This window comes from Methylotetracoccus oryzae, from assembly GCF_006175985.1.
GTDB classification, from domain to species: domain Bacteria; phylum Pseudomonadota; class Gammaproteobacteria; order Methylococcales; family Methylococcaceae; genus Methylotetracoccus; species Methylotetracoccus oryzae.
The window spans coordinates 1-115,343 of the sequence record NZ_SRSH01000014.1 but is presented as its reverse complement, the minus strand read 5'-3'; the positions used below and the strand labels follow the sequence as shown (position 1 = coordinate 115,343).

Sequence of the window (115,343 nt, the reverse complement as noted above, 5' to 3'; positions counted from 1 at the left end):
TTTTCGAGGTAGTAAAGCAGGTGGGCCTTGTCCTGCTTGAGCAAATAGCCGAAGTACACCAGGAACGCTACCGAACCGGCGAACAACAGCACCGGCAGCAACGGCTTGTCTTCGTAACGGCCGTAAATGTTGACTACGAAGTCGCGCAAGAAACGCTCGACGTACAACACGACCTGTACCACGATAAGGACGGGTAGCAGACCCAATACGCCGATCAGAAAATAGTCAAAGCTCCTTTGAAGCGAAAATTTCATTTTTTTGTTCTCTCCGAGCCATAGGTTGCATTCACGGGCCCTGGTCTTGCCGATGCCCTGGATCAGGCGGGCCTCGTAAACGAGCGCCTGACCTGACACTGCGGTTGGCCCGAGTGCCCCACGGGGGGCAGATGGTCAGCGAGTTCCCGCTCCGTTGCCGGCAGTTCCCATCAGGGCGGCGGGTTCCAGGCGCACGATCCGCCCGGCGTCGCCGCCGGCCAACAGGTAGGGCAACCCGTCGGGGCCAATACGCACATCGCGGATTCGCGCGAAGCGTCCATCCAATAACCGCTCTTCATGCACGACGCGTCCGTCGACAATCTCGAGCCGCACCAGTTGATCGAAGGCCAGGGAGCCGATCAGGGCATTCCCCTGCCATCGTGCGAACGGTTCTCCGGCGTAGAACGCGAAGCCGGAAGGCGCGATGGATGGTACCCAATAATGCACGGGCTGCGCCATGCCGGGTTTTTCAGTGCCTTCGCCAATCTGTGTGCCCGTCACATAGTTCCTTCCGTAGGTGATCACCGGCCAGCCGTAATTGCTTCCGGCCTGTAGCAGATTGAGTTCATCACCGCCCTGCGGGCCGTGCTCGTGCGCCCAGACCTTCCCGGTGCCCGGTTGTTGCGCGATGCCCTGCACATTGCGGTGCCCGTATGAGTAGATCTCAGGACGGGCGCCACTGTGGCCAATGAAGGGATTGTCAGCAGGAATGCTGCCGTCATCCTTGAGACGAATGATCTTGCCCAGATGGTTGGCCAGGTTCTGTGCCTGCTCGCGCTCGGTATAGCGTTCGCCGAGAGTGATCAAGAGATTTCCATCGGGGGCAAACAGCAGGCGAGAGCCGAAATGAGCGTTTCCGGGCAACTTGGGCGTGGCGCGAAAAATGACCTGCAAACCGGTGAGCGTGTTGCCGTCGAGACGGCCGCGCGCAACCTCCGTACCGACGCCTTCGGCCGCCCGAGCGACGTAGGACAGGTACACCAGGCGATTGGCGGCAAAATCGGGATGCAGTGCCACGTCGAGCAAGCCGCCCTGGCCGCTGGCGATGATGTCAGGCAGTCCGGCGACGGGTTCCGGCTGCAACGCGCCTCCGACCACGCGGCGTAAACGCCCGGGTCGCTCGGTCACCAAGAGTTCACCATCCGGCAGGAAGGCCAGTGACCACGGCTCAACCAGACCTTGTACGAGCGTGACGGCACGCAGCGCGTAATGCTCGCTGGCAATCAGCGTGCTGGTTGCGGCCGGGGGTGGCGTGCCGCACCCGGTCAGCAGTCTGCAAAGGATCAGCCAGCATAAGGATGACCGGCTTGGGAAACGGCTGAAGCCGTTCGGTGGGTGATACTTTCTCTTGGCAACGATCACGGCTTGAGGGCTTCCGGCAGGAATGATTTTTCCGGGGTCATGCGCGGCCTGTCCGCATGTCCTCTGCTTGTCCCGTCGCGACGAGCGGTTCTTCCGATCGCACTCAGGGCGCTGAGCCGTTGCTGTCGCGACAGTGGGCGCGGACGCGCTGCACCGCGATCAGTGGCAGTATCAGTCCGATGACGGAGACAGTGATGAACAGCGCGCCGAGCTCACTGTAGTCGGCCGGCACCGTCACGGCACCCGAGGCATCCTTGACCTCGCGGTGCACCGTAAAGACCTGGTTCAGATACTTCGTCAGCAACTGCGACAGGGACAGGGCCAGATTTGTAAAAGCGGCCATCACGGCGAAAAACGTCGCCTTCAGTCGCGGTGGGGCGGAGTTTGCGATCCAGGCCAGCATGGGGATCATCGCGATCTGTCCCAAGGGCGACTCCAGCGCGGTATCGATCAATGCGATGAAGCGTTGGTCGACCAGTCCGCCGGTCAGCTTCGCCGTCCATTCGTGCAGCCCATAGAACATCGCCACGTTGGGCAACGACAGCACAGCACCGGCGATGGTCAACATTACGATCACGTCGGTTATGGGGCGTTCGGCCATGTAGCGCCGGAACAGGAACATGCCCAGCAGGGCCAGCGTGCTGGCCAACAGCGACAGGCGGGAGAGGAAACTCTGGTCGAAGCCGAGGACGTCGATCATCCACCAGCTCGATCCGGCGCCTGGCCCGGGCATTGCCCGAAACACGAAGATCACGAGCGCCGTCGCCAGCAGATCGCGGCGCGCGGTCGGGCTCAGTTCACGGGTAAGCCGCAACATCAGAAAGAGCACGATGCCGATCGACCCGGCAAAGACGATTTCTTCGTTGAAGGGAATCGCAGCCAGCCCCATGACTACCGAAAACAGCAGGAAGGCGAGCCCACCGCCCAAAATCCACCAATTGACCGGGGGAGGCTCCTCAGCCCGAACGTCGATGAGTCGAGCGGCCTCGGCAGACGTGTAGCCCTGTGCCAGGAGCTGCTGCATGTGGCGTCGCCGCAAAAAGCCGGCCAGCAAGGATCCCCCGGCCGAAATGGCGGGGATGATCAGAGCGAGCTGATAGATGTCGAGATACACGGCTACTTTGCCGGCGGTATCGAGGGATTCTGCATCGGCGAACATCAGCACGTTCACCGCGGCGACCAGAATCGTTCCACCGATGATGGCGACCCGTCCGAGGGTCTGCATGGTCGTGTGCCCGAGGCGAATCGCCTCATCGGAGAGTGGCAGACCCTGCTCGTCCACCCGCGGTACGGCTTCCACCGTCATCGCGTCGGCGACGGTGTCCTGCAGGACATAGCCGAGTGGGGCGAGTAGCGACGACAGCACGTACCATTTTTCCGCCGTCATGACATCGCCCATCATCCGGGGTTCGGCGAGGAGGCCGACCATGATCAACAAGCTCACGGCAACCAGGGTGGCCCCCAGGTAGATCAAACCTGCCTTGTGCTTCCAGACCAGATCCACGAGATGTCCCATGGGCATCTTCAGTGCCCAGGGCAGCATGGTCCAGAACCCGAGCGCCGCCAGAAATTCCGCCGACAGGCCGAGATATTCCTTGACGAAAAAGGTACCAACGATGGCGGTGAGCCCCGAGATGCCCGCGGCCAGATACACCATCAACGGAGGGAGATAGGACAGGCGCAACTCACGACCGAGTTCGAGGACGTTCCGGTCGAACCAGCGATGTAGCTGCAACAGAATATGAGGCGTGGTGCCGGAGGCGAAAGGGTCTTCGGCGTGTTTCATGGGTGATTCGAATCCGGCAGCTGAGGGTACAGTTTCCGCGCCCACCCCCCAGGCCAGTCCCGGGGCCAGACGCATCCAGACGCGTAGCATACAGCCAAATTCCATCCCGCTGCCCCCGCGGTGTTGCCAGGCGCTGGGCTGCGCGCTGTCTGCGGAGTAAGGAACATTGGCCGGGAAGCCTGCGATCGCGGGCTCAAACGACGTGGCCGCTTGCGGCCGGGATCCGGCCAGCCTTCCCGCTCGGAAGGCGGCCACGAAAACGCATTGCACCGGGAGAGGATCTGCTACAGGCCCGCGTTGTCGCTTTGGCAGACTTTCGGTCTTCTGACCAGGAGCGAGTTCCCGGCGAGGTCGCCGGTGCGGGATGACCGGTCCCGGTCGCATGCCCGAAGCGCGAGGTTCCGAAGCCCCGCGCACTGCGGCGGCGACGCCTGGATCCTGCCGCCCCGGGGACGTTCCCGCAAAGAAACAGTCTGGTCCAGTGCGAGGGCTAGCCGTGCGACTTCATATGTCAGCAACATCCGCACGTTAGAATGTAGCTGGCCCAGCCGAAACTTGTGGCGCTGCGAAAAGCTGCCTTAGTGTCGTAACCTCAGCCTCCAGCCGATAGCAGGACCCACATGAGCGACCTGACCCTTGCCTCGACCAAGCCGCTGACCGCCGATCACCTGCAGCAACTCCATGCCTTTTGGCGCGCCTGCAATTATCTGGCGGTGGGCATGATTTACCTGCGAGACAATCCGCTGCTGAGAGAGCCGCTGCAGGAAGCGCACCTCAAGAGCCGCCTGTTGGGGCACTGGGGTGCCAGTCCCGGCCTGTCCTTCATGTACACGCATACCAACCGGATCATCCTCGAGCATGCGCAGGAGGCGATCTTTTTGGCGGGGCCGGGGCACGGTGCCCCGGGTGTCTTGGCACCGGTGTACCTGGAAGGCACGTACTCGGAGATCTATCCGAACACCAGCGAGGACGCCGAGGGCCTAAAGGCATTTTTCAAGCAATTTTCCTTTCCCGGCGGGATCGGCTCGCACTGCACCCCCGAGACCCCGGGCTCGATCCACGAGGGCGGCGAACTCGGCTACAGCCTGTCGCATGCGTTCGGCGCAGCCTTCGACAATCCCGAGCTGCTGGTCGTGGTGGCGGTGGGCGACGGTGAGTCCGAGACCGGCCCGCTGGCGACCTCGTGGCATTCGAGCAAGTTCCTGAATGCCGCCCGGGATGGCGCGGTGCTGCCGATCCTGCATTTGAACGGCTACAAGATCAACAACCCGACGCTGCTGTCGCGCATTCCGAACGAGGAACTGGCGATGCTGCTGCAGGGCTATGGGTGGACCCCGCATTTTGTCGAAGGGAGCGACCCGCTGGAGATGCACCAGGCGATGGCGGCGACCATGGACGCGTGCTACGCACAGATCCGTGCGTTCCAGAGCGAGGCACGGGCCAAGGGTGCCGCCCATGTGACCCGATATCGCTGGCCGATGATCGTGCTGCGGACGCCGAAGGGCTGGACCGGGCCGAAGGCAGTCGACGGCAAGAAGGTCGAAGGTTTCTGGCGCGCCCATCAGGTGCCGCTGTCCGGGCTGCACAATAACCCGGCGCATCTGCAGCAGCTCGAAGACTGGATGAAGAGCTACCAGCCCGAGGAGTTGTTTGACGAGACGGGCAAATTGAAACCTGAAATCCGGGCCATGGCACCGCAGGGGCGCCTGCGCATGAGTGCCAACCCGCATGCCAACGGCGGTTTGATCCGCCGCGCGCTGCGCCTTCCGGATTTTCGGGAGTATGCCTGCGCGGTCGAAAAGCCCGGCTTGATTCGCGCGATGAACACCAAGCCGCTGGGTGCCTTGTTGCGCGACGTGATGCGCGACAACCTGACCAACTTTCGCGTGTTCGGCCCGGACGAAAACACCTCCAACAAACTCGACGACGTTTACCAGGTCAGCAAGAAGCTCTGGCTGGCGGATTACTTGCCGGAAGACGCCGATGGCGGCGAGCTGAGCCCCGATGGCCGGGTGCTGGAGATGCTCTCCGAGCACACCCTCGAGGGCTGGTATGAAGGTTACGTGCTGACCGGACGGCATGGCTTCTTCGCCACCTACGAAGCCTTTGTGCACGTCATCGACTCGATGTACAACCAGCATGCCAAGTGGCTTTCCATCTGCAACGAGATTCCGTGGCGCGCGCCGATCTCCTCGATCAACCTGCTGATCACCTCGACCGTCTGGCGCCAGGACCATAACGGCTTCACCCATCAGGACCCGGGCTTTCTCGATGTCGTGGTGAACAAGAACCCGGAAGTCGCCCGGATTTACCTGCCGCCGGACGTCAACTGCCTGCTCTCGGTCACCAATCACTGCCTCAGGAGCATCAACTACATCAACGTCATCGTCGCGGACAAGCAAAACCATCTGCAGTACCTCAGCATGGACGAGGCGATCAAACACTGCACCAAGGGCGTCGGCATCTGGGACTGGGCCAGCAATGACGACGGGTGTGAACCGGATGTCGTGATGGTCGGCTGCGGCGACATTCCGACCAAGGAGGCGCTGGCGGCAACGGCGCTGCTGCGGACGGAATTTCCCGACATCAAGATCCGCTTCGTCAATGTCGTCGACCTGATGACCTTGCACCACGAAGGTCCGCACGCCCTCAGCGACCGTGACTTCGACAGCCTTTTCACCACCAACAAGCCGGTGATCTTCAACTTCCACGGCTATCCCTGGCTGATCCACCGGCTGACCTACCGCCACGCCAACCACAGCCAGTTCCACGTCCGTGGCTACAAGGAGAAGGGCAACATCAACACGCCGCTGGAACTGGCGATCCAGAACGAGATCGACCGCTTCAGTCTGGCGATCGATGTGATCGACCGCGTCCCGCGGCTAACGGCGATTGGGGCGCATGCCAAGCAGCGGTTCCGCGACCTGCAAATCGAGGCGCAGAATTACGCCTACGAGCACGGCATCGACATGCCGGAACATGACGACTGGACCTGGCCGCTCTAGGCAATACCGGTTTTTTTTACGTGCTGCATGAGGGGATGATATGAGTCTGAACCTGTATCTGCTGAGACATGGCGAAACCGAAGCCAGCTTCAACGGGGGTTACTGCGGCCGCATGGACCCTGATCTGACGCCGATCGGCCATGAGATGGCCAAGGATTTCGCTCAGGCGTATCGCGATCATCCCTTCGAGGCGATCTATGTGAGTCCGATGCTGCGGACGCGCATGACGGCTCGCCCGCTGTGCGAGCTCGCCGGCGTTGACATGCAATTGCGCGACGGTTTGCGAGAACTGGATTTCGGCGACTGGGAAGGCAAGTCGCCGGATCAGGTCAACCGCGAGCATCCGCTGGATTACGTTCGGTGGCTGGCCGATGCGGGCTGGAATGCGCCAACCGGCGGTGAGCGCGGCATCGACGTCGCGCGGCGTGCACTTGCCGTTCTCGATGAAATCCAGCAAGAGCACACGAGTGGGGATGTTTTGGTGGTGTCCCACAAGGCGACGATCCGCATCCTGACCTGTGCGTTGCTGGGGATCGATATCGGCGGCTATCGGGACCGAATCGGCATTTCCGTCGCCTCGCTGGCGGTCATGGAGTTTCATGACAACGGCCCACGCCTCGCGCGGCTGGGGGACCGCTCGCATCTGCGTGAGGAGCTGCGGCATCGCCCCGGCTCCTGACGTGGCCTCGGTGGTCGAGGGCCGATTGGTTTGACCGGACATGCTGGGCGAGGCGGACGACGTCCTGGTGCAAGGCGCACGGAGTACAGTAATGGCGGATGAATGGGATTCTCCGGGCGTGGAACACATCCGCACCGGACTGAGTGCGGAACGCCTCAGCGCGGCGTTTCAGGACAATCTTCACTACGTTCTGGGGCGTCCGCTGGAACTGTCCTCGGCCGAGCAGCGCTACCAGGCCTTGGCACTATCGGTCCGCGACCGGCTGATGCAACGCTGGGTCAAGCAAGTCGAATTGCAAAACCGTACCGGGATTCGGGACGTCGCCTATCTGTCGGCCGAGTTCCTGGTCGGGCCCCATCTGGGTAACACCCTGCTCAATCTTGGTATCACTGAAGACGCCCGCGCCGCCATGGCGGGTCTCGGCATCGAACTGGATGGGTTGATCGGGTTGGAGGAAGAACCCGGTCTCGGGAATGGTGGCCTGGGCCGACTGGCCGCCTGCTATCTGGATTCGCTCGCGACGCTAGGCTATCCGGCAACGGGTTACGGCATTCGCTATGAATTCGGCATTTTCGATCAGGTCATTCGGGACGGATGGCAATGTGAGACCACCGATAAGTGGCTGCGCCACGGCAATGTCTGGGAGATCGCACGGCCGGAGTTTGCCCAAGTCGTCAAACTCGGCGGGCACACCGAATCCTATACCGGTGACAAGGGTGCGTATCGGGTGCGTTGGGTGCCGGGGCGGGTCGTCGTCGGAATCCCCTACGACACGCCGATACTCGGCTACCGTGTCGGCACCTGCGCCTTGCTACGTCTGTGGAGTGCCGAAGCCGCTCAGTCGTTCGATTTCTCGGACTTCAATCGCGGCGATTATTACGGTGCGGTTGAAGACAAGATCGCGTCGGAGACCATCTCGAAAGTACTTTACCCGAACGATGAGTTGTTCGAGGGCAAGCGGCTGCGACTGGAACAGCAGTATTTCTTCGTCTGCTGCTCCATCAAGGACATGATCCGTCTATGTCAGCGGCGGGGGCTGCCGCTGGAACGCTTCCACGAGATGCACCGGATCCAGTTGAACGACACTCACCCATCCGTCGCCGTCGCCGAGCTGATGCGGCAGTTGGTCGATAAGCACGAGTTCGAATGGGATGACGCCTGGAGCATCACCCGGCAGGCAATCTCTTATACCAATCACACGCTGCTGCCGGAGGCACTCGAAAAATGGCCTTTAGCGTTGTTTTCCTCGGTGCTGCCCCGTCATGCCGAGATCATCCTTGAGGTCAACCGGCGGTTCCTGGACGAGGTCCGGCAGCGCTATCCCGGCGATGAGGGCAAGGTCGCGCGCCTGTCGATCATCGACGAATCCGGCGAGAGATACATCCGCATGGCCAATCTGGCGGTCGTTGGCAGCCACGCCGTAAACGGTGTCGCCGAGTTGCACTCGGCACTGGTCAAGTCACAACTGTTCAGCGATTTCCATCAGATGGACCCCGGCCGGTTCACGAACGTGACGAATGGCGTGACACCGCGGCGCTTCGTCGCGCTCAGCAATCCCGGTCTGGCGCGCCTGATCGATGACACCATCGGCACCGGCTGGCTGACCGACATGAGCCGGCTGCGTGAGCTCGAAGGCCACGCCGGCGACGCGGCATTGCAAGAGGCGTGGCGGAGCGTCAAGCAGGACAACAAGAAGCGCCTGGCCCGGATCATCCAGGCGCGCACCGGCGTGACGGTCGACCCCGCCTCGCTGTTCGACATCCAGGTCAAGCGCCTCCACGAATACAAGCGTCAACACCTGAATGTCCTGAACATCATCACGCTGTATCAGCGGCTCAAGCATGACGGTCAGGTGTCGATGATGCCCCGCACCTTCCTGTTCGGCGGCAAGGCCGCGCCCGGCTATTACATGGCCAAACTGATTATCAAGCTGATCAATTCGGTCGCCGAGGTCGTCAATACCGATCCGGAGGTCCAGGGCCGGATCAAGGTCGTGTTCCTGCCCGATTACAACGTCAAGCACGCCCAGAACATCTACCCGGCGGCCGATCTGTCGGAACAGATTTCCACCGCCGGCAAGGAGGCTTCCGGGACCGGCAACATGAAGTTCTCGATGAACGGTGCGCTGACCATCGGCACGCTGGATGGCGCCAATGTCGAGATCCGGGAGGAAGTCGGTGCCGAAAACTTCTTCCTGTTCGGTCTGACCGCCGAGCAAGTGCAGCAGCTCAAGGCCTCCGGCTACAACCCGATGGACTACTACCACGGTGACCCCGAACTCAAGGGCGTAATCGACCTGATCAACAGCGGCCACTTTTCGCACGGCGACACCCAGTTGTTCCGGCCGCTGACGGACCATCTGCTGCAGCATGACGACTATCTGCTGCTGGCCGACTACCGCGCTTATGTCGACTGCCAGCAGCAGGTCGACCACGCCTTCCGCGACCCGGCCCACTGGACGCGCATGTCGATCCTGAACGTTGCCCGCATGGGCAAGTTCTCCTCGGACCGGGCGATTCGGGAATACGCCGACCGGATCTGGCAGATCCAGCCGCTGGGGCGGCAGATCGGGGTACAATCGTAGCCGTGGTGTGCTTCGACGGTAAGCAGTTTTACCCCGGGCCAGAGCAGATTTTCGGTCCGGTTACGATGGAAGGGGGATGACGGGTGGTGGCCAAGCGGTCAGTCTCGAGCGGGGGTCACTACCGCATTGCCAAGGGGAGTCCGGAGTCTATTGGCACCCTGTGCAAAGAGCAGGGTGTCAATTTCTGTCTGTTCAGTCGCTATGCAAGCGCGGTCGAGCTGCTCTTGTATCGGGCCGCGGGTGATCTGGAGCCGTTTCAGATCGTCCCGTTGAATCCAGGCGAGCACCGGACCTTTTTTTTGTGGCATGTGTTCGTCGAGGCACTGCCAGTTGGTACGTTTTACACGTGGCGTGTGCATGGTCCCAACGACACCGCCGCGACCGGGCGGCGCTTCAACCCCAGAAAGGAACTCCTGAGCCCAGCTGCCGAGGCCGTGACCGATGTGCTCTGGGACCGCCTCCGAGCCCAGGATCCGGAGGACGAGAGCCGCACCTCCATGCGGGCCGTCGTCGCGGACCGCTCGTTCGACTGGCAAGGGGATCAACGTCGCGGTGGTACCCTCGAAGGCGCGGTCATCTACGAAGTCCACGTCGGCGCGCTGACGCGGCACCCGTCTTCGGGAGTGCAACATCCCGGAACCTTTGCCGGACTCATCGAAAAAATTCCCTATCTGCAGGAGCTTGGCATCACCCACGTCGAACTGCTGCCCGTCATGGCGTTCGACGAACAGGATGCGCCGCCGAATGTGCTCGCGCGCGGCCTGCGCAATTTTTGGGGCTACAGTACCCACAGCTTCTATAGCCCGCATCCGCGCTATTGCGTAACCCCGGAACTCGGTACTCACCCGTCCGAGTTCAAGCTCCTCGTCCGCGAGCTGCACAAGGCCGGGATCGGCGTGATCCTTGACGTCGTGTTCAATCACACGGCGGAGGGTGGAGCCGACGGTCCGACCATCAACTTCAAAGGACTGGCCAACGAACTGTTCTATCACCTCGATGCTGAAGACCGGAGCCGTTACCGCGACTACACGGGGTGTGGTAACACGGTCAACTGCAACCACCCGCTGGTCACCTGGTACATCGTCCGCTGCCTGGAGTACTGGGTCGAGGAAATGCACGTCGATGGATTCCGTTTCGACCTTGCCAGCGTGTTCACGCGCGGCGAGGACGGAGTGCCGATGGCGAATCCGCCATTGCCATGGAGCATCGCCTTCTCGCGGCTACTGGCCGATGTGCCGCTGATCGCCGAGGCCTGGGATGCCTCCGGTCTCTATCATGTCGGTTCGTTTCCTGGGATGCGCTGGGCGGAATGGAACGGTCGTTATCGGGACGTGATTCGCCGCTTCGTGCGGGGTGATCCGGGTTTGATCGGCGATGTGGCGAGCTGCGTCAGCGGCAGCAGCGACTTGTATGCCGATGACTTGAGACCGCCGGTCAGCGGTATCAACTTCGTGACCTGCCACGATGGCTTCACCCTGTACGATCTGGTTAGCTACAACGGCAAACACAACCTCGCCAACGGTGAAGACAATCGGGATGGCTGTGAGCATAACCTCAGCTGGAACTGCGGTATTGAGGGCGATACGGAAGATCCGGAAATCGTGTCGCTACGTCACCGGCAAGCGAGGAATTTCATTGGCATCCTGATGCTGAGCCTCGGCGTGCCGATGTTGCTGTCGGGTGATGAGGTGCTGCGCAGCCAGAAAGGCAACAATAACGGCTGGTGTCAGGATAATGAGTTGTCCTGGTTCGACTGGCAGCGCGTCACGAGGGAGCCGGGTATGCTGCGCTTCGTGAAGCAGATCATACGGCTGCGGCGGCGTCATCGCAGTTTGACGCGAAACAGCTTTCTGACCGGTAAGCCGGTGGCCGGTCGTGATGTCCCTGACGTAGCCTGGCACGGCACGCGTCTCCAGGAGCCGGCCTGGGCCGATCCCACGGCCCGGCTGCTGGCCTATACCCTGGCGGGAATTGGGGAGCAGGAAGAAGATCTGCACATCATCTTCAACATGTGTGAGGCTCAGCGCGACGTCGAGTTGCCGGTCATCCTCGGGCGAGTTTGGCATCTTGCCGTCGACACGGCGCGGGATTCTCCGGACGACATCTTGGAACCTTCCGTCCAAAAGCCTTACCGCAGGGCAGTATATCCGGCCGGGCCCCGCAGTGTGGTCGTGCTGGAGGCCCGTTGAACGAGTCCGGAACGATGCGAACCGCGGACGGTGATCATGGCTTGGTGCTTGTCATCAACTGCGGTAGTTCGTCGATCAAGTACCAGTTGCTGCGGATGCCGCAAGGCGAATTTGTTGCCGGGGGAGTGGTCGAGCGGATCGGCGAGACGGCGCCGGTGATCAAACATCGGGACCTCTCTTCGGCCGGCGCTTCCGAAGCGCCGCACATAGCCGAGATCGATGCCGCAGATCATCGTGAGGCGTTCCATCACATTGATATGGCGTTGCGTGCGTCGCCGGGCTTCGAGGGCGTCGAGGGACTCGTCGCCATTGGTCATCGCGTCGTGCATGGCGGTGAGTCGTTCTCCGCGCCGACGCTGATCACGCCGACGGTAATTGGGTCGATCCGCGCTCTCAGTTCGCTCGCGCCGCTCCATAATCCACCGAATCTGGTTGGGATCCGGGTCTGTCGGGAGCGGTTTCCCACGCTTCCCCAGGTGGCCGTCTTCGATACGGCATTTCATCAGACGATGCCCCCGCATGCCTACCGCTACGCCATTCCGGAGGATTGGTACGAACGCGATGGCATCCGGCGGTATGGTTTCCATGGCAGCTCACACCAGTATGTTGCCGAACAGGCGGCCGTTTACCTCGGAAGGCCGATCGAAGATCTGCACCTGATCACGCTACACCTGGGGAACGGTGCCAGTGCAGCGGCCATCGCTGGTGGCCGCTGCATCGATACCTCCATGGGTTTCACGCCGTTGGAAGGGCTGGTCATGGGGACGCGTAGCGGTGATCTGGATCCCGCGATCGCACTCTATATGCAGAAAGTCCGGGAGCTACGGCCGGAGGACATTGATCGCCTGCTGAATCGCGAATCCGGACTCCGCGGCTTATGCGGGTCGAATGACATGCGCGACCTGCTGGCGCGCAGCGAAGCCGGGGATGAAGACGCTCGGCTGGCGATCGACCTGTATTGTTACCGCGTGAAGAAGTATATCGGTGCCTATGCCGCAGCGCTCGGATCGCTCGATGCAGTGGTGTTCACTGGAGGAGTCGGCGAGAACGCGCCGGCAATTCGTCTTCAGATCTGCGAGGGACTGGACATTCTGGGTCTCGGGCTCGACGTGCAACGGAACGATGCCGTGTCTGGCAGCGCCTTCGAAATCGGCCGTAGCGAACTGACGGTTAAGGTCCTGGTCGTCCGGACCAACGAGGAGTTGCAAATCGCGCGGGAAGCGATGCGGGTGGTCGCGCCGAGCGCGTCATGACACGCGGACAAACGAGCGACATCTGACGTCGCTGTTTCCGCCTGCCGCTGAGCGGCGGCTCCCATCCCGGCTACGCCTGGCGCTCGGCGGGTACATCGGTTCTGGCTGCGGCATGCGCTGGTTCGGCGCCGCAGCGAGTGGGCGGTACTGAGCCGGTGGAGCCGGTGCTCCCCCAATTTTGCGTTGACACACGCTACTGATGATCCGTCTTCGCTTGCCTTCCAATGCCGATTGAAACCTCAGTCCCACCTGCAGGTGTCATGAGCGCTCTTTGCGATGCGCCACTCCCGGCCTTTGAGCCATCTTCAGATAAACTGCGCCAGAGGGACGCTCGAATGCCGGCGCCTCTTTTCGAAGTTCCCGGTAGCGTCAGGCGGGCCGAAGGCCGCCTGACGGGTCCTGTGACTCAGCGCTTGGCGCCTCGGGCTCTGGAGCCGAATCTCCTTGGACCTTGCGGGCTGGCGGGCGACAATCTGATCGACGGGCGGCGTACCACCTTCATATCAACGAGCGCAAGCCGCCGAGAGGGGGCTCAAACGATCATTCCACTCGGCTTGTATGGCTTCTGTTAGAATCCTGAAGAAGACGCCGAGCCGGGAGTGCACGCTAAGGGGCGTCTTGTGGGATGGCGGCACCGGCGGTTCAGTGTCGGGTGGCCCAGGTCGCCGACGAACGTGGAGGATTCCTTGGGCACAGATCCGCTTTTCCGGCCGAGAGGACACTACGAGCAGGTACCGACGCGAACGGTACTCATCCTGGAATATGGTAGTAATCCGAGCACGGATTACTACATCAAGCCGCGAGTCGCTTCACTAGATGCGGCGGTAGTCAAGACCGTGGATATGCAGGCCACGCGTCCCGAATCAGTCACGATACCCGATCAGACATTCGTTGTGATTGTGCGCTATTTGACTTCGAGTTGGGGCCGGCATTTGGTGCGAGCAAAACCCAGATTGACCGGTGTAGCCTATTTCTTGGATGACGATCTGGCATCGGTACAGCAGGTTCCGGGCTTACCCCTGAGGTATCGGTACAAGATTCTGCGGTTATTCCAGGCGCAACGCGGCCTGCTTTCATCGCTTTGCAGTCGGATCTGGGTGTCTACGATATACCTTGCCGAGAGGTATGGATTACCTGCATCTGCGGTGCTTGATCCGCGACCTATCGTCAACGAGAGAGAATGTATGAAGCCGATTACCTATTTCTATGCAGGTACGGCTTCGCATTGGAGGGAGTTCGTCTGGCTGAGAGAGCTTGTCAAGTCCTTGCAGGAGAGTTCGGCTGAGTTGACTTTTGTAACTTTTGGTGGTGGGAAGATCCGCAAGCTATTTCAGGAATTCCCAAGAGTTCTTTGCCTCCATCCAGTGCCATGGCGAACGTTTGTTGAGTCGCTTTCGGTAATGCAATTGGATATCGGACTGGCTCCATTAGTCGATGGCAAGTTCAATAGTGGGCGCTCGCACACGAAGTTCTATGACATTACCCGATTGGGTGCGGTTGGCATATACGCCAACACAGATCCCTACGCTAATTTTGTTCGCGAGGGAACGGATGGGGTCCTGGTAGATAACGAGATCGATTCTTGGCGTCTTGCTATCCTCGATTTGGCCTCTTCCGCGGAACGGCGCAGGTTAATGCGACAGAATGCGCGCGCCAGGGTCTCGGCGCTTGCCTCTGATGTTCAGAACCTGCTTATCTGACCTTAGGCAAGCTCTCCTCGCCGAGGATCATTGGTGAAAAACTTGGAGTTGAAGCAGCGCGGCGGCTCGCGGTGCGCTTCGTCGCTTGGGGCTGACAAGCGTCGCCCGGTGGTGATAGATTAGTGCCGCGCTGAAGCTGAAATGGTCGACGCCAATCATTTGTTTTAGGTACGAGGTGCCCGCTTGCAACACAGAACCTCCTGGCAGATTCAGAAGGCCGTGTTGTCCGCGCTGTTGCTCCGCGAGCTAAAGTCCAGGTTTGGCCGCCATCGGGTAGGGGTTTTACGTGTTCTCGTTGAGCCTCTATTGCATTTAACTGGCATAATGCTTATTTTCTGGTTTATTAGGGATCGTGGCCAGATAATCATTGACGTGCCGGTGTTTTTGTTGGTCGGGTTGGTTCCGTTTCTTCTTTTCAAGAATACAGCCCTGCGTACCATGGATGGATTTAGGACTGAGAAGGGGGTTCTGGTCTATCGCCAAGTGAAGCCTCTCGACATTTTTTTGTCTCGTATCATCATCGAATTTACAATTGCAGTATGGTCATACGTGACGATTTTGGTTGTTCTTGGGTGGTGGGGCTACGATATTGTCCCGGCCAACCCGCTGGCCTTAATGGCCCTTTTGGTAGGTGTGATTCCGCTGGGCTTCGGTTTAGGGCTCCTGCTTCATGTGATGTGCCGAATAGCCCCGGAGATGCGGATTTTCGTCCGTCTGGCCTTTATGCCACTTTATTTTCTTTCTGGAATAATACATCCTCTCTACATTGTGCCAAAAACCGTTGCGGACTTTCTTTTATGGAACCCGGTGCTTCGTATAGTAGAGTTGTCGAGGCAGAGTTTCTTTGAAAACTATCCCATGCCGTATACGGTAGGCAGTTTCTACGTGGTGATGGTAACCATTGGAATTTTTTTTGTGGGGCTAAGAGCCTTTCGAGTGCGCACGCAGTCGCTTGAAGCATGATCGAGATCAGAAATGTCACCAAGTCCTATTTGACCAACGCTGGCCGTCATTTCGTTTTCCGCAATCTCAGCTTCACATTTAATGGTGACAAGAATATTGCCCTGCTGGGCGCTAATGGTGCTGGAAAGTCGACGTTAATACGAATGTTGGGTGGGGTCGAGGCCCCGGATACCGGTTCGATCTTTACGGGCGGCAAACGTTTGTCCTGGCCGGTGAATTTTGCCAGCACGGCGCAGGCGACGCTATCGGGGCGAGACACCGTTAAATTCGTCTGTCGTATCCTGGGTGTTGAAGGCGGGCTTAGAGACCAGAAGTTAACCTTCGTCAATGAGTTTGCGGCACTCGGAAAGGCTTTCGACAAAGCGGTGAAGACCTATTCGAGTGGGATGCGGTCTCGCTTGGTATTCGCGATGACCATGGCCTTCGACTTTGATTACTATCTGATAGACGAGGTGACTGCAGTTGGGGATACGGCGTTCAAAGAAAAAAGCCGCGCGATCCTCCGGGAGAAAATGAAGTCCGCGAATATCCTGCTCGTTTCGCACAACATGAAAATGGTGAGGGAGTTTTGCGACGAGGTGGTGCTTCTGCGGGAGGGTGTTCTGGCTGCATATGTGAACCTGGAAGAGGGCATTCGGGCCTATCAAGGGCCGGCCTATCGTGCACCGCAAAATCGCAGTGCATCTGGTGCTCTCCGTGTGCGAAAGGTTCTCGCGGGCGCTTCGATATACCCTGGCGAGGCGGGTTCGGGGAGGGCAGTTCAGCCGAGATGGGAGGTCGCGGTTACCCGGGAGGGTAGTGCTGCCAACGAGCCGGAGCCGGGTGCGAACGACGTTCGGCGGCAAGGGATGGACGGGGAGTCGGCCAGCCGGACGCGCGGGAGGGAGAGGCGCCGTGCGAAGAACTCTGCGCGGTTGGAGTCAGCGTCGATCGGGCGCTCCCAACCGGGCTTGGCGGCAGATCGGGTCGTCAGGCCGGCTTCAGCGGCCCTTGTGGTGTCCCCGGGCCCACCGAATGGGCCGGCCGAACTCGCTGGCGTTGCCAAGGGTGACCTGGCCGGGCGGTCGGCCGTAGCGCGAGGAGGCCTCACCGGCACCATCCCGCGGAAAGGCCGAAAGGACCGTCGGCGTGGGCAAGGTCAAGTCGGTGTCCCCGTCGCCAAGCCGGCGGGCACGATGAGCGCCGGGAACGCTCCCGCCTCTGGGGTGAGGAAAGGTCTAGGTCGTGGCGCTGGCGATGCGCGTGGGACGACGGCCGCGGAGGGGCGCCGCCGGCCGCAGTCGCACGTTGCCATTGACGAACACCGCCGACAAGAAGTTGCGCACGATGCCGGCGTCAGGCGCGGCAGGAAGTTGCCCGCGACTGAGGGGCCAACTCGGGGTGACGCTCGTGGTCAGGGGGCGGACAGGGAGCCGCAGACCGTGGCTACGGCTTCCGCGACAGCAGGCTCGGGGACCGCGCAGGGGAATGGAACCTCCGGGACCGCACAAGAAGCAGTCGCGCGGACTCGGAACGCCCGAGGCCGCCTCGGAGCCTCCGAGTCCAAGGCGAGATCACCCGCCGCGAGTCGGGAGGCTGGTTCTTCGCCGGACGGGACACGCCGAAGCAGGCCCGGGAGAACGCGAGGGACGGGTGCCAACCATGCCGCGAACCTTGCTGCGAGGCAACTAGCTCGAGATGGGGAAGGTCTTGTTCAGGCAGTGGAGGGGCTGGCGGATAAGCCGAGGCGGCGCCGAAATGCGTTCAGTGGAAATGCCCGACGGCCGAGGGAAGCGAACGGGGAAGGCAGTGTTCTCGTAGTCGGCGAACCGGAAGCGAGGCCGGGCGATATTCGGCCTAGCGAGCGCGCGGAAACGCCTGGGCAGCTCTCGAAGAGCGGGAATACCGCCGCGCTGTCACGAGAAGATGCGGGTGCGAGGAAGCGACTGCGGGAGAAGCGGGCAGGGGATGAAGCTGAACGCCGGCGGGTTGCAGTGGTAAGCGAGGCGTTCCGGCTTCCAGAGGGGCGTGATCTGCAGCCGAAATCGGCTACCAATGGCTCGCGGTCCGCGCGCATCCGAAAGAACCCGAAGGTCAAGGGATTGCCAACGGGTGACGGACGGCAACCCTAAAGGCAGACACAGAAGAACCGAGATTCCGATCGCACGTTATGCAACTGAAGTACCCCAGTCGCCTGTCCGTCCTACTTATTTGGCTGCCAATGTCCGCTGCTGCGATCTACTACGCGTTCATTGCCGCAGACCGTTATGTCAGCGAATCCATCATCACGGTGCGCGAAGCCAAGGATAGCGCACCTTTACCTCAGTCATTAGGGGTTTCCCTGGCTGGTGTTTCGGCATCCTCTGCAAACGCCGAGGTTTTGTATCTGACGGAATACATCCTCTCCCTCGATATGTTGAACCATTTGGACGAGAAGCTGGGGTTACGTCATCTGTATGAGCGCGATACATGGGACCTCCCATACAAGCTGTTCCCCGGAACGAGTCAGGAGTGGTTCCTATGGTATTACCGTAACCGGGTGTCGGTGACGCTCGACAGTGTGACGTCGCTGCTCAATATTTCGGTTGAGGGCTTTACTGCACAGGATGCTCAAAGAATAAACCAAGAGCTTCTCGCGGAGAGCGAGCGGTTCGTCAACGAGATTTCACACCAGATGGCGCGTGAGGAAATGGAGTTTACCGAGACCCAGGTGGAGCGCGTGAGGGAGCGTTACTTCGCTGCGAAGCAGAAGCTGATCGAGTTCCAGAACCGCAATCGCCTGTTTGATCCGGTAGCGCAGGCGCAAGCAAAGGCGGGTCTGACGAACGAACTGGAGTCGATGCTGGCGAGGGATGAGGCCGAGTTGAAGAACGAGTTGACCTACCTGAACGACAAGTCGTTTCAGGTCATCGCAAGAAAGAATCGGATCAAGGCCACCTCGGCGCAGTTGGATGAGGAGCGGCGGCGCCTTGCGTCGACTGAAGGCGAACGTTTGGCCGGGCTGGCCGCGGACTTTCAGAATTTGACCCTGGATGCTGGATTCGCCGAGGAGGCTTATCGGGCCAGTCTTCAGACCCTGGAGAAGGTCCGAATGGACACAAGCCAGGAGCTTAAGCATTTGATTGTTATAGCATCACCCACTCTGCCGCAGATAGCACAGTACCCTCGACGGGTGTATGATCTGGCGACTTTATGCGTGGTCTGCTTTGTCGTTTATGGGATTGCACGACTGGTTGTTGCCTCCGTAGAGGACCATCATGATTGAACCGGGTTCGCTGATAATGCCGAAACATTTCCGATGCCCCCGCTTTCCATTCGGCATACCCGGCGCTGTCGGTGAATGGAGTATGGCCGTGCTCGGGCTGACGATGGCGCTTTGGGTTCCTGGCGTTTGGGCACAGGGCTCTCCAGTGCAGGCGTCCCAGGCGATACAGAATCTCAGCTCGCAGGGTGGCGGTTCATCGTCCGGCGGTGGTGCCGGGGCGTTTCTGTCTCCGGAGGTTTCCACCGCTCCGTCGGCGACTCCATCGACATCGACCGCGCCGTCCGCTTTGTTCAGCCGGTTTCTGGGGCCGCTCGCGCCAATCAATTCCCCCGAACCCTCGGGCGGATTGCCGCCAGCGGCGGCCGTCCAGATGACTGCCCCGCTTGCGCGCCCGCAGGTTTTCGGTAGCAATATGTTCAACGGCCGCTTCAAGGCCGAGCAGTTCACCGGTTTCAATCCCGAGTACCAGATGCACGTGGGGGATCAGATCGCGCTCCGCATGTGGGGGGCTTTTACGTTCGAATCAACCGTCACCGTAGATCCCCAGGGAAATATCTTCATCCCGAATGTCGGGCCAGTGCATGTGCTCGGTGTGCGGAACGGGGAGTTGAATCGCCATGTGGAGGCCAATGTACGCCGGGTTTATCGCGCCAATGTGGGCGTCTACGCGTCAACGACCGCCGCGCAGCAGGTGAAGGTGTATGTGACGGGCTTCGTGACTCAACCGGGTTTGTACGCAGGGCTGTCATCCGATTCAGTACTGTATTTTTTGGATGCCGCTGGCGGGATCGATCTCGCACGCGGTAGCTTCCACGACGTGAGGGTACTCCGCGGCGGACGGGTGCGTGCGGCCTTTGATCTCTATGATTTCTTGCTCGATGGCAGGATAGATCCGTTGCAGTTGGTTGACGGCGACACCATCGTCGTTGGACAACGGAAATACAGTATCAGTGTGGCGGGCGAAGTTATGAATCCATTCCAGTTCGAACTGGTCCGTCCCGAGATCAACGCATCCTCCCTATTGACGGTTGCCCGACCAAAACCGAGCGCGACCCATCTGAGTATCGTACGCAAGGAGGGGCCCAAACTGCGCAGTGAATACCACGCGCTCGCAGATCTAGGAAATGTCGTGATACAGGATGGGGATGAGGTCAACTTCACGTCGGATAAATACCCAGGAACTATCCTCGTCAGAATCGAAGGGGCTAACCTCGGCCAACATGCGCTGGTTCTGCCTTATGGCGCTCGTCTGAGAGACGCCTTTGCGAAAACTAAACCCGCCGCTCAGGCGAATGCGGCAGCTGTGCAGTTGTTTCGTCGATCGGTTGCTGTACGACAGAAAGAAATGCTGGACAAGTCACTACAAACGCTTCAGGCGATGGTGCTGACTCCCCGTTCCTCAACGCAGGAAGAGTCCGTCCTGCGCGAGAAGGACGCGCAGTTAGCGCTGCAGTACATCGCGCGGGCGAAAGATATCCAGCCTATCGGCCAGATCGTTCTCGGTCCCAAGCAGGACGTGCCAAACGTTCTCCTTGAGGATGGTGATATCATCCGGATCCCCGAGGCCACGAATCTCGTAATGGTGCATGGCGAGGTCGTTTTCCCCACGGCATTGGTATTTGCCGCGAATACCTCAGTCGATGATTATGTCGAACAGGCAGGGGGGTACACGCAGAATGCCGATAATTCCCGCATTGTCGTCGTGCATCAGGATGGTACATTTTCGGAGGGAGACGGTAGCGATATTCGGGCAGGAGATGAAATCATGGTGCTGCCCAAAGTGGACACGAAGAACTGGGAGTTCGCACGTACCATCGCCCAGATCCTGTTCTATCTAGGCGTTGCAGCGCGTGTGGTGCTCTAGCCTAATGGCGCAGGTCACCGCGCTGGCTGCAATGGCATTTTCGCCATGGCGACTGGCTTTTATAGGCCTGGGGTCCTTGGATTTCGGAGCGTCGATGAACAACTATGCCTCGACAAGTGAGCCTGTAGCGAGGTTTCAGGGCAGTCAATTAGGGCGCAGGTGATGTCGCCATTGCGTCGCAAACTTCACTCGGTAACGGGCCTGCTGGTTTATCTGATCGTCGCCGGCTTGCGACGCCCATTAGGCATGATTGGGCTGCGGCGGATCCACCTTTCCCTTGTCATTTCGGTCCTTAAACGCCACGACCTGTTCGATCGAACGTATTACCTTGAGCAGAACGAGGATGTCGCTGTCGCCGGCGTGCCGCCATTGCGTCACTATGCGCAATATGGCGATTTCGAGGGGCGCTGGCCGATGCCGCTCTTTGATCCAATTTACTACGCGGAACATGCAGGTATCAAACAGTCGAGACGGACAAATCGTCTCCTGCATTACCTTTACGTAGGACGCTATCGTGGGATTTCTCCTAGTCCCTGGTTTGATCTTGGGTACTACTTGTCCAGAAACAAGGACGTCCTGCGAGCAGGGGTTGATCCCCTTGTTCACTTCGTTCGCTGGGGAGGGGGCGAGGGAAGATCTCCGTCCCCGAGGTTCGATGCGGCATTTTATCTCGATAGTAACCCGGAGCTTCGGGAATGGGCTATTAACCCACTGATTCATTACCTTCGTCAGGGACAGTACGAGGGACGTCTTCCATTGCCCATAGTGGGTTCTACGCTCTTTGAATTGGATCAGCCGACACCGACTATGCCGTGGCTGAACGATTGGGATGTACTGCCTAACGCGGTGGATCGTGCCGCTGCTGTCGACGTTGTTGTGCCGGTTTATGCCGGCGCGGCAGTAACGTTGCGGTGCTTGCACAGTGTGCTAAGGGCCCGGCAACAGACAAGGTTTGAATTGACGGTGATCAACGATGCCAGTCCTGACCGGGACTTGGTCGAAACTTTGACTACGCTTGCTAGCCGGGGTCTATTTCGCCTCCTCCATAATGACAAGAACCTTGGTTTCGTGCAGACCGCCAACCGCGGAATGCAGCTCAATAAGGAAAGAGACGTCGTCCTGCTTAATTCGGATACCGAGGTCTACGGTGACTGGCTCGACCGCCTGCGTGCCGCCGCCCGTAGGAATGCCAATGTTGGTACGGTCACGCCACTGTCGAATAACGCGACAATCTGCAGTTATCCGGTCTTCCTGCAGGATAATCCTTATCCGATTGAGATCGAATACGAGGAACTGGATCGTCTCGCGAGTGAGGTCAATCGAGGCCGCGTGGTGGTCGCCCCAACAGGCGTGGGTTTTTGCATGTACGTAGCGCGTGCCTGTCTTGATGACGTGGGTCTATTCGATCCCGAGGCTTTCGGACGGGGCTATGGCGAGGAAAACGATTTCTGTCAGCGCGCCATCCATCATGGCTGGACGAATCTGGTGGCCTGTGACGTGTTCGTCCGCCATTGGGGAAGTGCTTCCTTCCAAGGCGAGCGTGCCAATCGCATCAAGGGAGCGATGGCCACGATGCGAAGGCGGCATCCCAACTATCACTCCGACGTCAAGCGTTTTATCAGTGTCGATCCGTTAGCCGGTGCCCGTTCCCGGCTTGATTTAGCGCGCTTGGGTCGCCTGAGAGCTGCGACCAACGTCCTTTTGGTAAACCACGCCAGAGGTGGAGGCACAGAACGTCATTTACTTGAGGATGCAGCGCGGCTAAAGGCCGAGAAAAAGGGTATTTATCTTCTGCGTCCGTTGCCGGACGGCCAGCATGTCAGTGTAGTGCATCCTGACGTCCCTTCCTTGCCGAATCTGAAGCACCTTGCGTTGCGGGATCGGTCGGGGCTGTCAGAATTATTGACCGCTCTCGGTATAACGGAAATCCACATCCATCATTTGATCGATTTTGATCCCGAGGCAGGCAGAGTGCTCCTGGAGGTGGCCACGGAAATCAACGCTCGCCTGAGAGTTATGGTTCACGACTATACCAGTGTGTGTCCGCGTGTGAATCTCGTGGATGCAACAGGCGTTTATTGTGGTGAGCCAGAGGAAAAGGTTTGTGATCGATGCATTGTGATGAATGGTTCCGACTTTGGCAGAACGAAGATAAGGGAATGGCGGGCACTCTATAGGGAGCTTTATGCGGGTGCGTACTCGGTCGTGGTCCCAGACGAGGACGTGGCTAAACGCCTGACACGGCACTTTCGTGGATTGCGGGTGGATGTGCAACCGCATGAGCCGCGAGAGACCTTTCCAGTCCACGTCACGCAACCGACCTTGGCTGAAGGGGCGTCGTTACGCATTGTCGTGATCGGTGCCATCAGTAAGGTCAAGGGGTATGATGTCCTCTTGGGATGTGCGAGGGACATCAAGAAGAGAGGCTTGCCGCTGGAAATCGTCGTTTATGGCTATACGCTCAACGATCTGGCGCTTCGGCGCGAGGGAGTCACAATCACGGGGCGCTATCTCGATCAGTTTGCTGACATTGGTTTGGCTGAGTTGGCTCCGCACTGCGTCTGGTTGCCCTACGTATGGCCTGAGACGTATAGCTATACCCTTTCTATCGCACTGCGTTATGCGCACCCGGTATTTGCGTTCGACATTGGAGCAATCGCTTCACGAATGCACGCGCTCAAAGTCGATGACTACCTGATGCCACTTGCTCTTGCATGGAATCCGACAGAGATCAATCAGCGGTTTCTGTCCTTTCGGGAGAGTCTTCTGCAGGGTGAGCGGGTTAGACATCTTAGTGAAATGATTGGCAAGGATACGCTTGATGTCCGCGGCGGGAGTCAACTGTCTCACCCGGTTCCTGAAATCGGCGCACCAGCCAGCGGTAATCTAACGTGAAGTTGAGCGCCGCGCGGTCTCTGGTTTCTGGGGACGAAATTGAGAGATGTCTCAGCAAGCGGGGATGAATTTCATCGTCGCTGTCTAGGCCAAACGCCCCGCTTTACAGCTTTACCGACGGGGTGGCTAGGCTTGTTGATCTCCTGCGGCCGGGGGTTCGTATGGTCCTGTCAAGTAATTAGGCAAGATGGCCGATCATAGCGCCACACCGAGTGGCAGCCGAGGCTTATCGCAAGTGGAACAGCGCACGGAGCGGCGCGGTACCGCGTTGCTTCGGGTTGCCGGCAGCGGCTCTCCGCCTGGCTTTCGGAGGCAGTGGGGGCGCAAAAGAGTCGGGGGCGCCGCTCTCTCCTCCTCGCTAAACGCTAGGCGCCAGGTTTGATCCGGTTGTCTCCTAACCCGGCGACTTGCTGATTCCTTCTGTCGTTTGGCAAGCGAACGCAAGGCGGGATTTTGATCGGCTTTGTCCGTCTCACCGAATATTTGGCCGTATAGGACGCGGCAGTGGCAGGGAAACAGCTCTTTTTTCAGACACTCGCGGTATGCATGAAGGGCAGTTGCGATTTTGTTGTCTTCCACGAGAACACTCCGGTTTTGGTACTCCCAGGGGCGGTATATCTTGACGCAATGAGTCGGCGCAATGTTGGCGAGAAGCAGTAATGGGCTGTCCAAAAAAAACTCAACTCGGTCGAGACGCGCAGTTCCGGAGGGCAACCCCGCGCAGGGTTCTTGATAGAGGTTGAGAACAGGCACGATGCCACAGCATCGTGAAGTCCAACGACAGTCTTTGTCGCCCTCTTTTTGACCAGGCTTCGTGCAGACAGCCATGCAACCGGCAACATCGCCTCAACGCGGATCAGCGTTAAGGTAGGGATATTGGTTTCTTTGTAAATTATTGGGTGCACGCTTGCGTGCACTTTTTCAGCCTGTGATTCCAATCAAGTCCGAGAAGATAAACAGTCATGCTAGATCACATCAGGCGTATCACGGAATTAGGGTGGCGGAAGAAGGACACAAGAGACGAAGCCGATCCCATTCCAGATAGCCTCCGAAGGAATGTCCGCGGGACCTTCGTCGGCGCACTCGAGCGTATGACTGGTGACTTAGCTCTGGAAGGTTGGGTTGTTAATCTGAGCGATCCCCCTAGGCCGGTGGATCTATGGGTCGTAATCAATGGCCGCAAGTCGCGGAAGGCGCGTACAGAACTTGCACGTATCGATGTACAAAACGTCATCGACGGCGCCGGGGCATGCGGTTTTCGAGTATCGGTGTCCCACCATTTCGATTTGTCGAAGCCGAATGAGCCAGTTACGCTTGCTGTCTTTTTGGATGAGTCGTTGGAGCTTGAAATGCCGGGCTCCCCTCTCAAGGTCGATCTATCTTCGGCGCAGACACCGGAGGGCTTGCTCGACAAACTCGGCGACCTGGCTCGTGAAGGATTTCATCGCTTCTCACCGAGTAATCCGTTCGTGGGCTTCTTCCTCGCTTGCCTAGGTTCCCCTGATTCCGAGCAGCGTCGGGCGCTACTGAAGGAATGTGCTCTGAGCGGCAACTTGATGGAACTCATGTTGTTACATATCGTACAGCGTGGGTGGTATGACATTGCTCGCCGGATGCTCGAGGATTGTCGTGACCTCGATGGGGTTGAGGATGAAGGTCAACTCAACCTCTTGACGCAGGTGATTGTTTACAAGCAAGCCGTACACGCAGCCGAGCTTGCGCATCTAATCCGGCCAGATCTAAACGAGCTGACACTTCAGATCGGCCTGCTTGTTACAGCGCCTCTTTCAGAGCATACGAAGGATACTCTATGCGCTGACTATCTCCGGCTCGTCGAAGCAGCGCACGGACGAGGTTTTCTTGGTCGCCAACAATGCCAATTCCTTGGTGCGCAGTTGGACAATTTGGCTAGCAAGCACCGGCAGCTTGAGAAGAATGTTCAATATCTTTGTGTGAAGGCGAATCTGGCGCGCGATGCCGGTCAAAACAACCGAGCTTACACGCTGTTTTCAGAGGCTTATAGGATTGATGAAGGGGCGGCATTATGGTTTGGGCCAAAATTTTCCGTCCTACTGAATGAAGTAGGTGAATACGGCTATGCCGCTAGCCTATTCAAGAAGCTCTGGGAGCGTCGCATTGCTTCTCCGGAATTGGTGTCCGAGGCCTTCAGTGGCGCAGTGACACTAGAGGATTACGAGGCCGTCCTGGGTGTAATCAGGAGATACTCGCGCCTCTTATTTAGTAGCCGCTCTGCGGAAAATATCCTGATGGCGATCGAGGCCTTGTGTCGCAATGCGAGATTCCGTGGAGCATTCTTTTCAGTCTACGGGGAAAGGGTCTTCGCGCTACTTGATCGTCAGAGATTGCTCGAAGAACTTGAGGTCTGCTTCGAGCGATCGGGAACTGTGTTCGGCAAGGGTGGAGCGATTTGGCCGGGGTTTGATAGGGAAAAAAATAAGCGTCGCTTCACTGGCGCTCCAATTCCTTCAGAGTTAATTAGTAGCCTTTTGTTGCTGGATGATCTCGACCTCCACCGACTGATTGGGGCTGTCGACGATGCGGACTGTGTACCCGGCCAGTTTCCACGGTTTGGTGCCACGTCGTGTCGTGAGATGAGTTGGCAAAGCGAAGCTGCCATCGCGACTATTTACTGGCCCGGAGCAGAAAAAAACGAGTTTTCACGAGCGCAAGTGCGGGGAGGTCAGGTCACCGAATCGTACAGCATGGTTTTGATTGATCCGTGTGGGATTGAACGGGAGCCAGAGCTCAGGCGGTTTAGGTCTGGGGAAATGGGGCAGATGCCTCCTGCGCGCTGTGTCCTCGTTTCCGACTACGGTGTAATCGAAGCGACGGATGGGCGTGAGCTTTTTCGATGGCCCGAACGCATCGACGGGGATGCGTTAGTTCGGATTATGGAGGTCATAGAGGATCTTGGAACGAAAAGGTTTCTATTCGTCGATAAAGACCGCTACATCCTGAATCACGATGCCATAACCGGGCTGATAGCCCAATTGGAAGAATTCCCCATCGAGTTGGAAGGAAGTACCACAGATGGTCCGACCCCCGATAGTTCCTTGTTGTTGCCCGTTGAGACGCTGCGAGAGATTCGTGCCCACTTCGCTTCACGAATGTTTCGCGATGAGCGCGAGGGGTCGATGCAACATCAGTGGCACGGCAACGCAGAGGAGTTCCTATCGTCGCTAGTCTGCTTTGCGAGGCGGTTAGGTTCAAGGCGTATATCGCGAAACGTCACTACCACCTATATACGAGACTGCGACGCACCAGCTGAGATGACACGTGAGATGGACAAGCTGCGCTGCGACATGACGTTGCACAATGTCCAACTCGCTTTTGCTGACATTCCGAGAAACGCGGAACATTCCTTGGTTTCATTCAGTCAGGGCAGATTCTCGAGGGCGGAGGTACTTAATGTGCGCGGGGTAGGCCTGCTTCGACTAAAGGGCGCGAAGATCGAGATCGCGCGGGGCGAGCCTGTATGCTTTATTGTGGAGAGAAATGAGTTATTACGCCTTCCATATCTTTTGACCTTTTACCGGGGCTGTGGGATTCGGCGATTCGTCGTGATCGACAACTATTCCGCACCCGAAACTTTAGACTTCCTAGCTTCGCATGACGATGTTGAATTGTGGGTGACTCAGCATCCGTATGGACTAAGCCGATGGGGCGTTGACTGGGTTGAGGCGGTGATCGAGACCTTTTACTCCGGGCATTGGTGTTTGGTCATTGACGCCGACGAACTGCTCTACACAGCAGGCGATAGTGACTCGATCCCGGCGCTTTGTGATGCCTTGGAACGTGAGGGTGCGTCCGGTTTATACTGCTTGTTCCTTGACACATACTCGGATCGTTCTATCGCAGACACAGTATATCAGTCGGGTACCAGTTTTCTGGATTGTTGTAATTATATCGATCGAAAATTCTACACTTACTATGAGCCCAATGGGGGGCCGGAAAAGAATTCTCCCACCTATTCTGGCGGAGTGAGGGAGCGTGTCTTCGGGATCTCTACAGTCATCCTGAACAAGGTCCCACTCTTCAAGTACAGTCGCCACCTAAGGCTTTACGAGGGCCTGCATTGGATCGGGGGGGTAAAACTCAGTAGCCAGCGGGGTGCTCTTCTGCATTTCAAGTATTTTAGTACCTTTCATGAATATGTAGCGCAAGAGTCGCTGCGCGGGGAACATTGGAACGAGGGGTCCGAGTATAAGATTTATCAGCAGGTGATCGCGCGCAACCGGGGCCTCACCCTACATGATCCCCGAATCTCGGCCAAGGTGACCGGCGTTTCGGATTTGCGGGCGCTTCATCTGATAAAATGACGGCTCATCGCGTGACGTGCGAGGCGACTTATACATTGAGCGCGAACATGCAGTGGGGCGGCCTGGCCTCCGGATTCGAGTGCATGTTCAAACGTTGCCGTGCGGAAGCGGGGTGCTCGGTGAATGGATTTAGCGCGGAATTTGCGAGAGCGTCCATTCTCCACGACCTGCGTGGGTTGTGATGCGATTGGGCTCTCACCGCGCCACTTGTCGCAACAGAGTGTCGCCTCTGAAGGCCTTTAGTGGTTCGCACGCAAGGCAGGTGTCGAATCAATATTGGTTACACGATGTCTTTTTGGGTGAAGTTGCGTCGGGGCTGCCGCCTTGGGTCATCGGAAATTCCCGCCGAAAAGGTGCTTGGGTGCTTTGAAGCGGAAGCTCTTAGGTTTTTGCTATGGGTGAGTATGAGTCGAATCTCCAGTCGGCTGTCGAATGCGCGAACGTCGGCGACCATGAAAGCGCGATAACTTATTATCTCAAAGCCATTGAGAGACGGTGGTGGTGTCACCATGCTTTAATGGGCTTGGCCGGTTCATACACTTGGCTTGGGCGATTTCGTGAGGCCATCCAGGTTTTTATTCGTTCAGCCGCCTGCTTTCCTCAGGAGTTGCCTGACTACTTCGTTCTAAAGAATCGTGTTCGGACGCATATTCTTGGCAGCAAGGATATGGCTCTGCTCAACTATATGATTCATGCACTATGGGTGATTAATCGTACCTTGAAGTACAATTTCTACGCCAGTGACTTTCTCTCCGATATGTTGATGCTCAAGGGGGATGTCGGGAATGCCCTGGAAAAGAAATATTACGCCTCCATTTGTCATGCCGCCTTTACAAAAGCTGAGGATCTATCGCGCTTCCACAGGTCGACTGGCAAGCTCCCGGATTTTTTCGTAATTGGACCCCAGAAAACCGCGACGACCGCGCTATACGCGTTTCTTACGCGAAGTCCTAGCATCTATCCCGCGATCAATAAGGAGCTATTCTTTTTCAATGGTCCGATGTTCAAGTACGGTGAGGAGTGGTATCGCTGCAATTTCCCCGCGCCAGTCGATGGATCTTCCTTTTTGACAGGGGAGGCTACTGCTACCTATTTTCACTCGCCGGTTGCGCCGGCGCGCATACGCGCGATGGTCCCGGATGCAAAGCTCATCGTAACCCTGCGCGACCCTGCAGAAAGGGCAATTTCCAGCTTTTATATGGAAAAGCGGCAGGGACGCGAGCCAAGAGGGCTGTTTGAGGCGATGAGCGCGGAGATTGAATTTATTGAGTCTAATGAACTTCCCCCAGGCGGGCATCCGAAAGGGATGTTCGCTCGCGATAGAGTGGGGCAGGGTGGATACGTACTTTTCAGCTTTTACGAACATTTTCTTCGCTCCTACCGTAAGATGTTCCCCGAAGACCGCCTCTTGGTGGTCAACGCGGAGGAACTGCGGGATTCTGCCGCCTGCGGGGATCGGATACTTCGCTTTCTGGGCGCCGAGCCGCCCGAAGGCGGAGATAGGGATGCCGTCAGCACTCGTAATGTCGGCGAGTACGAACGCGGCGATGAGTACATGAAGACCCTTGCGCTGCTTCGGGAGTACTTCGAGGCGAAGCGGGCCTATGTCTCCGGTTGAGGTGCTGAGTCGGTGAACGGCTGTCGCTGCAGCTCTCTCGCCATGGTGTCTCTCAGCGTTTCGCAAGATGGTGGTACGTATTGGTCGCACGCTGCTCGTAGCTGGGCCCTATCGCTTTCGTTGAGCCGATCAGACGAGACGGTCTCCCGAGTTGATCCGTTGAGTGTACGTGTTTTTTTGAAAAACAGGCGATGTGATACGCTGTTAGCCGTAGGGCAGAGTGCCGGCTAACTGGTGGGTGCCCAGGCGAGGCGAACGGTTGGGCGAAGGTTCGTCGAGGAATTCTCCGCCCAAAGGCGTTCTTATACATAGGGAATTAGGATTTTCACTCAGCGCTAGGTGGCGGGTTTCGTATCGGATAAGTGCGCTGCGTGCTAGCTCTTTAGCTTTGGCAAGAGCTTTCCGTCGAGGGTGAGCTGCGCTCGGAGAATCCGGGAGAAACACTTGCTGCGCAATGCAGATATTCAGTTCTAGTTCACGGTTAGCGAATTCCTCGCAATGGAACGAATCAGATTTTCCGAATTTTTGGATGCCCACCCTGGCGAGCCGGCGGGGGGGCTGTTACAGGCCTTTCTCGACTCCATCGCGTCTTGTCCGCGTTCCCGTACACGGCTCAGTGCCGGGGCAAAGTTCTATACGCAGGCATTTGCGACGGTCGATTTAGGTGGTTACGTTTTCGTGATCGATATGCCTATCCGACTGCATGGGCTGCACGGCATGGTGCTGACCAGCGGCCTGATAGAGCCCTCTCCACGCTTCCCGGAGGGAGAATACCTACTCGATGTTAGGGACGTAAATACACTCAAAATAGAAAATATTGGGCTGGAATGCCGAAAGCGTGCGAGCGGGATTTTCGCACATCGCTTTTTAAGGCTTAGGATTGAGGACTGCACGATCGTTCACCAGCGCGACTTTGGGATCTACGCCAATGAAAAGGGGTATAACCATGAATTGGAGGTTGTAAAGTGCAATATCGTGGAATACCTTTGGGGCGACGGAACCGGCGCAGATCATCCAGGCGAGATCCCTAACTTTCGGAAGGCCGCGAACCGGACGTCGACTGGTATCTTCCTGGGTCAGGCCGACAACGTCGTCTCTGACTGCAACATAAACCTGTGTCGCGTTGGGATCGAGGTCGGAATGCGGGCGAATCGAATCCAGGGAAACCACATTACAGCGGGCGGTACCGTCGAGAACGCGCTGTTTGATGGCATCTTGCTGAACGCCCATATTAAGTCCTCATGTCTAATCGTTAACAACTATATAGACAATTGTCGCTTAGTCATTCGTGTGGATGACAAGGCGGTCAACCGACGGAATTATGTAACAATCACGGATAATTTATTTTACCGAGGATTTAATCACCCTAAAGAGGGGCCTGCGTTCAGTCACATTCAGATTCAAGCGCTAAAACCCAAATCGATTTTGCAGAACATCATTATTTCGGATAATCAGTTTTACACCCAGGACGAGAACTTGGGGGATGCAGTCGAGAGGGTTATCCGGCCTGTGGCTATTGAGGCATGTTGGGAATCCGCGAGCGAGTCCGCGATTCCCTTGGATCCTGTGAAGATCCGGGGGGCGATCATGAAGAACAATTCGTTCACCAATGCCCCGCCCTATTTCGAAGTACCTATGGGGACTAATGCGACGATGACCTTGTTGCCTTCGGGAATGGCCGCCGACCGTTATGAGGCTGATTTCTCAGGTCATCTAGCGTGGGGAGATATCCAAACGGTATCAGTTACAATGATATCGAGTGATCCGGAATTTGTCGGCGTGCCGTTTGTGGCCACATTCAGCGGAAAGACGGTAATGATTCGGACGGCGACACCTGTTATTGCGGGCTTTCACGTTACTGTCGATGTCAATAATAGTTACGCGGCGAGATGGCGTGGTATTAAGGTTAACTGATTGTGGGAACAGTCTCCCGCCCGAATTCAGGAAAGGGGGAGTGACCTAGTAGGGCCTGAGAGGCTTGTGTGCCGCTGGGTGTCGCTGGGTATCGCTGGGTCGATGTTTGTGCGGTTTACCTGGCTACGATACTTGGAGTTGCAATGTTAATTAGTACCCAATATAAGTTTGCTTTTTTGTGCATGCCAAAGGCAGCATCTACATCAGTCGACAGCGCGCTTCGGCCGTATTCCGAAATTATTACGCGCGGACGTTATAAGCATATGAACTACAGGCAATTCGAACGATTTTTCTTGCCTCTTCTGCGTGCCAGGGGGAAGGCGAGGGCGATCGAGACCCTGTGCATCGTCAGAGAGCCGATTGGCCGCTTGGAGAGCTGGTACCGATACCGTTCACGACTCGACCCGAATGGCTCCGGTCCCTTGGTCAAACACAGCACCCGAGATATCACGTTTGACCAATTCGTCGAGGCTTATCTCTCGTCTGCCCCTCCTGAATTCGCGCGGATCGGCAGGCAGTGCGACTTTGTCTTTAATAAGAGAGGGAAGGTGGGGGTGAAACGCCTCTTCGCCTTGGAGCAAATGGAAAAGCTCGCCGCCTTTTTGGAAACACTGCTGGGTCAGTCGGTCAACATTCCGGTACTGAACAAGAGTCCGGCCCTGCCGATCAGCCTGTCGCCTGACCTCACTCAGCGCCTTAGGAAGGCACTCGCGGAAGATTACGCGCTTTACTCTCGCGCGCTGGAGGCGTAGTCGGCTTGGGTGTCAGGTAAACCTGTTGAGCGTGGTTCGGGTGGCCGTTCCTTCGGAGCGACCGGAGCCACTTGATCGACGAGAGTGGAGGGTGTGTGGCGGCTCCGCGGGCCGGGGAACGAAACAAGGGCGACGTCTGTTATGGGAAGGTCGCCTGTCGGTCGCTTGGACGCCGCGTGGCGCGGCAGGCATGGTCGACACCGCGTCACCTTTCATCGCGGTTTTGGAATTCCTCGGAGAGCGGGTCCACGGGGTCTGCTGATTCATCCCAAGGCATGAGTGACGCGGCGCCGAGTGCGTGTAGGGTAAGGTGGGGAGATGGCAGGCCTATCGCCGGCAACCGTTAGCGGAAAGGCCTGGGAAACAGAAGTAAAGTGGAGCTTCACAGGATGAGAATTCGGTTCGGAAAAAATGAAGTGCCGGTCGAGGTCTTCAAACAGTTTGTGGTCGACGAGCTCAACGTTCGTCTTCCGGGTCTGGACAGGACTGTGCGCCTCAGGATGCATGAAACGGACCCGGAGGTCTTTAACCAGATCTGGATCCGGGAGGAATATGACAAGGATCTGCCGAGTGAGTGCAAGGTAATAATTGATGCCGGTGCGAATGTTGGATATTCCGTATTATGGTTTAAAGCCCGCTATCCGGATGCCCGTGTCATCGCAATAGAGCCTGACCCAACAAACTTTTCCTGTTTGTTGGAAAATACTTCTGGCTTGTCAGACGTCACTTGCCTCCATGGAGCGATCTGGTCGCATGAAACTGAGTTGAACCTAACGTATCGGGGCGCCACCGGCCACGCCTTGAAGTCCTGGGGCGTCAGAACGCTGGCAGGCGAAGGGCCAGGTTCCACGAGAGCGTTCTCGATAAGTAGTCTTTTCACGCGCTACGGACTTGGACAGGTTGATATTCTGAAGATGGATATCGAAGGTGCGGAGAAAGAAGCCTTTCAAGACTCCGACATGTCGTGGGTCCCTCGGGTTAGGTGCTTCGCCGTTGAAACGCACGAGCGCATCAAGCCTGGTTCCAGGGCGGCCGTGTTCGATGTCTTGACGGAGGAACAGTTTAGCCGCGGACGGAAGGGAGAGAACTTCTTCTTTTACGCGAAGCATTCGGCTGTATAGCGCGTATGAGTGCGCAACCGGTGAATACTGGGCTCCCGCATTTTCTCTGTATTGGCGCACAAAAGGCGGGAACTTCCTGGCTGTGGTCGATGCTGCGACAGAATCCGGCGATTTGGATGCCGCCAATCAAGGAGCTTCATTTTTTCGATCATGTATTCCTTCCTGAGAACAGGGGATGGATCGAAAAGGGTTTGGCCCAACAAGTGAAAAAACTTCTGGCGGCTGAGTGTAGGGAGGCAGAAGGCATCGATCTGGAATGTGTGCGGTATCTCGTGACTGTCGGCACTGAGGCGCCTTTCACAGAGCATTGGTACCGTGGTGTCTTTTCCCATCCAGACGCGAATGAGAAAATCCTGGGTGAGGTAACTCCAGCCTATTGTGCGATAGGAGCGGCAGGTGTCGCGTATCTAAAACAACTTTTGGGGAGGGTGAAGGCAATTTATCTCATTCGAGATCCGGTGGATCGTGCGCTTTCTCAAATTCGAATGACTATTCAGAGGTCCAAGACGTTTGATGCTGCTGAACCGAAGGCGTGGGAGAGAGTTGCAAATTCTACTGCGGTTCATAATAGGGGGAATTATGCCGAGTATATACCGCTATGGGTAGATGGGCTGGGTAAGGAAAATGTGTTATTTCTTCCGTTTGGCGATATCGTCAGGCGTCCGCTTGCATTGCTCCGAGATGTCGAGAAATTCCTCGGATGTGAGGAGATGCGGCATTATTCCGGTGTGAATAGCAAGGTTCATAAAACCGGAAATATTGAGATTCCATCGTCGGTGGTCGAACGGATTGAGGACACAATGAAAGTGCAGCGTCAGTTCCTCGAGTCATATTTTGGCCGGGATTTTGTCGCCTCGACGAAATGATGAGCGACCAGACGACAGCGGGATGGGGTGCCGAATGAAGACAGGGGTTAGACGTTTTTCGTCCCGATCTCTCGCTGCTAAATCAGGAGTGTATCGAGGAGTCGTCGCTCCGTCGGATACGGAGCTTACGTCAACCAACGTGTGGGCATACGGTTGAAGAGGCATAAATGTGTTTTGTGAATTCAAAATAAGGTACATCGATGAGACGAGAAGCTAACAGGTTCCGGGTATTGTGGGTCGTGTTGGCGGCCTTGTTTTTCTCTTTACAGGCCATGTCCGTCTTTGCCACAAACGGAGATGTCTCGATAGCCGGACGGAATATTCTCCGCGACGGCAAACCCTGGGTTCCGAAGGGATTCGTCCTGGTGGCTTTTGTGGCCTCGAAAGAACACGCAAAGGACTCATTCGCTAAGGCTCGGGCGCGCTATGGCACTCAACTGCTCGATAAGGTGAAGGGATTTGGCGCAGATGTCGTCCGCATTCATGCCAGCCAGGCTGCACTGGACCCCAAGTCACCGATCTATTCGCCAGGCTATCTGGAGGAGTACAAGAAGGGGGTTGCCTTGGCACGGGCGAAGGGATTGACGGTGATCGTGTCTATGCAGTGGGAGGAGACCACTGGGCTGAAAGGGCAATCCAATATGCCATCGGACATGACGCGGCGTGCCTGGGAGCGGCTGGCACCGGTGTTCGCCAATGACCTTGGAGTCATGTACGAGTTGTTCAATGAGCCTGGCCTAAAGGAACAAACGGCTCGGAATTGGCAGATCTGGAAGGATGGGCATCAGTCGCTCATCGATCTGGTTCGTCGGGTTGGCGCGAAGAATGTTCTTATTGTCGAGGGTTTACGGATTGGACATTATCTGAGCAACGCGCCGAGCCTTAAGGATCCGATGAATAAACTGGTCTACGGGGTGCATCCCTTCATCAACAAGGAGACCCGTACTCGTGCTGACTGGGATAGGGATTGGGGGCGGTTCGCGGATAGCCACCCGGTGATTGTGACGGCCTTCAACGCGCATTCGAGCCGCGGAAACTGCAAACCGGACACACCTAAAATCGTTTCGAACCTGCTCGACTACCTCAGCGAGAAGAGGATTGGGGTGATTTTCTGGGCGTTTGATCTTCCGGGCCCGATTTTTGAGGACGGCGGGTTGGATCGCTTGACGAATTTTGAGAACTTCAGCTGCGCAGCGCCAAACAAGGGGGTCGGAGCGGCCGCACAGCGCCACTTCCGCGGAGCGCATTGAACTCTTTGAGTGCGATGTCCGCCACAGACCGTATCGGGACCGAACCGTGTCGGGCGAGACCCGTCACAGGCACTGCTTTTCCAAGGGCTTGTGAGTGCGCAATCGGTACAGCGAGGATGATTGTGCATCTTACGCGGCGTGAGCTGCCACGAGCGTTATGCTTGGCGTTTCGGTGACTTGCCGGCCGCCCGGCTTGTTGCCACGGGCCAATGGGGTGGATACCGGGAGTGGCCGGGCCGCCATTGACGCGAGAAGATCGGGCGTCGCAAATTCCGTTTATGGGAGTAAATAGTTGCAAATTCAATTGGGAGGCGCTGGTGGAATTCACTTTGCGGGGAAATAGGGTTGAAGTTCTTCGTTCGGTAACGGATGCGGAAACGGGTGAGGCAAAACTTGAGCGCGCTGGCGTGTTAAGGGCCGATACGCTGCGCTTGAACGAGGCGCTGCGGGCCAAGTGTACGGCGGACGAACTCGCAGAAATTCAAGGCTGGATCAAACGGAATAAAGCCAAGGCAGCGCTCAGAGGAGAGTACGCCGCTGTGACGCTGGCGGAGCAGATGGCTCTGGCGGGTCGTTGGCTGGCAGAGGCCGAACCTGCAGCCGTTTCGCTGTTGAGGGAGGAAGTCAAGGCCGCTTGGCGAGTTTTGAGAAAATCCCTGGATGCAGCGGAAAAGCGTGCGACCCGCAGGAACAGGAAAAAGAAGGGGCAGGGGCTCGGTGGGTGATCCCGTCCGCTCCGCCTTCGGACTCTGACGTGATGGACGGCGAAGGAGCCGACCGCCAGCCGGTGGACTTCCGGTTGACCTCGCGATCAGAAAGCGCAACAGGTGACGCAGGTCAGACGCCAGACCTCTGAGTTGTGTCAATCGCGCTGCCGGAACTGATATAACCAGGTTTCGGTGAGAGCCGCGCCGTTCCCCTGGATGAAGAGGCGTAGCTCGGTTACGTCAGGCGTGGCCGGTGTCAGGTCAAAGATGGCCCGCCAGCGCTTTGTGCCGGGTATGGGTTCGATGAACGCGTTGGTAATGGTTCCCTGTGAGGTGTTGATGACGGGTGAAGCCTTCACGCTGTCGCCCCACAAGGGGTCCAGTGCCGCGCCGGCGAATTCCACGGCGAATTTGTATACACCTTTCGGCCTGGGTTTTCCGGGTTGGCCTCCTCGCCCGACCCGGGTCGCGACGCAGCGAGCAACAGCGGCGGGGTAAGGCTCGTCAGCCAGCCAGTGAAGGCGGTAGCGGAGCCGGTAGGCATTGCCGGCCGTTATGGGCGCGGCGGGCCGCCAGTATGCAGTGATGTTATCGTGAATCTCGTCGTCGGTTGGCAATTCCACGAGTTGGACTGAACCGGGTCCCCAGTCCTCCAGCGGCTCGACCCAAACGCTGGGACGGCGCTCATAGTTGACGCCGTCCAGGTAATTCTCGAAGTTTCGGTCGCGCTGCAACAAGCCAAAGCCTTTAGGATTCTCATCGGAGAAGCTGGACGTCACGGGTGTCGGAGGGTTTATCAAAGGGCGCCAGATGCGTTCTCCGCGGCCGGTCCAGATGGCGAGACCATCCGAGTCGTGTACCTCGGGGCGCCAGTCTTCGAGGCGATTCTTTTGCGACTCGCTGAACCAGTACATCGATGTGAGCGGTGCAAGGCCCAGGCGCTTGATGTCCTTGCGGACAAATAGCGAGGCATCGACCTCAATCACCACTCCCTGTCTGCGCGATAGCGCGAAGCGGTAGGCGCCCGTCAGGCTGGGTCCGTCAAGCAGTGCGTAAACGAAGACCGGGCCAGACTCGTTGGCGGTGTTTTCGATATAGAAGTCCGTGAAGTCGGGAAATTCTTCGGGTGTCGGCTCGGCACTGTCGACAGCTACGCCACGAGCAGAGAGACCATACTGATTCAGGGCGCCGATGGCCCGGAAATAGGAGGCACCGAGGAAGGCGATCCAATCCTGGGTTCGCCAGTCAGGACGGCTGCGCGATTCCTGCAATCGGAAGCCCGCGAACCCGGAATTGTCGGCGAGTTTGCGCGCGGGACTGTCTTTGGGCATCGAAAAGTAGCGGCTCGTGTACTGTACCCGGCGCGCTTTGCCGTCGCCGACCAGATGCATTTGCACGGCCTTTTGAAAGAACATACCCAAGTGGAAAAAGGTCAAGGGATAGATGCCCGGATCCTTTTTACCGAGCGCATAGTCGGTATCAAAACGAATCTTGCCCCACTCCTCGTAGTCAATCCGCTCGACGATCTCGGGCGACGGCCGCATCGGACTTTGATAGGGCTTGGCTGCCAGTTGGTTGGCGTGGTCAACGAGTCCCTGGTAGCTGAAAGGCTCGGCCGGGCCTAACTGAAGCTCCGCTGCGATGGCGGTGGACAGTGTGGCGAAAACCAGGAGCGGCGCGATCATGAAGCGGTGGTAAAGGAAGGCTATTAGCCAATGGGTGCTTGTGTACATGGTCCTTTATCGGTCCGGTGCGACGGTGCTGTGGCAGAGAAAGCGCGCATCACACAATGCGTTGACGACGAACAGCGTGGGCCCGTCAGTTTTTCCGCGCCATCTTTCCATGATTCCCCTTAAACTGGAAGTCCGACGGCGACAACGACCGTCCTTCAGGGCGGCGCGCTTCGGCGCCTGAGAGAGCGGAGCGATGGGTCGATAATCCGGACTATGGACTTGGACTAGGAGCGGTCCACTCCCGTGGTCGGCGTCGCGGTATCTGGCAGTGCGACGGCCGCTCGTAGTCGTTCGAACTCAGGCTTCAGGCGCTCCGTCAGCCGCAGTAATTCATCAGAGCCTGTGTCTGCGGCCTGCTCGATCCTGAGCGCAAGAGCGCTGAGTGCATCCGCTGCGACATTGGCTGCGGTGCCCTTGATCGTGTGTGCGTGGCGCCGCACTGCGGGCAGGTCGCCGGCGTCCAGCGCGGTCCACAGTTGCTGGATACGCGTGGGAAGGTCTTCGCAAAAACTATGGATTACCTCCCGATACAGATCCTCGTCATGCAACACCCTGCGATGGAGGGCCGCGGCATCGAACACCCGGATGTCAGCAATGTTGCGCGCCGGCTCATCGTCCCCGGTCACCGGTGTGGGTCGTGACTGGTGCTCGGGGAGCCAGCGGTTAAGTGCGCTCCTCAAGGCTTCCACGTCGAGCGGCTTGGTGAGATAGTCGTCCATGCCCGCGGCGATGCAGCGCTCGCGGTCGCCGCGCATCGCGTGAGCCGTCAGCGCGATGATCGGGATATCGTGATTCCTGATTCCGGACCCTGGGTCACGAATCCGTCGGGTGGCGGAATAGCCATCGACCTCGGGCATCTGACAGTCCATCAGCACCAGGTCGTAATCCTGCTGTGCGAGCCGGTCGAGACATTCCCGTCCGTTTTCCACCGCATCAGCGGCGTAGCCGAGCTTGGTCAGTATGGCGAGGGTTACGCGGCGGTTAATGGCGTTGTCCTCCGCGAGGAGTACCCTCCGTGACGTCGTGAGCTGGGCGTGCCTGGTTGTGCCAAGGTGTCGGGGCGCCGCGTCCTGATGCTGCGGCGAGCCGGACAGAAAGGCCGCGAGGCAGTCGAACAGGCGCGACGGCGTGATCGGCTTGGTCAAACAGGCTTCGATGCCGGCGCTGCGCAGGGCCGTCAGTTGCGCCTTGCCGCCGTAACTCGTCAGCGCAATCCACTTGGTGCTTTCCAGGAGCGGGAGCCGTTCGCCCGCATCGACATAGCGCACCAGCTCGTCGAGATCCGCCGCACCGAGGTCCACGATTGCGAACCGGTAGGACTGCTGCGCTCGTCGGGCCTCCTCGAGCCTGAGCAAGGCGCCGTGGCGACTGCTCGCGGTGTGGCAAGCACAACCCCATGAGGTCAGCCATTCAGCCAGGATGGCGATCTGGCTGTTGTTGCTGCCGACGAGGAGCACGCTTGGGGCAGCTGGCAACTGGGTCGGACCGCAGGGCTGCGTGGCTCCCGCATCCTGCTTCTCGAAGACTGCCGTAAACCAGAATCGCGAGCCGGCGCCCAGCGCGCTCGCGCTGCCGATCTCCCCTTGCATCAGGTTTACGAGTGTTCTGGCGATCGCGAGGCCAAGGCCGGTGCCCCCGTACTTTCGGGTGATCGCGCCGTCGACTTGCATGAAGGGCTTGAAGAGTCCGGCCTGCCGGTCCGGAGCAATGCCGATACCGGTGTCGCTGACGGAAAAAAAGAGCGTCGTAAACTGTTCGTCTTCGCTGTCGACCCGAACACGCAGTGTGATCTCGCCTTTTTCCGTGAACTTGATGGCATTGGACAGCAGGTTCATCAAAATCTGGCGCAAGCGGAGCGGGTCACCCCGGAGCCGTGTGGGCAGGTCTGCTGCAAAATCACAGATCAGCTCCAGGCTTTTCTCCTGTGCCTTCAGGCCCGCGAGCCGAATGAGTGCATCGAGGCTGTCGTGCAGATCGAAGTCGATACGTTCGAGTTCGAGTTTGCCGGCTTCGATTTTCGAGAAGTCCAGGATGTCGTTCAGGATCGTGAGCAAACTCTCGCCGCTATGATGAATGATCTCTGCATATTCGCGGTGTTCTGCGGACAGTCCTCCGGACAGCAACAATTCGGCGGCGGCCAGCACGCCGTTCAGTGGCGTCCGGATTTCGTGGCTCATGTTCGCGAGGAACTCGCTCTTCGCACGGTTCGCGCTTTCCGCGCGTTCCTTGGCTACCTGGAGCGCCAGTTCGGTCTGTTTGCGCTCGGTGATGTCGCGCAGGAAGCCGACGAAGATTTTTCCGGCTTCACTCGTGGCGACATCGATCGACAACTCGGCCGGGAATGCCGAGCCATCCGCACGCATGCCGGTCACCTCATTCCGTTGGCGGAGCAGGTTGGCGATCCCGGTGCTCAGGTAGTGTCCCAGACCCTGGCCATCCGCTGCGCGATAGCCCGGCGGGATGATCAGATCGGTCACTGGTTCACCGATGACGTCGTCGCGGCGATGACCGAAGCAGGTTTCGGCGGCGGGGTTGAATTCCAGGATACGCCCTTCATGGTCCACCACGATGATGCAGTCCATGGCGGCGTCGACCGTGGCCTTTAGCCGATCCGACAGGCTGCGTAATCGGGCCTCGTACTCCTTGCGGGCGGTGATGTCGTGCTGAATGCTGAAAAACCGCTCCAGGCCACCCGGACCGTACGAACCGATGACTTCCAGTTCCACCCAGTACTCCCGGCCCTCCCGGTTGCAGATCAGGATTTCCACCTTGATCGGATCGCTGATGTGGCTCTTACGACGGCGAGCGACTTCCCGCAAAAGGAACCGGACCGTCCGGGGTGATGTTGCGGTACCCCGCAGCAACAAACCCGGCTTCCTGCCGACGACCTCGGCTGCGGTGTACTGGGTGAGTCGCGTGAAAGCGGGATTGACCCACTCGATGACCCCATCGCGATCGGTGATCAAGACTGCGCTGCGTGTCTCCCGGGCGACGAAGGCGAGGCGTGTCAATTCCAGTTCACTGCGTTTTTGTGTCGTGATGTCCATCAGGGTGCCGCTCGCGGAGCCGGGCCGCCCATCCCCGGCGCGCGTTCGCTCGCCACGCTCATGGAGGTGACGGATCTGCCCGTCCGGACGCAATACCCTATATTGGATGTCGATGCGCCCACCTGGCTCGGTCAAGGCGACCCGAGCGGCGCGCAGCACATTGCGGTCGTCGGGGTGGACCCGAGCAAAGAAGTCGACGTAACGGGGGTCGGCTACAAGCGGAAAACCCAGGATTCTCTTGGTTTCATCCGACCAGTACCAGGTGTCTTCACCATGTGCCCATTCCCAGCTGCCGACGTGTGCAATGGCTTGCGCGCGTGCCAGGTGAGCTTCCTTCCGGGCTAGCTGGTCAGTGCGCTCCGACACCTTCTGCTCGAGCAATGCGGCATTTCGCTGGAGTTCCGCCAGCAGTCTTCGCCCGGCGCGATTTTGGGACATCACCACAAAAGCGGTGATCAGAAAGACCGCAGAAAAAAGCTGCGTCACGATCATCGACACGGCGGGTGAAGCCACCGCGAACTGGCCCTTTCCGTGAGTGGTTTCCCACATGGCAATGGCGACGACCAGGGTGCCGAAAAACGTGGTCCCTGCTGCGCCATATTGCAGTGCCGACCACAACAGGAAGGGTAGCAGCACGAAGATGGCCGGCAGACGCTGCTCGAAGATCATGACCTCCAACAGGGCGGTCGCAAAGAGCAGAATCGCATAGCCGGACAGATGGGCCAGACTGCGATCGGTGAAGTCCGGATTACGCCAGGCATAGATCAGCGGAATCACCAACATTGCACCGCTGAGGTTCCCCATCCACCAGGTCAGCAGCGGTACCAACAAGGGTGGCTCCGTCGCGTTCTGCAGCACGAGCGCCCCGACCCCGAAAAATACGCTGAGACTGTTGCCGAACAGGATGCTGAAAACGAGGACGGCGAAGTTCTCGGCCGACTCGAAAATATCCTCGGAACTGGCGTAGCGCCGGAACAGGTGTCCTGCCGCCACGGCTTCCAGGGTGTTGCCGAACGCAAACGGTAGTGCGAGCGCGGACGGCCCGTCCATGACGGGCCCGTTGAGGATCCAGGCGCCGAGGAAAACGCCTGGCCAGACCCACCGACCGAGCAGCAGGATGGCAGCAACGCTGAGGCCGCAGGGCAGCCACAACGCCGCTGCGCCGACGCCCGCCAGGGCGCTCAGCGCGTAGCTCAACCGCCCGAACGTAACATAGGCCAGCGCGAGCCCCAGGCACCACAGCACGCGGCGGCGTCGGGACGGCGTCCCGCCAAGATCGCTCATGCGTGTTTCAGTGCCAGCATCAGGCCATCGGCAATCGGGACCAGACTGCAGGAAACGCGTTGATCGTCGCGGATCTTGGCGTTCAGAGCGCGAATCGCGATGGTGTCCGGGTCGCTGTGCGTGGCGTCAGCCACGCGTCCGCCCCAGAGGACGTTGTCAATCAGGATCAGTCCTCCCGGGCGTAGCAATTCCAGGCAGTGTTCGTAGTACCCATCGTAGGCGGTCTTGTCGGCGTCGATGAAGGCGAGGTCGAAGTGTCCGGCCTCTCCGCTCGCCAACAGGGCGTCCAGGGTCTGAAGCGCGGGGCCGAGCCGCAGCTCGATGCGGTTCGCGACGCCGGCCCGAGTCCAATAACGCTGTGCGATGGCAGTCCAGTCCGGGTCGATGTCACAGGCGACAAGCTGCCCGTCTTCAGGCAGGGCCAGCGCCATTGCCAGGGCGCTGTATCCCGTGAATACGCCGATTTCGACGATGCGGCGCGCGCCGGTCAGCCTGACGAGGAGGGCCATGAACTGCCCCTGTTCCGGGGTGATCTGCATCCCGGCGCCGGGGAGAGCGGATGTCTCTTCACGCAGTTCGGCCAGCAGGGGCGATTCGCGGACCGAGTTTGTCAGCAAGTATTGGTAGAGGGGATCGGACAGACCGACGCTCTTGTTGGCCATTGCTGTCTCCTTGCCGGGCAGAACCCCGCCGAGTGACGTTCATCGGACGATCCGTATTGTACACAGCGCACTGCTGCGGTCGGGACTTCCGGTACGCCCCTGTGCCAAACCGTCATTGCGGCTCCCTGGCCCCTCCGTCCGGTGGCGCGCTTTCTTCTTCAGTCTCCAGCGCGGCCATGATGGCATCGGCCAGACCGTCGTCCGCAACCGGCGAGGATGCCAGACTGATGCGGCGGCGGGCGCCGCGCACGTCAAGGTCGAATCCCCAGCGGTCGACGCCGAGCAACTTCGGCCCCGGCCTGACGCGAGCCGACAACTCGGCCAGTAGCGCCCCCTCAGCGGTTAGCGAGACCGGTTCCAGCAACTCGAGCGCATCGCCGTCCAGCCAGCCCATGTGGCCGAAGCCGCCGATGAACCGAAGCCGTTGCAGGTGCATCCGGAAAAAATGGAAGTCGCCCAGGCACAGCAGGCGTTCTGCCTTGGGCTGGTAACGCAGGTAGCGTTCGATTAATGCGGGTCCGGCGGCAAAGGGTCGGATTTCGCCTATCAGTGTCAGTCGGGCACCGGCCTGAAGGTCATTGGTGCCCGGGTCGAATAATAGCAGCGATGCCCGTGCGTCTGACCGCAAATTCCGCGTGTGTTCGGCGAGATCGCTGATCAGCAAGATGGGACAGTGTCGCTCGTCGAGTACGACTGGCAATACGCTGAGAAATGGATAGCCCGACAGATCACGGGCATTCGTCGCCAGGGAGGCGTAAGCACAGCGATGTAGCAGGTCGACGATCGATCCAATATCAGGCTTCATCGTTCGGTCCGTTGGTGGGGGTATGCCGCGGCGGAAGTCCTGCGACGATGGGATCGCGCTGCGCCAGAGGAAGTGCGTTACCCAAGCCAGTCCAGCGGATCCTCATCCGCTGTGGGGCGCAAGCCCGGCTGCTCGACGAACAGGTAGTGCCAGATCGCGAACTGCAGCAGGGAAAAAATCTCGCGGCTCGCGCCGCGGCGGGTACGCTGCCGGTGGAAAAGCTCCGGCAGCCGGGCGCTGTTGAACCACTCCGCCACTGCCATGTTGCCCGTCAGCTTCTGTTCCATGCGATCGAGGAAGCTGCCGCTCAGCCATTCGTCCACCGGCACGTGAAAGCCACGCTTGCGCTGGTAGAGATGATCGGCCGGAATGTGACGTGCTGCCCAGCGCCGCAACAGGATCTTGGTCTGCCGCCCGTCCGCCTTGAGTGCATCGGGCAAGGAGAGGCCAAATTCAACCAGACGGTGATCCAGAAAAGGCACGCGGCCTTCCAGCGCGAAGCCCATCATCATTCGGTCGGCCTTTACGAGAAGATTGTCGGGCAGTGCCGTGACCAGGTCGGTGTACTGACAGCGCTGCAGATGCGTCCAGGCCGGCGGCGTCGCCCTCCAGGCGGCGACAAAGGGGCCACGGGCGGCGCGGCGCTGTTGTCGCAGAGCGGGTCCCAGCAGGCGCCGCGACCAGCGACCCTTCCAATGACTGCGGGTGCGGAAGCCACCCGACCCGGGAGCCATGAGATTCTTGAGCATGAACACGAGAGGATGCTGCCGGTAGCGGCCGTAGCCACCGAACGCCTCGTCCCCACCCTCACCGGAAAAGACCACCTTCAGCTCATGTCCAGCCGCTTCCGACAGTGCTGACGTGGGCAGGCAGGCGTAGTCTCGCATCAACTCATCCGCTGCCCACACTGTGTGCGGAATCCGGCGGAACACAGCCGAGCGGTCGAGCCGAAATGACGTGTGACGGCTGCCGAACAGGGCTGCCATCCGTTCGGCGGCGTCCAGTTCATCGCCCATCGCGGCGTCCGTATAGCCGATCGAGAAGGTTCGGACCGGCTGTGATTGGAGCTGGGTCAGCGCGGCCAAGAGGATCGCGGAGTCATTGCCCCCGGAGAGGAACAGTCCGAAGGGTACATCGGACCGGATGTGCTCGCGCATGACCTGTCCGAACAGCGCATCGAATTCGCCTTCCGCGGTCTCTGGGTCCACATCGCGGGGCACGATGTCGAGTGGGGTCCAGTAGCGGCGGGTATGGAGCTGAAGGTCACCGTCGATCTCGATGATCTCGCCAGGCCCGACGCGATGGATGCCCGACAGGATGGTCTCGCGACCGGTGTTGAACTGGTTGTGCAGGAATTGCGACAGCGCGGGAGCATGGATACCGGGCACCCAGGGCAGCAGGGGCAGGAGTGCCTTCAGCTCGGAGGCGAAGACGAAACGATCCGGCAGGCAGGCGTAGAAAAGTGGCTTGATGCCGAGGCGATCTCGAGCCAGCACGAGTCGCTGGCGTGCATCGTCGTAAAGCGCGAAGGCGAACATGCCGTTCAGCCGCTCGACGAAGCTGAAGTGGTCCCGGGCGTAAGCGTGAAGAATGGCTTCGCAGTCGGAATGGGTCGCAAAGACGCGGCCTTGGGTCTCCAATTCCCTGCGTAGTTCCAGGTGGTTGTAGATTTCGCCGTTCGCCACGACGGCCAGTCGACCGTCGTCGGAGAGCAAGGGTTGGGCGCCGCCAGCGAGATCGATGATCGACAGTCGCGTGTGGACCATAGCGAAGGGTCCGCGCGTGAAATAGCCCTCACCATCCGGACCACGGTGGCGCAGCAGTGCCGCCGACCGATTAAGGTCAGTTGGCTCGGCCGCGCGACCGCGCCAAACGATACCCGCGATGCCGCACATGGCTACTCGGTTCCTCGTTGACCGAATTCGCGGGCGGCGCCTTGAGCCCCGCTCCGGCAGAATCGCTCAGGCGAGGGCTTCACGTGCGCGGCCCAAGCCGAAGAGGGTCGGCGGGAAGCGAGAGAGCGCCGAGGGTCTGCTGTATCACTATTGCCAAAAGGAATACGGGGATATCTCGGTAGGCAGGAACTCATTCTGCCGGTACCTCCGAAAATGTACAATCCGCAGCGTTCGTGTCGTCGTGCGTGCCGAGCGCTGATGCGCGAGTGGACTGCGCGAAGCGATAGCGGCACAGGGTCGTGGAAGTGGCAATGAGCGACGATAACGGTAACTCGAAAGCATGCTCCTCGTTAGATGAATCTTCGATCAGGGGCAGCGACCTGGTCCGGCGGATTGCGTTGCACCTCCTGAGTCGCCTGCCGTCCTCCGTCCAGTTGGATGACTTGATGCAGGCGGGGATGGTCGGCCTGCTGGAAGCGCGGCAGAGCTACCAGGCAGGCCACGGCGCAAGCTTCGAGACTTACGCGGGGATCCGCATCCGGGGCGCGATGCTGGACGAGCTGCGCCGGTATGACTGGACACCGAGGTCGGTACATCGCAAGGCGCGATCGGTTGCCGAAGCGATTCACGCAGTGGAGGCGCGAACCGGTCGCGATGCGCGTGACTGTGAGGTGGCAGCCGAACTCGGCTTGCCGCTCGCCGAATATCATGCCGTTCTCCAGGATGCTTTGGCCTGCCGGGTCCTCAGTATCGAGCAACTCGTGGACGCAGTCGGCGACAACGTGATCGAGGCTTGGGCCGATGAAGGCGCCCAGCCCATCGACAGTCTGGCCCGAACGGGCTTTGCTGCGGCCCTTGAGGCGGCAATCGCGGGGCTTCCCGATCGGGAGCGCCTGATCATCGTTCTGTATTACGAAGAGGAGCGGACCCTGCGGGAGATCGGGATCGCGCTGGGCGTTTCCGAGTCGCGTGTCTCGCAGTTGCAGGGGCAGGCGCTGCTGCGCTTGCGCGCGAGACTGGCTGGGTGGCGGGATGAGTCGCCGACGTCGGATACCGACAGCGTGGTACGACAGGGCCTCGTCCGATGAATGCTTCGCGCGGGCGCGGGAGACGGAACCGGCATGGCGCCCATAGCGCAGGTATGAGTGTGGTATATTTGGCACAATTTTCGCGAAAAATGAGAAACCCTATGTACCTGCGCATCGTGTTCGCCCTGCTGCTCGCGGCCTACTGCCAGCTGGTCTCGGCTGACAGCCCAGGAGTGACAGCGGCGCGCCAAACGGTCGACAAGCTGAATACAGCCCTCCTGGACGTGATGAAAAACGCCGACCGCTTGGGCTATCAAGGGCGGCTGAAGCGGCTCGATCCGGTCGTGCGGGACGTCTTCCAGTTCGAGGCGGTTGCGCAGATCGCGCTGGGTAGCCACTGGAAGAAGCTTGATCAGTCGCAAAAGCTGGCGTTCATGGCCAAGCTGACCGACCTTAGCGTGGCGACCTACGCGGCGCAGTTCAATGCCTATGCGGGCGAGAAATTTCAGTATGAGTCTTCGGACGAAATCAAAGCGGACCGGATCACGGTGCGCTATGTGATGGTTGTGCCGAACGACAAGCCGATCAAGTTCGAGTACATCGTCAATCACTTCAACGGTCGATGGGTCATCATCAATATCATCGTTGACGGGATCAGCGATTTGGCTCTGAAGAAGGCACAGTACACGAGCGTTATCGACCGCGAGGGTTTCGAAAAACTGCTGGAAAAACTGCAGCAGAAAATCACCGACTACGCGAAGAACAACAAGTGAGCGGGCAGCCCTGGCGCGGCCGCCCCCCGGCTTGATTCCTGATCAGTAGAGTGGTTCGCGGTAGAACAGCAGGAAGTTTCCGATAACGAACATCGCCAGGATCGCCACGAATCCCGCCACACGGCTCTCGGTGTAACCCTCGGGTGTGGCGAGCCGCAATTCCAGCCAGCGTCCGCTGGCCATGATCACCGCCAGCAGACCCATCGCTGTATGGGTCGACTGAATCAGATATTCGCTCCTGAGTTCGAATTCGGCATGGGCATGCGTCAACAGCAACACGCCGCCGAAAGCGCACAGGACCGGAAACATGAACGTGAGCTTGCGGGCGTCCGGCTTCGTGCGGGCGCGCAGTTCCATGACCCCGAGACAGAACGCCAGCAGGGTTGCGATGCGGTGTTGGAACACCTCGCCATTCCCGAAGGTACTTTCCCAGAAGCCAATGGGTCCGAGCGGCCAGGTTTCGGCATCGCTGCGGAAGAACAGGAAGACGCTGAGGCCGATGAAACCCAGCGGCCAATAGCGCGCCCAACCGAAGCCGAACAGGTAATAGAGCATCGCCACCAGACCCATCCCGGTCAGGAAGATGCCGGAGATATTGTGGTTGTAATCCGACCAGAGGGTGGCCGCGGGGGAGGGTACCTTGCCGACGACCGCGACGCGGCCGGCTTCCCCAGCCAACAACTCTTCGTGGCTCGGCGACGTCAGACGCGGCTCATGAGGCGTGAACATCTCGATCACGTCCGCCACGGGAACCGCCAGATCCGGAATGTCTACGGAGGGCGGTTGGGAGGACAGCGTGGCAGCGATGAACAGTATGCCGACGAGGATGAAGGTTTCAGCTTCGATGTAGTAGGGAACCTTCGATACGATCGCGCCGCCGGTCGCTCCCTGACGCCAGGAGCGTCCGGCGCTGTGATTGCGGTAAGCAAAGTACAACGCGATGACCAGCAGCAGTGATTTCGTCACGACCAGACTGCCGTAGCCGGTGCCGAACAGGCCATCCCACGAACCGATGTAAGTCCAGGCCAGCGGCAGGCCAGTGACCAGCAACAGAAGGACCGACAGACCGCCCAGCCAGCCAAACCGGGAGATTGCCGTAGGCCATAGCATTCGGGCCTCGCGGTCGACAGCGCCCAGGCGCCACAAGGACAGCAATTGGGCGATGCCGCCGACCCAGACGGCCCCCGCCAGCTGGTGAACCACCGTCATGGCCATCAGGGGGCTGCGGAGTTCGAAACGCCCGACGGCGTGGACCAGCCAGGCGCCACTGATCACCAGCGGGATGGCCAGGGCCAGCAGCGTATTCCAGTAGGGCCGATGAACGGGTGCAGCGCGCATGCGTCCGGTGAGCCAGACGATACCCAGGGCCAGCACGAGCCGCACCAGACCAGCCTGGAACTGAACCGTACCGGCGTAGGCAGACACTGGCAGTTCGCCGAGCGTCGCGGCCAGCACGAGGGCCTTGATGACGAGCTTGGTGCCCTGGGTGGCAGCCAGCGCAATGGCTCCGAAGCGCAGCAGTGCGATCCCGCGTTCAATGATTGCGGTCGAGGCGCGCTCCGACGGTGACCAGATGCGGAGGATCCAGATGCTCCACAGGAGGCTGCCGATGACCAGCGCATAGCTGATCAGCATCAGTCCTCCGAGGAAGTCATCCAGAAAGTTGGCGAGGCCTTGCATGTACATGATGACTTACCGTTGGTTGTTCTCGTCCTTGACGAAAAAGCGAATCACACTTTCGGTCAAATGCCCGTCGGCCGCGAAGATCTTGTACTTGATGGCATATTCCCCTTCGCTCAAGGCGGGCAGCGGGACCAGGATCTGCCCCGGCTTCTTGCCGGTTCGCGCCGTGATCGGTTGATACGCGTCGCCCTTGCTGACCAGGAAGATGCGCGACAGCGACAATTCGACGCCGGCGTTGAACTGAAGCTGCACCGTAGTCGCGTGTCCCGGCTTGACCGGTTGGGTTTGCAGCGAGGACTCGGTCACCACCGCATGGGCCTGGGCCTGTCCGGGGGCGACGAGTGCAAGTGCGCTGCTCAGCAGCAGCGGCGCGATCGCGCGCAGTCTTGGCGTCATGAGATCGTCCTTCGAAGTTGAGAGTCGGAGCGTTCAGCCTGCCTTGGCTTTCAATGCATGGCCGGTGAGGGTTTTGCCGAGGTCCCAGATGGCGCCTGGCACCTTGTGGCAGTCGGCGATCACTTGGTCCAAGGCGCCGAGGATCCAGTCCTTGTCCCGGTCGTTGATGACCAATGGAGGCAAAAACTTGACCGTATTCATGCCATGGCCGGCAACTTGGCTGAGGATGCGATGATTCTTGAACAGAGGGATCGTGATCATCTGGCTGAACAGCCCCTTGTTGGCGGTCTCAAGGAGATTCCAGGCGGCTTTCAGCGAGAAACTCTTGGGTGAGCCGAACTCGAGCGCGACCATCAGCCCCTTGCCGCGGACGGTCCGCAGCAGTTCGTAACGTTCTTGCAGCAGCACCATGCCGCTCAGCAACTCCTGTCCGATCCTCGCGGCGTTCTCGACGAGGCGCTCGTCTTCGATGACCTGCAGGGTGGCGAGACCGGCGGCCATCGCCATATTGTTCTTCGAAAAGGTCGAGCCATGAACCACGGCTCGGTCCATACGGTTGAACACCGCATCCATGATCGGCGCTGTCATCGCGACACCACCGACGGGGATGAAGCCGCCGGACAAGGCCTTGGCCATCAGGATCATGTCAGGCTCGACGCCCCAGTGTTCAATCGCCCAGAACTTCCCGGTCCGGGCGATGCCGGTCTGTATCTCGTCTGCAACGAAGAGGGCGCCGTAGCGGCGGCACAGACGCGCGGCTTCGGGCAGATAGTCGTCGGAAGGAATGTTGACGCCCTTGCCCTGAATGGGCTCCACGATGAAAGCAGCGACATCCTTCCGGCTGAGGGCCGCTTCCAGGGCCGGCAGATCATTGAAGGGCACGGCATCGCACTGCGGCAGCAGTGGGCCGAAGCCCTCACGGAACACGGCCTCGCCGTTCAGCGACAGTGCGCCCAGCGTCAAGCCGTGGAAACCATGTTCGCAATAGAGAATCTTCTCGCGCCGGGTGGTGTAACGGGCGAACTTGATGGCCGCTTCGGTTGCTTCAGCCCCGGAGTTGCAAAAGAACATCTTTTCCAACTTCGGCGGGCATAGCGCCAGAATTCGCTCGGCCAATAGTCCGCTCAGCAGTGACACGTCCATCTGCACCATGTCGGGCAACTGGCTTTGCAGCACCTCGGTCAGCGCGGCGACGACCGTGGGATGGTTGCGGCCGAGCGCGAACACGCCGAAGCCGCTGAGCAGGTCCAGATACTCCGTGCCCTCGGCATCGTACAGATAAGGGCCGCTGGCCCGGGTATAGACCCGGTCGTAACCGATGGTGCGCAGCACGCGCACCATCTGAGTGTTCAGGAATTTCTCGTGCAGTTGAAAGTTGTCGCCGTGGCGCTGTGCCAGACAGTCGGCAATTAGCGAAGACATCGAAACCTCGTCAGGGCAGGGTTGATGGGCGGGTTCAGGCTCTTCGCCGCGCCGGTTTGAGCGTCCAAGTGCTGAAGGCCGGAAGTACGATCAGGGAACAGACCAGCGACAGCAACAAGCCGATCGCCAGTAGCATGCCGATGCTGGCAGTGCCCCGGTGATGGGTGAAAGCCAGACTCACAAAACTGAATACGGTGGTCAGCGCGCCAAAGAACACCCCTTTGGCTTCACTGGTACTCAATAGGTTCCGTTCGCCTTGGCGCAAATAGTGCAGCCGATGCGCCATGTGAATGCCGTTGTCGACGCCCAGACCGAAGAGCAGGGGCAGCACGATGATGTTGGCGAAATTGAAAGGGATGCCAAGGACCACGGTCATGGCCGCCGTGAACAGCGATGCGAGCAGCAGCGGGAGCAGGACCAGCACCGTATCGCGCAGGCTGCGCAACATGATCAGGAGCAACAGGGTGATCGCGCCGAAGGCGGCCGTGAATGCTTCAGTGAACGCCTGCAGCACGGCCTCCATGGACTCCAGGTAGGTTACCGGCAGGTCGGTGACGTCCGGGTCCAGGGCCTGCGCCTCACGGATGAATGTGCGCAGGTTTTCCAGATCGGACAGGTCCTGCCGCGGATAGATCTGCAGCCGATAGAGTCCATCCTTGCTGACCCAGCGCTCCCGCAGGTCGGCCGGTAGTGTCGCCTGCTTGATCGGCTCCGCGAGCAGGCTGGTTTGCAGATTGTGTAGGGTCAAAGGGAGGTCGCCGAGCACGGCCGTCTGCAGCCGCTGCAGCAAGGCCTCGCGCGCCGGTGCGTCGAGTGGCTGCAGTGCCGTCAGGAAAGCGGCCAACGCAGTATCCAGGGCGCCGAGCGATGGGGTTGCGAGCGCAGCGTGCTGACGTTGGATCAAGGCGCGAAAGGTTTCCAGCGAGTCAAGTCGGGCAGGCGCGCTGCGTGGCGTGTCGGGGAAGTGCTGCAACTGTGGACCGAGCAGCAGCGACAATTCCTCGATGATGGCAAGCTTCTCGTCCTGTGAGTCGGGTATCAGGCTGAGGACGGAAAACACATGGTCGACGCTCGGAAGCGCCTCGAAACGCGCGGTCTTGTCGCGGACCTCGGCTTCGCTCGTGGCGAAGGCTGCCAGGGTCATCGGCGAGGTGTCCTTTGACTTCAATAGGTACTGGAAAGTCTGGACCGATTCCGAGTTCGGATCCCTGAGGTTGATCGGGTTGAAGTCGACCCGGACCCGCGTCAGCAACACCAGCGCGATCACGGTCAGGACGATCGTGATCCAGCGTATCGACGCCGCGTTCTGGATCGGCCAGTCGGCCAGCATGAAACCGGCTCGTTCCGTGTGCCCTGCAGCGCGGATACCGGGCTTTGGCGGCATCAGCTTGATCAGCGCCGGGAGGACGGTGAACGTTGTCCCGAGCGCGATGAACATGCTGGTGCCCGAGATCATGCCGAGTTCCGCAACGCCCACATAGCTGGTCGGTATGAAGGCGTAGAGACCGATTGCGGCCGTCATCGTGCAGAGCACCAGGGAGCCTCCGGTCGACAGAAAAGTGTTCCGCAGGGCTGCCGAGACCGGCAGGCCACGCAACATCAGCTCGCGGTAGCGCAGGCAGAAGTGAGAGGAATAGGCATCGCCCATGCCGATGAACAGGACGGCGAAAGCGATGGAGATCATGTTCAGCTGACCGATGGCGGCGGCCGCGAAACCCAGCGACAGGATCAGGCCCATGGTCAGCGAAATCATCGTCGCCAGCATCAGCTTGAAGGAGCGAAAGGCAATCCAAAGCGTCAGACAGACCAGCAGCAGCGACCCGGCGCCGGCAGCGATCATGTCCATGCCGATGGTCGCCATTTCCTCGTATTCGAGCATTACCTCACCGGTCAGACGCACCCGGATGTCAGTCGCTAGAGTCTGTTTGGCCTCCCCGATCGCCGCTGTGATCGCCTGATACGACTGCTCGGCCGGCATCATGCGGTTGTAGTCCAGTACCGGCGTGACGAAGACGAGTCGCTTCGTCAAACCCAGGCCTTCCTGATCCTTCATCATCAGTTGCTGCCAGGACAACCGGTAGGGGCGGTTCTGTTCAGTGGCCCGCAAGGCGTCCGTGAGGCGGCCGACGATGGGATCGAGATCGAGGTCGAGGTCCTGGTCCTTATGCGTCAGGGCATCGCCGATGATCGAGAACAAACCGTCCAGACTGAAGTCCTCGGACAGTCGCCCGATGAAGGGTTGCGCGGTCGCCAGTTCGTTGGAGAGCGCCTCAAGTTTGGGCAGGTCCAGATAAAGCAACCCGTTGCGGGCGAAGAACTCGCCTTCGTCGGGGATGTAAACGGACTTGATGAAGTCGCGCCGGGTGCGCAATGTGGTCGCGAGTTCTTTCACGGCCGACGCGGTCTGCTCTGGTGTGGCCGCTTCCACGACCATCAGAAAGGTGCTGATGTCTTGCGGAAATTCCCGCTCCAGGCGCAAGCGATTCTTCTGAAACGGCAGGTCGGCCGAAAGCATTTCCGCCGTGTTCGCATTGACGCTCAGGTTCTCCATCGCATAGCGCAGCGTCCACGCAGTGCCGACGACAAACGCGAGCACGACGAGCAGCGGATAACGGAGAACATGCCCTTCCCACCAGTTGATCAGGCGTACGGCAGGACGGTGGGCGTTGGTACTCATCTCAGGAAACAAAAAAAAAGTAATGCGGCCGGCGCGAAGTCAGGGCTGGCCGAGTCCCAGGCCTGCCTGCGTCCTGACTACAGAGAGCGTCTGCATAGCGCGACGAAAGGCGCGTCCGAGTCTCAGCAGCGGGGCGATCTCAGTGGGGGTCCAGAGCAGTTGCAGCAATAGACGGTTGACGATCAACTCGCCGTCGCTATCGAGCGCCGCCTGTGCGGCGCGGGGAAGGGTCACCGCTGCCGCGTCGACGATCGACCGTATGGCTAGACAGGGCAAGCCATATTTTTCGGCCGTCCGCGTTACGGCACCCGACTCCATGTCCGTTGCGATGGCACCGGATGTCGCGTGCAGACTGCGTTTCGCTGCGGAAGAAACCACGATACCGACGCTTTCCGTCATCGACTCCGTGCGGATCGGGGTTGTCGGCTGCAGTCGTGTCAACAGCCGCTCATGCCACGGACCGGCCAGATGAGCTGTAGTACCGTCGGCAAAAATCAGTTCCCGCGGGATGACCAGGTCTCCGGGTAACAGCTCATCGCTCAGGGCCCCTGCGCAGCCCCAGGAGACGAGGCGGCGGGCGCCTTGAGCGACCAGCGTTTCAGCGGCGGCGGTGGCATTGGCTGCGCCGGCGCCGGCCACCGCAACGCGGTGCCTCCTGTCCAGTGACAGGATGTCACCGCGACGGGCAGGCTCGGACGTCAGCGTGCGACACTCGGGCGGCAGCGCGACGACGTAACCTATGGCCTCCGCATCATCCACGAGTCTCGTTCCGATACCGGGCCAGGGCCCAAAGCGGGAAGAACTTGTCGTATCCGTGATACTTCAGGTAGAAAACTTTCGGGAATCCCGGCGCCGTGAAGCAGCCATCGGCCCAGAATCCGTCCGCTTGCTGCTGGCGCAGCAGGAAATCCACGCCGGCGCGAACTTCGTCCGAATCTGCCTCGCCGGCCGCCATCAGGGCGATCAGCGCGAGACCGGTCTGGAACGCCGTGCTGGTATGGAAGCGCCCACTGAGGCGGGTGTCGTGGTAGCTGTAGTTGTCTTCGCCCCAGCCGCCGTCCTCGCGCTGCACGCTTTTTAGCCAGGCGACGGCCTTACGGACGCTGGGGTCGTCCTTCGGAATACCGGCCTTTTCGTAGCCGAGCAGGACCGACCAGGTGCCGTAAATGTAGTTCGTACCCCAACGCCCGAACCAGGACCCATCGGGTTCCTGCTCCCGGCGCAGGTATTCGATACAGGCGTCGACGACAGGGCGGACTTCCGGCCGCTGTTCGAGCGTATTCGCCAGAAACATCGCACACCGGCCGCTGACATCCGCGGTTGGCGGATCGAGCAGGGCCCCGTGATCGGCGAAGGGTATGTGGTTCAGGTAATAGTGGGTATTGTCGGCGTCGAAGGCGCCGAATCCGCCGTTCTTCGACTGCATGCCGGCGATCCAGGTCGTGGCCAGTTCGAGCGTGCGGTCGAACTGCGGATCCTCGGCCTGCAACATGGCCTGGGCCACCACGGCGCTGTCATCGACGTCCGGATAGTATGGGTTTTCGTACTGGAAGGCCCAGCCGCCGCCCTCAAGTCCCGGCCGGTTCACGCGCCAGTCACCCGGTGCGTCCGTGACCTGCTTGCTGGCCAGCCATTGCAGGCCGCGGGTCAATGCCGCCGATGTTTCGGCGTCGGGATCCAGCCGATTGGCTTCCTGCAGGGCTAGCGAGGTGAGCGCGGTATCCCAGACCGGCGATACGCAGGGTTGACAATAGGCCCTGTCCCCATCGATGACCAACAGGCGCTCCAGGGCCTCCTTCGCGAGACGGCGACGCTCGTCCTCGGGAGGGACGCCGAGGTAGTCCAGGGCCTCGTAGGCGTTGACCATCGCCGGGAAAATCGCACCGAGGCCATCGACACCGTTCAGGCGTTCCGAAAACCAGTCCAGCGCCTTCTGCGTTGCGCGCTGACGCATGGAGCGGGGAATGAGCGGTTCCAGGCTTCGTCCGAAACGTTCCAGTGCGAGGATGGCTTTCCCCAGCGGCGTTTTCACATGGGAGAAATAGTTGCGCTCCTCGTTGGGATCGACGGTGAAGAGTTCACGCACATGGACGCCATTTGGATTGCGCGCCTTGACCTTGTAGCTGCAGAGAATGAACAGCGGCACCATGACGGTTCGCGACCAGTAGGACACTTTGTCCAGATGGAAGGGAAACCATTTTGGCAGCAACATGATTTCGACCGGGATGAACGGGACGCCGCGCCAGGGAATCTGCTCGAACATGGCGAGCATGATGCGAGTGAACACGTTCGCCCGGGCCGCGCCGCCCTGTTCCAGAATCCAGCCCCGGGCCTTGACCATGTGCGGCGCATCGATCGAGTCCCCGGCGCATTTCAGCGCGTAGTAGACTTTTACGGTGCAACTGATGTCGCCGGGCCCGCCGGTGAACAGCGGGTAACTCCCGTCCTCCTGTTGCCGGCCGCGCAGGAAATTGGCGATCTTTGCCTGCAACCCGACATCGATCTCATCCATGTAATGCATCATCAGGATGTATTCGGACGGGATCGTGCAATCCGCTTCAAGTTCGAAGACCCAGAAACCGTCTTTGTGCTGCATCTGTAACAGCGCATCGCGGGCCTCGCGGACCGAACGGTCGAGAGGGGATTCCGAGGATGCGGCCGTTGCGGCGAAGTCGCTGTCGAAGGTGTCTATGGCGTCTTTGAACATAGGTCGTCCTGCCCCCGTGACGGGTTAAATGCGTGAAGTATCGGTGGTGTCCGGGGTGGGGGAGTGCACCTTGCCGGCGCGCGGCAACCCCAATCCGGCCAAATAGAAAACGCCCCGCAACAGGCTGTCGTGGCTGCGAGTCAGGCGGGAAGTCGCAATCGTGGTCTTCACCGCGCGTCGGGTAATCTTGACCTCGGAAGAGCGGGAAAAACGAAGGTTCCGGTGGATCTTGCGCAGGGTCAACACGGCCATGCCGAGGGCCCACAGGCAAAATTCGCGTATTCCGGTTTCGTGGGCCGGGATCAGCAGGGTGTACTGCAGCGCATTCTTGAGGTGTCCGTGCGCGACCCCGATCAATTGGCTGAATCCCGCGCGGAACGCATCGCTATCGTGGGATGACGCCAGTTCGCACAAGTCGAAACCGCTTTGTTCGAACACGTCTCGCGGCAGCCAGCAGACACCACGCGACTGATCATCCCACAGGTCCTTCAGAATGTTCGTCATTTGCAGACCCTGGCCGAAGGACACCGCGAGCCCTAGCATGTCATCCCGGTGGCGCGCGATTTCGGGCGAATACAGGCAGAACAGTTTCGTCAGCATTTCGCCAACCACGCCCGCCACGTAGTAGCAGTAGAGCCCCATTTCTTCGAGCGTTGCCAAGCCGCAGCTCAGGTCGCGATCCTGGAAGGCAGCCATGCCGCCCGCCATGGTGGCCACGCAGGTGGCCAAGGCAGCCCGCTGCTCCGGCTCGAAGGAATGCGTGATGGCAATGACGCGGGGCATGACGGCAATCAGCGCATGCTCGGCGGGCAAGGTGTTCTCTGACAGACGGGGTGAGAGTGCGGTTGTAAGACCTTGCGCATCCTCGGACCCATCGACGACGCGGGCGAACCGCTCACAGAAAACCCGCTTTTCGGCGCCATCGAGCGCGACCTCGTCTTCAATCGTGTCAACGATCCGGCAGAGGAGGTACGCGTTGGAAACTGGACGTGCGAGTTCGGGCGGCAGTTGCGGGATCGTGAGAGCGAAGGTGCGGGAAACGCCCTCGAGCAATCGGGCTTGCAATGCATCGTCATCGAGCGTGGCGAGCGCCAGGTGAGCGTCGCCGGTCCAGCTTTCGCACCTTTTCGCGACAGGTCCGCCGTTAGACTGGACTGCGGTGCCGTGGGCCTTCAGGGTCATAAACTCCGGAAAATTGTGATATTTTTACCAAATTGCTACAGCGCGTCAACGCTGTTGCATAATGACAAAATATTTGCCTAAAACGCAACTGTCGACTATGATGGCCTAGAGTTAGAGTGTAATCAAGTAAATATCGGACGCGGAGCTAATCCGGAGCGCACTCGTCAGGAATTGACCGATCAGGTATAGTGCGCAGTCAAGTCCGGACCGTCCTTGATTAGCTTGGATGTCGTAAGAAAACCACAGGAGAGGCGACCATGAGCGTACCTTTGCGGCAACAGTTTACGGTAGCGAAATATCTGCTGAAGCAGAAACTGCAGGGCGTGAAACGCTACCCGTTGGTCCTGATGCTTGAGCCTCTGTTTCGCTGCAACCTGGCCTGCGCCGGCTGCGGGAAAATCGATTACCCGGATGAGATCCTGAATCGCCGGCTGAGCATTGACGAGTGTTTGCAGGCAGTGGACGAATGCGGGGCGCCAATCGTCTCCATCGCCGGCGGAGAGCCGTTGCTGCACAAGGAGTTGCCCGAGATCGTCGAGGGCATCATCGCGCGCGGTAAATATGTTTATCTGTGCACCAACGCGCTGCTGCTCAAGAAGCGGATCAACGATTATAAACCATCTCCGTTCCTCACGTTCTCCATACACCTGGACGGAAACAAGGAGCGGCATGATGCGTCCGTCTGCCAGCAAGGCGTGTTCGACCGCGCGGTCGAGGCGATCGAAATGGCGATGGCGAAAGGCTTTCGTGTGACCGTGAATTGCACGCTGTTTCAGGGTGAAGGCGCGGAAGAGGTCGCCGAGTTTCTGGATCACACGAAACGCCTGGGTGTCGAGGGCGTGACGATTGCTCCGGGATTCAGCTACGAGCACGCGCCGCAGCAGGACATCTTCATCAAGATGCAGGAGAGCAAGAATCTGTTCCGCAACCTTTTCAAGATCGGGCGCGGACGCAAATGGAAGCTGAATCACTCCAGCCTCTATCTCGACTTCCTCGCCGGCAACCAGTCGTACAACTGCACACCATGGGGTAACCCGACGCGGAATGTGTTCGGCTGGCAGAAGCCCTGTTACCTGCTGGTCGATGAGGGGTACGCGCCGAGCTACAAAGCGTTGATCGAAGACACGCCGTGGCACAAGTACGGGAACTCGAAGAACCCGAAGTGCGCGAACTGCATGGCGCACTGTGGCTATGAGGCCACAGCCGTAGAGGATGCGATGCGCAAGCCCTGGAAGGCAGCCTGGGTGTCCTTGATGGGGCCGCGGACCTCCGGACCACTGGCGCCTGAAGCGGTTCCGGAATATGAGTCCGATGTCCAACCCGTGACGGCTTCAGCAAGGCCGTCAATCCGCATTCAAGCGGTCGACTGAGGCCCGAAGAAAAAACCCTTCAGGGGCTGCTGATCGGGATCAAGGGCGGGGCAGGCCATCACGACCGGTCTGCCCCGCCTTTTGTTGTTCCGACGCCTATTTTCCAAAGCGCGGAGACTCGGCGGCTGCGGCCGCGCGGCTATGGCCGAGATACCGGACCCAGAAAAATGGCGGCGTCAGTAAGCCAGCAGTGAATGAACCGGGTAATCGTCGAGCACTTGCCGGCCGCCCAGGCCTTCGAGTTCGATCACGAACGCGCAGCCGACGACCTCGGCATTGAGTTGCCGGATCAGGTCACAGCTCGCTCTGGCGGTCCCGCCTGTTGCGAGCAGGTCATCCACCAGCAACACGCGGTCACGATCCCCCACGGCGTCGGTATGCACTTCCAGCGATGCCGACCCATATTCCAGATCATAAGAGACTGACTCGACGTCATAGGGCAGTTTTCCCGGTTTGCGCAGCGGCACGAAGCCGACACCCAGTTCCCACGCTGCCAGGGATCCGAAGATAAACCCCCGCGCTTCCATGCCGCCGACGGCAGTGATGTCCTGATCGCGAAAGGGCTGAACCAAATGATGAACCGCTAGCCGCAATGCGGCGGGATCCCTGACCAGTGGCGTGATGTCGCGGAAAACGATCCCCGGCTTCGGGAAGTCGGGAATCGCGCGGATTCTTTCGCGCAGGCGGTGCACGCCTACTTGCTCTTCGATCGGGCCAAGACGGGAGGCTTGAGTTTGGCCGTTGCCTCGAGATAGCGGCGGACCGATTGTTCGATGCCGGCCGCATCGAGGCCGCTTTCGGACAGCAATTCCTCGCGGCTCGCGTGTTCAAGGAAGACATCGCTGAGGCCGAGGTGGACCACCGGAATCAGACAATGATGTCGACTCAGGGCTTCGCTGACGGCAGCACCCGCACCGCCGGCGATTGCATTTTCTTCGACCGTAACCAGTACGTCATGGGTGCGGGCCATCTCGAGGATCAGCGCCTCGTCGAGCGGCTTCACGAAGCGCATATTCACGACCGTCGCATCCAGGGCCTCCCCGGCTTGCAAAGCCGGCTCGACCATCGTTCCGAAGGCCAGCAGCGCCAGGGTCGATCCGTGGCGCTTGATTTCGGCCTTGCCAATCGGCAGGGCTGCCATTTCGGCGACGGGCGCGACGCCCGGTCCCTTGCCACGCGGATACCGGACGGCGGCAGGGCCATCATGCCGGAATCCCGTGTAGAGCATCTGCCGGCATTCATTCTCGTCGGCCGGTGCCATGATGAGCATGTTCGGGATGCAGCGCAGATAGCTCAGGTCAAAGCTGCCGGCGTGGGTCGGACCGTCCGGTCCGACCAAACCGGCGCGATCGATGGCGAACAACACCGGCAGATTCTGTAGCGCGACGTCGTGAATCAACTGGTCGTAGGCGCGTTGCAGGAACGTTGAGTAGATTGCCACAACGGGCTTGTAGCCCTCGCAGGCCTGCCCACCGGCGAGTGTAACGGCATGCTGCTCGGCGATACCGACGTCGAAGTACCGGTCAGGGAAGCGCTTGGAGAATTCCACGAGGCCGGAACCTTCGCGCATTGCGGGCGTGATGCCGAGCAGTCGAGGATCCTGTTCGGCCATGTCGCAAAGCCACTGTCCGAAGATCTCGGTGTAGGTGGGCGATCCGGGTTTGGACTTGGGCAGATGGTCCTGCGTCGGATCGAATTTTCCGACGGCGTGATAGGCTACGGGGTCGGCTTCGGCGGGCGCATAGCCCTTGCCTTTTTGCGTCACGACGTGCAGGAAACGGGGCCCTGGCAGTTCACGAAGATTGCGCAGGGTCGTGACGAGCGTGTCGATATCGTGGCCGTCGATAGGGCCGATGTAGTTGAACCCGAGTTCCTCGAACAGCGTCCCGGGGATTACCATGCCCTTCATGTGCTCCTCGGCCCGCCGGGCCAGTTCCCACACGCTCGGCATGTGCCGTCGCAGCAACTGGCGGCTGCCTTCGCGGACCGTCGTGTATAACTTGCCCGACAACAGTTTCGCGAGATAGTTGTTCAGCGCGCCGACATTCGGCGAGATCGACATCTCGTTGTCGTTGAGTATCACCAACAGGTTCGCGTCCAGCACGCCCGCATGGTTCAGGGCCTCGAATGCCATGCCGCCGGTCAGCCCCCCATCGCCGATGATCGCCACCGCATGGTTGTTGCGGTGGTCCAGGCCGGCAGCAATCGCCATGCCGAGCGCAGCGCTGATCGAGGTGCTGGAGTGACCGACCCCGAAACAGTCGAACTCGCATTCATCGCGATTGGGGAAGGCAGACAACCCATCCTTGCGGCGGATCGTCGAAATGCGGTCGCGACGACCGGTCAGAATCTTGTGCGGATAGGCCTGATGTCCGACATCCCAGACGACCTTGTCCTGCGGGGTGTCGAAGACGTAATGCAAGGCGACGGTCAGTTCGATCGTGCCCAGTCCCGCCGCGAAATGTCCGCCTGACTGACTCACCGTCTCGAGCAGAAACGCGCGCAACTCCTCGGTCAGTTGGGGAAGCTGATCTTCACTCAGGCGGCGCAGATCCAGAGGGCTGTCGATGCTCTGCAGCAGTGGATAGGCGTGAGAGTCGGTCATGGGTGCTGTGTTCCAGTGTTGACTGAGGTGCGCCGTTCGGATGGATCCGGCAGGCACTCAGGGCGGGCGTCTCTGGCCCGCATTATGTTACGACGGATGGTCCCTTTCAAGGCGCGGAGCCCCGCCCTGTCCGGGTGATACCCGCCGGCATTGGCATCAGTTTCGGCGTTCGATAACGAACTGCGCCAGGGCTCGCAACACGCTTCCGCGCTCACCCAGAGGTGACAGGCTGTCCACCGCTTCCTCGTAGAGCTCGCGAGCCTTCTGCCGCGCGCCCGAAAGGCCCAGCAGCGCCGGATAGTTCGGCTTGTTGTGGTCGCGGTCCTTGCCCTGCGTCTTGCCCAGCGTCTGGGTGTCACTCTCCTCGTCCAGGATATCGTCCTGTATCTGAAAGGCGAGGCCGATCGACTTGGCATAGTGGTCCAGCCGGTCGCTGGTTTCGTCCGGCAGATCCGGGTGAGCGAGGCACGCCAGTTTGACGCTGGCCCGGATCAGCGCTCCGGTCTTCCGGATGTGCATGTTCTCGAGTTCAACGATGTCCAGCGTCTTGCCGACGGCATCGAGATCGATGGCCTGTCCCCCGACCATGCCGAAGGAGCCGCTGGCCAGTGCCAGTGCCTCGATCATGGAAAGGCGCGCGGCCGCCGGAACCTTCAGTGTCGGATCGTCGGCGAGAACCTGAAACGCCAGCGTCTGCAGGCCGTCGCCGGCCAGGATCGCGGTCGCCTCGTCGTAGGCTTTGTGGCAAGTGGGTTTCCCGCGCCGCAGATCGTCATCGTCCATCGCGGGCAGATCGTCGTGGATCAGCGAATAGACATGGATGAGTTCGACCGCGCAGGCCGGCGCATCCAGCACCTCGAAAGGAAGTTCCAGGGCTCGGCCGGTGGCATAGGTCAGCAGGGGGCGCAGCCGCTTGCCGCCCCCGAGGACGGAGTAGCGCATGGCCTGATGCAGGCGCTCCGGGGGCTTCGAGACCGGCGGCAGGCGTGCGTCCAGAGCGGCTTCCGCCCGTTCCTGGCATAGGAGCATGAACGCGTTGAGGTTCGATTCGGCAGTCATCGGATAGGGCGATAAGAGGGAGTTACAAGAGATCGGGTGCTAACCAGCCGGCCGGTGCCATCAGTCGTCGCGCAAGCCGAACGGGTGCTCGCGCCGTCCGGCCGGGGCGCGTTGACGCTGGTGGCCATTCGGTTCGTCTTTTTTCCAACAGATTATCGCAGAGTTTGCAACTTGATTAAAATGACGGATTGAAATCCTCTTCCCTTCCCCGAGCCCATAGCCCCATAGCCCCGGAGTCCCCTTAGCCGCGATGAGCCAGGCCTACGATGCATCAGCGATAGAAGTCCTTAGCGGTCTCGACCCGGTGCGGCGACGACCGGGCATGTACACCGACACGACGCGCCCGAACCATCTCGTGCAGGAGGTCGTCGACAACAGCGTCGACGAGGCGCTGGCCGGGTTCGCGACGCGTATCGAGGTTCGTCTGTTCGACGACGGGGGCATCGAGGTACGCGACGACGGCCGCGGCATGCCGGTGGATACACACCCGGAACTGGGCGTCTCGGGGGTCGAAGTCATCCTGACGCGCCTGCATGCCGGGGGGAAATTCTCACACAAGACCTACCGCTTCTCCGGCGGCCTCCACGGCGTGGGCGTTTCGGTCGTCAACGCCTTATCGCGGCAACTCGAGGTGGAGATCCGCCGCGGCGGCAAGGTTTACGGTATGCGCTACGCGAGTGGCGACAAGCTCAGCGAACTGCAGGAAATCGGCACGGCCGGAAAAAGGGAAAGTGGCACGATCATCCGCTTCTGGCCGGACCCCAGCTATTTCGACTCCGCCCGGGTGTCCAGGGCGCGGCTCATCCATCTGCTGCGGGCCAAGGCGGTCCTCTGTCCCGGCCTGGCGATCCGCCTGATCGATGACGAAAAGGCGACCGATGAAACCTGGTGTTACGAGAATGGCTTGACGCAATACCTGCACGATCAGATCGACGCGGCCGAGTGCGTACCCGAGGAGGCCTTTCGCGGCTCGATGGAAGGGCGTCGGGAGGCCGCCGACTGGGCCTTGCTGTGGTCGCGTGATGCGGCCGTGCAGGTGGCCGAGAGTTACGTGAACCTGGTGCCGACGCCGCAAGGGGGGACCCATGTCAATGGTCTCAGGACGGGGCTCACCGAAGCGCTGCGCGAGTTTTGCGAATACCGCAACCTGCTGCCGCGAGGGCTTCGGCTCGCACCGGAGGACGTCTGGGAGTGCGTGCACTACGTCCTGTCGGTCAAGCTCGAAGAGCCGCAGTTCTCCGGACAGACGAAGGAACGGCTCAGTTCACGCGAATGCGCGGCTTTCGTATCGGGGGTCGTCAAGGATTCCTTCACTCTCTGGCTGAACGAACATCCGGCGGTCGGCGAGCAGATTGCCACGCTGGCCGTGGAAAGCGCGCAGCGGCGGCTGCGCGCGAGCCGGCAGGTGACGCGCAAGAAGATCAGCAGCGGTCCGGCTCTGCCCGGCAAGTTGGCCGATTGCGCGGCCCAGGACGGCGCGCGGACCGAACTGTTTCTGGTGGAGGGCGACTCCGCAGGCGGCTCCGCGAAGCAGGCGCGCGACAAGGATTTCCAAGCGATCATGCCACTGCGCGGCAAAATCCTGAACACTTGGGAAGTGGGATCGGAAGAGATCCTGGCCTCGCAGGAGGTGCATGACATCAGCGTCGCGCTGGGCGTCGACCCGAATTCCAGCGAACTCGCCGGCTTGCGCTACGGGAAGGTCTGCATCCTGGCCGATGCGGATTCCGACGGCAACCATATCGCCACCTTGCTCTGTGCATTGTTCGTGCGGCATTTCCGCGCCCTCGTCGAGGCGGGGCACGTCTTTGTTGCGATGCCCCCCTTGTACCGCATCGATATCGGCAAGCAGGTCTACTATGCGCTGGACGAGGGTGAGAAGCAGGGGGTCCTCGATCGCATCGAGGCCGAAAAGATCAAGGGCAAGGTCAACGTGCAGCGGTTCAAGGGGCTAGGTGAGATGAATCCCTCCCAGCTGCGCGAGACGACGCTGAATCCCGATACGCGGCGTCTGGTGCAGATGACGCTCGAGGACCGCCAGGCCACCGATCAGCGGCTGGATCTGCTGCTGGCCAAGAAGCGTTCCGCCGACCGGCGGGTTTGGCTGGAGGAAAAGGGTAACCTGGCCGAGGTCTGAGCGCGCCGTTCTTCCTCGTCAGCGGTTCTCGAAACGGTTGTAGTCGAACAGACCCGCTTCGATCGGTGTTTGCGTACGGGAGATCTGGTGCAGCGCGTCGCTGTGCGCCCAGAAGTCGGGATGAGTGCGTCTGACGCCGAACTCGGTCAGCAGCCGCCCGAAATCGGCTTCGCTCCCCAGCCGTGTAATCGCATCGACGAAACGCGGCAAATCGCCGACGTCGACCTTGAAAAACGCATTCGGGTAGGCGCCGATGAAGCCCGGCGCGACCGTCATCCGGTCTTCGGCCGGAAGTCTCCGTTCCTTGAACAGATGCGAGATGTTCGCCCGCGCCGCATCTTCGAGCAGCGTGTAGACTCCGACGGTGCGTGTGCTGCCGGAACTGCGTTCCACGATCTCCACGAAGGAGGTCTCGGGCATCAGCGACAGGGCGGGGCCCCGTGCCTGGGTCAGACGTCGCAGCGGTTCCCGGACCCGCGGATCCTCGACGCGATCCAGATCGTGGCTGCGATCGAGCACGGGTGCCAGTCGTGCGCGCAGCATTCCGAAGAGTTCGGTCTTCGGATCCCGCGTCGCGTAGGGGATGCCGGTCTGTTGCCGAAAATCGATCCGCTGGCCCAACAGGTAGTCCTTGACCTCCTGGCTCGCATCCCGATACCAGAAGTCGCGAATCTGTGTCCGGATTTCTTTGGGGAGCAGGATCAGGAAGTTGAACTCACCTTCCATGCGCAGGAAGTCCATGTAGAGGCGCGAGAATAACTGGTGACCGACGTTGCCGTACACATCGAAGCCGGCAACCAGCAGATAGTGGATGCGCTCCAGCAGCGAGTAGGTCACGACCCAGGCGGTCTTCGGTGGCTCCCCGACCAGACCCTGCACCACCGACGCGCTGTCGAAGTGCCGGAAGATCGTCAGCGCGGCGTTGGGGTTGGTACCGTCGCCGTTCCAGATCTTCTTCAGTGTGATGCTCTCGCGTCGGGGCAGGGATTCTTCCAGCTTGCGCTGCTTGGCCTGCAGTTGACGGTTCTGTGCTGACGAATACCGCAGCCAGGTCGTCAATAGCAACGGGTTGCTTTCCTCCTCGGCCGGCAGCCTGAGATTGCCGCTTTGCTGGGCGAGGAAGTCGCCGCTGCGCGCCATCACTTCAGAGTCCGGATCAAGAAACACAGCCCAGAAACGGTCGTCGATCACGTTCAGTGCGACCTGCCCGCGACACACCGGCCCCTTGATGAAGCCCATGACGATGAACTGGGCTTCGTCCAGCATGAAGCGGTAACGGCTGCGGACCGGAATCGCCTGGTATGCGACGAAGGGGTTCGATGCGACCTCTGGACGATAGGACGGCAACGCGACGACAGAGTAGGGCGCCTCCAGGAAAAGCGCACGCCACAGCGCCATGCGGGCCGCGTTCAAGGCATAGGGCATGTGCGTCTTGGCGAGCATCGTGCCGGGTGCAGGCTCGATGCGATAGTAGACGCGCGGGACTCCCGGGTCGTCGTAAGGGCGGCGCGTGAAGATCGGATCTGCTTTCTGTCCCGGTGGTGTCCGCGAGCGAACGATACGGAAGAAGGGTCCACCCGGGTGCTCGGAAAAATGCAAGTGCCCGAGGAACAGATGTTCGTAGACGTAACGGCTCATCAACTGTTCCTTCAGCGAAGAACCGTTCAGAAACTGCTCCCATTCGGCGATAGCATCGCGATACACCGTCGGGATCGCATCCGGCGCCGAATCCGGTGCGCCGAGTTCCAGCCAGCGCAGCACGGTTCGGTGTTCCCGCGCATTGAGCCCGGGCAGGCCGTAAGGCATGCCCCAATCGGGATAGGACTCGGCAAACGAATCGAACTCTTCGATACGGGGGCATTGCTGCTTCCGGTCGAGCGAGAAATCGAAGTTGTCTGGCAGTCGGTCGACCCGTGGCAGGGGGCGGTCGTGCTTGAGCTGAAGTATCCGGGCCATCACGCCGCCGGCAAGGTTCGCCTGGGGGGTCTGCTCGCGCTCGTTCAACACTGGATAGAACGAGCGCTCGCGCCATTCCGGCGTGGTTCGCGCATCCTCGAACAGACGCGTCAAGCGCGCGGCGATCAGCCGCGAGCCGTCGTAGACCTTGGCCTTGTTGGCACCCCGATCGATGCCCTCGTAGGCCGTCAGATTGAGCTGGCAAGGTGCGTCGTAACAGCCGTGGCAGACCGCGCAGCGACTGTCGAGGATGGGCTTGACGTCGCGCCGGAAGTCGATGGCACTGCCAGCGGCAGCGACCGGGTGCATACGGGGTCGCTCGACACCGAAGGCGCGGTCCAGCGCCAGCCGGTTCTGCCAGGCGCAGCCGGCGATGCCCAGCAGCAGGAGTAGCATCAGCGCACGCCGAAACCCTGGCATGATTGGCTTGCGCATCGCGTTACGCGATCCGTTCAACGGTGTATGCCACGCTCAATGTATGCGTGTCGCCGGGAAGGAGCCGCACCGCATCGCGATCCGCGTTGCCGCTCTCGACGCAGACCATCTGGCGATAGCCGTCCGCGGGCATGTCGCTCAGCGAAGCCGTCTTGTCCTTGCCCGGGTTCCAGACGATCGTCGACCCGCTGCCGCTCTTCTCGATACGGATCCGGCGTCCGTATCCAGGATCATCGATACGGCATTCCCCGTTCACTCCGGTGTAGATGCGATCAGTCTCAGCTTCAAAGACGATCGCACCGGCTTGTCGCTTGGAGCGCTCCTGATCGGTCTTGTCGACGTAGACGGCACCCTCAAGTCCCTGCACGCGCGCCGTGGCGATGTCCGTAACCCGGAAATAGGCATGCAGCGCCTCACTGATAGTGATGGCCTCGGCACCCATATTGCGGGTCGACAGGGCGAGCTCAAGGCGGCTACCGATCCGGAGGCTGAGTGTCAGCGAGCAGGCGTGGGGCCAGAGTGCTTCGGTGGTTTCGTCGTGCAGCAGACGCAGTCGGACCGACACACCGCAGTTATCCGTGTCGGTGTGCTCGACGATCCAGAGGTGAGTTCGGGCGAACCCGTGAGCCGGAAAGGTCGGCTCCTCGGGATGGGCCCCGAACCAGGGCCAGCAGATAGGAATCCCGCCGCGAATGGCTTTTCCTGACGCATACTGCGCGCACGGCGACAACCACAACACCGGTTCTTCGCCTTGCGGAACCCATTCGAGGATCTGGGCACCCCGCAAGGCCACCCGCCCCGTGGCGTGTGGGTGCCGGATCTCGATGATAGCGGTCTCATTCGGTCCCGAGGTGAAGTGGATGGCATCGGGAATGCCGAAATGGGCGTTCAAGGCGGCGATATCGGGCATGGGGCGCACTCGTCAAAATCCGGGGCCATCTGTGCTCAGCGCGCACCGACGTCCTTGAGAATGGATACTAGGGTACTGTCTGGACGCTGCGGCGGGAAGCACGGCGCCAATTATGGACGCTGGCGCGCGGTGCGGGTGACAGTCCCTTGGCGGCACGCTAAGCTTCGCACCTCTTCCGTCGAAGGGGATGTTCATGCCATCGATCTACGAACTCAAACCCCGCTTCCAGACCTTGTTGCGCCCCGCAGTGGCCCTTCTGGCGCGCAGTGGCGGCAACGCGAATCAGATCACGAGTCTCGCGATGGCACTCTCGTTCCTGATGGGAGGATTGGTGCTCCGGCATGGGGCGGTGAGGTGGGTCATGCTGCTCGTGCCGTTGGCGCTGTTCGTCCGGATGGCCTTGAACGCGATTGACGGCATGCTGGCGCGGGAACACGGTCAGCAATCCCGCCTCGGTGCGTTGCTGAACGAGCTTGGGGACGTGCTTTCGGATGTCGCGCTGTATCTGCCCTTTGCGACACTGCCGGGAGTCAATGGGGCGGCCGTCGTGCTGTTCGTCGTCTTTGCGCTGCTTGCCGAATTTTCGGGTGTGATCGCGCTCGCGATCGGGAGTGCCCGTCGCTACGAGGGCCCGATGGGCAAGAGCGACCGGGCGTTCGCGGTAGGTCTGGCGGCCTTGGTCATGGCGTTGGGCGTCTCGCCCGGTGCCTGGCTGAGCGCCGGGTTCGTGCTTTTGGCCGTGCTGTCCGCCCTTACGGTCATCAACCGCGCGCGGGGTGCGCTGCAGGACGGCGGTGCGTGATGGACGCTCTGGCCGTCAGCCCGAACGTGTTGTGGGTGTTTGCGGCGATCTGTGCCGCCCTGTTGTGTGCCTCGGCGATTTCCGCGCTGTTGGCTCGCGGCGCTGGCCGCGATGGCCATCGCGAACTGCGGCTCCGCGTTCGCTCCTGGTGGCTCATGGTGGCCGTGTTTGCTGCCGCGCTGACACTGCATCGCAACCTGACGCTTATCTTCTTTGCATTCGTCAGCTTTCTTGCGCTGAAGGAATATCTCAGCCTGATTCCGACCCGTCGCAGTGACCGCCGCGTGTTGTTCTGGGCCTATCTGACGATCCCCGCGCAATATGTCTGGGTCGGCATGGAGTGGTATGGCATGTTCATCATCTTCCTGCCGGTTTATGTCTTTCTGTTTCTTCCGTTGCGCATGGTCCTGGTCGGGGAGACGACCGAGTTTCTGCGGGCGGCGGGTACGCTGCACTGGGGCCTGATGACCACGGTATTCAGTATCAGCCATGTGGCCTTCCTGCTGGTGTTGCCCGAGGCGCGCAACCCGGTGGCTGGCGGTGCCGGTCTGGTGCTGTACCTCGTACTGCTGACGGAATCCAACGATATCGCACAGTATCTGTGGGGCAAAAGCCTGGGACGGCGCAAGATCCTGCCGAAGGTCAGTCCGAACAAGACCTGGGCCGGTTTCCTTGGCGGCGTGGTGACGGTTACGGTCCTGGCGGTCATGCTGGCGCCCTATTTGACGCCTCTGGATCCGCTGCACGCCGGTGTCGCGGGAGCACTGGTCGGGACTGGTGGCTTCGTCGGCGATGTGGTGATCTCGGCGGTCAAGCGCGACATCGGTGTCAAGGACAGCGGCGCATTGATCCCGGGGCATGGCGGCATTCTCGACCGCATCGATTCCCTGACCTACACCGCGCCGCTGCTCTTCCATTACCTCCGCTACCTGAGTTTCTGATTGCGTTGCGTACCGTGATTCGAGCGCTCCGGTGGTTGTTCTTCGCCGTTGTTGCCCGCCTGATCGTGTTGGTGGTGCTCGGACTCAATGTCCGGCATCGCGAGCGCTTGCCGACCAGCGGTCCCGCCATCATCGTCGGCAACCACAACAGCCACCTCGACACGCTGGTCCTGATGACACTGTTGCCCTTGGGATTGCTGCCGCGAGTTCGGCCGGTCGCCGCGGCCGATTACTTTCTGGGCAAGGGTCTGCTGAGCTGGTTCGCCATCAATATCGTCGGCATCCTCCCCTTGGAACGCCGGCCCGTCCGCGGAATGGATCCTCTTGCGGCATGCAGTTCCGCCCTGACCCAGGGGGACATCCTGATCCTGTATCCCGAAGGGACTCGCGGCGAGCCCGAGGAACTCGGCGCTTTCAAGAGCGGTATCGCCCACCTGGCGGCGCGGTGTCCCGAGGCACAGACGATCCCCGTTTACATGAAGGGACTGGGGAAGGCGCTGCCCAAAGGTGAGGGGCTGCTGGTGCCCTTTTTCTGCGACGTCTTCGTGGGCGAAGCCCTGCGCTGCGACGGGAATCGCCGGACCTACATGGCCTCATTGCAAGCCGCTTATGAGGCGTTGGCGCAGGAGGCAGGAGACCGGCGGCCTCTCAGGGTGACAGCCATGCCGCCGACGTGAACCCGTCGTATCCCCACGGGCGTGTGCCTAGCGACGAAACTTAGGCGCGAGGAACGGTCAAACAAATGGGAACTTTGAATCGGCCACCCGGATCGGTGCAGCAGACAGCAGGTGAGCCTCTGGGCTCATTCCACGACACGCAAACAATATGGACCGCACATGAATCAGTATTGGCACTTACTCCACGGATCTTTCGGCCTACCGCAATTGCACGGCGCCGGCGGAGATGAAGGTGGCGGGTTGGTGGGTTTGGTCGAAACCTTCCTGGCCGCGATTACCGAGCTGCTCGATTCGAGCAGCGAGTGGGTGCTGTTACCGGGAATCCAGGGCCTTGGCAGCAATCTGCATCCGCTGATCGTGCACTTCCCTATCGCACTGCTGGCGACTTTTTTTCTCCTCGAGCTTGCGGGCCTGGGCCTGCGTCGCCCTGTCTTGCGTCAAGTCGCTGCGTGGATGTTGTATCTCGGGGCGGCCGGCGCAGTGGTTGCCGCGACCGCCGGCTTTCTGGCCGCCGCCGAGGTTCCCCATGGCGGGCAGGTACATGAAATCATGGAATGGCACCAGCGTCTGATGGTGACCGTGTCGGTGCTGGCGGTCGTGCTCGCGTTGTGGCGCAGCCTGGGCGGCATGGCTGTGTCGACCATGGCGGTGGGCCTCAATCTATTCCTTGCAACCGCCATGATGGGATTGATGGTTTTCGGTACGGATCTCGGTGGGTTGATGGTTTACCGCTACGGCGTGGGTGTCGCCAGCCTGCAGAGTCAGGAGGAGTCCGATCAGCACCTGCACTCCGCGGTTGAGGAACCCGTGACCCGGCGCTAACGAACCGTCCCGGTGCGGGTCGCCTGGTGTGACCGCGCGCTGCCGGATATGCCGGGCTCCCTGACTTCGATTCCGGATGCGATCCTTACATCGACAAGCGCACGCCGACCCAGCCGCCGAACGGTGCTCCGGCCCCGACGAAGCGTGGATCCCCAAACTGCGGCCCCAGCACTTCCGATGCATTCCCGTAGGTCCCGAAACTGTTGTAATGACGGTCGAACAGGTTCTCGAGCCGGGCATAGACCGAGAAATGTTCGTTGTACCGGTATTCACCACGCAGGTTGAAGACCGCGTACGGTGAGGTCTTGGAGTTCAGGTTGCCCTCGTCGCCCCGGTAATTTTGGCCGCTGTTGAAGAACATATCGAGACCGACGGTCAAGCTCGGAATGATGGCCCAGTCGACCGAGCCCTTCAGGATGTCGCGCGGTAGCCCCGGGATGTAGTCGCCCGCCTGCACCGGCACAAAACCGTCGATGGCTTTGGGGTTGTTCGGGCTGGCCGACAGGAAGCCGTTCTGGAAAGTCGCGTCGAGCAGGGTGTAGTTCAGCATGAAGCGGACCTGTTCATAATCGCCGGTGAGGCCGAGTTCCATGCCTTGGCGGAGCGTTTGCCCGACATTGTCGAAGTAGCCCTCGCCGCGCAGGTTGCCGCTCGTGATGAACAGGATGTCGTTCGAGTTCTGGGTGTGGAAGAAGCCGGCATTCCAGTTCACGCGTCCCCCCCACAACTCGCGGAACTCACCGCGAAAGCCGGTCTCCCACGTCTTGGCGACAACTTGCTTCAGCGGAGGATCGGACACGAAGGCGTTCGGGAGACGGCAGGGTTCGTCGGGGTTGGCGCAGCTCAGCTCGACCGCGGTCGGGGCCCGATTCGACTCCGCGTAATTCCCGAACCAGGTAACTTCCGGCAGGAAGGCGTAGGTGAGGCCCGCCGACGGGTTGAAGCGGTCAAAACTGTGCCGACCATCCAGATCGGTACCGAGCTGGTCGTGGAGCTGGATACGGGTCAGGTTGTAACCGCCGGCAATCGTGAGAGCCAGCTGTTCGGTGACCGATAGGGTGTCGGTGAAGTACCAGTTGTAGAGCTGGTTATTGGTATTGAGCCAGACGCGGGCTTCCTCGACGAAGAGCCCGCTCCCGAGCGTGCCGCGATTCGGTAACATCCGCGCCAGCTCGGAATTGAAGTTGAAACTGACGGTACCTTCGTTGGCGCTCCCGCCGGTCACGAAGCGGTTTGGCAGGCCGAACAGATCGTAATCCAGCGCGGCCTGGGCACTGCCGCCGTAGCTGCGCTGATTGGTCTGGGCGATGTTGTTGACCGCGCCCTCGACGGCTTCGCTTTCCTCGACAAAGCGACCGTTCTGGTCTACGACCGGGGCACCGTCCCCGCCGTCTTCGCAGACAAGGCCCGCGAACGTCGCGTCCGCGCAGGCCTCGTAGTCAGAATCGTCACCGTTGAAGTTGCGCGTCAAGGTCTGCCGGAAGTACACGTTACCAGTCAGCTTCACATGTTCTGCGACCTGATAGGAGCCGTCCAGTTCGGACATGAAGAAGTTGTTATTCGTCAGGTCCGGGTGCGTGAAGACGGCTTCATAGTTGATGCGTGACAGCTGCACGGGCACGGCGCCATTGCCGGTGAGTGAGTTGCCGTTGCCGACCACGGTCAAATTGACTTCACCGCGATCGAAATGGAAGTTGAAGCTGCCGAAGGCCTGTTGGACTTGCGTCGGAGAGTATTGGCGCCAGCCGTTTTCCTGGAAGTTCCGCAGATCGACGAAGTAACCGAAGGAGCCATCGTTCCAACCGCTGGTGATTTCTTCGCTGTGCCGGCCCCAGGAGCCCCCGAAGACATCCACATGATGCCCGGGAGCGCTGAAGCCCGTTTTGGTCTTGATCGCCAGGGCGCCGCCGAGTGCATTCAGGCCATAGACCGGATTGGAGCCGGAATGCACCGTCATCTGGTCGACCGCACCCTGAGGGATCAGGTCCCAGTTCATGGTGTCACCAAAGGGCTCGTTGAAGCGGATGCCGTTGAAGAATACCGCCAAACCCTGCGGTGTACCGAGCAGAGGGGAGGAACTGAAGCCGCGGAAGTTCACGTCCGGCTGGAACGGATTGTTCTGGACGTCATTGACGTTGACGCTTGGCGTCAGACGACGCAGATAGTCCGGCAGGTTGATCGCCTGCGCTTCCCGCATCTGCTCGGCGGTGGCCTCCTGGACCGGCGTTGGCAGCTTGTAGCGTTCCACACCTCCGGTATCGATCGGCGTGGTTGCGACGACTTCCACCGCTTCGAGTTCCGCGACCTGGCCCGGCTGGCTCGGCGTCGTCGTTGCCGATGGGGTCTTCGCCCTGCTTTTTGCGGCTGGGGCCGCGGGGGTTGCCGCGGTGGTGTCGGTCGTCTCATCGGCGGCTTCCGCCGCGCTCATGCACGACAGAAAAACACCGGGTATCAGAGGCAGGTAGCGTTTCATTGTTATTGCCGTCGATGCGCAAAAGACACATTGCGTATCGTAAAGGAGACAAGGATGGCAACCTATGGGAAAAATTCCCGAGTCTGTTCCCAGGCACGCTGCATGCGAGCAGGGGAACGCAAGCGCTCATGGCCCGTGGGTGGCCGCTCGGTGCGGCTCGGCCTATCCCAAGGGATCGGCAAGGGCAGGGTCTGAACAATGCGTGAACTGCAAGGGCGCTGGGGTGCGTCGCACACCGGCGGGGAGAGCGCCGGTCGCAGGGGGAGGAAAGTGAATGTCGCGGTGGGTCAGGACACCGTTAGCATGTTGTTCAGCGCGAGTTTGGCATAGCGTGCGTCGGCCTCGTTGACACGGATCCGGTTCACGACCGTGCCCTGAACCAGATTTTCAAGCACCCACAACAGGTGCTGGGGATCGGTGCGGAACATGGTCGAACACATGCAGATGGTCGGGGACATGAAGTGCACCTGCTTGCCCTGGTCGCGCACCTCGTTCGCCAGGCGATTCACGAGATTCAGTTCGGTGCCGACCAGCCAGCGCGTATTCGGCTCGGCTTCCCGGACGGTTTTCAGAATGTACTCGGTGGAACCGACATGATGTGACTTCTCGCAGACCTCGAAGCAGGCCTCGGGATGCGAAATGACGCGGGTGTCGGGGTACGTCTCCAGGAAACGGTCGATGTGCTCCGGCTTGAACATCTGGTGCACGGAGCAGAAGCCTTTCCACAAAATGATGCGGGCGCGTTCGATTTCCTCGACCGTCAGGCCGCCCATGGGTTTGCCGAAATCCCAGGTGACCATCTCCTCCAACGGGATCCCCATGCGATAGCCCGTATTCCGGCCCAGGTGTTGGTCGGGGAAGAACAGCACCTTGGGTCGCTGGGTGAAACTCCAGTCGAGGATCGTCCGCGCGTTGCTGGAGGTGCAGACGATACCGCCGTGACGGCCACAAAAGGCTTTAAGGTCCGCCGCGGAGTTGATGTAGGTGACCGGCGTGATGTCGCGATCGGGGTCGAGCACGGTGGCCAACTCGGTCCAGCATCGCTCGACATTTACGCGGTTGGCCATGTCGGCCATCGAACAACCGGCTGCGAGATCGGGCAGGATGGCGATTTGCTCGGGCCGCGACAGGATGTCGGCGACCTCGGCCATGAAGTGTACCCCGCAGAAGACGATGTACTGGGCGTCCGAACGCGCCGCCCAGTGCGAGAGCTTCAGTGAGTCGCCGCTGGTGTCCGCATGCCGGAACACTTCGTCGCGCTGGTAATGATGCCCGAGGATGACGCAGCGGCTGCCAAGCGCTTTTTTGGCTGCGGTGATCCGTTCATGACATTCTTCGTCGTCGAGCAGCGCAAAGTCTTGGATCGCGAGGGCTGGAGCGGACATCGTGCGGGGTCTGGGGAAAATAAACGACTCTTCGATAATACCACAGTGAAATGCTGCGGTAATGGATGTCGGCAGCGCCGTTTGGCCGTGCTCAGAGGGCGTGGATCTCGTCGTGCAAGGCTCGGAATTCGGCGGAGAGCTTGTGATCCGGCGCGTAATGAATCAATGGCTTGGACTCGCTGTGGGACTCCCGCACCTTGACCGACGGCGAGATCTTGGTGGACAGCACCGGATGCCCTTCGGACACGAGTTCGCTGACGAGTTGCTGGGGCAAGCTGGCGCGGCTCTGGTACTGGTTGACGACGATGCCCTCGAGTTGGAGCGCCGGGTTGTGATCGGCCTTGATCTCGGAGATCACGGCCAGCAGGTTGTAAAGCGATTCACGCGTGAAAGCGTCGCAATCGAAGGGAATCAGGCAATTGGTGGCGGCAATTAGAGCCGAGCGGCTGTAGAAGTTCAACACCGGCGGCGTATCGATGTAGATCCGCTCGTACTGGGTCAGGGACTCGAGGGCTTCGCGGAGCTTGTAGATCTTCATGCGCTGATCGAGCCGTGTCTGCAGGGGCTCGAACTCGGGGTGCGAGGCCATGACATCGAGGTTCTCGAATGGCGTGGCGTGGATCGCCGCGTTGATTCCGCTGTCGGAATTGCCGCCGAACAGGTTGATGCTCAATGTCTGCTTGAAGAAGCCGGCCAGGGTGGCGTCGGGTTCGGTGATCTTGTGCCCCAGCAGGTAGTGGGTCGAGTTCCCCTGGATGTCGAGATCGACGACCAGCGTGCGCCTGCCTTGCGCCGCGCTGACGGCCGCCAGATTGCAGGTGATAGTCGATTTCCCTACGCCGCCCTTCTGATTGAAAACTACTCTGCGCATTGTCGCCTCGGATGGGTGATTCATGACTGCCCTGGATACCTCAGTCCGCCAGCCCCGCTGTTTCGCCGAGGATTCCGCTCAAGCTTCAGCTTTGCCGCACCGTCCGGTATTCTAACGGGTTTCAGCGATGTTTGAATCGGCGGCGATGGACGATCTTTACAACCCGCAGACGATTGAGTCCGCGGTGCAGAAAATGTGGCAGGAAACCGGTGTTTTCCGGGCGTCGGAGGATACGTCCCGGCAAAAATTCTACTGCCTGTCGATGTTTCCCTATCCCAGCGGTCGCCTGCACATGGGGCACGTGCGGAATTACACCATCGGCGACGTCATCAGCCGCTACCAGCGCATGCTCGGCAAGAATGTCCTGCAGCCGATGGGATGGGATGCGTTCGGGCTGCCGGCCGAAAATGCGGCCATGCAGAACGGGGTTCATCCGGCCGACTGGACCTACGACAACATCGCCTACATGCGAGACCAGTTGAAGCGGCTCGGCTTCGGCTACGACTGGCAACGCGAAGTGGCGACCTGCGCCCCCGACTACTACCGCTGGGAGCAGTGGTTCTTCCTCCGTCTGCTCGAAAAGGGCCTCGTCTACAAGAAGACCTCCCCGGTTAACTGGTGTCCGAACGACCAGACCGTGCTGGCGAACGAACAGGTGATCGACGGCTGCTGCTGGCGCTGCGACACGCCGGTCATCCGGCGCGAGATCCCGCAGTGGTTCATGAAGATCACTGCATACGCCGATGAACTGCTGCGTGATCTCGACACGCTGGATGGCTGGCCCGAGCAGGTCAAGCTGATGCAGCAAAACTGGATCGGACGTTCGCTCGGTGTGGAACTCGAATTCGCGGTCCAGGAGACCGGCGAGCCGCTGAAGGTCTATACCACGCGGCCCGATACGCTGCTGGGCGTGACCTATGTCGCCGTAGCGGCCGAGCATCCCGTGGCCAAACTGGCCGTGGAGCGCAATCCCGATCTCCAGTCTTTCGTCGACCTGTGCCTGCAGACGCAGGCCTCGGAAGCCGCGCTCGAAACCATGGAGAAGCGGGGCGTGGATTCGGGCTTCCGGGCCGTGCATCCGCTGACCGGCGAGGTCGTGCCGATCTGGATCGCGAATTTCGTGCTGATGGGTTACGGCACCGGGGCGGTGATGTCGGTCCCTGCCCACGACCAGCGTGACTACGAATTCGCCAAACAGTTCGGCTTGCCGATCAAGCCCGTGATCTTTCCGCTCGATGGCGGCGGTATCGACCTCGAAACGGCAGCGTTCGTCGAGAAAGGGCGGCTCGCGAACTCCGGCGCGTTCGACGGGCTCACGTCGGAAGACGCCTTCGAGGCGATCGCCGACCGGCTCGAGCAACTGGGTAAGGGCCATCGTCAGGTGCATTACCGGTTGCGGGACTGGGGGGTGTCCCGGCAACGTTATTGGGGTGCTCCGATCCCGGTGATTTACTGCGAATGCTGTGGAACGGTGCCGGTGCCCGACGACCAATTGCCGGTGCTGTTGCCCAAGGACGTCGATTTCGAGTCTCAGGGCTCGCCGTTGGCGCGGTTGGACAGTTTCGTGAATGTTGCCTGTCCGACCTGCGGCGCGGGCGCGCGCCGCGAGACGGACACCTTCGATACCTTCATGGAATCGTCATGGTATTTCGCGCGCTACGCCAGCGCGGACAGCAGTACCGCGATGCTGGATGCGCGTGCAGGTTACTGGTTGCCGGTCGATCAGTACATCGGCGGCATCGAGCATGCGATCCTGCACTTGCTGTACGCCCGGTTCTATAACAAGTTGCTCCGCGACGCGGGCCTCGTGCCGGCAGCGGAGCCGTTCACGCGACTGCTGACCCAGGGCATGGTGCTGAAAGACGGCAGCAAGATGTCCAAATCCAAGGGCAACACTGTCGATCCGCAGGAATTGATCAACCGCTATGGCGCCGACACGGTACGGCTGTTCATCATGTTCGCGGCGCCGCCCGAGCAATCGCTCGAATGGTCGGACAGCGCCGTCGAGGGTGCCTTTCGGTTCCTGAAGCGGCTATGGAAGCAGGTTGCCGGGCACGTCAATGCGGGTCCGGCCAGCGCGCTGAACGTCGGCGACCTGGATCCCGCTCAGCGCGATATCCGGCGCCAGGTGCATGAGACGCTCCGGAAGGTTACCGATGACATGGGGCGGCGCCAGACCTTCAACACGGCGATCGCGGCCAACATGGAGCTATTGAACGCGCTCGCGAAGTTTGACGACGTGTCGGAGCAGGGCAGGGCAGTTCGCCAGGAAGCGCTGGAATTGGTCGTGCTGATGCTGGCGCCCATGGTTCCGCATATCTGTCAAGAACTCTGGTCAGCCCTGGGGCATGCCGAGGCCGTGGTCGGAGCGGGTTGGCCTGCCGTGGACGAATCCGCTCTGGTGAAAGAGTCGATTGAGCTGGTGGTCCAGGTCAACGGCAAACTCCGGAGCCGCATTACGGTGCCGGTCACGGCCGACAAGGCGGCAGTCGAGTCGGCCGCGCTCGCCGACCCGGCGGTGCAGCGCTATCTCGAGGGGCAACCGCTCAGGAAAGTCATCGTCGTCCCCGGGAAACTGGTCAATCTGGTCGTCTGAAAACAGAGCCTTATGTTCGCCAATCTGACGATGCGGGTGCTGCTGATCTTGTCGATCGGTGCACTGGGTGGATGCGGCTACCACCTGCGTGGCAAAGTCGATCTGCCCGAGCGGGCGAAGGTGGTGAAGCTGACCGGCATTGCTCCCGGGCAACCATTCAGCCAGGAATTCATCGAGATCCTGAGTTTCGCCGGCGGCCGGTTGGCCGTGAATCAGGCCGAAGCCGGCAGCGTGTTCCATGTTATCAGCGGCATTCACCAGCGGCGCCAGATCTCGCTCAGCAAGGCCGGCAAGGCAAACGGCTACAATCTGAGCTATCGACTCGAGTTCGAAGTGACGACGCCGAAGGGCGAAGTCTTGCTGCCCCGCGAGGAACTCGAGATCACCCGACAGTACTTCGTCGATATCCGCTTCCCGCTCGGGCAGGGTGAACAGGAGACCCTGATGCGCTCGGAAATGGAACGGGAGGCGGCCCAGATCGTCATGCGGCGGCTGCGCTCGGCGGTCAAGGTCAGGGATAACGCGTGAGGCTGGTGCCGGCCGAACTCGGCGGCGCGCTGCGCCGCCGTATCGCGCCGTTCTATCTGGTTTTTGGTGACGAGCCGCTGCAGGTCACGGAAGCCGTGGCGGCGATCCGCTCGGCCGCACAAGCCAATGGTTTCCCCGACTGGGAACTGTTTTTCGTACAGCCCGGCTTCGAGTGGGGCGCGCTAAGGGATGCCGCAGCGACCCTGCCGCTGTTCGGGGGCGCTCGGGTGCTGGACGTCAGGGTCCCGGAGAAGCCTGATCAGGGCGGCGGGGAGTTTCTGGCGGAGTACGTGGCGGCGCCGAGCCCGGATTGCGTGTTGGTGCTCAGCGCCGGCAAGCTGAGCGCGGACGACCAGAAAAAGGCCTGGTTCCAGGGCTTCGAACGCGCTGGTGTCGTCGTCCAGGCCAAGCCGCTAACGGGGCGTTCTCTGTTGCAGTGGCTGGACCATCGCCTGAGCGCTAAGGGTTTGCTGGTGGATCAGTCCGGACTGGCTGCCTTGGCGGCGCGTATCGAAGGGAATCTGCTGGCCGCCGTCCAGGAGATCGAAAAGCTACACATCCTCTACGGCTCGGGGATGATTGACGAGCGGCAGATCGCGGCTGCGGTCGCCGATGCCGCCCGCTTCGACGTCTACGATCTGGTCGACGCCGCGCTGGACGCCAACACGGTTCGGGTCAAGCGGATCCTCGACGGCCTGCGTGCCGAAGGCACGGCTCCGGCGGTCGTGCTCTGGGCTTTGGCGGGGCACGCTCGGGCGCTGGCCAGCATCATCAATCTGGTCGGGCGCGGTAAGTCCTTTGACGAAGCCTGTGCCTTACAGGTGATGAAGTTATTCGGTGCCAGGAAGTCCCGAATGAGCCAATCTGCGGCCCGCATCGATCTGCAACGGGCGCAATCCATTGTGCTCCTGTGTGTCGCTGCGGATCGACGGATCAAGGGAGATTGCATCGGAGATCCCTGGGAGGCGCTGTTGGCGATCAGCCTGGCCTTTTGCGGCTTCCCCGAGGCCGATCTGCCGACTGTTTGACGGTGCCTGTCGGCTCAGTCCGTCGCCAGTAGCCTTGAGTTACGGGTGTTCCGGAAGGTCAAGGGCTGGCCGGCGGGCGCCTGCTCCCCGGACTCCGTCGCCCGGATCACGCGATCGACCAAGGCGCGGTGGGGCGACAGCCCGCAAACCGGGTCGGTCGCATTCATGTCTCCGGTGAACTGGAAGGCCTGGCAGCGACAGCCCCCGAAGTCCTTCGTCCGCTCGGGGCAGGTCCGGCATGGCTCGCGCATCCAGTCCTCGCCGCGAAAGTGGTTGAAGGCCTCCGAATGCAGCCAGATGTCCTCGATGCTCATGTCTCTGACGTTCGGGCAGTTCAGCCCCGGCAGGTCACGTGCGGCGTGACAGGGCAGGGCCAGACCATCCGGAGCGATCGTCAGAAAGGTCGTGCCCCATCCGTTCATGCAGGCCTTGGGCCGGTCCTCGTAATAGTCCGGCACGACGTAGTAGATTTTCATCCGGCCCTGCAAGCGCGCCTTGTAATCCTGCGCGATCGCTTCGGCTTCCTCGAATTGCGCGCGTGTCGGCAGCAGTTGGGCCCGGTTCAACAGCGCCCAGCCGTAGTATTGGGTATTCGCGAGTTCCAGATAATCGGCCTGGAGTTCGATCGCCATCTCCAGAATTTCGCGCATTTGATGGATGTTCTGGCGATGGATGACCACGCACAGCACCATCGGATAGCCATGCTTCTTGACGAGTCGTGCGACGGCCTTCTTGTTTTCGAAGGACTCGGTGCCGGCCAGTTGATCGTTCAGCGTCTTTTCTGGGGACTGAATGCTGATCTGAATATGGTCCAGCCCGGCTTCCCGGAGTTCGACGATGCGTTCCTCGGTGAGACCCTGGCCGGACGTGATCAGATTGCTGTAGTAACCCAGTTGCCGGGCATGGCGGACCAGAATGGCCAGGTCGGGGCGGGTTAGCGGTTCCCCACCGGACAGGCCCAGCTGCACGGCGCCCATGGCCCGCGCTTCCGACAGCACCCGCAACCAATCTTCGGTGCCCAGTTCATCAAGATGTTGCGCGAAGTCGACCGGGTTCGAGCAGTAGGGACACTGCAAGGGGCAGCGGTAGGTCAGCTCGGCGAGCAGCCAGCGCGGATTAGTGATGCGAGCGTTCCCGGATCCAGCCATTGTGCAGTGCCGCCTCGAGAAATTCGGCTACGTCGTCCATTAGATCGGTGGTTTCGAACTTGTTCTCCAGCGCGGTCACCATTTCGGAAAGGTCGCGCGTTCCATCGCACAGCTTAAGAATTTCGGCTGCCGAGTCACTGAGTTCGACCAAACCCTCCGGGTACAGGATCACGTGCTTCTGTTGCGTCTCTTCCCACTGCAAGCGATGGGTGGGCGAGAACTGGAAGACGCTGTTCGGGTCCAGGGCCATGCGACTACACCGGGATATTGAAGTAGGGCGGTCGCTGCTCGATGTACGCAAGGTGCATCGCATCCAGCATCGTCCACAGGATGTCGAGCTTGAACTGCAGAATGTCCAACGCACGTTCCTGCTCTGCCCGGGTCTGGAAATGGTCCAGGGTAATCGCCAAACCGTGTTCGACATCGCGGCTCGCTTGCGTGACTCGCTTGCGGAAGTAAGCAAGTCCGGTCTGGTCGATCCACGGATAGAGATCCGGCCAGCCGGCGAGGCGCTGTTTGTGTATGCGCGGCGCGAAGAGTTCGGTCAGCGACGAGCAGGCCGCTTCCTGCCAGGTCGCCGTGCGGGCAAAGTTCACATAGGCGTCGACCGCGAATCGCACACCGGGGAGCACGTGTTTCAGCGACGTAAGCTCGTCCCGCTCCATACCGCAGGCCATGCCCAGGCGGATCCAGGCCTCGATTCCGCCTTCGTCCTCACCGTAGCCGTCGTGATCAAGGATCCGCTGCAGCCATTTGCGGCGCACCTCGCGGTCGGGGATGTTGGCGAGGATGGCCGCATCCTTGCGCGGGATGCTGACCTGATAGTAGAACCGGTTGGCGACCCACCCCTGGATCTGCTCCCGGTTGAGCTTACCTTCCGCCATCAACACCTGATAAGGGTGATTGATGTGGTAGCAGCGTTCCTTGTCCCGCAGCCGCCGTTCGAATTCCTCGCGACTCCAGGGGCGTGTGTCCTCAGTCATTCGGTCTCCTCAGGCTAAACCGTGATTGCCATACCGTCGTAGGCCACCTCGACGCCATGCGTCTCGAGTTCGCGGCGCTCGGGTGACTCCTCGTCCAGAATAGGGTTGGTGTTGTTGATATGGATCAGTATCTTACGCGCATGCTCGTGTGCGCGGAGCGTTTCGATCATGCCGCCGGAACCGGACTGCGGCAGGTGGCCCATCTCACGCGCCAGCTTGTGGACGATACCGGCGTGGGCCATTTCGTCTTCGCGCCAGAAGGTGCCGTCCACCAGCAGGCAATCCGCTTCCGCCATCGCCCGTTCGACGTGCGGTTCGATTTCGCCCAGTCCGGGCGCATAGTACACGCGCCGGCCCGTCGAAGCCTGTTCGATCACGACACCGATGTTGTCGCCTTCGTGCGGGTCGTGTCGATGGGGCGAATACGGCGGCGCCTTGCTTTTCAGCGCGTGCGTGCAGAAGCGGAGATCGTCGATCCCGGGGATCTCGAACGCGCCGCCGTCCAGCGGCACCGCATGATGCTCGACCCGGCAGTAGTGTCCGAGCATCGTGAAGACTGGAAAGCCGGAGGTCAGATCCGCCCGGACCATCTCGCTGCAATAAATCTGTAATGGGACTGTGGACTCCCGCAGCATCAGCAGGCCGGTCGTATGGTCGATCTGGCTGTCGATCAGGATCACCGCCCGGATGCCGCTATCCCGGATGCCGCTTCGGGGGTGCACGTCGGAAAACGCTTCGAGCTGGCTGCGAATGTCCGGAGACGCGTTGAACAGAACCCAATCCACGCCATTGGAACTGACGGCAATCGATGACTGCGTGCGAGGCGAGGAACGCATGGTGCCGCGCCGGATGCGGCTGCAGTTATGGCAGTTGCAGTTCCATTGCGGGAAGCCGCCGCCGGCTCCCGAGCCCAACACACGTATCTTCACGTTGATTCAGCAGAAAAACAGGGGGCCTTAAACGCAAAACGGGGCGGCACATTGCTGTGCGCCCCGTCCGATCCAGCAATCGCGATTAGCGATTGTAGATGTACATCGTGACTTCGAAGCCAAAACGCAGGTCTTTGTAAGTCGGTTTTTCCCAACGCATGCTCAACTCCTCACAGTCGTTCAGTGGTTAATCCGATCCCGTCGGTCGAATTCCGCGTGAGTATACGTGCACCCTATTGACAGCGCAACACGCGCAAGGCCGCTCGGGAGGATGTCCCGGACAGATCTGCCGCGCCAGTACGCCGGGCCTGCAGTGCGCGGTACGTCGCGCGATCGACGCACCGTCCGGTCGCTTGCCTTGGCTTGTTGGGTCGATTGTTGGTAAGGTCTGCCCGCGCGGCCGTCGAGGTCCGCACGATGATGTTCACGTAAGAAACGAAGCATGGATCCGGGAGATTGACGCCATGAGAAAAGAATTGAATCGTTCCGAGTGGATTGCCGCCCTGTGCCTGGTGTTGGCCTCGACCGCGCCATTCGCCGAGGAAAAGAGCGGCTGGCCGGTTGAAGGCGGTGCCGCCAAGACCCAGACCACGGCGCCCGAGGCCACCCCGGCACAAAAACCCGCCGAGGGGATGGGTGGCATGCAGCACGGCGGGATGATGGGCGGAGCCTCCCAGGGAGGCGGCATGGGCGGGATGCAGCATGGTCAGATGGGTGGCATGAACGGCGGGCAGACGCCACAAGGCGGTGGCGGGATGATGGGGGGTATGTCTCAGGGCGGTGGGATGGCCGGTATGCAGCACGGCGGTGCGGGTGGTGGCATGATGGGCGGGGGCATGATGGGGTCCATGCCGGCCATGAGCGAACAAGAGAAGGAGGAGCTGCTCAAGAAGACGCTCGAACTCGACCTCAAGCTGGGGCAACTGCGCATCCGCATCACGCAGGCGGCGGACGAGGCCGAGCGGGAGCGGTTGAAGGGTGAACACCGCGCCGTGTTCAAGGAATATCTGCCCAAACTGCACCAGTTGATGATGCAGGCTCACATGGAGATGAAGATGCAGGGCGGAACGGCCGGTCAGCCGATGAAGCACTGAGGCGGGTGTAAAGGAACGCCGCAGCGTATCCCTTCGTCGCGGCGTTTCTTCGGGGAAACCCGTCGACGACCGCCTCGCCCGATGGTGCGAGCGGGTTCAGCGGGCGTCGACCGGGATGAAACCGTCCCGGTTGGGCATGCGGATACGTGCCAGCGATACGGCATCGAGCGTATCGCCCCCGTGAATGATTCCGTTGAGAGACAACAGATAAGCCGTGAGCGCATACACCTCGTCGTCGCTGAGGCTGCGGGGGGCGGTGGGCGGCATGCTGCGGCGGATATAGTCGAACAAGGTCGTCGCATACGGCCAGTAGGTGCCGATCGTTTTGTCTGGAGGATTGCCGCGCAGTCCGTGCGCGCCGCCAGCCAATTCGTCGGCGCTCCCACCGGAACCCCGAATGCCATGGCAGGCTTCGCAGCGAGCCGCGTACAGCGCCTGTCCGTCCGCGACAGTGCCGCGCCCCGGCGGCAGTCCGGCACCATTCGGGAAGACATTGATGTTGATGGCCGCGACCTCGGCCGCGGAGAGGGCTTGCCCCAAGCCGGGGCCCGCGACCGGGAAAGCGGGTGCCGTAAGCAAGCCCAGCAACAGCGCAGAGGCGAACTGCGGCCCGCGACGTGCGGTGCGTTCCTCGAGGCGCGCAGCGGATGGGGCTGAGGACTCAGGCATAGACATGGCTCAGGCTCCCGTCCTCCGACACTTCCCAACTAACGATCGCATTGTAATGAAAGTAGCCGTGGCGTCCGCGCTCGGCGATTAGCGCTGGCCGCGTCGGCTGGACGTAGCCGGTTTCGTCGGTGGCGCGACTCTGCAGAATGCAGGATTCGCCATTCCATCGCCATGGCAGCCGGAATCGCGTGAAGCAGCGGGGTAACACCGGCGTCTGCAGGTTGGCGTCAATCCAGCTCTTGCCACCATCGGTCGAGACCTCGACGCGTTTGATGACGCCGCGACCGCTCCAGGCCAGGCCGCTGATCGGGTACCAGCCGGGAGCGGCCAGATGCTGGCCGGGGGAGGGCCGGGTGATCACCGATTTGGCCTCGATGACAAAGGTGAATTGCCGCGCCTTGCCCGATGGGAGCAGTTCGGTGTACCTCGCGGTCTCGTTGCGAGCCATGACGGGTTCCGTCGCGGCCTGCAGGCGGCGCAACCACTTGACGCTGAGCACGCCCTCCCATCCCGGCAGCACCAGACGGAGCGGGTAGCCATTCTCCGGTCGGAGCCGCTCGCCATTCTGATACAGGGCCAGCAACGCGTCGCCGCGCGCCTTTCCGATCGGAATGCTGACGTTCATGGCGGCCGCGTCGGCGCCCTCGGCGATCAGCCACTGCGCGTCGGGATGCAGGCCGCATTCCTCGAGAATCACGCTCAGAGGCACCCCCGTCCATTCGCTGCAGGAGGCCAGGCCGTGCAGGCTGCCGGCCGGTGCCTGGAGCGGCTCCTCGTTCCAGCCGCTGTTGCTGTTGCCGCCGCATTCGATGAAGCATTGCTGAGAGACCATCGGGTAGCGGAGCAGATCGTCGACCCCGAAGGACAGAGAACGCTCGAACAGTCCGTGCAGGTAAAGGCGATGTCCGGCCGGGTCGATCTGTGGAACCCCATTGTGGTGCCGCTCGAAATGCAGCCCGTTCGGAGTAAGGGTCCCTTCCAGGTCATGCAACGGTGTCCATGACAGGCCGTTCCCGGATACCGCGCTGTTGGCGGCGATCAAGCGGATGACGGCCTTTTCATGAGGTGAGGGCAGACCATAGTTCGAGAACGGCTGACCGGGGCGGGTCATCCATTGCGGGGTCGCGGCTGCTGCGCGTGACTCCGGAGCCAGTCCGGCGAGTACCGCGGCACCTCCGGCAGTGATGCCGCGGCGAAGGAATTCACGCCGCGCCGGGGTTTCCTGATCGGTTGATCGGGAGGCATCGGACTCGGTTTGGGCTTCTTCGGAAGCGTGCATTGGCGATCCGGTGGGTGATTCGGGTTTACGCAGCTGCAAGTTCGGCGATTATGCCGGAGGATCGCAACGGCGCCCAGACTGAGTGCCTTCGGGGGAAACCCGGCTGCGTCCGTGGACGGGCTCGGCCGTCCCTGGCTCTGACGCCAACCAGGAATGGGGCTCACGGACTTTGCCGAGCAGCGTTCCGCCACGCGCACCGCAGGGTTTTTCTTGAGCCCGGTCTGCGTTAACGTACCCGAGGCACGCGGGATTCGGATGTACCGGACCGACGGCGCTGCGTCTTCAACGGTCGACTGGAACGCGAGTCCTCATGATCCCCTATCGGGATACGATCCCTTGCCGGTATACGCCCTGGATAACCTGGACCCTGATTGCGGTCAACGGCGTCATTTTCCTGTACACCTCGTTGCTGTCGGAACGCGTCCGCGGCGAACTGTTCTATCGCTACGGCCTGGTGCCGGCCCGTTACACCTGGTCGGGCTGGGAGCAATGGGCCCATCTGACGGCACCCGACTATGCGTCATTCGTCACCAGCATGTTCCTGCACGGCAGCTGGATGCATCTGATCATGAACATGTGGTTGTTGTGGATTTTCGGCGATAACGTCGAGGACCGCATGGGTGGGGTGCGCTTCATCAGCTTTTATCTGTTCTGCGGTTTGTTCGCCGGCATCCTGCAAATCTATTTCAGTCCGTCATCGCTGGTGCCGACCGTCGGTGCCTCAGGCGCGATCGCCGGAGTGATGGGCGCATTTTTTTTTCTGTATCCATATGCCCGTATCGTCATCTGGGTCTTCTTTCTGCCACTGTTTGTGCCGGTGCCCGCGATCGGTTTCGTTGGGGTCTGGGTGATTCTGCAACTCTATAAGGCAACCAGCGGCTTTGTGAATGCCGCCGGGTACGCAGATGTCGCCTGGTGGGGACATGTCGGTGGTTTCATCGCAGGCACCCTGAGCTACCGCCTGTTCCTGTTGTGGGAGCGTCGGCCGGGTAACGCCCGCTGAAGGGGTACCCTTGACTCATCGGTCGCATCCTTCGGAACAGCTCGCACACCACGTCGACAAGGACGCGTTCGTCCGCGCGTTGCGCCGAAAACTCGGCCCGGAAGCAGTGCTGGCGGATCCGGAGGACCTCCGTCCGTACGAGTGCGATGCCCTGTCCGCTTACCGCACACTGCCGTGGATCGTGGTGTTGCCGCAAAGCACGGCAGAGGTGCAGGCGGTCATGCAGTTGTGCCACGCGGCGGGCGTGCCGGTGGTCGCGCGGGGTGCCGGAACCGGCTTGTCGGGGGGCGCGCTGCCGGTCGAGAATGGCGTCTTGCTCAGCCTGACGCGGCTGAACCGGATCCTGGCGATCGATGCCCCGAACCGCTTGGCAAGGGTCCAGCCTGGGGTCCGGAATGCTGCCGTGACCGAGGCCGTCGCGCCGCTCGGCTTGCTGTACGCCCCGGATCCGTCATCGCAGATTGCCTGCACGATTGGCGGCAACGTTGCCGAGAATTCCGGCGGTGTGCATTGCCTGAAGTACGGGCTGACGGTGCACAACCTTACCGAGATCAAACTCGTTACGGTCGAAGGCGAGTTACTGACCGTCGGCGGGATGTCGCTCGATGCTCCGGGTTACGACCTCCTGGCCTTGCTGACGGGTTCGGAAGGGCTGCTGGGCATCATCGTCGAGGTGGTCGTCAAGCTGATCCTGCGGCCGGCGTCTGCGCGGGCATTGCTGGCGGCCTTCGACGACATCGGCGCAGCCGGGGCTGCGGTTGCGAACATCATCGGCGCCGGGCTGCTGCCGGCGGGTTTGGAGTTCATGGACGCGGTGACCATTCGCGCGACCGAGGCGTTCGTGCATGCGGGCTATCCGGTGGGGGCTGCAGCGATTCTGCTGTGTGAGTTTGATGGCTTGCCGGAGCAGGTCGACGCCGACGTCGCCGCGGCCGAAGCGATCCTGGTTGCGGCTCGCGCGACCGAAGTCCGCCGCGCTGCAGATGACGCGGAGCGCTTGCGCTTCTGGATGGGGCGCAAGGCCGCCTTTCCCGCGGTGGGACGGATCGCCGCGGATTACTACTGCATGGACGGAACCATTCCACGCCGCTGTCTCGCGGATGTGCTGCGTGGAATCTCGACGCTTGCGGAGGAATTCGGGCTCGGTGTGGCGAATGTCTTCCATGCCGGGGACGGCAACCTGCATCCACTAATCCTTTACGACGCCAACCGCCCGGGGGAGTTGGAGCAGGCCGAGCGGCTCGGGGCGAGAATCCTGCAACTGTGCCTCGACGTTGGAGGTACGGTCACCGGCGAGCATGGCGTCGGGGTCGAGAAAATCGACCTGCTCTGCCGCCAGTTCCCTGCGGCAGAACTGGCCCAGTTTCACGCCGTTAAGCGGGCTTTCGACCCGCACGGTTTGCTGAACCCGGGGAAAGCCGTGCCCAGCCTGCGCCGCTGCGCGGAACTCGGTGCCATGCACGTGCATGGCGGGCAGCTCCCGTTCCCGGAGCTCGAACGCTTTTGAACGGGACAGCAGGCGGCATCGGGGCACTGCCGGATGCAGATTGCGAAAGCGCGCTGCAGGACGATGTCCGGGACGCTCTGGCGCGGCGACAGCCACTGCGCATCGTCGGCGGGGGTAGCAAAGGCTTTCTCGCCCGTTCGGCCGAGGGCGAAGCGCTGGGCGTGGCGGACCACCGCGGGATCCTCGCCTATGAACCGACGGAACTCGTCGTGACGGCGCGGGGCGGAACGCCGCTGGCGGAACTGGAGGAGGTACTGGCGGAGGGAGGACAGATGCTCGCCTTCGAGCCACCGCATTTTGGGGCGAGCGCGACGATCGGGGGCGCTATTGCCTGCGGCCTATCAGGGCCGCGTCGCCCCTTCGCCGGTTCCGCCCGGGATTTCGTGCTCGGGGTGAAGCTCCTGAATGGGCGGGCCGAGACGCTCCGGTTTGGCGGTACGGTCATGAAGAACGTGGCCGGCTTTGATGTATCGCGCCTGATGGCTGGGGCCTGTGGCACCCTGGGCGTGTTGCTGGAAGTCTCGCTCAAGGTCTTGCCGCGACCCCGCTGCGAGTTGAGTCTGAGCTTCGAGATGAACCCTTTGTCCGCACTGCAAGCAATGCAGGACTGGGCCTCGGGGTCCTGGCCGCTCTCCGGACTGGCCTATGACGATCGGCTGCGGGTTCGTCTGTCGGGCAATGAGTCCGCGGTGCAGGCGGCACGGCGCCGTCTCGGCGGCGAGCCTGCCGAGTGCGGGGCCGATTATTGGCGCGCGCTACGGGAACAAGACCTGCCATTTTTCGCGGGCGCGGCCGATCTTTGGCGACTGTCGGTGCCGCCCGCTGTTCGACTGGCCCCGCTGCCGGGGGAATGGCTTTACGACTGGGGTGGTGCCCAGCGCTGGCTGCGCACGAGCGCTCCGGCCGCCGAGGTCTTCGCCGCGGCGGCGTCGTGCGGGGGCCATGCGATGCTTTTCCGGACACCAATGGCTTCGGCGGCCCGTTTTCAGCCCCTGGAGCCCCGCCTGATGGGCCTGCACCGATCTCTGAAAGCGGCTTTCGATCCCGATGGCTTGTTCAATCCCGGGCGGATGTACGAGGGTCTTTAGAGCGTGCAGACTCGGCTGACCGATGGGTTCCGGAACACGCGGGACGGCGCCGCAGCCGACGCGGTGCTCCGCGCCTGTGTGCATTGCGGGTTCTGCAACGCCGCCTGTCCGACTTACCGCCTGCTTGGTGATGAGCGTGACGGACCGCGTGGCCGGATCTATCTGATCAAGCAGGTTCTGGAGGGCGCCGCCGCAACACAGCGAACCCAGACGCATCTGGACCGCTGCCTCAGTTGCCGGGCATGCGAGACCGCCTGCCCCTCGGGAGTCGAATACGGCAAGCTGCTCGAGATCGGGCGAGAAGTCGTCGAACGCGATGCCGGCCGCCCGTGGATTGAGCGAGTCCAGCGCGCTGCGCTGCGCGCGATTCTGCCGTATCCGCGCCGCTTCGCGCCGCTCCTCGCACTGGCGCGCGCGGCTCAGCCGCTGCTGCCGGTCGAATGGCAGCGCAAACTGCCGGCGCCGCGTCGCGCGCTGACTTGGCCAGCGCGGCGGCATGCCCGTCACATGGTGGTGCTGAACGGCTGCGTCCAGTCGGTCACTGCCCCGGGTATCGATGCGGCCGCGGCCCGCGTGCTCGATGTGTTGGGAATTTCGCTGGTCCACGCGGCGGCGAGCGGTTGCTGCGGCGCACTGAGCCAGCATTTGGCTGGCCGCGACAAGGGCTTTGGTTTCGCGCGGCGGAATATCGATGCCTGGTGGCCGGAGATCGAGCGAGGCGCCGAGGCCATCGTGGTCACCGCCAGCGGCTGCGCCGTAACGGTCAAGGACTATGGCCGCCTGCTCCACGACGATCCGGTCTATGCGGCCAAGGCAGCGCGCGTGGCCGGCATGGCGAAAAGCCTGGGAGAGGTGCTGGCCAGCGAGCCGATCGGGGGTCTCGCCGGCAAACTCTCGGGCCGGGTCGCATTTCATGCGCCTTGCACCTTGCAGCATGGCCAGCGACTGGCCGGCCGTGTCGAAGGGCTGCTGACGCAAGCTGGACTCGATCTGGTGCCCGTGGCCGATGCCCAACTTTGTTGCGGCTCGGCCGGCAGCTACTCGTTATTGCAGCCGACCGTCGCGGCACGGCTGTTGGCAGACAAGATCGCCGCGCTGGAACGCAGTCAACCGGAACTGATCCTGACCGACAACATCGGTTGTCTCCTGCATCTTCAATCCGGGACGAAGACGCCAGTGAAGCACTGGATCGAACTCCTGGCCGAATCGATTGCAGCGAACGGCGACTCCGACGCCTGCCCCGGGTGACTATTGACAGCCGCGGGTATTGGGCATACACAGCGTTTTCGGGTGTCGCGCGTCCAAGGGTGGCTATCCGGAATTCAGACCAAGACAAGCGCCGCCAACGCAGTGGCGTCATCAGTGGAGGAGACTTTCCATGCAGAGACTCTATTACCTCACGGGCAACCTCGACAGCACCGAGCAGATCTCCATCGATCTGCATGCCGCAGGCATTTCGGACTGGAACTTCCATGTCTGGAGCAAAGACGAGGCCGGGCTCTACAAGCGCCATATCCACTCGGCGAACTTCATACAGAAGCTGGACGTGGTGCGCTTCGCGGAGCGCGGTGCGCTGATCGGTTTCCTGTGTGCCCTCGCGGCGACTGGTTATGTCATCGTCAGCGACCCCTTCGGCCCGCAGGTGGGCGGGCTCGTCTATGTTGCGATCTTCGGCTTCATCACCCTGTTCGGCGCCTGGGTCGGGGGGTTGATGGGCTTGGCGAAGGAGAACCAGAAGCTGGCCGCCTACCATGACGAGATCGATGCCGGGAAGTATCTGATCATGATCGATGCCCGACGCTCGGAAGAAGACAGGGTACGCGGGTTGATGGCCGCGAAGCACCCTGAGGCCGTCTATCTCCGCACGGGTTCGACGTTGGTGAATCCATTCAAACCCGCACCCAAGCTGGCCTAGCCCGGCTACGCTGCTCGGCGGGGGGCGCCGCCCCCGCCGAGTCGCCGGCAGGGTCCCGAAATTCTGATAGAATACCGGCGCTCTCAGATCAGGCCCAGGCCGAAAGCCGTCACTGCGAGCGCCCACTGAATGACACTCAAGCTTTATATCGAAACCTTCGGTTGCCAGATGAACGAGTACGATGCCGCCAAGATGCGGGACGTGCTCGCCAAGTCGCACGGCTTCACCGAAACGCGAATACCCGAAGAGGCGGACCTGCTGCTTCTGAACACCTGTTCGATTCGCGAAAAGGCCCAGGAGAAGGTCTTCTCCCAACTCGGTCGCTGGAGGCCTCTCAAGCAGAAGCGTCCGGACGTGCTCATCGGCGTGGGCGGGTGTGTGGCCAGCCAGGAAGGCGCGGCGCTGCAGGAGCGTGCCGATTACGTCGATCTGGTATTCGGACCGCAGACGCTGCATCGCCTGCCGCAAATGCTCGATCAGGTGCGTCATTCGGGACGGGGTGTGGTCGACGTGTCCTTCCCGGAAATCGAAAAGTTCGACGCGTTGCCGGAACCGCGGGCCGAGGGCCCCAAGGCCTTCGTGTCGATCATGGAAGGGTGCAGCAAATACTGCACGTTCTGTGTCGTGCCCTACACCCGTGGCGCCGAGTTGAGCCGGCCGGTCGATGACGTGGTCGGCGAGATTGCCGCCCTGGCGGTGCAAGGGGTGCGCGAGGTGAATCTGCTGGGGCAGAACGTGAACGCATACCGCGGCGTCACGGCCGATGGCGACATCGCCGATTTCGCCTTGCTGCTGTTCTATGTCGCCGCGATCGACGGGATCGAGCGCATCCGCTTCACGACCTCGCATCCGGTCGAGTTCAGCGACAACCTGATCGATGCCTTTGGTGCAATACCGGAACTCGTCGATCATCTGCACCTTCCGGTGCAGAGCGGCAGTGACCGTATCCTGGCATTGATGAAAAGGGGCTATACGCGGAGCGACTACATCCGCAAGATCGAACGGCTTCGCGCGGTGCGCCCGAATATCAGCCTGTCCTCGGATTTCATCGTCGGCTTTCCCGGCGAAGACGATCCCGACTTTGAGCAGACGATGGATCTGATCGAGACGATCGGCTTCGATCAGTCTTTCAGTTTCGTCTACAGTGCGCGGCCAGGAACCCCTGCTGCCGAAATGGACGACGACGTACCGCTGGAGGTCAAGCGAGCCCGGTTGGCCCGGCTTCAGTCCCGAATCAACGACATGGCCGCCGACATTTCACGACGCATGGTGGGTAGCCGCCAGCGGGTGCTGGTCGAGGGCCACTCGAAGAAAAGCTATGCGGAACTTTGCGGGCGCACCGAAAACAACCGGGTCGTCAATTTTCCCGGTAATCCCCAATGGATCGGCCATTTCGTCGACGTGATGATTGCCGAGGCCCTGCCGAACTCCCTGCGTGGGCGTGTCTGGGACGATGGCGTCGCTCCCGCTCCGTCGGTGCACGCCGGGACTCATGACCAGGTCGCTGCTGTCCTTGCTTAGTCGTCATCCCCACGCACTGCATCTGACCCTGGAGCCGGCCGATAACGCGCGGCTGGCCAGTGTCTGCGGTCAGTTCGACGAACATTTGCGACAGATCGAACGACGTCTCGGCGTCGAGATCGCCAGTCGCGGGAATCAGTTCGAGATCATCGGTTCAATGGAGCCGGCGCGCGCCGCGGTAGGCTTGTTGCAGAGCCTGTTCGAAGAGAGTCTCAACGAGCCGATTACACCCGAGCGCGTGCACATGTCGCTGCAGCAGGCGAATGTCGAGGCCCTCGCCGGTGGCGAGGCGCCGCTGGATGACACGGCCGCAATACGGACAAAGCGCGGCGCCATCATCGCGCGCGGGCCGAATCAGCAGGCCTACCTCGCGAACATCCGGCGTTTCGATATCAACTTCGGCATCGGGCCCGCCGGCACCGGCAAGACTTATCTCGCCGTTGCCTGCGCGGTCGCCGCACTCGAGAGGGACGAAGTCAGGCGACTGGTGCTCGCGCGCCCGGCAGTGGAAGCCGGGGAAAAACTCGGATTTCTGCCGGGCGACATGGCGCAGAAGGTGGACCCCTATCTTCGGCCGCTCTATGACGCGCTGTACGAGATGATGGGTTTCGAGCGGGTCGCCAAACTGCAGGAACGGAACATCATCGAGGTCGCGCCGCTCGCCTTCATGCGGGGACGGACTTTGAACGACGCGTTCGTGATTCTCGACGAGGCGCAGAACACCACGACCGAGCAGATCAAAATGTTCCTGACCCGCGTCGGTTTCGGCTCGAAGGTCGTCGTTACCGGTGACATTACCCAGATCGACCTCCCGCGCCACCGGGAGTCGGGCCTGCGGCATGTCATCGAGGTGTTACGTGAGGTCGAGGGCATCAGCTTTACCTTCTTCAATACGCGTGACGTCGTGCGGCACCCGCTGGTGCAACGCATCGTTGCGGCCTACGAGGCCTATGCGCAAGATTCCAACAGTTCGGATGCTTGAACTCGAACTGCAACTCGCGACGGACTGTGAGTCGGTACCATCGCGTGAGGACTTCCAACGGTGGTCCGAGCAGGCTGTCGCGCAAGCGGACGCAGAGCTGGTGATCCGTGTCGTCGATCGGGACGAAAGCGCCGACTTGAACTCGCGTTACCGGGGCAAGGCAGGCGCCACCAATGTGCTGAGCTTTCCCTTCACTGTGCCGGCAGGCGTCGTCACCGAACTCCTCGGGGACCTCGTTCTGTGCGCGCCCTTGGTCGAAGAGGAGGCCGCAGCGCAGGGCAAGACCATGGAAGCGCACTGGGCCCATCTGACCATCCATGGTGTTCTGCATCTCCAGGGCTATGATCACCAGTCCCCAGACGAGGCGGAGATCATGGAGGCGAAGGAGGTGGCGATCCTGGCTCAACTCGGCTACCCGAACCCGTATGAGGAACTCGCCGGCGCATGAGTGAAGGGCCGAACGTCGAGCATCGGAGCTGGCTGGACCGGCTCAGTCATTTTCTGGCCGGCGAGCCCGAGGATCGGGATGATCTGCTCGAGTTGCTGCGCGACGCCGAGAAGCGGGGGCTGATCGAAACCGAGGCGCTCGCGATGATCGAGGGCGTGATGCAGGTTTCGGAACTCCGCGTACGCGATATCATGATCCCGCGGGCGCAGATGGTCGTCGTCCCGCAGGACGCACAACTCGAGACCATCCTGAGCCTGGTGGCCGAGTCGGCCCATTCGCGCTATCCGGTCATTGCCGAAGACCGCACCGAAGTCGTTGGCGTGTTGTTGGTCAAGGATTTGCTCGTCCACAGTCTTAGGGATCGGCAAAGGCCGGTCCGCGATATCATGCGGCCGGCCCAGTTCGTACCCGAGAACAAGCGGCTGAACGTCCTGTTGCGCGAATGCCGGACCAATCGCAGCCACATGGCGATCGTCGTCGACGAATACGGCGCGGCGGCCGGGCTCGTGACCATCGAGGACGTACTCGAACAGATCGTCGGTGAGATCGAGGACGAGCACGATTTCGGCGACGAGGAATACATCTTTCGTAAAAGCGACCACGAATTCACGTTGAAGGCGCTGACACCGATCGAAGAGTTCAACGAGTATTTCGGCACGGATTGGAGCGACGACGCCCATGACACGATCGGCGGGCTGATCGTCCATCGTCTCGGGCATGTGGCACGGCGCGGCGAGAAAGTCGATATCGGACCGTTTTCGTTCACGGTACTGCGCGCCGACAGTCGCCGTGTTTACATGCTGAAGCTGGTCCGACTGGCCGCGGGCGAAGGCGTCTCCGACGCCGGCCGTGGCGACTGATAAGGGCCGACAGCACGCGTCGCCGCATCGCGCTGATTCCCATGTCAGCGGTTCCGGTATTGGGATATCGGTGTCGCTGAAGCGAGCGGGGCGGGAGTGAATCTGCCCCCAGACAACCCCGTTTTCAGGAGGAGCAACCGATGAAATTCCCCGAAGTCACTTCCCGCATGCCCGTCAAGGGTGGTCGGTTCCGGTCCTCCGGCCGTGTTCTGCTTGCGGTGTTGGTCATCAGTGGTGCGGTGGAGCCATGCCGCGCCGAGGCGCCGCCGCCGGCATCGGCCTGCGCGCCGGATGCCGAAACCACGGCCGAAGGCATCGGGCTTCAGGCCGCAAGTGTCGTGTCCAGTGTGTTCTACTTGCCCGCCAAGTCCGTGATGGCTCTGGCCGGGGGGCTGGCTGGAGGGATTGCCTATGCGTTTTCCCTGGGTAATCTGGAAATCGCCGAGGGTGTGTGGGGCCCCAGTGTCTATGGCACCTACCTGCTGACCCCGGAACATCTGAGCGGCTGTAAGCCGATCGAATTTTTCGGCACCGTGCCGACGGCAGCACGCTGACGTTCTGGGGAGTGGCCGCCGCGTCTTCGAGTCCTGACGAACCCCGGGGTCCGCTGATGGTCCAACGCAGCGAGGCAGGGGTTATCGTGCCGCTGCGCACGCTGGAGACGAAGATTATGGTTTTTGACGAAGCGGGTCACGAACACGCGCGCGGCGACGAATTGACCCGTTATTTCATTCGCCGTCTCGATGAACTCGATGTGCGTGTCGAAGACGATGAGCTGAGTTACGACTGCAATACGCCGTACGACTATATGTACTTCCGGTTGCTATCGGATGCTCAGGTTCATTGGCAAAAGCATTTCGGATTTGTGCCGACGCCAGGGGAACTGACGAAGGCCTTTTTCGGCGCGGAGTATGAGCGGTCGAAGCGAGACCGGCTGGCCAAGCTTAGCTGGGTCGCGAAACTCAGCGATTACTGGCACCAGCGCCGGCGACGAAGAACGCTGACGGCATAGGTATCAGCAACCCGCGGCGCGCGAGCGCGAACCCGGCGTGGCCACAAAGCCTGCCAGTTGGCCTGCTTGGCTGATGCCGCCGGCGCGGGAGTGAGGTCAAATGCCGGCTCGGGCTCCGGGCGGCAGGTGTCTTTGTAGTGCATCGTCGGTAGGGCGATTGGCATGGCATCTGCGCGTTTCGCCACGCGTCGTCTGAGCCTTGCGGAACTCTGTATCGGCATCCCCGCACGTCGCGAGGCCCGGCGTCCGGCCCGAATTTCCCCCGGTCACCCGTCAGGCCCGAGCGTTCAAGTGTGATACCGTGCTGGCAGGCGACGACGGCTGGGCGCTGCGCTGTCATCGCTGGGCTTCGCGGCCCGCGCCGGGCGTCAGTCACTCCATGCCGCCGCACTTGGTAACATGCCGTGGAGGGGCGGGGCGCCGCAGTCGCTCGCGTCAGGACAATTATTTGCTGGAGGATTTCCGATGACCGCCACAGCCGCTGACGACAGAACGCCCATCCGACTCTCGGTGCTCGGCATGCGCTGCGCCGGCTGTGTGCAGTCCGTTGAGGATGCGCTGAAAGCGGTCGCTGGCGTTGAGACTGCCGAAGTCAATTTCGGCGACCACACCGCGGTTGTCCGCGGCGCAGTCGATCCTGCAGTCCTGAAAGCTGCGCTATTGGACGCCGGTTACGACGGCGCGGTGATGGAAGGTATCGAAGACGCGGGTGCGCAAGAGGAACTCGAGGAGCAGCGCTACCATGACCTGATGAAGAAGGCCCTTGTCGCCGGTGCGCTGGGGATCCCGCTGATGCTCGGCGCCCATTTGAACTGGCTGCCCGAGTTGGGCACCCCCGCCGGAACCCGCTTCTGGACGCTCGTGTCGCTGATGACACTGGGCATCCTGTATTACGCTGGCGGCCATTTCTTCCGCGGTGCGCTGAAGTCCTTTCAACATCGGCAGGCGAACATGGATACGTTGATCGCGCTCGGGACCGGCGCGGCGTGGTTCTATTCGACGATCGCGATCGACTACGCGGCCCTCCTCCCGGCCGCAGCCAAGCACGCGTATTTCGAAGCGGCCGTGATTATCCTCGCCTTCATCAATTTCGGCCAGGCGTTGGAGACGCGCGCCCGCGGCAAGACTTCGTCGGCTATTCGCGAACTGGTCGGTTTGCAGCCGAGGACCGCACGCGTCGTGCGTGAAGGCCGGGAATTGGATATTCCGATCGCCGATGTCGGTCTGGAGGAAACGGTACGGGTTCGTTCCGGCGAAAAGATTCCGGTGGACGGGGTGGTTCTCGAAGGTCACTCTTCGGTCGACGAATCGATGTTGACCGGGGAACCGATGCCGGTCGAGAAGGCACCGGGCGAGGAAGTCGTTGCCGGGACCCTGAATCAAAGCGGTACCTTTCTGCTCAAGACGACCCGCATCGGTCGGGATACCGTGCTGGCGCAGATCATCGCCAGTGTCCGGCAGGCTCAGGCCAGCAAGCCCGAGATCGCAAGGCTGGCCGACCGCATCGCAGCGGTTTTCGTGCCGGCGGTGGTGGCGATTGCGGTGGTCGCGTTCCTGATCTGGTGGATGGTCGGGCCCGACCCCTCCTTCGGTTACGCCTTCGTTGCCGCGATGACGGTGCTCGTGATCGCCTGCCCCTGCGCGCTTGGTTTGGCGACGCCGATCTCCGTCATGGTGGGCGTGGGCAAGGCGGCTCAGAAGGGCATCCTGATTCGCAATGGCGATGCCCTGCAGACGGCCGGCAAGCTCGACTGCATCGTTCTGGACAAGACTGGCACGGTAACCGCCGGCAAGCCGACCGTGGCGGTGGTCGAGGGTATCGACGAATGGAGCGAGCAGCGCGTACTGGGTTGGGCGGCGGGTCTGGAAAAGGGTTCGGAGCATCCACTGGCCGCGGCCGTGTTGGCCGCGGCGGTCGCCAAAGGGGTCGAGCCCGCCAGCGTGGACGGGTTTGCGGCCATTCCGGGCTATGGCGTCGAAGGGCGGATCGACGGGCAAGCGGTGCTGCTCGGCAATCCCGCACTGATGCGCGAAAGGGCGGTCGATGGCGGGCGCTTCGAACAGCGTCTCGCTGAGCTCACAGCACTCGGACAGACACCGATGCTGCTCGCTGTCAACGGATTACTGGTCGGTCTGGTGACAGTGGCCGATCCGATCAAGCCCGATTCGAAACAGGCGATAGCGCGGCTGAAATCGGCGGGTGTGCGGGTGCTGATGGTGACTGGCGACAATGAGGTCACAGCGCGCGCAATCGCCGAAGCGGCCGGTATCGACGAGATCCGTGCGCAGGTCCTGCCGGCCGACAAGGCCGCCGTCGTCAGGGTGTTGCAGGATCAGGGCGCGACGGTAGGTATGGTCGGGGACGGGATCAACGACGCGCCAGCCTTGGCGCAGGCCAACGTCGGCTTTGCGATCGGGACCGGGACGGATATCGCCATCGAGAGTGCGGACGTGGTGATCATGGCCGGCTCGCTTTCGAAGGTGCCCGAAGCGATGCATTTGTCGCAAGCCACGCTGAAGAACATCAAGCAGAACTTCTTCGGCGCGTTCCTGTACAACGCTCTGGCGATACCAGTGGCCGCAGGCCTGCTTTACCCGATGTTCGGACTGCTGTTGAACCCGATGATTGCCGGTGCCGCGATGGCCATGTCATCCGTGACCGTCGTGACGAACGCCAACCGTCTACGTTGGTTGTAGCCGCGAACGACCGGATGGCCGAAGTGCCTCCAGATCGCCGCTACGAAAATTTCAGAAGGAGCGCCGTTCAGCGCGGTGTCGCAGCGGCGGATGACTCTTCGGTCATCAGGAAGGTCGAACTCATGCGCTCCTTCAGATCCTTGCCGTCCTGGTAGATCAGCAGGGCCTTGAGCTTTTCCGCCTCGGCGATGCGGGCCGCTTCTGCTTCGCCCACGCACAGCAGCGCCGTGTCCCACGCGTCCGCCCAGGTCGGGTCCTCGTGCAGCACACTGACCGATAGCAGGTGATGCGTCACGGGCCTCCCGGTCCGCGGATCGAGGATGTGCGAATACACCGTGCCCCGGTCTTCGAAAAAGTTGCGGTAGGTGCCGGCGGTCATGACAGCCGTGCCTCGTTCTTGATGGAATTCCAGGACCCGCTGCACTTCCCGTGTGAACGGTGTCGGCTTTTCGATTGCAATGCGCCAGGGCGAACCGTCTGCCTTGCGACCGCGCACCTTCAGTTCCCCGCCGATTTCGACCATGTAGGCATTCAGGCCCTGTCGTTCCAGCAGGCCGGCAACCACGGCCACGCTGTAGCCCTGGGCGATGGACGATAGATCGATCCGTATTTCCGGGTCGGATTTGCGCAGCCGGTGGTTCTGCCGATCCACCTCGATGCGCGACATGCCCACGTGCGCAAGCGCCTGCCTGATTTCTTCGTCGCTGGGCACGCGGTTCTCGTGCCGGGAAAAGCCCCACAGGTCGAACAGCGGCTTCACGGTGAGATCGTAGCAGCCGTTCGAACGGTGGTAGACCTGCCGCGCAATGTCGACGACTTCGGCAATCTCCGGAGACACCTCCACCCAGTCGGTCGTGCGCCTTGCATTGAGTTGCGAGATCTCGGAGTCGTCCCGGTAGTTCGAAAGCTTTCGGTCGATGTCCGCGAAGGCGGCCTTGATCTGCGCGTGAAGGGCCTCGCGCGACACGGGGGTGCCGTTCGAAATGACCTTGACGTGGTAGGTCGTGCCTTGAATCTCGCCTTCCAGAGCGAGCTCCGGTTCGGCTGGCTGGCAACTGATCAGGGTCAGCGCGAGCGATAAGGTGACGGTCGCACTCGCGGGGCGCCGGGCGGCTGATGCCATTTCATACCTCGATGACGCTACCCAGCTCGATGACGCGTCGGGGCGGTAGCCGAAAAAATTGTAAGGGGCTCGCCGCATTGCGGTACAGCGAAATGAAGAGCTTTTCCTGATAACGGTTCAGTTCCCGGTCTCGGGTCGGGATGACGGTTTCGCGACCGAGAAAGAACGTTGCCTCGTCCAGGTTGATCGCGAGTCCCGCCAGCGGACACAGGGCCAGCGCCCGTGGTACGTGCGGTACCTGCATGAAACCGAATTTCGCCGTGACGCGGAAGAAATTCTGTTCGAGGTTCTCGACCATCAGTCGATCCTTCTCCGAAACGAACGGGATGTCTTCGAAGATCACCGTCAGCAGAATAATCCGCTCGTGCAGGATGTGATTGTGCTCGAAATTCTGTAGTAGTGCGAAGGGAAGGCTAAGGTGGCGTGAGTTCAAAAAGATTGCCGTGCCCGGAACCCGGATGGGTGGGTAGGTCGCAATCTGTTCGAGAAAGGCGCCCAAGGACACGGACTCGCGCTGCAGGCGATGCTGCAGGACCTCCCGTCCCCGCTTCCAGGTCGTCATGGTCAGGAAGGACGCGCCGCCTAACAACAACGGAAACCAGCCGCCTTCCGGAATTTTCGGGATATTTGCTGCAAAGAATGACAGATCGATGAAGAGAAATGTGCCCATCACGGCGGTGGCCCAGCGGATGGGCCATTTCCAGCTATCGATCGCCACGATGAACGCAAGCATCGTGTCGATCGCCATCGCCCCGGTGACGGCGATCCCGTAGGCTGCTGCCAGTTCGGCAGAGGAACCAAAGAACAGCACGAGTCCAATGACGCCGAACATCAGAACACGATTGACGGCCGGCACGAAAATTTGACCGATCTCGGATTCCGAGGTGTGAATCATCCGTTGCCGCGGCAGGTAGTCCAATTGGATCGCTTGCCGTGTGATGGAAAAGGCCCCGGAAATCACCGCCTGGGATGCGATGATCGTTGCCAGGGTCGCGAGTGCGACCATCGGGTACAAAGCCCCCTCGGGTACCAGTAGGTAAAAGGGGTTCTGCATCGCCTCCGGATTGCGGAGCAGCAATGCGCCTTGGCCCAGGTAGTTGATCAACAGGGCCGGCAGCACGAACAGGTACCAGGACCAGCGAATTGACGCCAGACCGAAATGGCCCATGTCGGCATACAGGGCTTCGCCGCCGGTCAATGCCAGGACGACCGCGCCCAGGATGAAAAAGCCCTGCCAACCCTGGTTCTGAAAGAATTGCACGGCGTACAGCGGATTCAGCGCCTCAAGCACCTCCGGGTTCTGGATCAGGCTGCGAAATCCCAGGTAACCCACGGCCAGAAACCACAGGACCATGATCGGGCCGAACAGGATGCCGACGCGGCTTGTGCCGTATCGCTGGATCGAGAACAAGGCCAGCAGCACACCCACGGCGATGGGCTGGATGAAGGGATGCAGTCGCGGTGTGCCGATCTCCAGGCCTTCCACTGCACTGAGCACGGAGATAGCCGGCGTGATCAGGCCGTCGCCGTAGAACAGGGCTGTGCCGAAAAGGCCGATGCCCATGATCCAGGCTCGGTGACTCCGCCGATGCCGCCGGTGCAGAGCCAGGGCCATCAACGCCATGATGCCGCCCTCGCCGCGATTATCGGCGCGCATGATGAACAGCACGTACTTGATGGAGATCACCATGGTCAGCGCCCAGAAGATCAGGGACAGCGCACCCATGATATTGCTGGGGCTGGGGTCGGTAGCGAGCGGACCGCTGAACATCAGCTTCATCGTGTACAGCGGGCTGGTTCCGATGTCGCCATAAACCACGCCGATGGCGCCCACGATGGTGGTAATCAGCCGCTGAGGTTTGTCCTTGTCGCTTTTCATCGGGGAGCGGGGGTCATGTCGGAGGCAGTGATCCGGCGCGGGCTGCCGCTTCGTCATTGTTGCAAGGGGGCAGCGAAGCTACGCGATTTCCCGGGGTACGGGCGACGCGGCGTCGGGTGGCGCTGTTGGCCGGGCGATAGTGTACGCTGGGAACGGCATCGATGGGCAGTCGAAGTGCCTAATCCCCGCCACGCGGCATTGCATCGACGCAGCGCGGCGCTTGTTCGGCGAACTGAGGAAGCCCCATGTCGGCGTTACGATCTCTATCTGCCGCAAGATGCTGCCCGGTCAGGAACGACTGCAACGGATCCGACCCAGTCCAGGGGGGGCTGAGCCGACGACCCAGGCAATGCCCTGCCCGGTGGTGGTAGAATCGGAGGCCTTGTGGCGCTCCGAGCGGGCGCATGCGCTTCAGACCAACGTCATGACCCCAGCCCCCGAAGATGATTCTGCGGACCTCGGCAAGATCGCCGCAGCGCTCGCGATCGGCCAGACCCAACGACACCTTTTCCTCTGTTCCGATCAGACCAAGCCTAAGTGCTGCGACAAGGCTTCCGGGCTGGAATCCTGGGAGTACCTCAAGCGGCGGCTCGACGAGTTGAAACTCAGCGGTCGCGGTGGGATTCAGCGCACCAAGGCCAACTGCTTACGGATCTGCCTGAAAGGCCCAATCGCCGTGGTCTATCCGGAGGGTGTCTGGTATCACTCGTGTACGCCGACAGTGCTGGAGCGAATCATTCAGGAACACCTCGTGGGCGGGCAACCGGTTGTCGATTACATGATTCCGATCGGCGAGCGACCGGCCCGCTGAGTCTGCCGGGGCCCCATGCGATGCAGCACCACGGAGATGAAGCCTCCCGCCGGTTCAGCGTACGGGGCTCGCGCTGGTTTTCGCCGACGCCATCCGCCGTCGGACCGCTTCGCCGGTGGTGTGTTGGGGCGCGGTCGCGGTCCGCTGCGATTCCGGGTCACGGCAAGCGCAGCGTCGGTCTCGGCCAGGACGGAGCCAGAGGTCTTTGCCCATTTCCCCAACTCGAAGGGTCCCATTTATGAGTAGCCCCAAAGCTCGCGACATGACCCGCCCGGCTGATTTGCTGCAGCATGGGCGCGGCACCGGTCCGCTGCGTTCGCAACGTCCGGTTTATCTCGATCTGTTGCCGCCATGCAATCACGCCTGCCCGGCGGGCGAGAACATCCAGCTGTGGCTGTCGCATGTTCAGGCGGGGCGCTACGAGCGGGCATGGCAGGCGCTGATGCGCGACAACCCGATGCCGGCCATCCACGGCCGCGTCTGCTATCACCCTTGCGAGACGAGTTGCAACCGCGGTGTCATCGACGATTCGGTCAGCATCCATGCGGTCGAGCGGTTTCTCGGCGATCTCGCGCTGCGCGAGGGCTGGACCATAACGCCTGACCAGCCGCCCAGTGGCAAGCGCGTTCTGATCGTCGGCGCCGGCCCCAGCGGACTTTCGGCCGCCTACCATCTGGCACGGATGGGGCACAGCGTGGAGATCCGCGAGGCCGGGCCGGTGGCCGGGGGCATGATGCATTTTGGTATCCCGGCGTATCGCTTGCCGCGTAGCGAACTGATGGGTGAAATCCGGCGCATCGAGCAGATGGGGGTCCGGATCACCTTGAACCACAAGGTGGAAAATCTGCTGCAGGAGCAAGAGCAGGGCGGGTTCGATGCCGCGTTCGTTGCGGTCGGCGCCCACCTCAGCAAGCGCGTCGACATTCCCGCTCGAGATGCCGGGAAGATCCTCGATGCCGTGAGCTTCCTGCGGCAGGCGGCGACCGGTGAGGCGCCCTTGCTCGGACGCCGCGTGGCCATCTATGGCGGCGGCAACACCGCGATGGACGCAGCGCGGACCGCGAAACGCCTGGGTGCCGAGGAAGCACTAATCATCTACCGTCGCGACCGCGACCATATGCCGGCGCATCCCTTCGAGGCCGACGAGGCCATCGAAGAAGGTGTCAAGATCAACTGGCTGCGGACCATCAAGGAGATCGAGGAAACGCGGATCACGGTCGAAATCATGGCGATCAATGCGGAGGGCTATCCGGAACCCACCGGCCGTTTCGAAACACTGGAAGCGGATGCGCTGATCCTGGCGCTCGGTCAGGACACGGATAGCGGGTTTCTGCGTCAGGTCCCGGATATCGAGTTCAAGAAGGACGGCACCGTGATCGTGGATGCGACGATGATGACTGGCCATGCCGGGATTTTTGCCGGCGGGGATATGGTGCCGAGCGAGCGGACCGTGACGGTTGCCGTGGGGCATGGCAAGAAGGCCGCCCGGCATATCGATGCCTATCTCCGCGGTAGTGCGTATGCCAAGCCGCCGTCCCAGGAACTGGCGACCTTCGAAAAGCTGCATCTTTGGTATTTCACGGAAGCCGATCAGCGGCAACAGGCGGAACTTGATCCGAGCGTCCGAGCCTACGGTTTTTCGGAAGTGTTGTCGGGCCTCAGCGAAAACGAGGCCGTGTTCGAAGCCCGGCGGTGCTTCTCCTGCGGCAACTGCTTCGAGTGCGACGGCTGCTATGGGGCCTGTCCCGAGCAGGCCATCGTCAAGCTCGGACCCGGTAAGCGCTACCGTTACGACTACGACCGTTGTACCGGATGCGCGGTGTGTTTCGAACAATGCCCGTGTCATGCGATCGAGATGGTCGCTGAGGGGGAGTGAGGCAATGAGCGACCGTAAAGTGATGACGCTGGAGGGCAACGAGGCCGTGGCCTATGTGGCGTACCGCGTCAACGAGGTGTGCGCGATCTATCCCATCACGCCATCCTCGACCATGGCCGAACTGGCGGATCAGTGGTCGGCCGAAGGCAAGCGCAACATCTGGGGCGAAATACCGCTCGTGGCCGAGATGCAGAGCGAAGGCGGTGCGGCCGGGGCAGTCCATGGAGCGCTGCAGACTGGTGCCTTGACGACGACCTTCACGGCCTCTCAGGGCCTGCTGCTGATGATCCCGAACATGTACAAGATTGCCGGCGAATTGACGCCGACGGTCTTTCATGTCGCGGCGCGGTCGCTGGCGGCCCAGGGCCTGTCGATATTCGGGGATCACTCCGACGTGGCCGCCGTGCGGCACACCGGCTTCGCGCAACTGTCGTCCGCATCGGTACAGGAGGCCCATGATTTCGCCTTGATCGCGCAGGCGGCGAGCCTGGCGTCCCGTGTACCGTTCGTGCACTTTTTCGACGGCTTCCGGACCTCGCACGAGGTCAGCAAGATCGATCTGATCCCGGATGCCCAGTTGAGGGCAATGATCGACGAGCGGCTGGTGCGTGCTCACCGTGCCCGTGCGCTGAATCCGGACGCCCCGTTTATCCGTGGTACGGCGCAGAATCCGGATGTCTATTTCCAGGGGCGCGAGAGTGCAAACCCGTTCTATGCCGAGCTGCCCGCCATCGTCCAGCAGACCATGGATCGTTTCGCCGCGTGCGTCGGCCGGCAATATCGTCTTTTCGAATACTACGGTCACCCGGAAGCCGAGCGCGTGGTCGTCGTCATGGGCAGCGGTGCCTACACGGTTCGTGAGACGGTGGCCTATCTGAGTGCGCGCAGCGAGAGGGTGGGCGTGATCCATGTCCATTTATGCCTGCCATTCGCGGCCGAGCACTTCCTTGCTGCCTTGCCGCCCACGACTCGCGCGGTTGCGGTCCTCGACCGGCTCAAGGCGCCGGGTAGCACCGGCGAGCCGCTGTATGCGGACGTCGTTGCGGTGCTCAGCGAGGCCTACACGAGGGGCGCGCTGGCGCTGCCGGGGCTCCCACGCACGATCGGTGGCCGCTATGGTCTGTCCTCGAAGGAATTCAATCCGGCCATGGTGAAGGCGGTGTTCGACGAGCTGGCTAAAGCGCAGCCGAAGAACCGCTTCACGGTCGGCATCAACGACGATGTCTCCCATACCAGCCTCGTTTACGACTCGGCGTTCGACATCGAGTCGGACAGCGCGGTCCGTGCCCTCTTTTTCGGGTTGGGCGCGGATGGCACGGTCGGTGCCAACAAGAACAGCATCAAGATTATCGGCGAGTCCACCGATTTGTATGCTCAAGGGTATTTCGTCTACGACTCGAAGAAGTCCGGCTCGCAGACTGTCTCGCACGTGCGCTTCGGACCCGAGCCCATCCAGGCTCCGTACCTGATCGAGTCAGCCAATTTTATCGGTTGCCACCAGTTCAACTTCATCGAGAAAGTCGACGTGCTGGCGAAGGCCAAGCCCGGCGGAACCTTCCTGCTGAACAGCCCGTTCGGTCCGAGCGAGGTCTGGGACCATTTGCCGTGCGACGTCCAGCGTCAGTTGATCGCCAAGAAGCTGAGGTTCTACGTGATCGATGCTTCGGCCGTCGCGCAGGCGACGGGCATGGGTACGCGGACCAACACGATCATGCAGACCTGTTTTTTCGCGCTGTCGGGCGTGCTACCTCGCGAAGAGGCCATCGGGAAGATCAAGGACGCGATCAAGAAGAGCTACGGCAAGAAGGGCGACGAGGTCGTGCAGAAGAACTTCCGCGCTGTCGACCAGACGCTGGAGAATCTGTTCGAGGTGACCGTCCCGGTCGCGGTGACCAACAGCCAGGGACGCCCGCCGACGGTACCGCCAGGTGCCCCCGAGTTCGTGCAGCGCGTGACGGCGATGATGATGGCCGGTCTCGGCGACGAGTTGCCCGTGAGCGCGATGCCGGTGGATGGCACCTATCCGTCGGGTACCACCCAGTGGGAGAAGCGGAACATCGCGCTGTCGGTGCCGCACTGGGAGCCCGATCTTTGTATCCAGTGCGGTAATTGCAGCTTCGTCTGCCCGCATAGTGTGATCCGCGCCAAGTTCTACCACGAGTCGCGTCTGAAGGCCGCGCCCGAGGGTTTCCAGTCGGCGCCGATCAGTGCGAGGGGCTTTCCGGGCACGCGCTACACGCTGCAGATTTATGCCGAGGATTGCACCGGCTGCAGCCTGTGCGTCGAGGTCTGTCCTGCTCAGAGCTTCAAGGAGAGCGGCGTCAAGGCCATCAATATGGCGGAGAAGCCGGATCTCGACGAGGCGCGGAGTCACATTGCATTTTTCGAGAAGCTCCCGGTAAACGACAGGGCCCGAGTCGATTTCTCGTCGGTGCGCGGCGCGCAGTTTCTGGAGCCCTTGTTCGAGTTCTCCGGCGCCTGCGCGGGTTGCGGCGAAACGCCCTACGTGAAGCTGCTGTCGCAATTGTTCGGAGATCGGTTGATCGTCGCGAATGCGACCGGCTGTTCTTCGATTTACGGTGGGAACCTGCCCACAACCCCGTGGTCGGTCAACGGCGAGGGCAGGGGACCGGCCTGGTCCAATTCCTTGTTCGAGGACAATGCCGAGTTTGGCTTCGGCTTCCGGCTGACGGCGGACCAGCACCTGAGCCTCGCGCGTCAGCTCGCGAACGGGCTCAAGGGCAAGGTGGATGCGCTACTGGTCGATGAGATCGTCAATGCGCCGCAGTTGACCGAGTCGCAGATCCGAGCACAGCGCGAGCGGGTCGCAAAGCTGAAAGCGCAGTTGCTGGTCCTCGATGATGAGATGGCGCGGGATCTCTTGTCGGTGGTCAATCATTTCGTCCGTCGCAGCATCTGGATGGTGGGCGGCGACGGCTGGGCTTACGACATTGGCTCGGGAGGCCTGGACCACGTGCTGGCGAGTGGCCGCGACATCAATGTGCTGGTGCTGGACACGGAGGTCTATTCGAATACCGGCGGACAAATGTCGAAGGCGACGCCGTTGGGGGCAGTCGCGAAATTTGCCGCGGCAGGGAAGCCGGTCGCCAAGAAGGACCTGGCGCTACAGGCGATCGCTTACGGCAGCGTCTATGTCGCGCGGGTCGCGATGGGCGGCAATCCCCAACAGACCTTGCTCGCTTTGCGCGAAGCGGAAGCCTATCCCGGCCCCTCGCTGATCCTGGCCTACAGCCACTGTATCGCCCACGGCATCAACATGCAGCACGGGATGCGGCAGCAGGACCTGGCCGTTGCGAGCGGGTACTGGCCGCTGATCCGTTACAACCCGGCGCTGCGCGACTCCGATCGCAATCCGTTCGTGCTGGACTCTCCGCGGCCGCGGGTCAAGTTCAAGCACTACGCGCTCAATGAGCTGCGTTACAAGATGCTGAGTCGGACTAACCCGCTGGAGTCCGACCGACTGATGGCGATGGCGCAGACCGCCGTCGACCAGAAATGGCAAATCTACGAGGAGATGGCGAGCCGCGATAGCAGGCAGTTCTCTCCCGACGCCAGTGTGAAGAGCCGCTGAGGACGACGCGCATGAACCTGAAGACACGCTACATGGGGCTCGAGCTGCAACATCCGGTCATTGCCTCGGCTTCGCCCTTGTCCGAATCGCTCGATGGCATTCGGCAACTCGAGGATGCGGGCGCCGCGGCGGTCGTGATGTTCTCGCTGTTCGAGGAGCAGATCCGTAATGAAAGCGCGGCCTTCGAGCATTTCATGGAGCACGGCACCCTAAGCTTCGCGGAGTCGCTGAGCTATTTTCCGGAGATCGACGACCAGCCGGCCGGGCCCGATGCCTACCTGGACCTGATTCGGCGCGCGACGCAGGCCGTCGACATCCCGGTGATCGCCAGCCTCAACTGTGTCACCGCAGAGGGCTGGACGGATTACGCCCGGCAAATCGAGCAGGCCGGTGCCCAGGGACTGGAGTTGAACATCTACGGCATCGAAGCCAACCTCACGATTTCGGGCCAGGAGGTCGAGCAACGTTATCTGGACATTTTGCAGACGGTGAAGGCGGCGGTGAAGATTCCGGTCGCGCTGAAACTGAGTCCGTTCTTCAGCGCGATCGGCCACATGACCAATCGGCTGGATGAAGCCGGGGCGGACGCGCTGGTGTTATTCAATCGCTTTTACCAGCCCGACCTCGACATCGACCGGCTCGAAGTGTCCCCAACGCTGAAACTGAGCCAGGCGGGCGAGATTCGCCTGCCGCTGCTGTGGATCGCGCTGTTGCACGGTCACGTCAAGGCCTCGTTGGCCGCGACGCGCGGCGTCGAAACCTCGGCCGAGGTCATCAAGTATCTCCTGGCCGGAGCGGATGCGGTCATGACGGCCTCCGCGCTCCTCCGGAATGGTCCCGGTTACGTCAGCACACTCGTTTCTGGCCTGAGCGAGTGGCTGCATGACCGGGAATTCGACTCCGTGGATCAGATCCGTGGCATCATGAGCCATCGGAAGGTCAAGAATCCCGCCGCTTTCGAACGCGCCAACTACATCAAAGTATTGGAAAGCTACAAGTGAACAAGCGTGCCGCACACATCTCAGGGTGCGCGGCAAGGCTTGCATCGGACGCCGCATCTTCTAAGCTATCCGGATCAGGCATGACGCCCAGACGGCGTGCTTGCGTGTCGTGGCCAGGAACACAACGCTCGGTGAGGCTTGCCTTAACCCTCTTTAAGATATGCAAACAGAACAAATACTCGCAATCGCCATCAAGGCCCTCGATGAGGGCAAAGCCATTGATGTGCGCGTCATCGACGTGCGGGGCAAGACCAGCATCGCCGACTACATGGTCATCGCCAGCGGAACCTCGGACCGCCACGTGAAGTCACTCGCCTCGCGCGTCGTTGAAGATGCCAGACACGCCGGCGTGCCTCCGCTCGGCGTCGAAGGTGAAATCACCGGGGAATGGGTTCTCGTCGACCTGGTGGATGTCATCGTGCACGTCATGCAACCGCGAGTACGCGAGTTCTATCAGCTCGAGAAATTCTGGCAGGCTGATTACGCAGAGCCGAAGGCGGCGTCGGCGTGATCCGTCGCGTCCTGCCCGGCATGCCCCCAAAAGTGAAGTGGGCCATAGGCTTGCCTCGAGCCGCTCAAGACGTTATTATGGCCGACTTTTAATCCGGCCTTCAGACTGGAACACAAGAAATGAAGACCTTTAGCGCCAAGCCAGCCGAAGTCAAGCGGGACTGGTTCGTCATCGATGCCGACGGCAAGACTCTCGGCCGGTTGAGCACAGAGATCGCCCGCCGACTGCGCGGCAAGCACAAACCTGTTTATACCCCGCACGTCGATACCGGCGACTACATCATCGTGGTCAACGCCGAAAAAGTGCGTGTCACGGGCACCAAGGAACAGGACAAGGTGTATTACAAACACACCGGATACATCGGGAACATGAAGTCGATAACCCTGGGCAAACTGCGTCAGCGCAAGCCGGAGCGCATCATCGAGACTGCCGTTCAGGGTATGTTGCCAAAGAACCCACTGGGCCGCGCGATGTTCCGCAAGCTCAAGGTTTATGCGGGCCCCACCCATAATCACCAGGCGCAGCAACCGCTCGCGCTGGAAATCTAGTCGTCGAGTTCACAGCACACATGGCACAGATCAGCTACTACGGTACCGGGCGCCGCAAGAGCGCCGTTGCGCGCGTTTACGCGAAGCCGGGCAAGGGACAAATCACGATCAACAACAAGGTTCTCGCCGACTATTTCGGTCGGAAGACTGACCAGATGGTCGTGTTGCAGCCGCTCGAACTGGTCGATCTGGCTGACAAGGTCGACGTGAACGTGAAGGTTTGCGGTGGCGGTCCATCCGGGCAGGCAGGCGCGATTCGTCATGGCCTTACCCGTGCGCTGATCGAATACGACGAAGCCCTGCGGTCCGACCTGCGCCGCGCGGGTTACGTCACGCGCGATGCCCGTGAGGTCGAGCGTAAGAAGGTCGGCCTGCACAAGGCCCGCCGGCGTCCTCAGTACTCGAAGCGATAAGCTTCAACGGTCGCTTCGCAGCGCTTTACCCGTAGTGAGTGCGTTGCGTCCGGCCCGCTTCACCCGATACTTGGGGGATCGTCTAGTGGTAGGACAACGGACTCTGACTCCGTTAACCTAGGTTCGAATCCTAGTCCCCCAGCCAATCAAAACAGCAACTTACTTGTTGCTGGCAATCGCGGGCAGTTGTGGATAACTGCCCTTTTTTGTGTCCGGTGGCATGAACTTGCTACGCTGGACCGGCAGACCCAGACACCTGACGCGCCCACGCTTGTTTGGGTAACGCGTTTCACCGACAGACTAGCTGCCCGCCCGCCAGCTCGACACGCACGATGGGGAAAAGAAATCGGGCTGAGCGCCGGGAGTCTTGTGGCGGTCCGCGGGCTCGCGCCATTAATCTATCAGTGCCAATCGCCAATCGCCCTTCGGGGGCAGCCCCGACTCGGGGCTCTCTATCAGCGAAGATCCCAGCGCGGCTGGCCAACCAGCCGGCAAACCGCCTGCACCAAGCATTCGGCTAACGCCGCGATCAAAATGAGGCCCGGGAAGACCTTTTCTCCTGTCTTGATATACTCCAGCTCTTTGCTCTTATAGAGTTCGTTTAGGCAGCGCAGGGCCTCTCTCTGATCGCCGGACAGCTCCAGGTGCGACGAGAGGCCCCGAGCCGTCGCTTCTCCGAGAGCTTTCTCCAGGTCGTGGCCGATTAGCGGTAGATCCTCCAGTGCAAGGCCACGGTGCAGCAGGAAAGCCTTTAGCGACAGCTCTATGGAGTGTCCCAGAAGATACAGAGCAGGAATGACCACCCTCTCGGAAACAGGACCCATCGGTCCCCAATCCTCATCAGGGCCTCGGCACATTGAGGCCGCCTCCAAAAAGCTTTGGGCATAAAAGGTCAACCCCTGGGGGGTGGTTTTTGCCCGCTCGGCAGGCCCACAGCGCTGGGTGTTTTTTTTCCTGGGCATCGCATGAGGGTAAGCCATGGGCAGTGACAGAGCAAACTCGGGAACAACTGAGGCGCTGCCTCGGCAATAAAGCGCGGGTCAAATAGGCGCTTGAAACCTGCAAGTAGTGATGACCGACAGTGCAGCCGCGATGGCGGGCCATTTCAGGTTGTGCCAATGACCGGCTTTATGGTACGCGAGGTCCGCAGTACCAGAAAGCCAGCCAAGGCCGTATCGCAGTCGGCTAGATTAGAGGCTGGCAGGACGACCGGCCTGAGGCAAGCATCATGCTGCGCTTGTAGGCCAGTTGGCGCCGCTTCGTCGGCGCCACGTCGGTATGGGTCCATGTCAGGCAGCCGCTCTAAGCCTCCAGTGCTTAACGCGCCGTTATTCATCGACCGACATGCGCGCGTTCGCTAGTCCATTGGAGGCAGTCTGTCCGACGTGCCGCTCCCTGGATGCCCATCGTATATGTACTACCGCCAAACCGGTCTTCGCATCTGTCGGGGTCGCCGGAACCCGGCCTCCCAATATGGTAATGCCTTCACGGGTCGGCTTCTCCACAGTGACCGCCGCTACGTTTCAGTGGCCCGCAGGAAAGGCGGTTGGCTCACGCTCCATCTAGAACGTTTGGTCCAATGCGGTCTGCTGCGACGCCCTGCGTCTGATTTGCTGTGAGAGTGTTGCAGAGTTACTGACGAAAACGCGATTCCCCAGGAACCAAATGCGACCACCCCTGCGTGCTGCGGATTCGATCACTGTTGAAGGGATATTGTTGGAGCAGACGCCGGACTTGGTTCCGGCAAGGCGTAGGAACACGAGCAGATCGCTTTGGTGACGAGTCATGGAAGTCGTGCAATCAATCAAAAAGAACCAAGCGTAGACGCCTTTTTCGCTTTACGCAGCGAACTCGTTCACACTTTCGCTCGCACGCAAAAAAGTGCGGCCGGGGTTGGGAAGGGAACGGATCGAAACTTCAGAAGGCCTCGCGCGATCCGATGCCTCATTCAGATGGCAGCGAGGGGCGATCTTCGGGTGATGCCGCTCGGTAACGGAGACCGGGCAGACCCCAGCGGACAGTTTCTTCTGCCCTGAAGGCAGGCCGGGCGGGGCAGCGAGGGACTCAAAGGCGTGGGGCCCCTCGCATGACTAACCCACTGGTTCGGCTCCTTCACACCACCACAGCGTCACGCCGATAACAAGTGCTGGTGAACAGGTTGATCAAGCCGCGCTGCCTCCACGCCCTCTCTTGGCTTCCATGGCAGGTTACGCAGGGCTTCATTGAACGCGATGGCGAACAGCTCGTGGCTCGGCTCGCGCTTGTCGGCGATCTCCGGGTTGCTGATGTAAGGCACAACGACCGGGTTCGTATTGATCTCCCATACGGCGATTCGATTCATGCTGTCGACGCTGTAGTCAATTCGACCATATTGTATGTTTGCTAACTCACATACCCTTTGCAACTGTTTGGCATGCGGATTTTCTCGGATATAGTCCAACTCACGTTGACAGTATTCCGGTTCCTGATGCGACGAGCCAAACTTGACCACCCAGTTCTCCGAAAACCACAAATGCGCGGGCACGATGCGACCATTGACGACGAATGCACCGTATTTGTGATACAGCCCGTTGGCGTTTGACGTATCGATGAACTCGCACACGACGATGTCTTTCGGACGCTGCAGGCGGCGTCTAATCCGACACAAACGGCCCATTAGGGAGTTGTCTTTCGGCAGTGAAATGTCGATCCGAGAGGATGACCTTTTCTCCGTAGCGTCCACAGAAGCCCTGTCAGATTTTTTCTTCCGAGAGAATAGCCCATCCCATCTAAAGCCCGTCAAGGCACGAATTTCAGATTCAACATCGGCCGCGTTATAAAGCAATTTGGTGCGCGGCGCACCATGGTCATCGGCAATCCGGACGAATACCGGAAAGCGAGCGCCACTCCAGTCCTGATCGGCGCGATAGACCTTGAACCCATTTATGTCGGCTTTTTTCAGTACGGACAGAAGGTCATATCGCAGAAGCGAACTCTGAGGGGAGTTAAGTAGCGTGATATCAGGCCTATGGCGTGAGATCTCCCGATGAACCTTGATCGCTGCCTGTTTGTGACCTAGCACCAGGCGCTCGAGGTCGGTGAAAATTACCGTGCCAGCCGGGATGGATCTTACGTCGACCTTTTCGCCATAGGGTATAAATTTGACTCGGGACGCGATGGAATCACCATGTGTTGCGAGATAGGTGCCCCACGTGTAGGTGTGTTCCGACGAGATGAAGATCGTGATCATATTGGCGCGGACCTTTGTGTAGCGATATTGGATGTAAAATTACATTCGATTACGAACGTGCCCCTTCCCTCGGCACGTCCTGGTGTATTGGGGTCGTGCCTTAGTGTCCCGTCTTCACTCCACGGGGCACTCTCAATGAATTCCCGGGTCGATGTGGCATTTCCGTCTGCCAGACCCGCTTTTGGCCCCCCGTGACCGAATGCGAAACCTGGCCTCGATTCGAAAACGGGACGGTCCAAGAGCACAGCGAGAGAAAAGTTTTTTCCCGTTAAGCAGGTACCGTAATTCCTTTGCGCTACCCTTTAACGCTTTGGTTTACAGCCGTGCCGGTTTCACTTCAGCAAAAGGAGTGCCAATATCGTATTATTCTGTTCTGTAAGACGAAAAGCGCTAAGCGCAGGTTCCGGGAGGGGGGAATGTAAAATTTCCGGACTGACGAGCTTCTGGAATGGAGCGGCGTTGCGACGTGTTTGGACCCCGCCCGGTCGGCGTGCGGGTCTCGACAATCATGTTTCCCGGCAGAGCCGATAAATGTTCTGACATCGGCGAACGGGCGGAGATGCAGATGGAATGGGTCTCTCGGCGATCGGAACGGCAAAACTGCCTGTTTCATCACCCTCCCCCGTTGTAGGCAAAGAGTCGCGACGACTCGACGCCCAGCGCCTTTCCCAATTCGAAATGACGGCTTGCTTCCCGGTGTTGCGAGACGGTTGCTGTTGTGCAGCTGAAGTTCGGTTCGGTGTCTGGGGCAACGCACCGATGATCAAACGGTAACGAGGCCCGAGAAGTCGACCCCTGAAGCGCAGCAACCCGCCCTGTCAGGTAATTCCTTCCGCTTACCCATCACGGCGGAGCAAGGAGCGGGACGCTAAGGAGCCTCTGAACAAATGCGGCTGGTAAGCTATCGCCAACAGAGCACGTGAACGCGGTGACCGGATGAAACAGACGACCTTCGCCTCGCTGGCCTATGACCAGAAGAAGAAGCAGACC

General features: G+C 60.8%; 84 protein-coding genes and 1 tRNA gene (1 of these 85 running past the window's edge). 51 read left to right on the top strand and 34 right to left on the bottom strand.

The genetic code is table 11. The annotated features are described in order from the left end of the window. The 3 genes from BWR02_RS14665 to BWR02_RS14655 all read right to left on the bottom strand — a co-directional run. Positions 1–254, bottom strand: the start of a protein-coding gene (locus tag BWR02_RS14665) for a DUF502 domain-containing protein (protein WP_139558680.1). The gene continues 355 nt to the left of window position 1, outside the view; 254 of the gene's 609 nt are visible here — the first part of the coding sequence; the start codon lies at positions 252–254; the stop codon falls past the left edge of the window. A gap of 135 nt (positions 255–389) precedes the next feature. Then, positions 390–1,616, bottom strand: coding sequence for a PQQ-dependent sugar dehydrogenase (locus BWR02_RS14660; RefSeq protein ID WP_201276280.1), 1,227 nt, complete (start codon positions 1,614–1,616; stop codon positions 390–392). Positions 1,617–1,719: 103 nt separating this feature from the next. Beyond that, complete coding sequence (locus tag BWR02_RS14655; protein WP_201276279.1) at positions 1,720–3,402, bottom strand: MFS transporter; 1,683 nt, start codon at positions 3,400–3,402, stop codon at positions 1,720–1,722. Positions 3,403–4,022: 620 nt separating this feature from the next. Here BWR02_RS14655 and BWR02_RS14650 point away from each other — a divergent pair. The 19 genes from BWR02_RS14650 to BWR02_RS14560 all read left to right on the top strand — a co-directional run bounded on the left by BWR02_RS14650 (position 4,023) and on the right by BWR02_RS14560 (position 36,364). Next, complete coding sequence (locus BWR02_RS14650; protein WP_139558679.1) at positions 4,023–6,407, top strand: phosphoketolase family protein; 2,385 nt, start codon at positions 4,023–4,025, stop codon at positions 6,405–6,407. A 40-nt stretch (positions 6,408–6,447) separates the two neighbouring features. Further along, positions 6,448–7,086 (top strand): histidine phosphatase family protein, encoded by a 639-nt coding sequence (locus BWR02_RS14645; protein WP_139558678.1) that lies wholly within the window; start codon positions 6,448–6,450, stop codon positions 7,084–7,086. 91 nt (positions 7,087–7,177) lie between these two features. After that, positions 7,178–9,670: a glycogen/starch/alpha-glucan phosphorylase gene (locus BWR02_RS14640; protein WP_139558677.1), complete on the top strand. Its 2,493-nt coding sequence runs from the start codon at positions 7,178–7,180 to the stop codon at positions 9,668–9,670. A gap of 86 nt (positions 9,671–9,756) precedes the next feature. After that, positions 9,757–11,859 carry a glycogen debranching protein GlgX gene (gene glgX, locus BWR02_RS14635; RefSeq protein ID WP_236102270.1) on the top strand — a complete coding sequence of 701 codons (2,103 nt, stop codon included), beginning with the start codon at positions 9,757–9,759 and terminating at the stop codon, positions 11,857–11,859. Between the two features lie 14 nt (positions 11,860–11,873). Further along, complete coding sequence (locus tag BWR02_RS14630; protein WP_139558676.1) at positions 11,874–13,112, top strand: acetate/propionate family kinase; 1,239 nt, start codon at positions 11,874–11,876, stop codon at positions 13,110–13,112. A 686-nt stretch (positions 13,113–13,798) separates the two neighbouring features. Further along, positions 13,799–14,812 (top strand): glycosyltransferase family protein, encoded by a 1,014-nt coding sequence (locus BWR02_RS14625; RefSeq protein ID WP_139558675.1) that lies wholly within the window; start codon positions 13,799–13,801, stop codon positions 14,810–14,812. A gap of 183 nt (positions 14,813–14,995) precedes the next feature. Further along, positions 14,996–15,775: an ABC transporter permease gene (locus BWR02_RS14620; RefSeq protein WP_139558674.1), complete on the top strand. Its 780-nt coding sequence runs from the start codon at positions 14,996–14,998 to the stop codon at positions 15,773–15,775. After that, positions 15,772–17,886, top strand: a complete 2,115-nt coding sequence (locus BWR02_RS21685) for an ATP-binding cassette domain-containing protein (RefSeq protein WP_139558673.1) — start codon at positions 15,772–15,774, stop codon at positions 17,884–17,886. The genes BWR02_RS14620 and BWR02_RS21685 overlap by 4 nt, the downstream gene beginning before the upstream one ends. Before the next feature lie 38 nt (positions 17,887–17,924). Beyond that, entirely contained in the window at positions 17,925–19,019 is a 1,095-nt protein-coding gene (locus BWR02_RS14610) for a KpsE/RkpR family capsule polysaccharide export protein (RefSeq protein ID WP_139558672.1), read from the top strand. Continuing rightward, positions 19,012–20,883, top strand: coding sequence for a polysaccharide biosynthesis/export family protein (locus BWR02_RS14605; RefSeq protein WP_201276278.1), 1,872 nt, complete (start codon positions 19,012–19,014; stop codon positions 20,881–20,883). The genes BWR02_RS14610 and BWR02_RS14605 overlap by 8 nt, the downstream gene beginning before the upstream one ends. Positions 20,884–21,045: 162 nt before the next feature. Next, positions 21,046–23,778, top strand: a complete 2,733-nt coding sequence (locus BWR02_RS14600) for a glycosyltransferase (protein WP_139558671.1) — start codon at positions 21,046–21,048, stop codon at positions 23,776–23,778. 962 nt (positions 23,779–24,740) lie between these two features. Further along, on the top strand, positions 24,741–28,118 hold the full coding sequence (locus BWR02_RS14595; protein ID WP_139558670.1) for a glycosyltransferase family 2 protein: 3,378 nt from the start codon (positions 24,741–24,743) through the stop codon (positions 28,116–28,118). A 394-nt stretch (positions 28,119–28,512) separates the two neighbouring features. Further along, complete coding sequence (locus tag BWR02_RS14590) at positions 28,513–29,736, top strand: sulfotransferase family protein (RefSeq protein ID WP_139558669.1); 1,224 nt, start codon at positions 28,513–28,515, stop codon at positions 29,734–29,736. A gap of 498 nt (positions 29,737–30,234) precedes the next feature. Beyond that, entirely contained in the window at positions 30,235–31,650 is a 1,416-nt protein-coding gene (locus BWR02_RS14585; protein WP_139558668.1) for a right-handed parallel beta-helix repeat-containing protein, read from the top strand. 263 nt (positions 31,651–31,913) lie between these two features. Next, positions 31,914–32,402 carry a hypothetical protein gene (locus tag BWR02_RS14580; protein WP_407941081.1) on the top strand — a complete coding sequence of 163 codons (489 nt, stop codon included), beginning with the start codon at positions 31,914–31,916 and terminating at the stop codon, positions 32,400–32,402. 389 nt (positions 32,403–32,791) lie between these two features. Then, positions 32,792–33,523, top strand: coding sequence for an FkbM family methyltransferase (locus BWR02_RS14575; RefSeq protein ID WP_139558666.1), 732 nt, complete (start codon positions 32,792–32,794; stop codon positions 33,521–33,523). Positions 33,524–33,528: 5 nt separating this feature from the next. Beyond that, positions 33,529–34,389, top strand: a complete 861-nt coding sequence (locus BWR02_RS14570) for a sulfotransferase (protein ID WP_139558665.1) — start codon at positions 33,529–33,531, stop codon at positions 34,387–34,389. A 200-nt stretch (positions 34,390–34,589) separates the two neighbouring features. Beyond that, positions 34,590–35,639, top strand: a complete 1,050-nt coding sequence (locus tag BWR02_RS14565) for a glycoside hydrolase family 5 protein (protein WP_139558664.1) — start codon at positions 34,590–34,592, stop codon at positions 35,637–35,639. A gap of 317 nt (positions 35,640–35,956) precedes the next feature. Next, positions 35,957–36,364 carry a hypothetical protein gene (locus BWR02_RS14560; protein ID WP_139558663.1) on the top strand — a complete coding sequence of 136 codons (408 nt, stop codon included), beginning with the start codon at positions 35,957–35,959 and terminating at the stop codon, positions 36,362–36,364. A gap of 137 nt (positions 36,365–36,501) precedes the next feature. Here the strand turns inward: BWR02_RS14560 and BWR02_RS14555 are convergent, their stop codons facing one another. From BWR02_RS14555 to asnB, 5 genes are all read right to left on the bottom strand, one after another. Next, positions 36,502–38,079, bottom strand: coding sequence for an OpgD/OpgG family glucan biosynthesis protein (locus BWR02_RS14555; protein ID WP_236102268.1), 1,578 nt, complete (start codon positions 38,077–38,079; stop codon positions 36,502–36,504). 224 nt (positions 38,080–38,303) lie between these two features. Further along, a complete protein-coding gene (locus tag BWR02_RS14550) occupies positions 38,304–42,410 on the bottom strand; it encodes a PAS domain S-box protein (protein ID WP_139558662.1) in 4,107 nt (1,368 codons plus the stop codon). After that, positions 42,407–43,072 carry a class I SAM-dependent methyltransferase gene (locus tag BWR02_RS14545; RefSeq protein WP_139558661.1) on the bottom strand — a complete coding sequence of 222 codons (666 nt, stop codon included), beginning with the start codon at positions 43,070–43,072 and terminating at the stop codon, positions 42,407–42,409. The genes BWR02_RS14550 and BWR02_RS14545 overlap by 4 nt, the downstream gene beginning before the upstream one ends. A 112-nt stretch (positions 43,073–43,184) precedes the next feature. Further along, positions 43,185–43,877, bottom strand: a complete 693-nt coding sequence (locus tag BWR02_RS14540; protein ID WP_139558660.1) for a HugZ family pyridoxamine 5'-phosphate oxidase — start codon at positions 43,875–43,877, stop codon at positions 43,185–43,187. A 77-nt stretch (positions 43,878–43,954) separates the two neighbouring features. Next, the gene (gene asnB, locus BWR02_RS14535) at positions 43,955–45,772 is read right to left on the bottom strand and encodes an asparagine synthase (glutamine-hydrolyzing) (protein WP_139558659.1); all 1,818 of its coding nucleotides are present in this window, start codon (positions 45,770–45,772) and stop codon (positions 43,955–43,957) included. Positions 45,773–46,083: 311 nt separating this feature from the next. Here asnB and BWR02_RS14530 point away from each other — a divergent pair, with 311 nt between their 5' ends. Together BWR02_RS14530 and hpnM are read left to right on the top strand one after the other, a co-directional pair. Beyond that, positions 46,084–46,860, top strand: a complete 777-nt coding sequence (locus tag BWR02_RS14530; protein ID WP_139558658.1) for an RNA polymerase sigma factor FliA — start codon at positions 46,084–46,086, stop codon at positions 46,858–46,860. Further along, positions 46,857–47,573, top strand: coding sequence for a hopanoid biosynthesis-associated membrane protein HpnM (hpnM, locus tag BWR02_RS14525; protein WP_236102266.1), 717 nt, complete (start codon positions 46,857–46,859; stop codon positions 47,571–47,573). The genes BWR02_RS14530 and hpnM overlap by 4 nt, the downstream gene beginning before the upstream one ends. A 42-nt stretch (positions 47,574–47,615) precedes the next feature. On the opposite strand, the gene BWR02_RS14520 is transcribed toward hpnM, so the two are convergent. From BWR02_RS14520 to BWR02_RS14490, 7 genes are read right to left on the bottom strand one after another with little or no spacing between them, the layout of a single operon-like run. Beyond that, entirely contained in the window at positions 47,616–49,259 is a 1,644-nt protein-coding gene (locus BWR02_RS14520) for a CopD family protein (protein WP_139558657.1), read from the bottom strand. Positions 49,260–49,265: 6 nt separating this feature from the next. Beyond that, positions 49,266–49,652 (bottom strand): copper resistance CopC family protein, encoded by a 387-nt coding sequence (locus tag BWR02_RS14515; RefSeq protein WP_139558656.1) that lies wholly within the window; start codon positions 49,650–49,652, stop codon positions 49,266–49,268. Between the two features lie 33 nt (positions 49,653–49,685). Beyond that, positions 49,686–51,074, bottom strand: coding sequence for an aspartate aminotransferase family protein (locus BWR02_RS14510; RefSeq protein ID WP_139558655.1), 1,389 nt, complete (start codon positions 51,072–51,074; stop codon positions 49,686–49,688). A 34-nt stretch (positions 51,075–51,108) separates the two neighbouring features. Then, on the bottom strand, positions 51,109–53,751 hold the full coding sequence (locus BWR02_RS14505) for an MMPL family transporter (protein ID WP_139558654.1): 2,643 nt from the start codon (positions 53,749–53,751) through the stop codon (positions 51,109–51,111). A gap of 39 nt (positions 53,752–53,790) precedes the next feature. Then, on the bottom strand, positions 53,791–54,510 hold the full coding sequence (locus BWR02_RS14500) for a phosphorylase family protein (protein ID WP_162560172.1): 720 nt from the start codon (positions 54,508–54,510) through the stop codon (positions 53,791–53,793). Further along, positions 54,503–56,458, bottom strand: a complete 1,956-nt coding sequence (gene shc, locus BWR02_RS14495) for a squalene--hopene cyclase (protein ID WP_139558652.1) — start codon at positions 56,456–56,458, stop codon at positions 54,503–54,505. The genes BWR02_RS14500 and shc overlap by 8 nt, the downstream gene beginning before the upstream one ends. A 24-nt stretch (positions 56,459–56,482) precedes the next feature. Continuing rightward, entirely contained in the window at positions 56,483–57,640 is a 1,158-nt protein-coding gene (locus BWR02_RS14490) for a phytoene/squalene synthase family protein (RefSeq protein WP_139558651.1), read from the bottom strand. A 257-nt stretch (positions 57,641–57,897) separates the two neighbouring features. Between BWR02_RS14490 and hpnH the strand changes: the two genes are divergently transcribed. Continuing rightward, on the top strand, positions 57,898–59,010 hold the full coding sequence (gene hpnH, locus BWR02_RS14485) for an adenosyl-hopene transferase HpnH (RefSeq protein ID WP_129884602.1): 1,113 nt from the start codon (positions 57,898–57,900) through the stop codon (positions 59,008–59,010). A gap of 176 nt (positions 59,011–59,186) precedes the next feature. On the opposite strand, the gene BWR02_RS14480 is transcribed toward hpnH, so the two are convergent. The 3 genes from BWR02_RS14480 to ispA form a co-directional block, all read right to left on the bottom strand. Continuing rightward, positions 59,187–59,702 (bottom strand): adenine phosphoribosyltransferase, encoded by a 516-nt coding sequence (locus tag BWR02_RS14480; RefSeq protein ID WP_139558650.1) that lies wholly within the window; start codon positions 59,700–59,702, stop codon positions 59,187–59,189. Between the two features lie 2 nt (positions 59,703–59,704). Beyond that, positions 59,705–61,615 (bottom strand): 1-deoxy-D-xylulose-5-phosphate synthase, encoded by a 1,911-nt coding sequence (gene dxs / locus BWR02_RS14475; protein ID WP_139558649.1) that lies wholly within the window; start codon positions 61,613–61,615, stop codon positions 59,705–59,707. Between the two features lie 156 nt (positions 61,616–61,771). Beyond that, on the bottom strand, positions 61,772–62,674 hold the full coding sequence (gene ispA / locus BWR02_RS14470) for a (2E,6E)-farnesyl diphosphate synthase (protein ID WP_139558648.1): 903 nt from the start codon (positions 62,672–62,674) through the stop codon (positions 61,772–61,774). Between the two features lie 250 nt (positions 62,675–62,924). On the opposite strand from ispA, the gene parE reads away from it, so the two are divergent. After that, the gene (parE, locus tag BWR02_RS14465; protein ID WP_139558647.1) at positions 62,925–64,811 is read left to right on the top strand and encodes a DNA topoisomerase IV subunit B; all 1,887 of its coding nucleotides are present in this window, start codon (positions 62,925–62,927) and stop codon (positions 64,809–64,811) included. A gap of 18 nt (positions 64,812–64,829) precedes the next feature. On the opposite strand, the gene BWR02_RS14460 is transcribed toward parE, so the two are convergent. Both BWR02_RS14460 and BWR02_RS14455 read right to left on the bottom strand, forming a co-directional pair. Further along, positions 64,830–67,202, bottom strand: coding sequence for a fatty acid cis/trans isomerase (locus tag BWR02_RS14460; protein ID WP_236102264.1), 2,373 nt, complete (start codon positions 67,200–67,202; stop codon positions 64,830–64,832). A 4-nt stretch (positions 67,203–67,206) separates the two neighbouring features. Next, positions 67,207–68,112, bottom strand: coding sequence for a D-hexose-6-phosphate mutarotase (locus tag BWR02_RS14455; protein WP_139558646.1), 906 nt, complete (start codon positions 68,110–68,112; stop codon positions 67,207–67,209). Positions 68,113–68,305: 193 nt separating this feature from the next. Here BWR02_RS14455 and BWR02_RS14450 point away from each other — a divergent pair, with 193 nt between their 5' ends. The 4 genes from BWR02_RS14450 (at position 68,306) to BWR02_RS14435 (ending at position 71,354) form a co-directional block, all read left to right on the top strand. Beyond that, positions 68,306–68,914 carry a CDP-alcohol phosphatidyltransferase family protein gene (locus BWR02_RS14450; RefSeq protein WP_139558645.1) on the top strand — a complete coding sequence of 203 codons (609 nt, stop codon included), beginning with the start codon at positions 68,306–68,308 and terminating at the stop codon, positions 68,912–68,914. Further along, positions 68,914–69,855 carry a phosphatidate cytidylyltransferase gene (locus BWR02_RS14445; protein ID WP_139558644.1) on the top strand — a complete coding sequence of 314 codons (942 nt, stop codon included), beginning with the start codon at positions 68,914–68,916 and terminating at the stop codon, positions 69,853–69,855. The genes BWR02_RS14450 and BWR02_RS14445 overlap by 1 nt, the downstream gene beginning before the upstream one ends. A gap of 14 nt (positions 69,856–69,869) precedes the next feature. Next, complete coding sequence (locus tag BWR02_RS14440) at positions 69,870–70,532, top strand: lysophospholipid acyltransferase family protein (protein ID WP_236102275.1); 663 nt, start codon at positions 69,870–69,872, stop codon at positions 70,530–70,532. A gap of 159 nt (positions 70,533–70,691) precedes the next feature. Further along, positions 70,692–71,354: a DUF2231 domain-containing protein gene (locus BWR02_RS14435; RefSeq protein ID WP_139558642.1), complete on the top strand. Its 663-nt coding sequence runs from the start codon at positions 70,692–70,694 to the stop codon at positions 71,352–71,354. Between the two features lie 85 nt (positions 71,355–71,439). Here BWR02_RS14435 and BWR02_RS14430 read toward each other — a convergent pair whose 3' ends face one another. From BWR02_RS14430 to BWR02_RS14420, 3 genes are all read right to left on the bottom strand, one after another. Beyond that, a complete protein-coding gene (locus BWR02_RS14430; RefSeq protein ID WP_236102262.1) occupies positions 71,440–73,827 on the bottom strand; it encodes a TonB-dependent receptor in 2,388 nt (795 codons plus the stop codon). A 287-nt stretch (positions 73,828–74,114) separates the two neighbouring features. After that, positions 74,115–75,212, bottom strand: coding sequence for a quinolinate synthase NadA (gene nadA, locus BWR02_RS14425; protein WP_139558641.1), 1,098 nt, complete (start codon positions 75,210–75,212; stop codon positions 74,115–74,117). Positions 75,213–75,303: 91 nt separating this feature from the next. After that, positions 75,304–76,083, bottom strand: coding sequence for a ParA family protein (locus BWR02_RS14420; protein ID WP_139558640.1), 780 nt, complete (start codon positions 76,081–76,083; stop codon positions 75,304–75,306). A gap of 145 nt (positions 76,084–76,228) precedes the next feature. Here BWR02_RS14420 and leuS point away from each other — a divergent pair, with 145 nt between their 5' ends. The 3 genes from leuS to holA are packed head-to-tail and all read left to right on the top strand — an operon-like array spanning position 76,229 to position 80,235. Further along, positions 76,229–78,679, top strand: a complete 2,451-nt coding sequence (gene leuS / locus BWR02_RS14415) for a leucine--tRNA ligase (protein ID WP_139558702.1) — start codon at positions 76,229–76,231, stop codon at positions 78,677–78,679. Between the two features lie 12 nt (positions 78,680–78,691). Then, the gene (locus BWR02_RS14410) at positions 78,692–79,207 is read left to right on the top strand and encodes an LPS-assembly lipoprotein LptE (protein WP_139558639.1); all 516 of its coding nucleotides are present in this window, start codon (positions 78,692–78,694) and stop codon (positions 79,205–79,207) included. After that, the gene (gene holA / locus BWR02_RS14405) at positions 79,204–80,235 is read left to right on the top strand and encodes a DNA polymerase III subunit delta (RefSeq protein WP_139558638.1); all 1,032 of its coding nucleotides are present in this window, start codon (positions 79,204–79,206) and stop codon (positions 80,233–80,235) included. The genes BWR02_RS14410 and holA overlap by 4 nt, the downstream gene beginning before the upstream one ends. A gap of 14 nt (positions 80,236–80,249) precedes the next feature. Here holA and pqqE read toward each other — a convergent pair whose 3' ends face one another. The 5 genes from pqqE to pqqA all read right to left on the bottom strand — a co-directional run bounded on the left by pqqE (position 80,250) and on the right by pqqA (position 83,455). After that, positions 80,250–81,383, bottom strand: a complete 1,134-nt coding sequence (pqqE, locus tag BWR02_RS14400) for a pyrroloquinoline quinone biosynthesis protein PqqE (RefSeq protein ID WP_139558637.1) — start codon at positions 81,381–81,383, stop codon at positions 80,250–80,252. Next, positions 81,352–81,633, bottom strand: coding sequence for a pyrroloquinoline quinone biosynthesis peptide chaperone PqqD (gene pqqD, locus BWR02_RS14395; protein WP_129884617.1), 282 nt, complete (start codon positions 81,631–81,633; stop codon positions 81,352–81,354). The genes pqqE and pqqD overlap by 32 nt, the downstream gene beginning before the upstream one ends. Before the next feature lie 4 nt (positions 81,634–81,637). After that, the gene (gene pqqC, locus BWR02_RS14390; protein ID WP_139558636.1) at positions 81,638–82,366 is read right to left on the bottom strand and encodes a pyrroloquinoline-quinone synthase PqqC; all 729 of its coding nucleotides are present in this window, start codon (positions 82,364–82,366) and stop codon (positions 81,638–81,640) included. A 14-nt stretch (positions 82,367–82,380) separates the two neighbouring features. Continuing rightward, the gene (gene pqqB, locus BWR02_RS14385; protein ID WP_139558635.1) at positions 82,381–83,295 is read right to left on the bottom strand and encodes a pyrroloquinoline quinone biosynthesis protein PqqB; all 915 of its coding nucleotides are present in this window, start codon (positions 83,293–83,295) and stop codon (positions 82,381–82,383) included. Between the two features lie 85 nt (positions 83,296–83,380). Beyond that, complete coding sequence (gene pqqA / locus BWR02_RS14380) at positions 83,381–83,455, bottom strand: pyrroloquinoline quinone precursor peptide PqqA (protein ID WP_129884644.1); 75 nt, start codon at positions 83,453–83,455, stop codon at positions 83,381–83,383. Positions 83,456–83,759: 304 nt separating this feature from the next. Between pqqA and BWR02_RS21105 the strand changes: the two genes are divergently transcribed. Continuing rightward, positions 83,760–84,389, top strand: coding sequence for a hypothetical protein (locus tag BWR02_RS21105; protein ID WP_201276277.1), 630 nt, complete (start codon positions 83,760–83,762; stop codon positions 84,387–84,389). Positions 84,390–84,485: 96 nt separating this feature from the next. On the opposite strand, the gene BWR02_RS14370 is transcribed toward BWR02_RS21105, so the two are convergent. Then, entirely contained in the window at positions 84,486–85,064 is a 579-nt protein-coding gene (locus tag BWR02_RS14370) for a c-type cytochrome (protein WP_236102260.1), read from the bottom strand. Continuing rightward, positions 85,051–86,337: a sulfite dehydrogenase gene (gene soxC, locus BWR02_RS14365; protein WP_139558634.1), complete on the bottom strand. Its 1,287-nt coding sequence runs from the start codon at positions 86,335–86,337 to the stop codon at positions 85,051–85,053. Before soxC ends, BWR02_RS14370 begins: the two co-directional genes overlap by 14 nt. 310 nt (positions 86,338–86,647) lie before the next feature. Here soxC and BWR02_RS14360 point away from each other — a divergent pair, with 310 nt between their 5' ends. The 12 genes from BWR02_RS14360 (at position 86,648) to BWR02_RS14305 (ending at position 99,370) form a co-directional block, all read left to right on the top strand. Then, on the top strand, positions 86,648–87,340 hold the full coding sequence (locus tag BWR02_RS14360; protein WP_139558633.1) for a rhomboid family intramembrane serine protease: 693 nt from the start codon (positions 86,648–86,650) through the stop codon (positions 87,338–87,340). A 10-nt stretch (positions 87,341–87,350) separates the two neighbouring features. Continuing rightward, a complete protein-coding gene (locus BWR02_RS14355; protein WP_139558632.1) occupies positions 87,351–88,847 on the top strand; it encodes an FAD-linked oxidase C-terminal domain-containing protein in 1,497 nt (498 codons plus the stop codon). Next, complete coding sequence (glcE, locus tag BWR02_RS14350; RefSeq protein ID WP_236102258.1) at positions 88,844–89,935, top strand: glycolate oxidase subunit GlcE; 1,092 nt, start codon at positions 88,844–88,846, stop codon at positions 89,933–89,935. Before BWR02_RS14355 ends, glcE begins: the two co-directional genes overlap by 4 nt. A gap of 3 nt (positions 89,936–89,938) precedes the next feature. After that, positions 89,939–91,183: a glycolate oxidase subunit GlcF gene (gene glcF, locus BWR02_RS14345; protein WP_139558631.1), complete on the top strand. Its 1,245-nt coding sequence runs from the start codon at positions 89,939–89,941 to the stop codon at positions 91,181–91,183. A 130-nt stretch (positions 91,184–91,313) separates the two neighbouring features. Further along, a complete protein-coding gene (locus tag BWR02_RS14340) occupies positions 91,314–91,850 on the top strand; it encodes a hypothetical protein (protein ID WP_139558630.1) in 537 nt (178 codons plus the stop codon). A 129-nt stretch (positions 91,851–91,979) separates the two neighbouring features. Beyond that, positions 91,980–93,371, top strand: coding sequence for a tRNA (N6-isopentenyl adenosine(37)-C2)-methylthiotransferase MiaB (gene miaB, locus BWR02_RS14335; protein ID WP_139558629.1), 1,392 nt, complete (start codon positions 91,980–91,982; stop codon positions 93,369–93,371). Beyond that, positions 93,343–94,353 carry a PhoH family protein gene (locus tag BWR02_RS14330; RefSeq protein WP_139558628.1) on the top strand — a complete coding sequence of 337 codons (1,011 nt, stop codon included), beginning with the start codon at positions 93,343–93,345 and terminating at the stop codon, positions 94,351–94,353. Before miaB ends, BWR02_RS14330 begins: the two co-directional genes overlap by 29 nt. Then, entirely contained in the window at positions 94,346–94,801 is a 456-nt protein-coding gene (gene ybeY / locus BWR02_RS14325; protein ID WP_139558627.1) for an rRNA maturation RNase YbeY, read from the top strand. Before BWR02_RS14330 ends, ybeY begins: the two co-directional genes overlap by 8 nt. Beyond that, a complete protein-coding gene (locus tag BWR02_RS14320; protein ID WP_139558626.1) occupies positions 94,798–95,661 on the top strand; it encodes a CorC family transporter in 864 nt (287 codons plus the stop codon). Before ybeY ends, BWR02_RS14320 begins: the two co-directional genes overlap by 4 nt. A 140-nt stretch (positions 95,662–95,801) precedes the next feature. Beyond that, positions 95,802–96,215 (top strand): hypothetical protein, encoded by a 414-nt coding sequence (locus BWR02_RS14315; protein WP_139558625.1) that lies wholly within the window; start codon positions 95,802–95,804, stop codon positions 96,213–96,215. A 56-nt stretch (positions 96,216–96,271) separates the two neighbouring features. Then, a complete protein-coding gene (locus BWR02_RS14310; RefSeq protein WP_139558624.1) occupies positions 96,272–96,673 on the top strand; it encodes a hypothetical protein in 402 nt (133 codons plus the stop codon). Positions 96,674–97,138: 465 nt separating this feature from the next. Beyond that, positions 97,139–99,370, top strand: a complete 2,232-nt coding sequence (locus BWR02_RS14305; RefSeq protein WP_236102256.1) for a heavy metal translocating P-type ATPase — start codon at positions 97,139–97,141, stop codon at positions 99,368–99,370. Between the two features lie 67 nt (positions 99,371–99,437). On the opposite strand, the gene BWR02_RS14300 is transcribed toward BWR02_RS14305, so the two are convergent. After that, positions 99,438–100,493, bottom strand: a complete 1,056-nt coding sequence (locus BWR02_RS14300) for an FAD:protein FMN transferase (RefSeq protein ID WP_139558623.1) — start codon at positions 100,491–100,493, stop codon at positions 99,438–99,440. A 1-nt stretch (position 100,494) separates the two neighbouring features. Beyond that, on the bottom strand, positions 100,495–102,372 hold the full coding sequence (locus tag BWR02_RS14295) for a potassium transporter Kup (protein WP_139558622.1): 1,878 nt from the start codon (positions 102,370–102,372) through the stop codon (positions 100,495–100,497). Between the two features lie 361 nt (positions 102,373–102,733). Here BWR02_RS14295 and BWR02_RS14290 point away from each other — a divergent pair, with 361 nt between their 5' ends. The 8 genes from BWR02_RS14290 to BWR02_RS14255 all read left to right on the top strand — a co-directional run bounded on the left by BWR02_RS14290 (position 102,734) and on the right by BWR02_RS14255 (position 111,269). After that, entirely contained in the window at positions 102,734–103,183 is a 450-nt protein-coding gene (locus BWR02_RS14290; protein WP_236102255.1) for a (2Fe-2S) ferredoxin domain-containing protein, read from the top strand. 238 nt (positions 103,184–103,421) lie between these two features. Further along, on the top strand, positions 103,422–105,059 hold the full coding sequence (locus BWR02_RS14285) for an NAD(P)-binding protein (protein WP_139558621.1): 1,638 nt from the start codon (positions 103,422–103,424) through the stop codon (positions 105,057–105,059). A 4-nt stretch (positions 105,060–105,063) separates the two neighbouring features. After that, positions 105,064–108,651 (top strand): pyruvate:ferredoxin (flavodoxin) oxidoreductase, encoded by a 3,588-nt coding sequence (gene nifJ / locus BWR02_RS14280; RefSeq protein ID WP_139558620.1) that lies wholly within the window; start codon positions 105,064–105,066, stop codon positions 108,649–108,651. Between the two features lie 11 nt (positions 108,652–108,662). Beyond that, a complete protein-coding gene (locus BWR02_RS14275; RefSeq protein WP_139558619.1) occupies positions 108,663–109,652 on the top strand; it encodes a dihydroorotate dehydrogenase-like protein in 990 nt (329 codons plus the stop codon). 160 nt (positions 109,653–109,812) lie between these two features. Further along, positions 109,813–110,163 (top strand): ribosome silencing factor, encoded by a 351-nt coding sequence (rsfS, locus tag BWR02_RS14270; RefSeq protein WP_139558618.1) that lies wholly within the window; start codon positions 109,813–109,815, stop codon positions 110,161–110,163. A 119-nt stretch (positions 110,164–110,282) separates the two neighbouring features. Beyond that, entirely contained in the window at positions 110,283–110,711 is a 429-nt protein-coding gene (gene rplM, locus BWR02_RS14265; RefSeq protein ID WP_129884636.1) for a 50S ribosomal protein L13, read from the top strand. 20 nt (positions 110,712–110,731) lie between these two features. Then, complete coding sequence (rpsI, locus tag BWR02_RS14260; protein ID WP_129884637.1) at positions 110,732–111,124, top strand: 30S ribosomal protein S9; 393 nt, start codon at positions 110,732–110,734, stop codon at positions 111,122–111,124. Between the two features lie 71 nt (positions 111,125–111,195). Further along, positions 111,196–111,269 (top strand) — tRNA-Gln (locus BWR02_RS14255). A 310-nt stretch (positions 111,270–111,579) separates the two neighbouring features. Here the strand turns inward: BWR02_RS14255 and BWR02_RS14250 are convergent. Then, positions 111,580–112,104 (bottom strand): HEPN domain-containing protein, encoded by a 525-nt coding sequence (locus BWR02_RS14250; protein ID WP_162560171.1) that lies wholly within the window; start codon positions 112,102–112,104, stop codon positions 111,580–111,582. Between the two features lie 1,148 nt (positions 112,105–113,252). Next, positions 113,253–114,353, bottom strand: a complete 1,101-nt coding sequence (locus tag BWR02_RS14245) for a hypothetical protein (protein ID WP_139558616.1) — start codon at positions 114,351–114,353, stop codon at positions 113,253–113,255. Between the last annotated feature and the right edge of the window lie 990 nt (positions 114,354–115,343).

Excerpts from the sequence above, each read along its gene's own strand:
- BWR02_RS14655 (WP_201276279.1), bottom strand. The coding sequence starts at position 3,402 with ATGAAACACGCCGAAGACCCTTTCGCCTCCGGCACCACGCCTCATATT.
- BWR02_RS14650 (WP_139558679.1), top strand. The coding sequence starts at position 4,023 with ATGAGCGACCTGACCCTTGCCTCGACCAAGCCGCTGACCGCCGATCAC.
- BWR02_RS14645 (WP_139558678.1), top strand. The coding sequence starts at position 6,448 with ATGAGTCTGAACCTGTATCTGCTGAGACATGGCGAAACCGAAGCCAGC.
- BWR02_RS14640 (WP_139558677.1), top strand. The coding sequence starts at position 7,178 with ATGGCGGATGAATGGGATTCTCCGGGCGTGGAACACATCCGCACCGGA.
- BWR02_RS14630 (WP_139558676.1), top strand. The coding sequence starts at position 11,874 with ATGCGAACCGCGGACGGTGATCATGGCTTGGTGCTTGTCATCAACTGC.
- BWR02_RS21685 (WP_139558673.1), top strand. The coding sequence starts at position 15,772 with ATGATCGAGATCAGAAATGTCACCAAGTCCTATTTGACCAACGCTGGC.
- BWR02_RS14610 (WP_139558672.1), top strand. The coding sequence starts at position 17,925 with ATGCAACTGAAGTACCCCAGTCGCCTGTCCGTCCTACTTATTTGGCTG.
- BWR02_RS14605 (WP_201276278.1), top strand. The coding sequence starts at position 19,012 with ATGATTGAACCGGGTTCGCTGATAATGCCGAAACATTTCCGATGCCCC.
- BWR02_RS14600 (WP_139558671.1), top strand. The coding sequence starts at position 21,046 with ATGTCGCCATTGCGTCGCAAACTTCACTCGGTAACGGGCCTGCTGGTT.
- BWR02_RS14595 (WP_139558670.1), top strand. The coding sequence starts at position 24,741 with ATGCTAGATCACATCAGGCGTATCACGGAATTAGGGTGGCGGAAGAAG.
- BWR02_RS14590 (WP_139558669.1), top strand. The coding sequence starts at position 28,513 with ATGGGTGAGTATGAGTCGAATCTCCAGTCGGCTGTCGAATGCGCGAAC.
- BWR02_RS14585 (WP_139558668.1), top strand. The coding sequence starts at position 30,235 with ATGGAACGAATCAGATTTTCCGAATTTTTGGATGCCCACCCTGGCGAG.
- BWR02_RS14580 (WP_407941081.1), top strand. The coding sequence starts at position 31,914 with ATGAACTACAGGCAATTCGAACGATTTTTCTTGCCTCTTCTGCGTGCC.
- BWR02_RS14575 (WP_139558666.1), top strand. The coding sequence starts at position 32,792 with ATGAGAATTCGGTTCGGAAAAAATGAAGTGCCGGTCGAGGTCTTCAAA.
- BWR02_RS14570 (WP_139558665.1), top strand. The coding sequence starts at position 33,529 with ATGAGTGCGCAACCGGTGAATACTGGGCTCCCGCATTTTCTCTGTATT.
- BWR02_RS14565 (WP_139558664.1), top strand. The coding sequence starts at position 34,590 with ATGAGACGAGAAGCTAACAGGTTCCGGGTATTGTGGGTCGTGTTGGCG.
- BWR02_RS14555 (WP_236102268.1), bottom strand. The coding sequence starts at position 38,079 with ATGTACACAAGCACCCATTGGCTAATAGCCTTCCTTTACCACCGCTTC.
- BWR02_RS14550 (WP_139558662.1), bottom strand. The coding sequence starts at position 42,410 with ATGAGCGATCTTGGCGGGACGCCGTCCCGACGCCGCCGCGTGCTGTGG.
- BWR02_RS14545 (WP_139558661.1), bottom strand. The coding sequence starts at position 43,072 with ATGGCCAACAAGAGCGTCGGTCTGTCCGATCCCCTCTACCAATACTTG.
- BWR02_RS14540 (WP_139558660.1), bottom strand. The coding sequence starts at position 43,877 with ATGAAGCCTGATATTGGATCGATCGTCGACCTGCTACATCGCTGTGCT.
- asnB (WP_139558659.1), bottom strand. The coding sequence starts at position 45,772 with ATGTGCGGCATCGCGGGTATCGTTTGGCGCGGTCGCGCGGCCGAGCCA.
- BWR02_RS14530 (WP_139558658.1), top strand. The coding sequence starts at position 46,084 with ATGAGCGACGATAACGGTAACTCGAAAGCATGCTCCTCGTTAGATGAA.
- hpnM (WP_236102266.1), top strand. The coding sequence starts at position 46,857 with ATGAATGCTTCGCGCGGGCGCGGGAGACGGAACCGGCATGGCGCCCAT.
- BWR02_RS14520 (WP_139558657.1), bottom strand. The coding sequence starts at position 49,259 with ATGTACATGCAAGGCCTCGCCAACTTTCTGGATGACTTCCTCGGAGGA.
- BWR02_RS14515 (WP_139558656.1), bottom strand. The coding sequence starts at position 49,652 with ATGACGCCAAGACTGCGCGCGATCGCGCCGCTGCTGCTGAGCAGCGCA.
- BWR02_RS14510 (WP_139558655.1), bottom strand. The coding sequence starts at position 51,074 with ATGTCTTCGCTAATTGCCGACTGTCTGGCACAGCGCCACGGCGACAAC.
- BWR02_RS14505 (WP_139558654.1), bottom strand. The coding sequence starts at position 53,751 with ATGAGTACCAACGCCCACCGTCCTGCCGTACGCCTGATCAACTGGTGG.
- shc (WP_139558652.1), bottom strand. The coding sequence starts at position 56,458 with ATGTTCAAAGACGCCATAGACACCTTCGACAGCGACTTCGCCGCAACG.
- BWR02_RS14490 (WP_139558651.1), bottom strand. The coding sequence starts at position 57,640 with ATGACCCTGAAGGCCCACGGCACCGCAGTCCAGTCTAACGGCGGACCT.
- hpnH (WP_129884602.1), top strand. The coding sequence starts at position 57,898 with ATGAGCGTACCTTTGCGGCAACAGTTTACGGTAGCGAAATATCTGCTG.
- dxs (WP_139558649.1), bottom strand. The coding sequence starts at position 61,615 with ATGACCGACTCTCACGCCTATCCACTGCTGCAGAGCATCGACAGCCCT.
- ispA (WP_139558648.1), bottom strand. The coding sequence starts at position 62,674 with ATGACTGCCGAATCGAACCTCAACGCGTTCATGCTCCTATGCCAGGAA.
- parE (WP_139558647.1), top strand. The coding sequence starts at position 62,925 with ATGAGCCAGGCCTACGATGCATCAGCGATAGAAGTCCTTAGCGGTCTC.
- BWR02_RS14460 (WP_236102264.1), bottom strand. The coding sequence starts at position 67,202 with ATGCGCAAGCCAATCATGCCAGGGTTTCGGCGTGCGCTGATGCTACTC.
- BWR02_RS14455 (WP_139558646.1), bottom strand. The coding sequence starts at position 68,112 with ATGCCCGATATCGCCGCCTTGAACGCCCATTTCGGCATTCCCGATGCC.
- BWR02_RS14450 (WP_139558645.1), top strand. The coding sequence starts at position 68,306 with ATGCCATCGATCTACGAACTCAAACCCCGCTTCCAGACCTTGTTGCGC.
- BWR02_RS14445 (WP_139558644.1), top strand. The coding sequence starts at position 68,914 with ATGGACGCTCTGGCCGTCAGCCCGAACGTGTTGTGGGTGTTTGCGGCG.
- BWR02_RS14435 (WP_139558642.1), top strand. The coding sequence starts at position 70,692 with ATGAATCAGTATTGGCACTTACTCCACGGATCTTTCGGCCTACCGCAA.
- BWR02_RS14430 (WP_236102262.1), bottom strand. The coding sequence starts at position 73,827 with ATGAAACGCTACCTGCCTCTGATACCCGGTGTTTTTCTGTCGTGCATG.
- nadA (WP_139558641.1), bottom strand. The coding sequence starts at position 75,212 with ATGTCCGCTCCAGCCCTCGCGATCCAAGACTTTGCGCTGCTCGACGAC.
- BWR02_RS14420 (WP_139558640.1), bottom strand. The coding sequence starts at position 76,083 with ATGCGCAGAGTAGTTTTCAATCAGAAGGGCGGCGTAGGGAAATCGACT.
- leuS (WP_139558702.1), top strand. The coding sequence starts at position 76,229 with ATGGACGATCTTTACAACCCGCAGACGATTGAGTCCGCGGTGCAGAAA.
- BWR02_RS14410 (WP_139558639.1), top strand. The coding sequence starts at position 78,692 with ATGTTCGCCAATCTGACGATGCGGGTGCTGCTGATCTTGTCGATCGGT.
- pqqE (WP_139558637.1), bottom strand. The coding sequence starts at position 81,383 with ATGGCTGGATCCGGGAACGCTCGCATCACTAATCCGCGCTGGCTGCTC.
- pqqD (WP_129884617.1), bottom strand. The coding sequence starts at position 81,633 with ATGGCCCTGGACCCGAACAGCGTCTTCCAGTTCTCGCCCACCCATCGC.
- pqqC (WP_139558636.1), bottom strand. The coding sequence starts at position 82,366 with ATGACTGAGGACACACGCCCCTGGAGTCGCGAGGAATTCGAACGGCGG.
- BWR02_RS21105 (WP_201276277.1), top strand. The coding sequence starts at position 83,760 with ATGAGAAAAGAATTGAATCGTTCCGAGTGGATTGCCGCCCTGTGCCTG.
- BWR02_RS14370 (WP_236102260.1), bottom strand. The coding sequence starts at position 85,064 with ATGTCTATGCCTGAGTCCTCAGCCCCATCCGCTGCGCGCCTCGAGGAA.
- soxC (WP_139558634.1), bottom strand. The coding sequence starts at position 86,337 with ATGCACGCTTCCGAAGAAGCCCAAACCGAGTCCGATGCCTCCCGATCA.
- BWR02_RS14360 (WP_139558633.1), top strand. The coding sequence starts at position 86,648 with ATGATCCCCTATCGGGATACGATCCCTTGCCGGTATACGCCCTGGATA.
- BWR02_RS14340 (WP_139558630.1), top strand. The coding sequence starts at position 91,314 with ATGCAGAGACTCTATTACCTCACGGGCAACCTCGACAGCACCGAGCAG.
- miaB (WP_139558629.1), top strand. The coding sequence starts at position 91,980 with ATGACACTCAAGCTTTATATCGAAACCTTCGGTTGCCAGATGAACGAG.
- BWR02_RS14330 (WP_139558628.1), top strand. The coding sequence starts at position 93,343 with ATGACCAGGTCGCTGCTGTCCTTGCTTAGTCGTCATCCCCACGCACTG.
- ybeY (WP_139558627.1), top strand. The coding sequence starts at position 94,346 with ATGCTTGAACTCGAACTGCAACTCGCGACGGACTGTGAGTCGGTACCA.
- BWR02_RS14320 (WP_139558626.1), top strand. The coding sequence starts at position 94,798 with ATGAGTGAAGGGCCGAACGTCGAGCATCGGAGCTGGCTGGACCGGCTC.
- BWR02_RS14315 (WP_139558625.1), top strand. The coding sequence starts at position 95,802 with ATGAAATTCCCCGAAGTCACTTCCCGCATGCCCGTCAAGGGTGGTCGG.
- BWR02_RS14310 (WP_139558624.1), top strand. The coding sequence starts at position 96,272 with ATGGTCCAACGCAGCGAGGCAGGGGTTATCGTGCCGCTGCGCACGCTG.
- BWR02_RS14305 (WP_236102256.1), top strand. The coding sequence starts at position 97,139 with ATGACCGCCACAGCCGCTGACGACAGAACGCCCATCCGACTCTCGGTG.
- BWR02_RS14300 (WP_139558623.1), bottom strand. The coding sequence starts at position 100,493 with ATGGCATCAGCCGCCCGGCGCCCCGCGAGTGCGACCGTCACCTTATCG.
- BWR02_RS14295 (WP_139558622.1), bottom strand. The coding sequence starts at position 102,372 with ATGAAAAGCGACAAGGACAAACCTCAGCGGCTGATTACCACCATCGTG.
- BWR02_RS14285 (WP_139558621.1), top strand. The coding sequence starts at position 103,422 with ATGAGTAGCCCCAAAGCTCGCGACATGACCCGCCCGGCTGATTTGCTG.
- nifJ (WP_139558620.1), top strand. The coding sequence starts at position 105,064 with ATGAGCGACCGTAAAGTGATGACGCTGGAGGGCAACGAGGCCGTGGCC.
- BWR02_RS14275 (WP_139558619.1), top strand. The coding sequence starts at position 108,663 with ATGAACCTGAAGACACGCTACATGGGGCTCGAGCTGCAACATCCGGTC.
- rsfS (WP_139558618.1), top strand. The coding sequence starts at position 109,813 with ATGCAAACAGAACAAATACTCGCAATCGCCATCAAGGCCCTCGATGAG.
- rplM (WP_129884636.1), top strand. The coding sequence starts at position 110,283 with ATGAAGACCTTTAGCGCCAAGCCAGCCGAAGTCAAGCGGGACTGGTTC.
- rpsI (WP_129884637.1), top strand. The coding sequence starts at position 110,732 with ATGGCACAGATCAGCTACTACGGTACCGGGCGCCGCAAGAGCGCCGTT.
- BWR02_RS14250 (WP_162560171.1), bottom strand. The coding sequence starts at position 112,104 with ATGGCTTACCCTCATGCGATGCCCAGGAAAAAAAACACCCAGCGCTGT.
- BWR02_RS14245 (WP_139558616.1), bottom strand. The coding sequence starts at position 114,353 with ATGATCACGATCTTCATCTCGTCGGAACACACCTACACGTGGGGCACC.